Here is a 115,343-nt window from a genome sequence, read left to right as displayed (position 1 = left end):
CGCCTGCTCGCCGAGCCGCTCGCCCGGTGCGAGCTTCTGCGCGAGGATGGCTTCGACGACGCGTTCGGCAATGACGGTGGGGCTGACGTCGGCGGGCATGCTTCTTTTTTTCTTCAGTGGGCGCTCGAAGCGGTGGCGGTGCCTGCGGTGTTCACCACGGGCTCGGTCAGCGGCTCGTCGTCGGGCGAGTAGCGGCCGTCGAGCACCGCGTGTGCGCGTTCACGGTCGATGTCGCCTTCCCAGGCGGCGATGGCAACGGTCGCCACGCAGTTGCCGATCAGGTTGCCCAGCGCGCGGGCGATGCCCATGAACCAGTCGACCGACAGCACCAGCACCAGCCCGATGGCGGGAATCGCCGGAATGGCGTGCAGCGTGGCCGCCAGCACCACGATGGCCGAGCCCGGCACGCCGTGCGCACCCTTCGACGTGACCAGTGCGATCGCCAGGATCGTCATCAGGTCGGTCATCGAGATCGGCGTGTTGGTGGCCTGTGCGATGAACACGGCCGCCAGCGTGATGTAGATGGAGAACGCGTCGAGGTTGAACGAGTAGCCCGTGGGAATGACCAGGCCGACCGTCGAATCGCGGATACCCATGCGGCGCAGCTTGGCCATGATCTGCGGCAGCACGCTGTCCGACGAGGTGGTGGCGAAGACGATGGTGAGCTCTTCACGCAGGTAGCGCAGCAGCTTGATCAGGCTGAAGCCCGACATGCGCATCACCAGCCCGAGCACCACGAACACGAAGATCAGCACCGCGCCGTAGAAGAGCGCAACCAGCATGCCCAGCTGCTTGAGCGAGCCGATGCCGTACTGCCCGACCGTGAACGCGATGGCGCCCAGCACGCCCAGCGGCGCCAGCTTGATGATGATCCCCATGATCTTGAACAGCACCAGCGAGAGTGCATCGACCACCACGGCCACCGGCTTGCCACGCTCGCCCAGCAGCGTGAGCGCGCAGCCGAAGAGCACCGCGAACAGCAGCACCTGCAGCACGTCGCCGGTGGCGAAGGCGTTGACCACCGTGGTCGGAATGAGCTTCATCAAAAACTCGACCGTACCGCCGCTCGTGAGCTTGTCGGCGTTCGAGGCATAGGCACTCATCGCGGCCGGGTCGAGCTTCGACGGGTCGACGTTCATGCCCGCGCCGGGCTGGAACACGAAGGCCAGCACCAGGCCCATCGCCAGCGCGATAGTGGTCAGCACCTCGAAGTAGATGAGCGACTTCACGCCCACCCGGCCCACGCGCTTCAGGTCTCCCGCGCCGGCAATGCCATGCACCACCACGCAGAACACCAGCACCGGGATGATCATCTTGATCAGCTTGATGAACCCGTCACCCAGCGGCTTGAGCTTGACGGCGTACTCGGGCGCGAAGAGCCCCGCGAGCACGCCGAGCACCAGCGCGATGACCACCTGACCGAAAAGCGATTTGGCGAAGCGAGGCATGGAGTCTCCTGTCTGTCTTGTCTAGGTTTTGCATGCAAGCAACGCCTTGTCTTGCATACAAGAAATGTAGGCAAGAAGACTTTGGGAAGGTCAGAGGGTATTCCCGGGCCCGCCATTTGTTGATTGGAGTGAACTACTGCGGCTCGTCGTCCATACGCGGTTGTGACTCTCTCGTCAGCGTCTTGGCCAGCAACCGCAAGGTACTCGCGGAGGCTGCAGTGGCCTCGGACAGAACGGCACCGCGCCGGTAGGCCAGCCCCAGGTCCATCGAGGGCACCGCGCTCGACACCACCGTCCTGCGAATTCGCCCGCCGTCGTGAGACCAGGGGCGAAACACCAGATCCGACAAGATGGTCACACCCACGTTCTGTGCAACGAGGCTGCGCACGGCCTCGATCGATTTGGTGCGGAACACGACCTTGGGCTTGAGCTTCATCGCGCCCCAGTAGCGGCCAACGGTGTCCACGTGCTCGTCCATGTCCAGCAGCACGAAGGGCAGCTGCGCGATCTCACGCAGCGACACCGACTTCTGCGCCACCAGCGGATGGTCGAACGACGTCCACAGGCGGCGCTGCGACTTCAGCAGGTTCTCGCGCCGGATGTCCGGCGCGCGAGAGAGGTTCGACACCAGTACCACGGCCAGGTCGAACTCGCCGCTGCGCAGGCCATCCTCGATCTCGAGCCGGTTGCGCTCCACGGGCTCGAACTCGACCAGCGGCAGTTGCCTGCGCATCGCGCCGATGATCTTCGGCAGCATGTATTCGGACACGGTGTCGGTGATGGCGATCTGCACCCGCCCCTCGACCGAGGACACCGAGTTGCGGGTTTCCTCCACCGCCGCCTCGAGCGTGTGCAGCATGTGCTCCGCGTGCCGGAGAAAGCCCTCGCCCTGCACCGTGAGCCGCAGCCCGTCGGAGTGCCGCGTAAAGAGCTGCACCTTCAGCGTGGACTCCAGGTTCTTGAGCGAAGTGGTCAGCGACGGCTGACTCACATAGCAGCGCTGGGCCGCGCGGGACACCTGCCCCGTGTGCGCGGCAGCCACGAAGTGTTGCAGCTGCTTGATCGTTATCGACATAGATACATCCTATATCGCTCTATTGAAAATAGAGATTATGAATTGTCGATGGTAGTTCCTAACATCCGCGCAGCACGTCATGTCAGGCGTGTGACGAGGACGCCCACAGTTCCAGCAGCAGTAGCAGGAGAAACCCATGCCATCGACATCACAGACTTCCGCCGGCCCCGGCATCCACCCTCCTGTATCCCAAGACGCCCAGGCCGATGCCGGGCTGCTGAGCCGCCTGGGCCTGCGCTTCACGGCTTGGGCCGAGCGCTGGTTTCCCGACGCCTTCGTGTTCGCGGCCATCGCCGTGGTGGTGGTCGCGGGCGCCGCGCTGCTCAACGGATCGAGCCCGCAGGCGGTGGCCAAGTCCTTCGGCGACGGCTTCTGGAGCCTGATTGTTTTCACGATGCAGATGGCGCTGGTGGCCGTTGGCGGCTACGTGGTGGCGACCTCGCCGCCGGCCGCGCGGCTCATCCGCAAGCTGGCCGCACTGCCCGTGTCGGGGAGGCAGGCCATCGCGTACGTGGCAGCGATCAGCATGATCCTGTCGCTCTTCAACTGGGGCATTTCGCTGATCTTCAGCGCGCTCTACGTACGCGCGCTGGCCGGCCGTCTCGACCTGCGCATGGACTACCGTGCCGGCGGCGCGGCCGCCTACCTCGGCATGGGCGCGACCTGGGCGTTGGGGCTCAGCTCGTCGGCGGCGCAGTTGCAGGCCAACGCCAGCAGTCTGCCCAAGGGCATTCTTGACATCACCGGCGTGATCCCGTTCAGCCAGACCATCTTCCTGTGGCAGTCGGTCGTCATGGCGCTGGTGTTGATCGTCGTGTCGGTGGCCATCGCGCTGTGGTCGGCGCCCGACGCGAAGCACGCGGTCACGGCGCAGGATCTGGGCGTGGACCTCACGGAAGCGAAGCCGGCCTCCCCCGAGTCCGCCGGGCGCCGCCCCGGCGAGTGGTTCGAACGCAGCCCGCTGCTCACGCTGCTCCTGTGCGCGCTGGGCTTCGGCTGGTTGGCGCAGGAGTTCATGGCCAAGAGCCCGTTGATCGCGATCTCGGGCCTCAACACCTACAACCTGCTGTTCCTCATGATCGGGCTGCTGCTGCACTGGCGCCCGCGCAGCTTTCTCGACGCGGTGTCGCGTTCGGTGCCGTCGACGGCGGGCGTGATCATCCAGTTCCCGCTGTACGGTGCCATCGCGGCCATGCTGACCGCCGCCAAGGGCGACGGAGGCATCACGCTGTCGGACCGCATCGCGCACCTGTTCGTGAGCATCTCCAACGTCGACAGCTTCGCCGTGGTGATGGGGGCGTATTCCGCCGTGCTGGGCTTCTTCATTCCCTCGGGGGGCGGCAAGTGGATCATCGAGGCGCCCTACGTCATGCAGGCGGCCAACGACCTGAAGGTACACCTGGGCTGGGCCGTGCAGGTCTACAACGCGGCCGAGGCGCTGCCCAACCTGATCAACCCGTTCTGGATGCTGCCGCTGCTGGGCGTGCTCTCGCTCAAGGCACGCGACATCGTGGGCTTTACCTTCCTGCAACTGCTGGTGCATGCGCCGCTGGTGCTCTTCATGCTGTGGGTCTTCGGCCGCACGCTGAGCTATGTTGCGCCGGTGATTCCTTGAATGCCTTGAGTCACGCAGGTTCCGGATGCAAGTGACGACGACGGCGGCAACGCAAACCAAGCAGGGCTACTGCACGCTCTGCCGTTCGCGCTGCGGCACGCTCAACGAGGTGCGCGACGACATGCTGGTGTCGGTACGGCCCGACGCCTCGCACCCTACCGGCCAGGCGATGTGCATGAAGGGCAAGGCCGCGCCCGAGCTTGTGCACAGCCCGCACCGCCTGCGCTACCCGATGCGCCGCACCAGGCCCAAGACCGAAGCGGATCCGGGCTGGGTGCGCATCGGCTGGGACGAGGCGCTGGCCGAGACCGCGCAACGCCTGGGCGCCATCAAGGCCGAGAGCGGCGCCGAGTCTGTGGTGTTCGCCGTGACCACGCCCAGCGGCACGCCGCTGACGGACAGCATCGACTGGATCGAGCGCTTCGTACGCCTGTTCGGCAGCCCCAACATCTGCTATGCGACCGAAGTCTGCAACTGGCACAAGGACTTCGCGCACGCCTTCACCTTCGGCTGCGGCATGCCCGCGGCCGACTACGCGCAGGCCGAACTGATCGTGCTGTGGGGCCACAACCCCGCCAACACATGGCTGGCACAGGCCAATGCCATCGGCCGGGGCCGTGCGAACGGGGCAAAGATGGTGGTGATCGATCCGCGCCCCACGGCGCTCGCGCGGCAGGCCGACAGCTGGCTGCCCGTGCGGCCCGGCACCGATGCGGCGCTGGCGCTGGGGCTGATCCACCTGCTGATCGCGGACGCGCGCTTCGACGAAGGCTTCGTGCGCGCGTGGACCAATGGCCCGTTGCTGGTGCGCGGCGACAACGGACACTTCCTGCGCGAGCGTGACCTGTGGGCCGATGCCGAGGGCGACCGCTTCGTGGCGTGGAACGACGCGCTGGACTGCGCGGTGCCCTACGACACCGCACAGGCGGCGCAAGCCCAGGACGCAGACCACTTCCGCCTGCGCGGCGCGGTCGAGATCGAAGTGGGCTCGCATCGCCTGTCGTGCGCTCCGGCTTTCGAGCTGCTGGCCCAGGGCTGCGCCGCCTACACGCCGCGGGATGTCGAACGCATCACCGGCGTTGCCGAAGCTTCGTTGCGTGCGGTCGCCGAACTTTTCGGCACCTGCCGCCGCGTGGCCTATCACGCCTGGACCGGCATCGGCCAGCACACCAACGCCACACAGGCCGAACGCGCGGTCGCCACGCTGTATGCGTTGTGCGGCAGCTTCGACCGTATCGGCGCGAACCGCGTTCGCGTCGGTCCGGGCGTCAACGCCGTCAACTCGCTCTCACTGCTGCCCGACGCGCAGCGCGCCAAGGCGCTCGGTCTGGCGGAGCGCCCGATCGGCCCCCCCGCGCACGGCTGGGTCACTGCGCGCGACACCTACCGCGCGATTCTCGAAGGCGAGCCTTACAAGGTGCGCGCGATGATGGCCTTCGGCACCAACCTGCCCGTGTCGCAGGCCGACACCGCGCTCGCGCACCGGGCGCTGTCGCAGCTCGAATTCCACGTGCACTGCGACTTGTTCGAAACACCCGCCGCCCGTTACGCCGACATCTTGCTGCCGGTCAACACGCCATGGGAGCGCGAAGGCCTGCGCATCGGCTTCGAGATCGACGACCGCGCGGCCGGTTGGGTGCAGTTGCGCCAGCGCATGGTTGTGCCGCGCGGCGAATCGCGCTCAGACAACGATGTGATCTTCGAACTGGCCACCCGCCTTGGCATGGGTGACGGCTTCTTCGGCGGCAGCCTCGACGCCGGCTGGAACCACATGCTCGAGCCGCTCGGCCTCACGGTCGACCAGTTGCGCGCCCGGCCCGAAGGCATTGCCTGCGCCATCGACGCAAGCGAGCAGAAATACGCCCGCGCCACGCCCGCCGGCGTGCGCGGCTTCGACACCCCGACGCGCCGCGTCGAGCTCTATTCCGAAACCCTGCTGCGCCACGGCCAGCCGCCGGTCGCCACCTTCGTCGAACCGGCCGACACGCCGCGCGACGCGAAGGCCACGCGCCAGGGCCGCTTCCCCTATGTGCTGAGTTCGGCCAAGAACGGCTTCTATTGCCATAGCCAACACCGCAGCCTGCCTTCGCTGCGCAAGCGCGCGCCCGATCCGGTGGCCGAGCTGAGCCCCGCACTGGCGGCCGCCAAGGGCATCGCGGACGGTGACTGGATGCGCATCCGCACGCGCGTGGGCGAAGCCCGCTTCGTCGCACGCGTCACGCCTCAACTGGCGGACGACGTCATCGTTGCCGAGTTCGGCTGGTGGCAGGGCTGCCCCGAGCTCGACCGCGACGGCCTGCCGATCGAAGGAGCACTGGGCAGCAACTTCAACGCGCTGATATCCGCCGACAGCTGCGACCCGGTGAGCGGCTCGGTGCCGCACCGCTCCTTTCTCTGCGACATCGAACGCGACCCGGCTACCGGGACGCGGCAGCGCAAGTGGTCCGGCTACCGTCCCTTCCGCGTCAGCGAGCTGCGGCCCGAGGCCGACGGCGTGCTGGGTATCCACTTCGAGCCGGTCGACGACGGCAAGCTGCCCGACTACCGCCCCGGGCAGCACGTCGAGATGCAGTTGCATCTCGACGATGGCACGCAAGTCACGCGCGCCTACTCGCTCACAGGAGCGGCCGAGGTGCCGGGCCGGCGCAGCTACAGCGTGGCCGTGCGCCACCAGCGCGGCCGCTCGGCCGGCGGCACGCCGCACGAGGGGCGCGTGTCGAGCCATCTGCACTGCGCGCTGAAGGTCGGCGACACCCTCACGCTACGTGCGCCGTCAGGCGGCTTCGTGCTGCCGCGCCACTCGCCGCAACCGCTGGTCTTCTTCGCGGGCGGCATCGGCATCACGCCCTTCATCAGCCTTCTCGAATCGCTTCCCGACGGCACGCAAGGGCCGGCCATCTGGCTCTACTACGCGAACCAGAACAGTACGACACACGCCTTTCGCGAGCGTATCGCGCAGCACCGCGCGCGTCTGCCGCAGTTGCGGGTCGTTGACCACTACAACGCACCACGGCCGCAGGAGCGCCCGGGCATCGACTACCAGTCGAACCGCTACATCGACGCAAGCGTGGTGGACGATGCGCTGATCGCGCAGCGCGCCCGTTTCTACATGTGCGGACCACCCGCCATGATGGACGCCGTGACCGACGGGTTGATGGCGCGGGGCGTCCCGCGCTTCGACATCTTCAGCGAAGTGTTCCGCTCGCCCACCACGCCGCCCACCGACGGCGACCAGCACTTCACCGTCAACTTCGCGCGCTCGGGCCACGCCCCAGCGACGTGGACGCCCAGACAGGGCACGCTGCTGACTTTTGGCGAATCGCTCGGCCTGCAGATGGCCAGCGGCTGCCGCGTAGGCCAATGCGAGAGCTGCGCCGTGCGCCTGCTGGCCGGCAAGGTCCGTCATCTGCACGGCAGTGAGCCGGAAGACCCGTCCGTGTGCCTCGCCTGCCAAGCCGTCCCACTCGAAGACGTGGTGCTCGAGGCATGACTGCGGGCACTTCCATCCACTTGATTCCATCCGCAACCCTATGAAAATCATCGATACGGAAAGCACCCGCCGTGCGCTGCCTTTCGAACGCCTGATCCCGGCGCTTCGGGAGATGTTCGTCGCTGGCTGCGAGGTGCCATTACGGCACACGCATTCGCTCCAGGCCGGGGCGGACGACCCGCCCCGCACCGTGCTGGTCATGCCGGCGTGGCAACGCGACCGCTACCTGGGCATCAAGACCGTGACCATCTTCCCGGACAACGCGCAGCGCGGCCTGCCCGGACTGTTCTCGACCTATGTGCTGTACGACGCAAGCACCGGCGAGCCGCTGGCGCAGATCGACGGCAACGAGATCACTTCGCGGCGCACCGCTGCCGCATCGGCCCTGGCCGCGTCCTATCTCGCGCCTGCGGGTGCGCGCAGTCTGCTGGTCGTCGGCTGCGGGCGTGTCGGCAGTCTTGTTCCCGAGGCCTACCGTGCCGTGCTTCCCATCGAACGAGTAGTGGTGTGGGACCGCGACGAATCCGCAGCGAAGGCACTCGCTGCGCGGCTGTGCGCGCAGAACATCGAGGCGGCCGTCGCGCCGGACCTCGCCAAGGCGGTGAACGATGTCGACGTCGTGAGCTGTGCCACGCTCGCCACGCAGCCACTGGTGCAGGGCGCGTGGCTGCGGCCGCGCAGCCACCTCGACCTGATCGGCAGCTTCACGCCGCAGATGCGCGAAGCCGACGATGCCTGCTTTGCTGGCGCACGCCTGTTTGTCGATACGCAAGAAGCGTTGCACAAGAGCGGCGAACTGCTCGGGCCCATGTCGCGCGGCGTGTTCGCCGCCGCAGATGTAGCGGGAGAGTTGGCCGATCTGGCCGCGGGCAGGACTCAGGGACGAGCCGAAAGTGACGGGCGGACCGTCTTCAAGGCCGTGGGTACCGCGCTGGAGGACTTGGCCGCTGCAGTGCTGGTCTACGAGGCTTCCGATCCGCACTGAGCACTTACCTTCGCAGGCCGTCGCTACATGATCTCAAAGAATCGCTTTTCTCGACCTCTCGCGTCCCAAACTTCACAGAAGTCGATCTGTCCCGTCGTTTCCAGACATGTCGATGGCGTCTTGCGTATCAAAGTGCGCGCCGTTCATGCGGGCTACCTGATGCGCTTATGGCCCGTGGATCGGCTAGTCCAGAACATTGATACTTGCACAGCAGTCACTTGGAGTTTGGTCTAGAGGGGGCAGTCCACGACTTTGTTTTTTGCCTGCCTTTTTGCAGTACTAGCTGATCAACGGTCTACATGTCTTCTGGTCCATCGGTTTGTTCCCCTTGGGCAGCTGCCTACGGGGGAACAAAGCGGTGGGATGCAAGCGGGGCACACGTCGCACCGAAGCGCCACGCTGGCTGAGAGAGGTCCTCGTGGGGTCTATGCGGAAGGAGGCGGGGGCGCGGTGGTAATCGTCGCCTGAGCCTGTTCCGCCTCGCAGCGTTTCTTGAACTCGGCGTGGAGCTCCAGGAAGTGTTCCAGGACGTGCTTGTCGAGATCGTGGCGAGCCTTGATCCATGCCTCGACCGCCGGGTTCTTCTTCGCATCGATGAAGTACGCCCACCAGTAGTTGTAGACCAGCTCTTTGTCGAAGGCTTTCTTCTTGACCAGGAGAGCCACGGTATCGAGCATGCCCAGCATGCTCTTTGCCGCATCGTCAAAGTCCTGGCCTTCTGCAACAGCCTTTTGCACGAGCTTCCAGTCGGCCATCAGCCCGGCGGTCCGCTTCTCGAGAAATCCGACGGTTTCCCGGTAGCGGGCGGACTTCGTGTCCGCGTAGAGCTTCCAGATGAATGTGCATATGCCTGCGACCAGCGCCAGCAGCGAAAGCCAGTCGCGAAACGCAACGCCATTCTGCTGCGTCATCTGCTGGGCACACGCCGAGAGAATTTCGTTCATGCCTTGTGCTCCTTCGTCGTGAAAGCAGGCCATGGAGGCCGTCCCGAGTCTGTGCTTTCTCGACGGATGCAGCATCCCTCGAATGCGGGAGGCGCCTGCTCGGCACGTTGCGGCGGCATGGCCGCCGTGCCGAAGGCGCGGCCCCGGACGGGCAGGTCCGGTCCGGGGGCTTGCGAGGAAATCAGAGGGTATTTCCGGGCCCTCTGTCGCCCGGTTTGCAGGGGTGCTCTGTCGGGGCGCCTGCTTACTTGTCGTGATGCAGGTACGTCGCCTGCTTCGGCAGCAGCAGGCTGACGAGGAAGGCCACCCCCATCATTCCCGTCACGTACCAGTAGAAGTACGACTCGTGCCCGATCGACTTCAGCCCCAGCGCCACGTATTCCGCGCTGCCGCCGAAGATGGCATTGCCCACCGCGTACGACAGGCCCACGCCCAGTGCACGAATCTCGGGCGGGAACATCTCGGCCTTCACAATGCCGCTGATCGAGGTGTAGAAGCTCACCACCGCCAGCGCGAGCGTGATCAGCATGCCGGCCACCAGCGGGCTGCTCACGCTCTGCAGGTTGCTCAGCACCGGCACCGTCATCAGCGCGCCCAGTGCGCCGAACAGCAGCATGTTGGTGCGTCGGCCGATGCGGTCCGACAGCGCACCGAACAGCGGCTGCATGCACATGTAGATGAACAGGCATGCCGTCATCACGTTGCTTGCGGTCTTGATCGACATGCCGGCCGAGTTCACCAGGTACTTCTGCATGTAGGTGGTGAAGGTGTAGAAGATCAGCGAGCCGCCGGCCGTGTAACCCAGCACCACGAAGAAGGCGCGCTTGTGGTTCGTGAACAGCTCGCGCATCGTGCCCGCGCCCTTGGCGGCGCGGGTCTTGGTGCTCGCGGTTTCGGTCAGCGTGCGGCGCAGCATGAGTGCGACCACGGCAGCGATGGCGCCGATGACGAACGGAATGCGCCAGCCCCAGCTCTTGAGCTCGGCCTCGTCGAGCACCTGCTGCAGCACCACCACGACAACCACCGCCAGCAATTGGCCGCCGATCAGCGTGACGTACTGGAACGACGAGAAGAAGCCGCGCTGTCCGCGCATCGCCACTTCGCTCATGTAGGTGGCGGTGGTGCCGTATTCGCCACCGACCGACAGGCCCTGCAGCAGCCGCGCTGCCAGCAGCAGCGCGGGCGCAGCGGCGCCGATCTGTGCATAGGTCGGCAGGCAGGCGATGACGAGCGAGCCCACGCACATCATGACGACCGAAGTCACCATCGAAGTCTTGCGACCCTTGCGGTCGGCCAGGCGGCCGAACAGCCAGCCGCCGATCGGGCGCATGAGAAAACCGGCGGCGAACACGCCAGCGGTGTTCAGCAGCTGCACCGTGGGGTCGGACTTGGGGAAGAACGCCGGCGCGAAGTAGATGGCGCAGAAGGCGTAGACGTAGAAGTCGAACCACTCCACCAGGTTGCCGGACGAGGCGGCAAAGATGGCGAAGATGCGCTTGCGCTTTTCTTCGAAGGTGTACGGGGTGTTGTTGGCGGTGGTCGCGTCGGGGCTGGAGGCGCCGGCGGTCGCACTGCTTGCGATGGCGGTCATGAAAAGGGGTCCTTGCTTGTCTCTTGCTGCGGCCCGCCGCAAAGCCGCGCGAAGCCGTCCCGCCAAGTCTGTCCGGCCGCCGCCGGGTTGTCGTCCGTAGCCTGCCGCCGGGCGGCTACGTATCGGTACGCAAGGGTAAATACCTAGAATGGGGTGCCGCAAGCAAGCGGGCTCGCAATGGAGGTCGATGATGGAAGAGCAGATCATCCGGACGGCTATCGACAGACATTGGGCTGCGTCCGCCGCAGGCGATCAGGTCGTCGAGCATGAGATCTATCACGACGATGCCGTGTGCACCTACCCGCAGTCAGGCGAGGTCATCCACGGCCGGCACAACCTGCAAGCACTTCGCAGCCATCACCCCGGCAAGCCATCTGGGTTTGTGGTCCGGCGGATCGTGGGGGAGGGCAGTCTCTGGATAACCGAGTATGCGATCGACTACGGGGGCAAGAGCGCCTTCACCGTGAGCATCATGGAGTTCCGGGGTGGAAAGGTATCGCGCGAGACTCAATACTTTGCCGATCCCTTCGACGCCCCCGCTTGGCGCGCCCAGTGGGTCGAACGGGCAGCGTGATTGCGCACAAGCTGATGTTCAAATTCAGGAGACACCGCGCCCCGCCAGAAGGAGTTCTCGCCGCCATGACATGGTCACTGTTCTACCGCTTCGACAACGAGGTGCCCACCGACTTCCACGAATTGCGCCAGTTCGGCAGCTCACTGTGGGCCGCGAATGGCAAGGTGAAAACCATGGGGCGCTCCAGCGTCGCCGAGTTTGCCAGTCCGCAGGCCGCGAAGGAGGCCCTCGTGAAGCGCAGCAGCGAGATCGAGGCCCAGGGCTACAAGCGGGTGCGCCAGGGCACACACGACCCGGCTCGCATCGACTTTCCCTTGCTCACCGCCGAGATTCGCGATGGTGCTCGCCGCGCCTTCCAGGCCATTCGCGCGGCCCACCCCGACGAAACCATCCGCCTCTTCGCGCTCGGCAGTGACGACAGCGCGATGACCATCGTCCACGCCGCTGGCATTCTTGCGCTGGGCGAGCCCGGCGACATGGACGACGAAAGCGAGATCTGGTGCTCCGCCGAGTGGCCCCATTCGGAGGGCGACGAGTTCCTCGACATCGCCTACCGCATGATTCTGCCCTGCCACCGCAATGACTTGCCCTGCAGTGTTGAGTTCGACGTCTTGCACGCGGGCCTCTTCGAAGCCTGCGTCGCTGCGATGGAACAACTTGATCGCGAAGGGTTCTTTGGTACTGGCGCGGTGCGTGAAGAGGTTGTACTGCTGTGCCAGAGCGAAGGCGCCGAGGACATGGAAGGGTCGATTGCCCGGCTCAATACTCCGCGTGTGGTGGGGCGACTTGAACGCTGGATCAAGCTCTGCGAGTGAGTTCCGATGGGGATGGTCTTGGCGGGTTAACGGTCAGCGGAAACGTCGAAATCCGCAAAGCGGTCATCTTTCAGCGTGTGCAAGAAACTGGACTGGCTGATCTAGGCAGGGGAGGAGCCAAGGGTCGGCGAGGAAAGCCTCGACAGGACTGCAGTGCGGCAGACATCCAGAATTTCATCGGCGAGTGGTGAGTCGTCAGGACACGCCCGTGACAGCACTATTGCGCCGATTACCTGTGCAATGACGTCGATCCGCTTGGCACGCGCGTCGCCGCACTGATCGCCTTCCTCGGTCGCGCCGCACTGGTTTGCCAGGTTCGCCAGCAAGCTTTCAACGCCGGCCGCAAAAGCCGTCTTGATCGACTCCGTCTGACGCGCGGCATCTCCGCATAGTGCGGCCATCGTGCAACCGTCACCAGGAGCATCGCGGTGCTCACGGGACAAGTAGTGCTTGACGAACTCCATCGCATCGACGCCTTCGGCCTTGGCCGCCGTCTGCGCAAAACCGCATGTTGCCGCTTCTGCCATCAGGTCGGCCTTGGACCCGAAGTGCTTGTAGAAGCCACCATGGGTGAATCCTGCGCCCGCCATCAAGTCCGCAATCCCCACCCCGTCATAGCCTCGCTCGCGAAACAGCGTGGAGGCCGTCTCGACGATGTGTGCCCGGTTCGCCTGGGCCTGCGCTTTGGTGACCTTCATGTCCAGGATCTCTCTAGATGTGCCATCAGTGAAGTCATGAATATACATTGATGTTAATCATCATCAAACCCCTTGACAACAAAGATGACAATCGACATCATTAAGCCAACTCACCTCGGAAGGCTTCTGGAAATGAGCGATACCCACCTGACTGCCCCCCTTCTTCGAGGTGGATGACGACAAATTCGCCTCTAGCCGCTGGGGCAACACGCCATCCAGTTTCTGAAGGAGTGATGCCGCCCGCATCCCCTTTTTCTGCCTGACCAACGACCTTTTCGATCAAGAGAAAACACATGACATCCCATTCCACTGTTCTCATCACGGGCGCCTCGACCGGCATTGGCGCCATCTATGCCGACCGCTTCGCACGCCGCGGCCACGACCTTGTGCTGGTGGCACGCGACAAGGCGCGGCTGGAAACGCTCGCCGCGCGGCTGCGCGAGGAAACCGGCGCTGCCGTCGATACCCTCCCGGCCGACCTGACCCAGCCCGGCGATCTGGCCGCAGTCGAGACGCGCCTGCGCGAAGACGCCAGGATCGAAACCCTGATCAACAACGCCGGGGCTGCACTGTCCGGTCACTTCATCGACCAATCGACAGACGATGTCGCCCGCCTGGTCAGCCTCAACACCACCGCACTCGTAAGGCTGGCGAGCGCCGTCGCCCCGCGCCTGGCGCGGGCCGGCAAAGGCGCGATCGTCAACATCGGCTCGGTGGTCGGCCTGGCGCCCGAGTTCGGCATGTCGGTCTACGGTGCGACCAAGGCCTTCGTGCTGTTCCTGTCCCAGGGGCTGAGCCTGGAGTTCGCGCCCAAGGGTGTCTACGTGCAGGCGGTGTTGCCAGCCGGAACCCGTACCGAGATCTGGGAGCGCGCGGGCATCGACAGCAGCGCGATGCCTGATCTGATGGGAGTGGAAGAACTGGTAGATGCCGCACTGGTCGGATTCGACCGCCGCGAACTCGTGACCATCCCGCCGCTGCATGATGGCGCGCGCTGGGAGGTGCTGAACGCGGCACGGCAGACCTTGATCGGGGACATCCGGCAGGCGCATGTGGCAGAGCGCTATCGAACCGTCGCCTGAAACGGCAAAAAGCTTCAGAACGGAACGGACGGCACATGACATTCAAGGCACTGCTCGCCAGCAAGACCGGCGACACCATTTCAAGCAGCCTGGTCGACTTCAAGGACGAAGATCTGATGCCGGGTGACGTCACCGTCGCGATCGAGTACTCGACGGTGAACTACAAGGACGCGATGGCGCTCAGTGGCCGGTCACCGGTCATTCGCCAGTTTCCGCTGATTCCGGGCATCGACTTTGCCGGTGTCGTCGAGTCGTCGACCTACCCCGGCCTCGTCGCCGGCGACCGTGTGCTGGCGACCGGCTGGGGACTGAGCCAGACGCACCACGGCGGCTTCGCACAGAAGGCGCGAGTGAGCGGTGATTGGCTGGTCAAGATCTCGGAGGTCTTTTCGACTCGGGATGCCATGGCCATCGGCACCGCCGGGTTCACCGCCATGTTGGCCGTGGTCGCACTGGAGCATGGGGGCCTGGCGCCTGAGCGGGGAGACATCCTGGTGACCGGCGCCAATGGCGGTGCCGGTTCCGTGGCTATCGCGCTGTTGTCGGGCTTGGGCTATCGCGTGGTCGCGTCGACCGGCCGACTCGACGAAGCCGCCTACCTGCGTGCGCTGGGCGCGGCGGACGTCATCGACCGCCACACCCTGTCCGAAGCGGGCGCACCGATCGCCAAGGAGCGGTGGGCCGGGGCCATCGATTCGGTGGGCAGCCATACGCTGGCGAACGTCCTGGCGCAGACCCGGTATCGCGGCGTGGTCGCGGCCTTCGGCCTCGCACAGGGCGCGGATCTGCCGGCATCCGTGCTGCCGTTCATCCTGCGCAACATCACCCTCGCAGGTATCGACTCGGTCAATGCGCCGCAGCCTGTGCGGCTGCAGGCGTGGTCGCGTCTGGCCAGCGACCTGGATCTGGAAAAGCTTGCACGGACCACCAAGGTGATTGGCCTGGCGGAGGTGCCTGATGTCGCCAGTCAAGTCCTCGCAGGGAAGGTTCAGGGGCGCACCATCGTCGATGTGAACGCCTGACCGCCAACACGATGACGATGACCCCTACCGACCGGCATCCAGGATCGAGCATGCCCTACATCGACACCGCCACCCGATCGATCGATGTCGACGGGACTGTATTCGCGTACCGCGACCTGGGGCCGCGCACTGGCGTGCCGCTGGTCCTGCTCAACCATTGGGGCGCGGTCCTCGACAATTTCGACCCGCGTATCGTCGATGGGCTTTCCCGCAGGCATCGCATCATCGCCATCGACTACCGGGGAATTGGCGCTTCGGGCGGAACGGCACCTGTGACCATCGACGCGATGGCACGGGATGCGATCGCACTGATCCACGCGCTGGGTTTCGAGAAGGTCGATCTGCTTGGCTTCTCCCTCGGAGGATTCGTGGCGCAGGACATTGTGCTGAAAGCCCTCGGCCTGGTGCGCCGGCTCATCCTGACCGGTACGGGGCCGGCGGGCGGCAAAGGCATCGACCAGGTAGGGGCGGTCTCCTGGCCGCTGATGGTCAAGGGCTTGTTGACGCTGCGCGATCCGAAGACCTACCTGTTCTTCACCTCCACGGCCAATGGTCGTCAAGCCGCCAAAGCCTTCCTGGAGCGACTGAGGGAACGCAAGACGGATCGGGACAACGGGCCGACGCCCAGTGCCTTCCTGCGACAGTTGAAGGCAATCAAGGCCTGGGGCCAGCAGGCGCCGCAGGATCTGGGCGGCATCCGCATCCCTGTGCTGATCGCCAATGGCGACAACGACATCATGGTGCCCACCGTGAACAGTCATGACATGGCGCGTCGCATTCCTGGCTCACAACTGGTCATCTACAAGGACGCCGGACATGGCGGGATCTTCCAGTACCACGGCGAGTTCGTGCCCAAGGCGCTGGCCTTCCTCAATGACTGAAAAAAGTACCCCATGAAAGCTTTCATCATCGATCGCTACGGAAAGAAAGAAGTTGGCCGTATCGGCGAAATGCCCGACCCCGAGGTCCGGGACGATGACGTCCTGATCCGGATCCACGCGGCGAGCATCAACCCCCTGGACACGAAGACCAAGAGCGGTGAATTCAAGCTGATTCTTCCCTACCGCCTCCCCCTGATCCTGGGCAACGACATGGCCGGAACGGTCGTTCGGGTCGGCGCTCGCGTTCGCAACTTCAAGCCCGGTGATGAGGTCTATGCACGCCCTGACGACGATCGCATCGGCACCTTCGCCGAGTTCATTGCCGTCAAGGAGTCGTCGCTGGCGCTGAAGCCCGCGAATCTCAGCATGGTCGAGGCCGCCTCCGTTCCTCTGGCGGCCCTGACGGCCTGGCAGGTGCTGGTCGAAACTGCCAAGCTGAAGAAGGGGCAGAAGGTGCTGATCCATGCCGGCTCCGGCGGCGTCGGCACCATCGCCATCCAGCTTGCCAAGCACCTCGGCGCGTTCGTGGCCACGACCACCAGTACGGCCAACATCGGCTGGGTGAAGGCCTTGGGCGCGGACGTCGTCATCGACTACAAGCAGCAGGACTTCGCCACGGTGCTTCGCGGCTACGACGTGGTGCTGAACAGCCTCGGCACCAACGAGCTGAACAAATCCCTTCAGGTTCTCAAGCCGGGCGGGCATCTCATCTCCATCTCCGGGCCACCCACCCCGACGTTCGCCGTCGCGCGAGGACTGGCCTGGCCGCTCCAGCAGGTGCTGCGCCTGCTGAGTTTCGGCATCAGGAAGAAGGCAAAAAAGATCGGGGGTGAATACACCTTCGTCTTCATGCGGGCCGATGGGGCGCAGTTGCGCGAGATCACCGCCCTCGTCGAATCTGGTGCGATCCGTCCGGTCGTCGACAAAGTATTCCCGTTTCAGGACACCCACAAAGCTCTGGCCTACGTAGACAGTGGGCGCGCCAAGGGCAAGGTCGTGGTGCAGATGATTTAGCTGCCGCGCGATGTTGCGCGGAAAGCGCACGGTTGTGCCCGGGCTGTTCAACAAGCTGTCGTGCTTCGGCGTGCGTTTCTTGATACGGCGTTCGCATCGCGGGTGGCGACTCAAGTGCTTGGCAAGCCGCGGTTCGAGCTGCCGACACGCTCCGAGCAGACAAGCCGCGTGGTCCAAGTAGCGAGTACGAGCGGCTCGCCTTGAGCTTCGGTGGGAATGCCGTCCAAACCGCTGGCGTATTGAGTACCCCGACGGCAACGAGAGAGATGCCGGTCTGCGGGCCGATTGCTTAATACGCCCTGCAACGAGATGTCCCGAAGGCATATGCCCTTCTGCCTATGCCTTTCTCTATTTGCGCGGCAATTGAACCTCTGCGTCACGAGCGTCAGCGCCGAACCGAACCGGTAGTGAGCAACGAGAGAGCGGCTTGATCGCTCATCAGTTCGATCAGGACCTGTGTGGCTCTCCGGTGGAAACATGCGTGATTTCAATACCGCCCTGCTGCTTAAGGCGTTCCATCCAAAGATGCAGGATGGTGTCGATATGGGAAACGTCGCGCGATGTTGTGAAGCCCGAACCTCCTACCGATGGCAGATGTTGCTCATGACAGAGCCGTGGATCTCATGACTTTGGTCATTTCAGGTTCGCAGCCATCCGCACTAAGATGCCCGGACCATGGCTACTGCCACCCCCCTGCCGCTGCATGCCGCGCCGTTGCGTAGCGAGGCCAGCATTGCCATACCGGCGCGGGGCATCCTGGTGGTCGACGACCACGAGCTGGTGCGCCTGGGCCTGAGGGCGCTGCTGCTTGCGGAGACCGGCAGCGTGCCGGTGTACGAGGCACGCTCCCTGGCCGACGCATTGCGCTTGTACGAGTTTCATCTCACGTCGCATCTTCTGGTGCTGCTCGATCTCGATCTGCCCGACTCCCAGGGGCTGGATACCCTGGTGCGTTTCAGGCGCGCCTTTCCTGCATCGCGCGTGGTCGTGCTATCGGGCAAGGACAGCCATGCGTTGATGCAAGGGGTGATGGCGCTCGGGGCGCAGGCCTTTCTTCCCAAGACAGGTCACCTGGGCGAGGTGTTGCGCTACGTGAGGGACAACGATCTGGTCGCTCTGCCAGCCTCGCCGTCCACAGCTCCTGTCGCTGTCCGCACGACGCCGGCGACGGCGACGACTGAGTTGCAGCCGCAGCTCAATGTGCGCCAGGTCGAAATCCTCGACTGGCTGCTGGCCGGCAAGTCGAACAAAGAGATCGCACAGCTGTCGCACCTGACCGAGGGCACGGTCAAGAACCATGTGTCTACCCTGTTGTTGCTGTTCGGCGTGCGCTCGCGAGCCCAGCTCATCAGCAGTCTGAAGTGAGCCCTCCGCGCCATGCGGCCTTCGACGTGGCGATGCCCCGCATGCCTGCGATGAGTGACTTGCACCCACCCGAATTGGCCGAGCGGGTGCTGCGCGAACAGGTGGCCGCGGTCCATGCCAACGCGCCGGCAGCCTATCTCGCGGACTTCCTCACGGCACAGTCGCTGGGCATCGGCCTGTTCGTGGCCACGTGGCGATGGCAAGTCCTGCTGTGGATGGCGCTGCACCTGGCGTTAACGCTGCGACGAGCCTATCGGCGCTACCAGCGCAGTCCTGATGCTGCCGCCCATCCCGAGTACTGGGCACGCTTCAATGCGCGCAACGTGCTGCTGCGCTCCTGTGTCTGGGGCCTGGCGCCGTGGCTGTGCGTTCCGCCGGGGCGCAACCTGGGGCTCTGGGTCATGGTCATCGTGATGATGATGGGCGGCTGCGCCGGCGGAGCACTGTCGCTGGCAGTTCTCAAGCGCAACATTCCACGCTTCATCGTGCCCAGCATGGCGAGCCTGACCTTGGTGCTGGCCTGGCGCGGCGATAGCACGCACCTGTTCCTGGCCACTGGCTGCCTGCTGTACATGTGCGTCATGATCATGTTCGCGCTGCAGCATCATCGGCTGCTGACAGCTGCGCTGACCATGCGTTTCGAAAAGGAGGCGCTGGCCGAGCAGCTGAGCCATCAGATTGCCGCAACCCAGCGTGTCAGCGAGGAGAAGACGCGCTTTCTTGCCGCGGCGAGCCACGATCTGCGCCAGCCTCTGCACGCCATCGCATTGTTCGGAGCCGTCATTGAAAAGAAGCTCAAGGGCACCGAGGAATGGAATCACGCGGTGCGGTTGATGGACGCGGTCGGAACGCTCGGCGATTCGCTCGACATCCTGCTGGACATCTCGCGACTTGATGCCGGCGAGGTGGCGCCGCAGATTCGACCCGTGGAGCTCAATCCGCTGTTCCTCGCGCTCAACAATGTGTTCGTGGCGCAGGCGGCCGACCGGGATCTGCAACTGCGGCTGCGTGCCACGCCTTGCTGGGTGCTGAGTGATCCGCAGCTGTTGCAGCGGCTGCTGTCCAATCTCGTGGACAACGCGCTCAAGTACACGACGCGCGGCGGCGTGGTGGTGGCTGCCCGCGCACGCGGTCCGCTGGTGTGGATCGACGTATGCGATACCGGCATCGGCATCGCGGACGAGCATCTCGGCCGCATCTTCGACGAGTTCTACCAGATCGGTAATCCGGGGCGCGATCGAGCACAGGGACTGGGCATCGGCCTGTCCATCGTGCAGCGGCTCTCACGCCTGCTGGCGCACCCGCTGCAGGTGCGCTCGCGCCTGCATCACGGCAGTCGCTTTCGCCTGGTGCTTCCGGCGGTGACCGCCTCGGGTGTCGTGCCGCTCGCTGCATGCCCGGGCGCTGCCTCGCCATTGCCGCAGCGTGTGCTGCTCATCGATGATGAAGCCGCGATCCGCCAGGCCGTTACCGGGCTGCTGCAGGCCCACGGCGTAACCATCGATGCAGTAGCCAGCGAGGCCGAAGCCGAGGCCGTGCTGGTGCAAGCCGCACATGGGAGTACCCCTGTCGAAGTTCTGTTGTGCGACGTGCGGCTGGCCGACGGTGCCGACGGACTTGCCGCGGCGCAGCGACTGAGCGCGCGCTTCGGCCCTGGCTTGCAGGTACTGTTGATCACCGGGGAAACTGCGCCGCAGCGACAGCGGCAGATGCTCGATTCCGGGTTGCAGGTGCTACTCAAGCCGGTGGCTGCCGACAGGCTGCTGCAGGCCCTTGCATCGCTGACGCGGCACGATACGACGCACGCTTGCATGCGCTCCTGAGCATCTTTTTTTGCTGCTCGGCGATGACCTTCGACACTAGATCGCAGGCGTTGCCGACCCTACCGTGGAGGCCTTCTCGTTCACTCCACTTGAAAAAAGGAAGGCCCATCATGAATACCACTCGTACCGTTTCCCGCGCATGGCGTGTACCTGCCGCGCTGCTGATGATGAACCTCGTGCTGGCCGCCTGCGGCGGTGGTGGGGGCGGAGGCGGCGGCTTCCCCGGCTTCGCTGTCGCTCCTGCACCTGCTCCTCAGGGAACGCAGACGCCGGCACCGACGCAGGAAGACACCGCGCCCTCCATCACGACACAGCCATCGGATACCACCATTGGCCAGGGCGTGACCGCCATGTTGAAGGTACAGGCTGTGCGTGCCACGACCTACCAGTGGCAGCGCAGCGTTGATGGCGGTGCCAACTGGACCGATGTTTCCGGCGCCACCAGCGACAGCTTCACTACAGCTGCCAATCAACTGGCCGACAGCGGCCAGCAGCTGCGCGTGCAAGTGACGGGCCCCAATGGCAGTGTGACCAGCCATGCCGCCACGCTGACGGTCAAACCCTGGGTCGCCAACGTGCTGGCGACCACCGGGGTGACATACAACCGTCCCTATCAACTCGTTCTGGATGCCAGCGGCGCGAACCTCTACGTGGCCATGGGAGGCAATGGTTCGGTCTACAGGATCGACACGGCCAGCGGCAGCGGCGCGGAAGTAACGCCGGGGACGACCATGAACACGCCGTATGGCCTGGCACTGGCCGCCGACGGTACCCTGTACGTGAGCGACCAGCATCGCATCAACAAGATCGCCCCCAACGCCACAACCTACAGCACCTGGGTGGGCAGTGGCACCAGCGGGTACGCCGACAGCCCGGCCGCTGCAATGTTCAACGACCCCGCCGGCATTGCGCTGGATGGCGCAGGCAACCTGTTCGTGGCAGACCTGGAAAACAAGCGCGTGCGCAAGGTCGCAGCCGATGGCACCACGAGCACGCTCGCCGGAGACGGCACGCAGGCCTACCTCGACGGAGTCGGCACGGCCGCCCAGATGGCGCGCCCGCAGGGCCTGGCGATCAGCCGCGATGGCAGCACGCTGTACGACACGGACACCGACGGCACATGCCTGCGCAAGATCGATGTGGCCAGCGCCACAGTGAGCACGCTGCTGGGCGATTGCAACGGCAACGCCGTTTCCAATGTGGTAGACGGAACGGCCGCCACGCCGGCCAAGCTCGGCTATTCCTACGGCGTAACGGTGGATGCACATGACAACGTGTTCCTGACGCATGCCTGGGATGGCGTGGCGCGAGTGGTCACGCCTGCGGGCGAGATCAGCACACTGCGGGACAGCACCGGCGCGGCGATCATCTTCAATTTTCCGATTGGTGTGGCGGTCGCCAGCGACGGGACCATCTACGTGGGCGCATCCAACGGCAACCAGATCTTCAAGCTCACGCTGGCGCCCTGAGCCGTTGATCTTGTCTGCCCGATGCGGCTTCGCACGCCCGCTTCGCCGCGGATCAGGTGGCCTGCCTCTTTGGCCGAGCAGATCTTGGCGCCTCGCTTCGCGCCAGCCACAGTCCGCTCGCAACGATCAATGCCCCGCCGCCCAGCGTCCATGCGTCGGGCGCGGCCTGCCAGAACACCCAGTCCAGCACAAGCGCCCAGGCCAGGGCGCTGTATTCGAAGGGGGCGATGGCGGCGGCCTGGCCGTGACGGAAGGCCTCGGCGATAGCCATCTGGCCCAGAAAGCCGCTGATGGCCAAACCCGCAAGCACCCACGTGTGTTCAGCCTGGATTGGCACCCATTGCGGCGCCGACAGCAGACCGCCGCCCACTGCCATGCCGGCCGTAGTCCAGAAGACCAGCGCGGCGCTCGATTCGGTGCGGCTGATGAGCCGGCCCAGCATGTTCGACAGCGCATAGCAGACTGCGGCCACCAGAATCGCCAGAGCGCCCACCGAGAGGAAGGCACCCTGCTCAGGCCGCAGTGCGATCACGACACCGATGAAGCCCAGCCCGATCGCGATCCAGTGCCGCGGCTGGACCGACTCGCCCAGCATCGGCACGGCGATGAGCACCATCAGCATCGGAGCGATGAAAGTGAGTGTGTAGGCCTCTGCCAGGCCCAGGGTCTTCAGGCCATGGACGAAGAGCACGAGCATCGTCATGTTCAGCGCAGTGCGCAGCAGGTGCAGGCGCCAACGCAGCCGGCGGCTGAAAACGCCGGCTGCCTCGCGCCGCCAGGCGATGTACAGGCACACCAGGGGCAGAGCCGTGAGACCGCGCAGTGCCATCACCTGCACCGGCGGGTAGTGCCCGGCCAGGTTCTTGAGCAGCGCGTCCATGCAGGCAAAGAAGGCGCAAGCCAACAGCATCGCGGCGATGCCGCGCAGGGTTCCGGTCGAGTGCATGGTCGGGTTGTCTCGCGGCAGTGGCCGGGGAGGGGACTTGTTCTTGACCGCCTAGCATAGGCGCTGCGAACGCTTGGTCCTCGCCGAAAGTTGCCATCAACTCGAGAGCAGCGCTGCGATGCAACGACACTGAAACGGCACGGCCTTGGTGAGGTCCCCGGACCAGAAGACGTCGCAAAGCCCGCCCCAGGTCAGTTCGATATGCCGTCGAGAAATGTCAGGTCTTGTTGTCAGCCCGGCTCTGCTTCAGCCGGCGAATCTCGGCGAGCTGGAACCTGAAGGCATCGACCGCTTCCTTGGCCTTGGGCTCCCAGGTGTCGGTCTTCATGTGCGCGAGAACCGCCTCCAGCGCATCGCCGAGTTGTCCAATCTGCCGTCCGTAGCTTCCGACGTCATCCAGAATCTGCTGCTCCAGAGCAGGGTCTGACGACTTGCCCATATTGATGTTGATGAACCCAAGCTGCCCATTGGCGATCTTGGTAAACCAAGTCCAGGGATTGATTTCCTGGCGCACATTGCCAGAGAGCGGCAAGTAAAAGTTCGGCATCGGAGTCCTCCTGCGCAACGCGACTGGCTGCTGCGATGAGGTCAAGCAAGAAGCTCGCCGAGCCACTTCCGGTCCTGCCATGGGCTCGCGCATTGGGCCCCCTTGCTTCCATTCGGGTCGCTACAGCGCGTGTTCCCGCAGGAACCGGTCCAACTGATGGCTGTTCGCCAGCCCCAGCTTGGCGAACACATGCGCGCGGTGGGTTTCCACGGTGCGCTGCTCCAGCGGCGCGAACTCCTGCGCGATCTGCTTGTTGGGCTTGCCCTCGGCCACCAGCCGGGCCACCTGCATCTCGCGCGGCGTCAGCTTGTCCCACAGTGCCTGCGCGGCCTGGCGGGCCTGCCGGCGCGCGGCGATCTCGCCGGCTTGCTTCAAGGCTTTGGCGATGCTGTCGAGCAGGCGCTCGTCGTTGCAGGGCTTTTCGAGCCAGCCGAAGGCGCCGTTCTGCACGGCCTCGACGGCCATCGGTATGTCGCCGTGGCCGGACAGGAAGATCACCACCAGCGGGCTGTCTTGTGCGCGCAGCGCATCGAACACCTGCAGGCCGCTCACGCCGTCCATGCGCAGGTCCAGGATCACGCACCCCGCGCGCTGCAAATCAGCGCCGGCCAAGAAGGCCTCGCCCGAGGCAAAGGTCTGCACTGCGTAGCCGCGCGACAGCAGCAGCAGGCCCAGCGAGCGGCGCACGGCCTCGTCGTCGTCCACCACGCACAGGTTGTTGGCAAGAGCGCTCATGGCGTTCATGGGGGTGTGATTTCCAGTTCGAGGGTGAAAACTGTGCCACCGCCGGCCCGGTTGGCAAAGGACAGCCGGCCGCGATGGGCCTCGACGATGGTGCGGCAGATGTTCAGGCCCAGCCCCAGCCCGCCGGTCTTGGTGGTGAAGAAGGGCGCGAACACCTGCTCGGCCAGCGCGGCGTCGATGCCCGGCCCGCGGTCGGCCACGCGGATGTGCATGCGCCCTTCGAGCACCTCGGCCTCGATCTCGACGAGGCGCTGCTCCGGCGGCGTGGCCTGCATGGCGTGCAGGCTGTTGGACAGCAGGTTGAGCAGCACCTGCTCGAGCAGCACGCGGTCGCCGCGCACCTCGGGCAGCCCTGCCGGTATGCGAACCTCGGCGCGCGCCTGGCGCATGCGCATCTCGCCCTGCAGCAGCGCCAGCGCGTTGCTGACCAGCGCCGCCACCGCGCAGTCTTCGGTGCCTGCGGTGCGCTGGCGCACGAAGCCGCGGATGCGCCGCACGATCTCGGCGCTGCGCTGGGCCTGGGCCATGGTCTCGTCGAGGCTGCTGACCAGCAGCGACTGGTTGCCTTGCTCTGCAAAAGCCTTGGCAGCGCTCGCGAAATTGCTCAGCGCCATCAGCGGCTGGTTCAGCTCGTGGGCCAGCGTGGAGGCCATCTCGCCGAGGCTGGCCAGGCGCTGGGCGTGCTGCAGCTGTTCGTCGTTCTGGCGCTGGCGCAGTTCGGCGCGCTTCTGCTCGGTGATGTCCACCACCGAGCTCATCCAGCCGCTGTGCTTGCCGTCGGCGTCGATCAGCGCGGCGGTGTAGACCATGGTGATCACCTCGTGCCCGTCGCGGTGCCGCAGGCGCGACTCGAAGCCCGCATGTGCGGGCTCGCCGCTCATCATGGCGTCGTAGTGGCGCCAGTGCAGTGTCACGTCGTCAGGGTGCCAGTAGGGGTAGGGCGGCAGCCGGCCGAGCAGTTCGTCGGCGCCGTAGCCGGTCATCTCGCAGAAGGCCAGGTTGACGTAGATGATGCGGCCGTCGAGGTCGCGCGCGCGCATGCCCACCAGCAGCGAATCTTCCATCGCCTTGCGGAAGGCGTGGGCCTCGTCGAGTTCGTGGGTGCGCTCGCGCACGCGCAGCTCCAGGTCGCGCCGCGCATCGCGCTGCTCTGCGAAGCGGCGTTCGCGCAGCTGCCAGTACAGGCCGCCCAGCAGCAGCAGGCTGGCACACAGCAGGCCCAGCATCCAGGCGCGTTCGCGCGCGCGAGTGACTTCGGCATGGTCGGCCATCACCGTCAGCGTCCAGCCGAGATCGGGCAGCGGCTCGTCCACCGCCAGGAAGCGGCGCGGCTGGCCGCCGAGGTCGGTGCGCACGAGGTAGCCGGGCCCGCCTTCGTCGCGATCGACCTTCCACGGCAGCGCCGGAAAGTTCGTGCGCGCGCCGTACTGCTGGTCGCGCCGCATGCCTTCGATCTCGGCGGCGCCCAGGGCTCGCGTGGCCTGGTACATCCATGACTGCACCGAACTCAGGAACACGATGCCGCGCGCGTCGGTCAGCAAGATGGGGTCGCGCGCGAAGGTCCAGGCATCCTGCAACTGGCGCAGGCTGACCTTGACCGTCACCACGCCCAGCACCGCGCCGCCGTCCGGCCGCACCGGTGCCGAAATGAAGAGCCCCGGCTCGCCGGTCGTCTGGCCCACACCGTAGAACAAGCCGTTGCGTCCCGCGCGGGCGTCGATGAAGTAGGGCCGGTTGGCATACGACTCGCCGACGAAGGTCTGCGGCGTTGCCCAGTTGCTGGCCGCCAGCGTCATGCCCTGCAGGTCGATCAGGTAGAGCGCATCAGAGCCCGCCTGGCGGTTCACTTCCTCAATGTAGCGGTTGGCGCGCTGCTTCACCGCCGCGTCTTGCGGATGGGCCAGCGCGGCCAGCACGTCCGGATGCAGGCTTGCCGTGAACGGGAGGTAGCTGTACTTGCCGGCGGCATCGCGCAGGCCCAGTACGTGGACTTCCATGGCGCGGCGGATCGAGTCGGCCTGGAAGTTAGCTTCGCGGCTCGCGGCCCATTGGGCTGCGAGGCCGATCAGCAGCAGCGCCAGCGCGAGTGCGGCCGCCCATGCGGCTGCCGCGCGGTAGCGGCGGCGCGGGCGGGTTGGGGGTGGCAGAGGAGCGGGCGTGATTGGCGGCATGGGAGACAGGGGCCGACCGGCGCGGCGATCAGAATTTTGCCCTGATCGCCGGCAGGCCCCCTCGAATGCCGCTGGCTCGGGGCTCAGGCCGCCACGGGTTGCGCCTGCTGCGGGGTGCGTGCACGGGCGGCTGGCGCCACGTCCAGCTGCTTCACCAGCGCACCCCATCGCACGCGCGCCGACACCACGCTCTCTTCCTTCACATGCCCGAAGCCGCGGATCTGCTCGGGTAGCTGTGCCAGCGACAGCGCGGTGTCGAAGTCGATGCGATCGAAACGCGCAAGCACGTCCTCGACCGTCGCGCGGTAGTCCTCGATCAGCTGCCGCTCCATGCGGCGCTCGGCGGTACGGCCAAACGGGTCGAGCGCCGTGCCGCGCAGGCCGCGCAACTTCGCGAGCAGGCGGAACGCGCCCATCATCCAGGGCCCGAAGCTCGTCTTCACCGCGCGGCCTTCGGCGTTGTGGCGGCCGAGCACCGGTGGGGCGAGGTGGAAGCGCAGCACCGGCTTGCCTTCGAACTGCTCCTCCAGCTTTTCCATGAAGCGCTTGTCGGTGTAGAGCCGCGCAACCTCGTACTCGTCCTTGTAGGCCATCAGCTTGTAGAGGCTCGACGCGACGGCCTTCGCCAGCTGCATGCTGCCGCGCTCGCGCTGTTCGACCACGCGCACGCGTTCCACCAGCTCGGCATAGCGCTGCGCATACGCCGCGTTCTGGTACGCCGTGAGGAATGCGGTGCGGTCCGCCACCAGCGCCTCGAAGCTCTGCGGCCGCTGCAGCGCCACCACCTTCGAAGGCGCGGCTTCACGCGTTACTGCGGCAAGATCCAGCGCCGCCTTGCGGCCCCAGCGGAACGCAGTCTGGTTCGCCTTCACGGCTACGCCGTTGATCTCGATGGCCTTGTTCAATGCCTCTGCGGACAGCGGCACAAAGCCCTTCTGGAACGCAAAGCCCAGCAGGAACAGGTTTGCCGCAATCGCATCGCCCATGAGCCGCGTTGCAAGCTGCGTCGCATCGATGAAGTCCGCGCGGCCTTCGACCGATTCCTCGATCAGAGCGCGCACCTGCGCGGCCGGAAACTCCCAGTCGGGTTGCTGCGCGAAATGCCCCGTCGGCTGCTCGAAGGTGTTGACCAGCGCATAGGTGCGCCCCGGCCGCATGCGCGCGATGGCATCGGGCGCGCCGGCCGTGAGCATGTCGCAGCCCAGAATCAGGTCGGCCTCGCCGGTGGGAATGCGCTGCGCCTTCAGCTGCGCCGCGTCGCGCGCGATGCGCACGTGCGACGTTACCGAGCCGTTCTTCTGCGACATGCCCGTCATGTCGAGCACGCTCACGCCCTTGCCCTCGAGGTGCGCCGCCATGCCGATCAGTGCGCCGATGGTGATGACGCCCGTACCGCCGATGCCGGTGATCAGGATGTTGTGCATGCCTTCGAGCGCGAGCGGTGCCGGATCGGGCAGGGCGGCTTCTTCCGCCGGAGCCTTTGCCGCCACCGGTGCCTGCTTGCGCGGCTTCACGCCTTCCACCGTCACGAAGCTCGGGCAGAAGCCCTTGATGCACGACTCGTCCGCATTGCACGCGCTCTGGTCCACGCTGCGCTTCAGGCCCAGGTCGGTCTGCTTGGGCAGCAGCGCGGTGCAGTTCGACTGCTCGCCGCAGTCGCCGCAGCCTTCGCACACCGCGTCGTTGATGAACACGCGCCGCGCGGCCTGCGGAAATTCGCCCTTCTTGCGACGGCGGCGCTTCTCGGCTGCGCACACCTGGTCGTAGATGAGCACCGACACGCCCTCGAACTCGCGCAGCTCGCGTTGCACCGCGTCCATATCGTCGCGGTGGTGCACGGTAAGCATGAAGCCGTCGCGCTCCGGCGGGAGCACGCTGCGGTCGGCCCAGCGCGTCGGGTCTTCTGCCACCAGCGCGAGGCGCTTCACGCCCTCGGCCGCCATCTGGTGCGCGATGCGCGGCACGGTGATGGGCCCGTCGACCGGCTGACCGCCCGTCATCGCGACCGCGTCGTTGTAGAGGATCTTGTAGGTGATGCTCACGCCAGCAGCCACCGCCGCGCGGATGGCGAGCGAGCCCGAGTGGTAGTACGTGCCGTCGCCGAGGTTCGCGAACACGTGCTTGCGCTTGGAGAACCACGCCTGCCCCAGCCATGGTGCACCTTCGCCGCCCATGTGCGTCGTCGTCTTGTTGTGCTCGGGGTAGATGGCCGTTGCCATCACGTGGCAGCCGATGCCCGCGAGCGCGAGGCTGCCTTCGGGCACCTTGGTCGAGGTGTTGTGCGGGCAGCCCGAGCAGTACCAGGCTGGCCGCGAGGGCGTGGCCACGGCCTTGCCCAGCACCACGTCCTTCGCGTCAAGAATGGCGAGCCGCATGCGGATGCGGTCGCTGGTGTGAAAGCGCGCCACGCGCCCTGCGATCACGCGCGCGATCTGCGCCACCGAGAAGTCGGCCGTTGCCGGCAACAGCCAGCGGCCACGCGGATGCACCCACTCGCCCTGTTCGTCGAACTTGCCGATCACGCGCGGGCGCACGTCTTCGCGCCAGTTGTAGAGATGCTCCTTGAGCTGGTACTCGACGATCTGGCGCTTTTCTTCCACCACCAGGATTTCTTCGAGCCCGTCGGCAAACTCGCGGATCGAGTCGGGCTCCAGCGGCCACGGCATCGATACCTTGAAGAGGCGAATGCCGATGCGCGCGGCCTCGTCTGCATCGATGCCGAGTTCTTCCAGCGCTTCGAGCACATCGCGGTACGACTTGCCCGAGGCCACGATGCCCAGCCGCGCCTTGGGCGAGTCGATGGTCACGCGGTTCAGCCGGTTGGCGCGCGCATAGGCGATGGCGGCGTAGATCTTGTAGTCCTGCATCAGCGCTTCCTGCTTGCGCGCCTGCACGCCGAGCGTGTCGGTCGACAGGCGCGCGTGCACGCCGCCGGGCGGGAACACGAAGTCCGAAGGCAGCCGCGTGTGCACGTCGAGCGCGCCGGCCGGTATGGAGCCGGAAGATTCAACCGTGTCGGCCAGCGCCTTGAAGCCCACCGGCAGCCCTGCGAAGCGCGACATCGCGAAGCCGTGCAGGCCCAGCTCGATGTATTCCTCCACGCTCTGCGGGTAGAGTATCGGGATCATCGAGGCGGCGAACAGGTGGTCGCTCTGGTTGGGCAGCGTGGAAGAAGACGCGCCGTGGTCGTCGCCCGCCACCAGCAGGATGCCGCCGTTGGGTGAGGTGCCCGCATGGCTCATGTGCTTGAACACGTCGCCGCATCGGTCCACGCCGGGTGCCTTGCCGTACCACATGGCAAAGACACCATCGACGGCGCTCTCGCCGGTCAGGTGCACCTGCTGCGTGCCCCAGACGGCAGTGGCAGCCAGCTCCTCGTTCACGCCGGGCAAGAACTTGACGGCGTTGGCTTCGAACTGCGGCTGCGCCTTCCACAGCGCTTCGTCCAGGCCGCCGAGCGGCGAGCCTCGGTAGCCCGAAACGAAGCCCGCGGTGTTCAGCCCCGCCTTCTGGTCGCGCCATTTCTGTACGAGCATGAGGCGCACCAGCGCCTGGATGCCGCTGAGGTAGATCCGGCCTTCTGTGGCCGTGTATTTGTCGTCCAGCGCAACGCTGGCCAGTTCGTGGGATGCCATGACTGAAGAAGACTCCGGGTAGGACTCGTTGAAATGCGGGCGTGGCCCCGGTAGAGGGCCGGCTCGCGAGATGCCTCGCCGGGGTAGACGGCGAGGCAGCAACGATTCTTCCGACTTGTCTTCTGAAAGTGCTTCTTCGTTTTGGCAAAGCGCGGCGCTTTACGGAAGATCTGTCTTTTGCGGGTGCGATCGACCGAAAGGATTTCGGCAGGCTCGGAGCCTCCCGCTGGCCCGACAATGGCGGCCCCCGCAGCACGACGAGAACCCGATGAGACCCGACCTCGATTCGCTGGCGCTTTTCCTGCGCGCCATTGAGCACGGCAGCCTGTCGAAGGCCGCCGCCGAGAGCCACATGGTGCTGTCGGCCGCGAGCCGCCGCCTGTCCATTCTCGAAGGCCACCTGGGCGTCGCGCTGCTCAACCGCACCTCGAAGGGCGTGACGCCCACCGGCGCCGGCGAATCGCTGGCCATGCATGCGCGCCAGATCCTGCGCGACGTCGATCGCATGCGGGCCGACCTGTCCGACTACGCACAGGGCGCCACCGGCCGCGTGCGGCTGCATGCCAATGCCTCGGCCATGGGCCAGTTCTTGCCCGACGACGTGGCGAGCTTTCGCCAGCGCTACCCCGAGATCCGCGTGAGCGTGGAAGAGCACCGCAGCGTCTACATCGTGCAGGCCATCCGCGACCGGCAGGCCGACGTGGGCGTCATCACCAGCGAGGCGGCCGACCCGGCGCTCAACTTCATTCCCTACCGCACCGACCGGCTGGTGGCCATCGTGCGGCAGAAGCATCCGTGGCGCGGGCGCGAGGTGTCGTTCGAGGAACTGCTCGACTTCGATTTCGTGGGGCTGGAAGACGACTCGGCCATCTCCCGCACGATGGAAGACGCCGCCATGAGTGCGCGCAAGGTGTTGAAGCTGCGCGTGCGGGTGAAGAGCTTCGAGGCCGTGTGCCGGATGATCGAAGCGGGCATGGGCGTGGGCATCTTGCCCGAGGGGGCTGCGGTGACCTATCGCAAGGAGATGAAGCTGCGCTTTATCAACCTCACCGACGCTTGGGCTTCACGACGGATGTATCTGTGCACGCGGCAGGAGGCGTTGAGCTTTCCGCAGCGCCGGTTGGTCGACCATCTGTTGGCGCGCGGGATGCCGTAGGGCTCGGGCTCGGGTTCATTCGGGGCGTCGCTCACGCCGACGGGGTACCTTGCTCCGCGAATGTCCCCCGGCCTGCGGCCTCCTCCTTTATTTCGCTGCGCAAGGCACCCCATCGGCGTGATCGTTCAGAGCCGCTGCGGAAGCTGCATTTGTTGGCGGTCGCCGAGACTTCGTGCCGCATGGAACGGCTATTTCGCCGGGTTCTTCTCTAGAGTGGATGCCCCTGTCACTCGATACCCCACCAAGGGGAGAAGAAAGGCGCAACACACCAACGCCACCGAAATGTTTGAAGGCTGCTTGCCTCGCGGCAGGTCGTCGGTGCGAAAGCAGCGATGCAGATGCGAGGTATCAAAAGGCGACGGCCGAGGTGTTACGAGCACCCCAGCCGTCTAACCAAGTTCGTGCAACTACCTTGGAAGGAAACGCACAAAAATGGCTACCAAGACTATAGCCCGGCCCCGCACGCCGGTAGCTTCCGAAGACAACGCCCAAGACCCGGCGGATCTTCTCGAAAACACCCTCTCTCAACTCGAAGCCCTCCTGTGGGTCTGCCACGGGGAAGACATCGACTGGTACAGCGGGGATGGGCCTCGACGATTGGACAACCTGCTTTGGCTTGCGGCTGAACTGGCTCGCAAGGCGGGGGAACTGTTTCAGCTGAGCGAGAAGGCGCGGCGCGGAGCGCCTGAGATCGGCAGTTAGCGGCTGGTCTGCGGGCTGCGGGTTTCGCGGCCCGCCTTGCGAACGGGTTCTTTGGGGTACGACGGCTGAAGCCTTCGTGGTGGAGGGAATTCGGTTTGGTTGAGGCTGCTTGTGGATAGGCCTCGGTATCAGCCATGCGCTCCATGCTGATCGTCTACAGACAATGCGAGCATCCGCTTTGCAGGGCGGAAGCGGACTGTCGCTGCTCAAGGCTAGACTTCCGAGTCCGGCCACAACCAGACACTCGCGCCTATCCTTCAAAGAGACGACCTCATGCAATTCGACGTCGATAAGCACCACATGAAGGCGGGCAGAGCATCAAGCACGGGATTGCTTTGGTTTGGAAGTGGCAGTCTTGTCACGTTCGTGCTGACAAGCATCCTCTTGATTTTTTCCGTGGAGCACGTGGAGCACGTGGAGCACGTGGAGCACGTGGAGCACGCTTGGAGCAGGAGCGGAGCGTTTCAGATCCTTTGCTTTCTGTCCGTTGTTGCGACCTTCCTACTTGTCGTCGGTTTCGGACTTGGAGCGGCGCTATCCAAGCGATTCCCGCTCCGCGCTTGCTCGCTTTTGCTTGGGGTCGTCAGCGCAGCCACTTTTGTCTTCTTGTTATGGGTGACTTCTATGGGGAAGACTACATCTTGGGCGGTCATTTTTTTATTGCCATTTATCGGCGGTGTAGCACCGTTGTTCCACCGCAGATCAGCAGACTAATTTGTCCTATGTCCTGCTTTCGCCAGATACCCACTTGGCAGCGAAGGCATGCGGCCACCACGGGCCCTACGCTGCGCATGCTTTTCCTGCAGTCGGCCATGAACGACCCCTCGCGTAGCAAGTAATCTCATACCAAAACATGGTCCAGGTCGCCCAACTCCTCGTCTATCTTTTGTTCGCAACAGCCGCGGCACTGGCCGCTGGCACAGTCTTCATGTCATTCACGCTCCGTCGGCGCTTCCCTGTGCTTTGGGCGGAATGGGGCAATCCCGAATCCTGGCTCTGGCTCGCGAGGACGCCGGCGAATCGAAGCGTGTTGGAATTCCTAGAACGACGCTCGTACCTCTCGACCGACAACCAGAAATTCATCCGGCTCTGCTCGATTCTCCGGACGGGCTTTTATGTCCTCCCGGTGCTCTTCGTCCTGACCATGGGCATCATGCTGGTTGTACTGCTCAAGAGCAACTGAATATATGGCATCAAACAGCGCATCGCGGCCAGGAGCGGTCGGTCGGCGCGGTCTCAGAATCTCGGTGATAGCGGTCATTCGCGGCACCCACACAACTCTTAGCTAGTTATCCATGGGAATCTATGCACAGTTTTGGCACTGCCATCCGGCTGGCTTGGTCGATGAGTTTCTCTCTGGACCTCTAGACGAATTCGATACCTGGTTGCTTGAAACCAACGCAGAATTTCCAGGCGATATTGACGCGTCTGTCCAACCGCTCTTGCGCGTCGTTCGGAGCAACGGTCGTGCTGCGTTGAACGCGCTCAATGCCGCCGAGGCAACCGCGGTTGACCGGTTGATGGACACGTATTTCGGTATGTTTTGCGACATGAAGCGCCGTGACATCAAGCAAGCGGCCGATCAGTCGCTGCTGCGCGCGTCTCACTACGCGGAAATGCTCGACTCCAGCAACGGGGTCGCCGCCCACAGTGCCGCCCTCGAACTTTGGAGCTTCATGTTCTCGGGTCGAGCCGTCGCCCGCGATTCAAACGTCTTCCCCTATGCTTCGGAAGACGGTGTTTACCACCTCTCATATTGGTCTTGTGATGAGGTGAGCCTGCTGGATGAAGCTTTCGCAGCCAAGTCGTTTGCGACCGAAGTCGACCCGAGAGCTCTCGCTGCAGTCAAGAATGCGTTGGCGAGTGCGCTCGCGCGGCGCTCGGGGCTTATCACCGAGATTTGCTAGAGAGCCGGCACATGGGAGCGTTTCGCAGGCCTGAGGCTACGATTTTTCAGGGCGCTTCTCTGATGCTGGCGTTCGCAACGGACCTATTCGTAACGCAGGCGCAACCGGCTACAGTCGGCCAGAAGCGGTCGGTCGACAACACCTCGGAAATTGCAGGATAGCGGACGTTCTGACCTGTGGGTGAGACACGCTCTGAGGAGAAATCAATATGTATGAGTTGCCGAGCCACTACGCCTGTACAGGGTGTGGGAAGCGATTTGGGTTCGAGTTTCAGCGTTCCGTCTACTACTGCGGCACTGCTCCACTCGGGCATCAATTGCTAGACGCAGACGTACTCCCAATTCCAGTGCGGCCAGGGTGGTGCAAGACGTGCGACAAGCTCTGTGTTGTTGAAAATATTCAACCTCTGCGTAATTTCGAAGATGCGTATGGAGCTGTTCGTGCTGGGAAAAATGTGGAGTACCCAGAGGGGACATCGAACTATGACTTGCCTGAAGCGATCAATCGGATCGCTGCGTATCTGAGATGGCGTTTAGGGCGCGCCCATCCGTCTCGTGCTCTATGTTGCGGTGGTATCAGCTACCAACTTCTGGATGTTAAACAACCATTGCTTAAGCATGCGGAATGCGACTTTGGCGTAGTCGAAGCGGTCTATCTTTATTTCGGTTCATACAACGGTCCCGGCCCGGGTGTCTACAGTCCAGCCAACATTCGCGTTTTTGACGGCGAAGGGGATTTGATTGGGCTCCTCACTACTCGCGCCTGGGGAGGGGCAACGCTCTGGGAGGTTGCCCCAGCGGCGTATGAGACATCGCAGTCGGATTGAATGACCGGTTCCGAGGGAAATGAACTTCCGCTACAGGCCCTTTGCATCGATGATCCGTCCAGCTACATTCGGCCAACAGCTGACCTTCGCAGCATCGACAGAAATCGCACGACCAGACTCCTATGACATGAGCACAACCGTTCCATCCCTCCGGCGTCTTATGCCTGAGGAAGCCGGCTATCTTTTCGACCTCTGCCAAGCGACCATGCGCGGGTACGTCGAGCAAGTTTGGGGCGCTTGGAACGAAGCGGCCGTTCGGGCGCATCTAACCGAAAGAGCGCAGGAAGGCGCGTTTTTTATGCTCCTCGTTCGAGGCGAGCGTGTCGGGGCAGTCGCGTTCGAGCGTTTTGATACGCACTATCAGATTGAAGACCTTTACGTCGAGCCAGGAAGCCAAGGCCAGGGCATAGGAACGTTCGTCGTGACGCACATCATCGGAATGGCAATGCTGGAAAATGTTCCGGTCCGACTTCGTGTGCTCACCTCGAACCCTGCTCGCCGGTTGTATGAGCGGCTGGGTTTTGAAGTTGTTCAATCCACTTCCGAGCGGTACTTTCTAGAGCGTCCTAGCTGAACGTAGGGGCTGCGACGCGTAGGACAGAATGCGGCCAGAACCAGTCGTTCGAGGATCGTTCAGAATCCACCCGTAACCAGTCATTCACGAATAGACGACCAGCATCAAGATCAATCTCGTACGGCATCGATTTCCCCTCACCAAGAGCAACACGTTCCAATGACCGTTCGGACACATCTAGCCTCGATGGAGCGTCGTGTGATTGCGTTTGCCGTCGACTTCTTGATACTGCTTGCGGTGGTACTTGTTTTGACCTTGGCCATAGAAGGTCAGTCATACGCAGCCACTATCACGATGATGGTAGCCCCCTTGCTTTTTGTCGCATATCACTGGGCCGGACTCTCTAACAGAAACTACGCAATCGGCCGAGTTATCACTTCCATCACCGTGATCTCGCTGAAATCCGGCCCGGAACTTTCCGCCCTGCAGCGCATAGCAAGACCCAGCATAAGACTGCTCTGGCTTCTGACAGGAGGGCTAGCAGCTGCCTTCGCTCGCCAGCCCATGTTTCTCTTCCTTCCCCTTGTCATCGACACGGTCCTTCTGTCTTTTCACCCGCTGCGTCAGACCGTGACGGACATGGTGTGCAGTACAACGGTGGTGAATTCGCCGCCGCTACAACCTCACCGCGCGCCGGCTGGTCCGATGTTCAGCCAGGATGATGCCGAATTCGGACCCAAACCTCGCAAGCATTTTTCTTCACTGGTTGGACCGAGCGGCCGAAGATGAAGAACGCTGGCACGGATCGCGTATCTGCGCTCGTCGGCAAAGACGCCTGACGGCGGCGGGCCTTTCATCATGAGCACACGATCACGCATTGGAATCGCCTTGCTGCTGACGGCAGCCTTCATCACTGCTGGCCTGTGGCTAGGCCGCGAGCTGTCAATCGATAGCTGCTTGGATCGCGGGGGCAGTTGGAATCATGAGCACTCCGAGTGCATCATGTCGAAGCCGTAAGACTGGGTACGGCCAAGAGCGGTCCCTGTTGGATGGGGCCCACGTCATCTAGGGCACGACGCGATGGGGGCCTGGAACAATTTATGACTTACCGATTCGCTGGATTCTTTGTCGCACAACGTATCGAGTGTCCCGGGTCTCTTCCAGAAGGGGTTGCCTGGCGAGAGATTTCAAAGCCCTTCACTGGAACGGGTGTCCGGCTACCAGATTTCCTGGGCAAGTCACCAGGTGCAGAAGAGGTGTCTGTCGCGGCTGAAAGACTTGGCCTGAGCAGGAGCGATGCATGGCTCTATCTAACCTACGATTGTTGGGGAGGGCAGATCGATTTCGTCTACGGCTTGGGCTCAAAGAACCGCATCCAGTTTGGCCCCGTAGAGGAGGACGCTCAGGAGCGAGTCACCGATGCGTACTGCGCGCTTATGCAACAGCTGGGTGTATCTCGGCTGGACGCCCTGAACTTCGAACCCTTCAAACGGGGGTTTTGGGGTGAGGGGTAACGCCCCTGTCTGTCGCATTCATTGAGTGACTGCTTTGTGCGAGCGTCAACGTCCACTTCGGGCCCTGTGCTGCCGTCCACCCGACCGTTACGGATGTCCGCTTTGCAGTCTGAAGCGGGCATCGAACGCAGTCATACCAATGTCGACTGTGGCCGACGCCAGCCCTTCGCCGCAGCGGTCGAACCGCCAACGCCACAGCCGCGCTCATCGTGCGCAGGGCATCGGGTACTCCCCGCAGCGAAATAAAGGAGGAGGGGCGCAGCCCCGGGGGACATTCGCGGAGGGGAGTACCCGGTGTCCTGTGCACGCGCCCTGAACAACGGCGCACAGAACGCAACAAGAAATCAGCGCAGCGCTTCGACCAGATCAAGCACCATCCGGTCAGGCCCGAACTTCTCGACACCCTGAGTCAACAGCGCATCGACAGCCTGCGCAATGCCATGGCTGGAAGAAGACTGCTCAGCCATGTCGTTGTAGTACCCCAGGTCCTTCTTGGCATTGGCCATCGAGAACTTCAGCGAATCGGTGCTGCCGGTCAGCAGCTTGGGCTTGACGCGTTCCAGCGCCACACCGTTGCCGCCGCCCTTGGCAAGCACGTCGACGAACACATCGGGCTTCACGCCGGCGCGCTCCGCGCAAGCAGCCGCTTCGCACAGCAGCGCCACGGTGCCCAGCGATACAAAGTTGTGCAGCAGCTTCATCGCGTGACCTGCGCCGATGCCGCCCACGTGCGTGACGTTCTCGGCAAAGCAGCGCAGCAGCGGCAGGCACGAGGCCAGCACCTCGGCGTCGCCACCCACCAGCAGGTTCAGCCGGCCTTCGGCGGCTTCCTTCGCGGTGCGCGTCATCGGCGCATCGATGAACTTGCCGCCCTTCGCGTTCACTGCTTCCGCCACCTTGGCTGTGGAAGCGGGCACGGCCGTCGAGCAGTCGATTACCACCGTGCCGGGGCGCAGCGCAGTCAATGCGCCCTTGTCGCCGAGCATCACGGCCTCGACCTGCGGCGTGCCGGTTACGCAGAGGATCAGCACGTCGACCTGCGCAGCCAGCGCGGCAACGTCCTTCACCGAAGTGGCGCCGGCTTTCAGCAGGCCGTCGATGGGCTGGTTGCCCGCGTGCTCCAGCACGGTGAGCTGGTGGCCGTGCTTGACGATGTTGCTGGCAATGCCGTGGCCCATCAGGCCGACGCCGACGAGGCCGACTTTGCGCGGCGTTTGCTGTTCAGTGGTTGTCATGTGTTGTCTTCATCCGTGCTTGATGGCGATGGTCTTGAGGGTCGTGAATCCGAGCAGGGCCTCGAAGCCCTTCTCGCGGCCGAAGCCGCTGGATTTCACGCCGCCGAAAGGCAGTTCTACACCACCCGCCGCACCGTAATTGTTGACGAAGACCTGGCCGCAGTGCAGCTTGTGCGCCATGCGCAGCTGGCGCGCGCCGTCGCGGGTCCACACGCCGGCCACCAGTCCGAAGTCCGTGCCGTTGGCCAGGCGCACAGCCTCGGCCTCGTCGGCGAAGGGCATCACGACCAGTACGGGGCCGAAGATTTCGCGCTGCACCAGGTCGCTGTCGTGCGGCACGTCGCGGAACAGCACGGCCTCCTGGTAGTAGCCGGTAGCCGATGCATTGGGCGACACCGTGCCGCGCGCCGCTACCTTCAGGCCGCTGGCCTCGGCCGTCGAGACCATGTCGCGCACCTGGCGAAACTGCTTCTCGTTGATGAGCGGACCCATGTCCAGGTCTTCGGCGGGCGGGCCCGCGCGCACGGCCGTGAAGCGCTTCGCGAGCCGCTGCACCACCTCTTCGTAGACCGATTGCTCCACCAGCACGCGGCTGCCCGCCGAGCAGGTCTGGCCGGCGTTCTGGATGATGGCGTTGAGCAGCACTGGCTCGGCCGCATCCAGGTCGGCGTCGGCGAACACGATCTGCGGCGACTTGCCGCCCAGCTCCAGCGTCACCGGGCAATGGCGCTCGGCCGCGGCCAGGCCCACGCTGCGGCCGGTCATGGTCGAGCCGGTGAACGAGATGTGGTCGATGCCCGGGTGCGCACACAGCGCCGCGCCGGCTTCCTTGCCGTAGCCCGTCACCACGTTGAGCGCGCCGGCCGGAAAGCCGACCTCAGTCGCAATCTCCGCCAGGCGCAGCAGCGACAGGCTCGCGTCTTCCGCCGGCTTCACCACGCAGGCGTTGCCTGCGGCGAGCGAGGCGCCAACGCTGCGGCCCGCGATCTGCATCGGGTAGTTCCAGGGAATGATGTGGCCCGTCACGCCGTGCGGAATGCGCACCGTCAGCACGGTGTAGCCGCGCTCGTAGGGCAGGGTGTCGCCGTGCAGCTTGTCGCAGGCACCGGCGTAGTACTCCATGTAGCGGGCCAGCGCGGTCGCGTCGTTGCGCGCCACGCGCAGCGCCTTGCCGGTGTCGCGAGCTTCGAGCTGCGCGAGCTCTTCGTGGTGCTGCATCACGGCGGCGCCCAGCTTGGCGAGCAGGCGGCCGCGCTCCAGCGCGGTCATCGCGCCCCAGGAGCCGTCGAAGTTCTCGCCCATGGCCTTGCGCGCGGCGCGCACGGCCGTGTCCACGTCGGCGGCGGTGCCGCGTGCGATCTGGCCGAATTTCTGGCCATCGCTCGGGTCGATCACGTCGATGGTGGCGTTGCCTTCGGACGGCACGTGGTGGCCGTCGATGTAGTGGGTTGCGTTCATTTGCTTTGTCTCCTTGCGGCCGGTCACTTGGGTTCCGGCCAGGGGTGTTGTGCTTCGCGGATCTGCTCGAAGGCGCGGCTGAACTGCAGCACGCCCAGGTCGTCGAAGCGGCGCCCGGCAATCTGCAGGCCGATGGGCAGGCCCTCTGCCGAGTAGCCGCAGTTGATCGAGGCGGCAGGCTGCTCCGACATGTTGTAGGGCACCGTGAAGCCGATGTGCTCCAGCGGCAGCATCGGGTCGTTGGTCGGCGAGGCATGGTCCGCCGGCGCGGGCATGTTGGGCGACACCGGCGAGATCACGAAGTCGTAGCCCTTGGTGGCGGCGACGGTGGCCGCGCGCGTGGCGATGAACTGGCTGTAGGCGTCGAAGATGTGCGCGCCCGAAAAACCGGCTGCGCTCTCGGCCCAGTCGCGGATGTACGGCAGGATCTTCGCGCGCCTCTCCGGCGTCATCGCCTGCATGTCGATGCACGAGCGCATGCGCCAGAAGTGGTCCATGCCCTGCAGCATCTTCGGCGTCATGAAGGGCTTGATTTCTTCCACCAGCGCGCCGGCCGCCTCGATGCGCTTCGCAGCGCGGCGCACCGCCTCCGCGATCTGCGGGTCCAGCGGCAGTCCGCAGCCCGCGTCCATGTGCAGCGCCACGCGCTTACCCTTGATGAACGACGGGTCGACTTCGAAGGCCGTCCAGTCGATGCCCGCCGCCGGCAGTTCCGAATAATCGCGGTCGTCGGGCTGTGCGACCGAGGCCATCATCAGCGCCGAGTCGGCCACCGTGCGCGTCATCGGTCCGGCGCAGCGGCCCATGTAGGGCGTGCTCAGCGGAATGCGGCCGAAGCTGGGCTTGAGCGTGTAGATGCCGCACCAGCTGGCCGGCAGGCGCAGCGAGCCGCCGATGTCGGTGCCTACGTGCAGCGGGCCGTAGCCTGCGGCAGCCGCTGCACCGGCACCCGCGCTGGAGCCGCCCGGCGTGCGCGACAGGTCCCACGGGTTGCGCGAGAGTTCATGAAAGCTCGACAGGCCCGACGACAGCATGCCCAGGTCGGGCATGGTGGTCTTGGCGACCAGCACCGTGCCGTCTTCCTTCAGGCGTGCAGCGGGCGGGGAGTCCTGCGTCATCGGCACGAGGTCGTAGGCGGCGGTGCCCAGCGGCATCGGGTCGCCTTCGGTCGCGAGGTTGTCCTTGATGGTCACGGGCATGCCGTCGAGCATGCCGCGCGGCGCGCCGGCCAGCCAGCGCGCCTCGGAGGCGCGGGCCTGCTCGAGCGCAAGCTCGGGGCGGAAGAGCCAGGTCGCGTGCAGCTCGGGTTCGTAGGCCGCGATGCGCTCGTTGACCGAGCGCACCACTTCCACCGGCGAGAGTTCCTTGGCGGCGTAGGCCGCGTGCAGCTCCTGCACGCTCAGGGAGTACAGGGGCTTGGTCATCGCATCAACTCCACGAGATAGCGGCCAGGTCGTTCACCACGATCGGCATGCTCGGCCACAGGCCCTTCACTTCCTTGCGTGCGATGGTCGGGAACACCGCCTGGTAAAGGAAGCCGTTGACCGCATCGGTTGCCAGCTGGCGCTGGGCCTCGGCGAGCAGGTCGGCGCGGCGCTTCTTGTTCTCTTCGTTCTGGATGCTGACGAACAGGTCGCGGAACTTCTTCGAGTCGTAGCCCCAGTAGTAGTCGGGCTCGGTGTACTTCACAAGGTCGAAGGGCTCCACGTGCGCGACCATGGTCAGGTCGAAGTCGTGCGCGCCGCCGAAGGTGCCGCTGAGCCACTGGGCCCACTCGACGTTCTGGATCTTCACGTTGATGCCGATCTGCGCGAGCTGCGCCGCGATCATCTCGCCGCCCTGCCGCGCATACGAGGGCGGAGGCAGCTGCAGGCGCAGTTCGAGCGGCGTCTTCACGCCGGCCTCGGCCAGCAGCTTCTTCGCCTTCTCGATGTCGAAGGGGTTCATTGCCGTGGTGTCGATGAAGCCCGGCGCGCCCAGGGCGTAATGGCTGCCGATGGGCCTGCCGAAGCCGTCCGCCGCGCCCTGGACGATGGCGTTGCGGTCGATGGCCGCGAGGATGGCGCGGCGCACGCGCACGTCGTCCAGCGGCTTCTTGCGGTTGTTGATGGTCAGGATCACCTTGCCGCGCGTGCCGACCTCGATCACCTGGAAGCGCGGGTTGCCCTTGAACTGGCTCACCGAGCGCGTGCCCGCGCGCGGGAAGATGTCGATGTCGTTCGACAGCAGTGCGGCGGTCTGCGCGGCCGTGTCAGACATGAATCGGAAGACGAATTTCTCGGTCTTCGCAAGATTCGGGTCGCGATACGTCGGCGATTTCACCAGCGTGCACGAGGCGCCGCGCTGCCATGCGCTCAGCTTGTACGGGCCGGTGCCGACTGGCGCAGTGACGTTGGTCTCGGCGCTCTTGGGCTCGACGATGCAGGCGGTCGACTGGCCCAGCATGAACGGCAGGTCGGGGTTGGGCAGCGTGCTGTTCACGCCCACCATGTACTCGTCGAGCACCACGGTGCCGATCTCGCTGAAGAAGCGCTTGTCCTTGTTGGTGCTCTTGGCGCCACCTGCGCGGTCGAACGAGAACTTCACCACCGACGCGTTGAAGGGCTGGCCGTTCTCGAAGCGCACGCCCTTGCGCAGCTTGAAGACGAAGGTCTTCATGTCGGGCGACGACGTCCAGCTCTCGGCCAGCATCGGCGTGACCGAGCCGTCGGCGTTCACCTTGGTGAGCGTCTCGAAGATGTTGTACTGCGTGATCTCCGCGATGGCCGATGCGGCGCCGCTCGTCGGGTCCAGGCCTGGCGGTTCGAGCGGCATGCCGATCGTCAGCGTGTTCTTGCCGGCCTGCGCGCGCGCCTGGGGCAGGAAGACACCCGGGATTGCCGCGGCCATGGCGGAAGTCATGAGTGTGCGTCGCTTCAACATTCGATAGTTCCTGGAGGTGAGGGTGGAGGAAAAGAAAGCCTTGCCCGGCTAGCGGGACGGCGTGTGCAGAACGGCGGAAAGCAGGGTGCGCGTGTATTCGTGCTGGGCGTGCTGGAACAGGTCGGCCGGGCGGCCTCGTTCGACGATGCGGCCCTTGAAGACCACGCAGACCTCGTCGCACAGGTGGTTGACCACCGCGAGGTCGTGGCTGATGAGCAGATAGCTGATGCCGAACTGCTGCTGCAAGTCCTGCATGAGGTTGAGCACTTGCGCCTGCACCGACACGTCGAGCGCGCTGACGGGTTCGTCGGCGACTATGAGCTTGGGGCGCGTGATGAGCGCGCGCGCAATCGCGATGCGCTGGCGCTGTCCGCCCGAGAACTCGTGCGGGTACTTGTCCATGTCGGTGGTGCGCAGGCCCACCGCGGCGAGTGCTTCCGATGCGCGCTCGCGCTGCACGGCGCGGCTGGTCTCGGCCAGCGCTTCGAGCGGTTCGGCGACGATGCGCGCCACGGTCTGGCGCGGGTCGAGCGAGCCGTAGGGGTCCTGGAACACCATCTGGAAGTCGCGCCGCGCGGTGCGCAGCTCGGCCTTGGGCAGCGCATGCAGGTTGCGTCCTTCGAGCGAGACAGTGCCGGAGGTAGGCGTGTCGAGCGCCATCACAAGGCGCGCGATGGTCGACTTGCCCGAGCCCGATTCGCCGACGATGCCCACGCTCTTGCCGGCCTGCACCTCGAAGCTCACGCCGTTGAGCGCCTTGACGGTGGGCGGGGGGCCGAAGAGCTTTTCGCGCGGCAGCGCGTAATGGCGGTAGAGGTTGTTCACGGCCAGCAGGGGCTGGCCGGCGGTGATGGGCTTGCTCATGCGGTGGCCGCCTTGGCATTCAACGCGGCGATTTCGCCCAGGCGCAGACAGCGCACCGTGTGGTCGTTCGGCAGCACCGTGGCTTTGGGTCGCGTGCTCTGGCACAGGTCGATGGTGTGGGCGCAGCGGCCGGCAAAGGCGCAGCCGCGCGGCATGTCGACCAGCTCGGGCACGCTGCCGCGAATGGTCGGCAAGCGGCCGGCGCGCACTGCGCCGATGGCGGGCCGCGCAGCGAACAAGCCGCGTGTGTAGGGGTGCGCGCGGCCGGCAAAGACCGTGTCGGTCGGGCCGCTTTCCACTGCGCTGCCGCCGTACATCACGAGCATGCGCTGCACGCTGTTGGCGATCACGCCGAGGTCGTGCGAGATCAGGATCATCGCCATGCCCATTTCCTTGACCAGGCCCTGGATCAGGTCGAGCACCTGCTTCTGGATGGTCACGTCGAGCGCGGTGGTGGGTTCGTCTGCAATCAGCAGATCGGGCCCGCAGGCAAGCGCCATCGCGATGCCGATGCGCTGACGCTGCCCGCCGGAGAACTGGTGCGGGTAGGCGTCGAGGCGAGACGCCGCATCGGGAATGCCCACGCGGTCGAGCAGGCTCAGTGCTTCCTTGCGGGCCTGCGCCTTCGTCAGCCCGCGATGCAGTTGCAGCGGCTCGCCGACCTGGCGCGCGATGGTGTGCACCGGATTCAGCGCCGTCATCGGTTCCTGGAAGATCATGCCGATGCGGTTGCCGCGGATCTGGCACATCTGCTTTTCGGGCAGGCCGACGAGCTCCTGCCCGTCGAGCTTGATGCTGCCCGCGACCTTGGCGCTGGACGGCAGCAGGCCCATGAGCGACATCACGGTGATCGACTTGCCGCAGCCCGATTCACCGACGATGCCCAGCGTTTCGCCGCGCTCCAGCGAGAACGAAATGCCGCGCACGGCCTGCGCCGGACCGCGCTGGGTCTGCAGGCCGATCTGGAGGTTGTTGACTTCGAGGAGGGGCATGGCGCTTACCGGGCTCTGGCGAGGCGGGGGTCGAGCAAGTCGCGCAGCCCGTCGCCAAGGAGGTTCAGCCCGAGCACTGCGAGGGCGATCGCCATGCCGGGGAAGACGGCCAGCAGCGGCTGCTGGAACATGAGGGTCTGCGCTTCGCTGAGCATGCGGCCCCACGAGGGTTGCGGCGGCTGCGTGCCCAGGCCAAGGTAGGAGAGGGCGGCTTCGGCCAGGATGGCGATGGCGAAGCGGATCGTGATCTGCACGATCAGCACGGCCGAGATGTTGGGCAGCACGTGCTGCATCGTGATCGCGAACGGGCCCTTGCCGCAGGCGCGTGCGGCGGCCACGTACTCGCGCGACCAGATTGCGTTGGCCGAGGCGCGCGTGATGCGCGCGAAGGTCGGGATGTTGTAGATGCCGATGGCCACGATGGCGTTCACGATGCCCGCGCCGAACACGGCGGTCATCATGATGGCCGACAGGATCGCAGGGAAGGCCAGCGTGAAGTCCGACAGCCGCATCACCGCTTCTTCGACCCAGCCGCGTTTCGCAGCCGCGAGCAGGCCCAAGGCGGTGCCGACCACCAGGCCGATACCGACTGCGATCACGCCGACGAGGATGGACGCGCGCGCACCGACCAGCAGCAATGAAGCCACGTCGCGGCCGAACGCATCGGTGCCGAGCCAGTGCGAGGCCGAAGGGGCCTGCATCTTGTTCGGCATGTCCATCGCATAGGGCGACCATGGCGTCCACACGAAGGACACGAGGGCGGCCAGGAGCAGCAGGGCGGCCAGCACGCCGCCGATGACGAAGCTTCGGTGCTTCAGCGCGCGCTGCCAGAAGCCGGGGACCTTGAGCGCCGCAGCGCCTGGACTTGGAATAGCAAGAGTGCTCATATGTCGCTGGCCTTGATGCGCGGGTCGATCACGGCATACAGCACGTCGACCACGAAGTTCACGATGACCACCATGGCCGCCAGCAGCATCACGCAGTTGCGCACCACGATCAGGTCGCGGTTGCTGATGGCCTGGAAGATCAGCCGGCCCAGGCCCGGCAGGTAGAACACGTTCTCCACCACGATGGTGCCGGCCAGCAGCTCGGAGAACTGCATGCCCATCACGGTAATGACGGGGATCATGGCGTTGCGCAGCACGTGGGTCCACAGCACCGCGCGCTGCGAGACGCCCTTGGCGCGGGCGGTGCGCACGAAGTCTTCGCGCATCACTTCAAGCACGGCCGAGCGCGTGATGCGCGCGAGGATCGCGGCTTGAACGACGGCAAGAGACAGTGCCGGCAGCAGCAGCGACTTGATGCCCGAGAAGATGCCTTCGCCCCATCCCTCGAAGCCGCCAGCGGAGAACCACTGCAGCTGCACCGAGAACACGAGGATCAGCAGGATGGCGAACCAGAAGTTGGGAATGGCGATGCCGACCTGGGCCATGCCCATCAGGCCGACGTCGCCGAGCTTGTTGTGGCGCGCAGCGGCAGTAACGCCGACGAGCAGCGCGATCACGACGGTGAGGGCCATCGCCAGCATGGCGAGCGGCACGGTGAGCGCGAGGCGCTCCAGGATCAGGTCGAGCACCGGCGAGCTGTAGGCGTAGCTGTCGCCGAGGTTGCCGGTGAGCAGGCCGCCGATCCAGTGCCAGTAGCGTGTCCACGCCGGCAAGTCGAGGCCCAGCTTGGTTGCCAGCGCTGCGACGGCTTCAGGAGAGGCATCCGGTCCCATCAGCATCTGCGCTGCATTGCCCGGAAGAATCTCCAGCACCAGGAACACGATGATGGATGCGCCCACCAGGGTGCCGATGAGCGTCAGTGTGCGTTTCAGCAGGAACAGGCCCATTTCAGTGACTCCGCTCTGCGTTGTGTCGTTGGGTGTTCTTGTTCAGGGCGAGTGCGAATGACACCGGGTACTCCCCTCCGCGAATGTCCCCCGCCTTCGGCTCCTCCTTTATTTCGCTGCGGGGAGCACCCGGTGCCATTCGCACATGAGCGCGCCTTGAACAAGAGCGAGATTTCATGCCGAGATGCAGCTAGCAATCGCGCGGCCGACGTCCACAGTCGAAGCAGTGCCGCCCATGTCGCGAGTACGCGGACCTTCGCTCAGCACCGTCTCGATGGCCGAGATCACCGCAGCCGAAGCCTCTGCGTACACGGGGTCGTTGTTGCCCAGATGGTCGAGCATCAGCGCGGCCGACCAGATCTGGCCGATCGGATTGGCGATGCCCTTGCCCGCGATGTCGGGCGCCGAACCATGCACCGGTTCGAACAGTGAGGGGAATTTGCGTTCGGGGTTCAGGTTGGCCGAGGGCGCGATGCCGATGGTGCCGGTGCAGGCCGGGCCCAGGTCGGAGAGGATGTCTCCGAACAGGTTGGAAGCCACCACCACGTCGAACCAGTCGGGGTGCTGCACGAAATGCGCGCACAGGATGTCGATGTGGTACTTGCTCGTCGCCACGTCGGGGTAGCGCGTGGCGATCTCGGCCAGGCGCTCGTCCCAATAGGGCATGGTGATCGAGATGCCGTTCGATTTGGTGGCGGCCACCAGGTTCTTGCGCTTGCGGCGATTGGCGAGCTGGAACGCGTAGTCGATGATGCGGTCCACGCCGGTGCGGGTGAACACGGCCTCCTGGATCGCCATCTCGCGCGGCGTGCCTTCGAACAGGCGCCCACCCACCGAGGTGTACTCGCCCTCGGTGTTCTCGCGCACCACCAGAAAGTCGATGTCACCGGGCTTGCGGTGCGCCAGCGGGCCAGGCACGCCGGGCATCAGGCGCACGGGGCGCAGGTTCACGTACTGGTCGAAGTCACGGCGGATCTTGATGAGCAGGCCCCACACGGCGATGTGATCGGGCACCTTGTCGGGCGCACCCACCGCACCGAAATAGATCGCGTCGTGGCCCTGGATCTTGTCGGCCCAGTCGGCCGGCATCATCAGGCCGGTGCGCACATAGTGGTCGGAGCCCCAGTCGAAGTGGTCGTACGAGAAATCGATGCCGAAGCGGCGACCGACCGCATCGAGTACGCGCAACCCTTCGGGCATGACCTCGACGCCGATGCCGTCTCCGGGAATGACGGCAATCCTGTGCTTTTTCTGCATTGACTCAACCTGTTCCAAGTTCGTTTCGTTCGGTGCACCAGCGCTCGTGACGCAGGGCTTGCCAAAAAATTCTAGAAGCGAGAACCGGGCCTGAAGAGGGGGTTGGCACTCAAATAGCGTTGACAAAATCAGAAGGCAAAGCGGAATGCCTTCACAGGAGATTCCGAGAATTCCTTGTCATTAAATTGACTTTGACTTCAGAAAATTAGAAGGCGACAAGCATCCGCGACCGACCGCTTGCCGGCTCCGACAACCGGTTCATGAAGGTTTTCTGAAGCCCTCGGCGCGGGCGTGCCGGATACTCCACGCGCTTGCGATGCGCTCCGCAGAGACCGCCGCCTGGAGGACCATGAATCTTTTGCCTGTCGCCATGACGGCGCTTGCCCGGCGCTGGAAGCGGTGGTTGCAGCCCTCGCTGCTGCGACGCCTGCTGCTGGCGCAGATCGCAGTGGTCGTGCTGCTGTGGGGCGCCATCCTGGCGCTGTTCCTGTACGACTCCAACCGCGTGACGGATCTGGTGCGCTACGACAAGATCTTCGATAGCGTCATCACGATTGCGCAGAACCTCGCGGCCGACCCCGCCCGTCAGCAGGAGGCCCTGAAGGCCTTCGACATGGCGCTGCTCGAAACCTCGGGTGACTTCAGTTCGGAGACAGACAAGGCGCCCGTCATGCAGGTGTGGCAGCGGGGGCGGCTCATCTTCAACTCCACAACTGCCGCGCCGGTCATGCACACGGCAGTGCCGGGCCGGGTGGAGAGCGTGCGCGTCGGCGAGCGCATGTGGCGCGCGCGCATGATGACTTCGCCGGGGCTTGACACCCGCGTGCTGCTGGCCGAGCCGAAAGTCCTGCGTTTCAGCGTCACCGTCGACCACCGCAGCTACTACCTGCTGCCGCTGGCCATCAGCCTGCCGTTTCTCGTCTTTCCGGCGTGGCTGTCGGTGCTGTTCGCGCTGCGGCCCTGGCGGCAGGTAACGCAAGAGACTGCCGAGCGTGGCCCGGCCGACCTGACGCCGCTGAGCTTCGAACCGCGGCACAAGGAGCTGCAGCCGCTGGTGCGCAGCATCAACGACCTGCTGCGCAGCGTGCGCGACCGGGCATCGCGCGAGCGCGTGCTGATCGCCGATGCAGCGAATGAACTGCGCACGCCGCTCGATGCGATGCGCGTGAATGTCGAAGCGCTGAAGGAACAGACCGCCGACGCGGGCCAGCGCGAACTCATGATCAACCTGCTGCGCAGCAACGACCGCGCCGCGCGGCTGGTGGGCCAGTTGCAGCAGTTGATGCGCAGCGACGAGATGCCGCAGGACGCGGTGCCCATGCGGCTCGCGTTCGATGCGCTGGTGCAGGAGCGCATCCCGTTCGTGGAAGACCTTGCACGCGTGCGCGGCATCGGGCTGGACTTCGTGTCCGAAGGTGCGGTGCTGGTGTTCGGCGAACGCGAGAGCCTGATCTCGATGGTGAGCAATCTCATCGAGAACGCCATCAAGTACAGCCCGGATGGCGGCATTGTCACCGTGCGCGTTGCGTGCGAACCGGAATCGTCGAAGGCCGTGCTGCGCGTGACGGACCAGGGGCCGGGCATTCCGCCGGAGCTGCGCGAGCGCGTGTTCGACCGCTTCTTTCGCAACCCGGACCAGACGCAGTCGGGCAGCGGACTGGGGTTGGCGATCGTTCGCTCGGTGCTGAACAAGCATGGCGGCCGGATCGAACTGGCAGCCGGTGAAGACGGGAGCGGCCTGCTCGCGACCGTGTGGCTGCCGTTGTCGACGGGCTGACAGGGCCTTGCGTCCCCCGTACCATGGCCCGATGCGAACACTCCAACTCCCTACCGGCGGCGAGATGCCGGTCCTCGGTCTCGGCACCTGGCGCATGGGCGAAGACGCGGGACATCGCGCGGCCGAAGTGAAGGCGGTGCGCGAGGCCATCGCGCTCGGCTACCGCCTCATCGACACCGCCGAGATGTACGGCGAAGGCGGCGCCGAAACCGTCCTGGGCCAGGCCATCGGCGAGGCCTTGCGTGCGGGCGACGTGCGGCGTGAAGAGCTCTTCGTCGTCAGCAAGGTCTACCCGCACAACGCCAGCAGGCGCGGCACGCGCGATGCCTGCGAGCGCAGCCTGAAGCGGCTGGGGCTCGACGCCGTCGATCTCTACCTGCTGCACTGGCGCGGCAGCCATCCGCTGAGCGAGACGGTCGCGGCAATGCATTCGCTGGTGGCAGACGGGCGCATAGCCCACTGGGGCGTGAGCAACTTCGACACCGACGATATGGAAGAGCTGGCGCAGGTCGTGGGCGATGGCCCGGAGTGCGCGGCCAATCAGGTTTACTTGTCGCTTGGCGAGCGCGGCCCGGAGTTCAGCCTGCTGCCCTGGCTGCGCGAACATGGCATGCCGCTGATGGCCTACAGCCCGATCGACCAGGGCGCGCTGGCCGAAGACGACGGGCTGGGCGAATTGGCCGAGCGGCTCGGCGTGACGGCCGCGCAACTGGCGCTGGCTGCGGTGATCGCGCGGCCCGGCGTGGCGGCGATTCCGAAGGCGGTGCGCAGCGCGCACCTGAAGGAGAACCTGGCGGCAGCGGAGTTGAAGCTCGATGCGGCAACTCTCGAGGAACTCGACCAGCTGCATCCACCGCCGCGGCGCAAGGGGCCGCTGGCGATGATCTAGCAAAGGCTCAGTGGGCTTCGGCCTGCTTGGCCGCAGCAATGACGGCTTGCTCGTCGTGCTTCGCACCATTGAGGAACAGGTTCAGCAGCACAGCCGCAATCGACGCCAGCAAGATGCCCGACTCGATCAGCGAGTGAATGGCATGCGGCATCCACTGCTTGAAGTTGGGCGCGATCAGCGGAATCATGCCGACGCCGATCGACACCGCGACGATCATCGCGTTGTGGCGATTGGTCTTGAAGTCCACGCCCGACAAAATGCGGATGCCGGTGGCCGCCACCATGCCGAACATCACGAGGCCCGCACCGCCGAGCACCACCGTGGGCAGCGACTCGACCAGCGCGGCCATCTTCGGCAGCAGGCCCAGCACGATCAGGATCGCGCCGCCGGCCACGCACACATAGCGGCTCTTGATGCCGGTGACGGCCACGAGGCCCACGTTCTGCGAGAAGCTGGTGTACGGAAAGGTGTTGAAGATGCCGCCAATCAGCGTGCCCAGGCCGTCGGTGCGCAGGCCGCGGGCCAGGTCCTTCTGGCTGATCTTGCGGTCGGTCATTTCACCGAGCGCGAGGAACATGCCGGTCGATTCGATCATCACCACGATCATGATGAGGGTCATCGTCAAGATCAGGATCGGGTCGAACTGCGGCATGCCGAAGTGAAAGGGCAGCACGATGTCGACCCACGCGGCCTTGCCCACTTTCTCGTAAGTCATGAGTCCGGTGATCGAGGCCACCACGGCGCCGATCACGATGCCGAGCAGCACCGAGATGTTGGCGATGAAGCCCTTGGCGTACTTGACGATCAGCAGGATCGACACCAGCACCAGCGCGGCCACGCCGAAGCCCGACAGGTCTGCGTACTTGGGGTTGGGCACGGTGGGCATGATCGCGAAGCCCTTGGGCACGGCGGGAATGGAGCTGCCGGGCGAAGTCACTTCGGCCAGCCACTTTGCATAGACCGGGTCGACCAGCGCGGGCGCCGTCGGGCCCACGGGGTTGCCGAAGATCCAGTTGATGCCTACGCGCATCAGGCTGATGCCGATGACCGCGATGATGGTGCCGGTGACCACTGGCGGAAAGAAGCGCAGCATTCGGCTCACCAGCGGCGCGATCAGTATCGACACCACACCCGCGCCGATGATGGCGCCGAACAGCAGCTGCGCGCCGTTCTGGCCGGGGTTGGCATTGGCGATGGCGACCATCGGCGCGACCGACGCGAAAGTCACGCCCATCATCACCGGCAGCTTGATGCCGAAGAACTGCGTGGCGCCCAGCGCCTGGATCAGCGTGGCGATGCCGCAGCAGAAGAGGTCGGCCGAGATCAGCAGCGCGACCTCGTCGGGCGTGAGCTTGAGCGCGCGCCCGACGATCAGCGGCACCGCGACGGCGCCCGCATACATCACCAGCACGTGCTGCAGGCCGAGGGCCGCGAGCTTGCCCGAAGGCAGGCGCTGGTCCACGGGATGGACTGTTGAGAGAGAACTGTCGGCCGTCATCGTTGGGCTCCTGCTGCGGCGAGAAGGAAGGTGGGCGACACGGCTTGGCATGCGCACACCCCGTTGTGTACGCCAAACTGTATACAACTTATGCAACAATCCAGACTCTGGAAAACCCGCATCCGCGCAGGGGCCTCGCCGAGTGGTCAAGGCCGCAAGACTGTCGCCGGCCGCCGGGACCATCGACGCATGAATCCCTGCGCTATGCGCGCGGCCGGGCCTCGCGCACAGTGAGGCCCGAGGCCGCCTGCTTGGCATCGTGCTTCGCAATGGCCGCTTCGCTCGCCACATCCTCGGCATGGCTGAACATTCCCGGCGGAATGCGCACCGCGCCGATGGACAGCGTGGAGAAGGGCGTGAACCGGACCACGCCATGCCGGTCCTCGCCTTCGATGCCACCGGACTGTCTTTCCGCTTCGTCGTAGAGGCCGGGCGCCTGCCGGTTGAAGTCGTCGATCAGCGCGGTGCAGCGCCGGTGCCAATCGGGGCTCTGGAACAGCACCAGGAAGTCGTCGCCGCCGATGTGGCCGACGAAGTCGCGATGGGCGTCTGCATGCTGCGTCGCCAGTCGCGCGAGCAGCAAAATCATTTCGTCGCCGCGCCAGTAGCCGTAGTGGTCGTTGAACACCTTGAAGTTGTTCAGGTCGGCATAGCAGGCAGCAAAGTCGGCACCGCTGTTGAGCAGGCGCGCGATGTGGATGTTGATGGGGATGTTGCCCGGCAACGAGGTCAGCGGATTGGCGTGCCGCGCGGCCTCGATGCGCGCCTCGGTCACGGCGCGCACGAGCTGGTCGCCCGTGCCCAGGCCGACGTAGCGCTTCTTCTCGGTGACGATGAACCCTTCGCTCAGGTAGCGCTGGTCTTCAGACATCAGGATGCCGAGCAGGCTCTCGACGTTCTCCTCGCGCTCCACGATGCGCGGGGTGCTGCTGCCGTAGGCCAGGCAGGGGCGGCGGCCATGGACCTCGCGGAAGTACATCCGCGCGTAGTCGTTCATGAACGACTGCCGGTTGATCAGCGAGACGGGGGTGCCCTTGTCGACCACGGCGAGCGCATGCAGCTCGGGGTGCTTCTGGAAGATTGCGGAGACCTCGTCGATCGGCGTCTGCGGGCTGAGCGCAGGCGCCTGGATGACCGACAGGCTGCGCAGCACGTTGGGCTGCGACGGTTGCGACGCATGCGGCATCACGGCGATGCGGGTGTCGCGGATGGTGGCCGCCATGGGCTCGGGCAGCGCCGGCTGCAGCGCCGACGCCGGCCGGCCGAACAGGTAGCCCTGGCCGTGGGCAATGCCGAGGTCGCGCAGCACGTGCAGGTCCTTCGCGTCTTCCACGCCCTCGGCAATGAGCTCGGTGCCCAGCGCGTTGCCGAAGCCGACGATGGCGCGCACCAGCGCCACGCTCTGCGGGCTGTTGGCGATGCCCTGGGTCAGCAGCTTGTCGATCTTCACGAAGTCTGGCTGCAGGTCTTTCCAGCGCCGCAGGTTGGAATGGCCTTCGCCGAAGTCGTCGAGCGCAACACGTGCGCTCAGCGCATGCAGCGCCTCGACCGCACGCCCAAGCGCCTCGGGGCTGCCGGTGGCCCGCTGCTCGGTGAGCTCCACGGTCACGTCGCGGGCACTGACGTTGTGGTGCGCGAGCATGCGTTCGAGCCAGCACGCCGTGCCCGCGCCGCCCATGGCCGCGACCAGCGCGTCGGCGCTCATGTTCACGAACAGCCGGCCCGCATCGGGCAGGCGGCCCCACTGGGCGAGGATGACTTCCACGCACAGCAGCTCGAACTCGGTCAGCCGCGACTCGGCCGCGGCAAGTGCAAGCAGCGCCTGCGGGCTGTGGAGCGGGGTGCCGGTCGGTCCGCGAATGAGGGCTTCATGGCCGAAGACCGTGCCCTTGCGCAGATCCACGATGGGCTGGAAGAAGGGCGAGATCGCAGGAGGCGAGGCAGGGGTGGCGTTGGGCCGGGTTTGCCGGGGCATGCTGTGGAAGTTGTTCGTCGGCGGCGATCGCGCACGGGAAAAACGCGTAAGCCATTCGGGCTACAGCATGACGCAGTTGTGTGACAGCCGCACCGGCCCTGCCGGCCGTGTGGGGTCAGGCGAGCAGCGCCTTGACCAGATCGAGCTGACGGTCGGGCTTTTCGGTGCCGAGTTCGAGGCTGGACTCGATGCGCTCCAGGTGGTCGATCATGCTCGTCACGGCTGCTTCCACGTCGCCCTTGCGGCACAGGCGCAGGAAATCGGCGTGCTCGTCCGACGAGCAATGCGGGTCGTTCGACGAGTGGTAGAGCATCGCAATCAGCGAGCTGCGCGCGACCAGTTCACGCACCAGCTCGGCCAGCGTGCGGTTGCCGGTGGCCTCGGCCAGCGCCACGTGGAAGTCGCCCAGCAGCTTCTCGCGCACAGTGCCCGTGGTGGTGGTCTGGCGCAGTGCGGTGCGCTCGAACTTGATGTGCTGCTCCAGCACCTGGTAGTCGCGCGGCCGCGCGGCGGCGATGAACAGGCGCACCACTTCGCTTTCGAGGATGCGGCGCACCGCGAACACCTCGCGGGCCTCTTCCACCGAGGGCTGGCAGACGAAGGCGCCCTTGTCGGGGATCATCTCGATGAGCTTGTCCTTCGACAGCATCAGCAGTGCGGCGCGCACCTTGGTGCGGCTCACCGAATACACGCGGCCCAGCGCTTCTTCGCGCAGCCAGGTGCCGGGCGGCAGGCGCTTCTCGACGATCGCGGTGGCGATGTCGTTGGCGATGCTTTCGATGGAGCTGTTCTTGTCGGCTGCAGCCACGCCGTTCTCGTCCGGAACGGCGGTGGCAGGGGAAGCGGAGGGTTTGGAACTGGCGCGGGGCATGCGCGGATTGTGGCCTAGCGCGGGAGAGTGAAGCCCTCGAGCGCACCAATGATGGGCTTGGGCAGGGGCTTTGCCAGCTCCCCGCGCTTGCTGGTGCGCAGCTTCAGGGCAACGAGCGATTCGATCAGCTTGGTGCCCGCGGCCACGCCGTCGATCACGGGCACGCCGAGCACCTGCTCGATGTGCGCGCACAGGTCGGTCATGCCGGCGCAGCCGAGCACGATGCAGTCGGAGCCGTCTTCTTCGAGCGCGCGCCGGCATTCGTCGACGATGCGTTCCCGCGCACCCGAGCTCGGCTCTTCCAGTTCGAGCACGGGCAGTTCGCAGGCGCGCACGTTGGCGCAGAAGCGTTCCATGCCGTAGATCTCGGCCAGGTGCCAGGCCTGACCCATGGTGCGGCCCAGCGTGGTCACCACGCTGAAGCGGCTGCCGATCATGCTGGCCAGGTGCATCGCCGCCTCGGCGATGCCCACCACGGGGCCGCGTGCCAGCTCGCGCGCGGCCTTCAGGCCCGGGTCGCCGAAGCAGGCGATCACGTAGCCGTCGATGCCGTCGCGCTCGCCCGAAGCGATCTCCTGCAGCAAGCCCGGCACGGCCAGCGCCTCGTCGTAGTGGCTTTCGATGGAGACCGGCCCCATGGCCGGGCTCACGGCCACGATCTCGGTGCCGGCATGCGCCACCGCGCGGGCGCAGGCGCCGATCTTCTCGGTCATGCTCCAGGTGGTGTTGGGATTGATGATCTTGATGCGCACGGCGCGGTCCCTTTCTTTCTCTTTCAGTTCAAGTCTTGCTGTTGCGGTTCAGCAGGGCATAGAGGACGAAGCCCAGGCCCATGCCGATGAACCAAGCATAGTTGGCGCCACCGCGCAGCGCAGGCACCATCACGCACAGGATCGGCACGAGGGCCGACGGCACCAGCGCCTGGATCGCCTTCGGGTTGTAGCCGCCGCTGTACCAGTATTCGCCCTTGGGGCTCATGGTGTAGAGCGCGTCCACGTCGATGCGCTGCTTGCGCACGATGTAGTAGTCGGCAATCAGGATGCCGAACAGCGGGCCGATGAACGAACCCAGTACGTCCAGTGTGTAGTGAATGACCTCGGGGCTGTTGTAGAGGTTCCACGGCGTAAGAAACACCGACCCCACCGCGGCGATCATGCCGCCCGTGCGCCAGCTGATGTGCTGCGGCGCCACGTTCGAGAAGTCGAAGGCCGGCGAGACAAAGTTGGCCACGATGTTGATGCCGATGGTGGCGATCATGAAGGTCAGCGCGCCCAGCACTACGGCGGTGGTGCTGTCGATCTTGCCCACGGTGTGCACCGGATCGGTGATGAGTTCACCAAACACGGGCAGCGTGGCGGCGGTGGTGATGACGGTCAGCAGCGAGAAGAACACGAAGTTCACCGGCAGGCCCCAGAAGTTGCCCTTCTTCACCGCGTCGAAGCTCTTGCCGTAGCGCGAGAAATCGCCGAAGTTGAGCATCGGGCCGCTGAAGTAGCTCACCACCAGCGCAATGGCCGAGAGCATCACGGGCAGCGCGTCCCAGCCCTGGAACTTGATGCCGCCCAGGTTCAGGTCGATGTTGCTCCAGCCGGCCTTCCACACCAGCCAGCCGCAGAGCACGGCCATCACCACGTACACCGCCGGGCCGGCCCAGTCGATGAACTTGCGGATGGCATCCATGCCGCGCCAGAACACGAAGGCCTGCAGCACCCACATGACCATGAACGCGACCCAGCCAAGCGCCGAGAGGCCGACGAAGCCGTACTGCGCGACATCGGCATACGGCGCGAGGCCCGGGGCCATGTGCAGCGCCAGCACCATGAACGCCGCCGACGCGAGATACGTCTGCACGCCGTACCAGGCCACCGCGATCAACCCGCGGATGATGGCCGGAATGTTCGCGCCCAGCACGCCGAAGGGCGCGCGGCACACCACGGGGTAGGGCACGCCCGTCACCTGGCTGGGCTTGGCCACCAGGTTGCAGAAGAACTGCACGATCACGATGCCCACCAGCAGCGACACCAGCACCTGCCAGCTCGACAGGCCGAGCGCGAACAGGCTGCCGGCCGTGATGTAGCCGCCCACGCTGTGCACGTCGGACATCCAGAAGGCAAAGATGTTGTATTGGCCCCAGGTCTGCTTCTTCAGCGGAGCGAGGTCTTCGTTGGTCAGGCGCGGGTGGTAGCCGGGCTTGATGAGGGCGTTCGATTCCGCGTGCGGCGCAATGCCGGCTTCGCTTGCCCCCGCGGGGGCCTGGCTGACGACTGTGCTCATGGTCTTTCCTCGTGCGAGTGGGGTGGATTGAGTACTTGCTTTTCGGATGCGTTATTTGTATACAAAAAATGCACTCAATCAAGACCATTCGGGGAATCATATATCCGTAGATTCCCTGATGCGCTGTAGACGCAGGTGAGAAAAACGCGGGCCAAAGCCAGGCGCGCGTCGGCCCCGACCCGGCAGGCTTGCACAGCCTTGGGAGCGGGTGGCGCCCGTCCGCGGCGGCGAACGGCCGCAGGGAGGAGATTGCTCAGTACAGGCTGTAGTGGTAGTCGTAGCTGCGCAGCCGGAGTCGTGGCTTGCGCGGTTCATCGAAGTGAAGCTGCAGCAGATTGCGCGGGTGGGCAGTGTCCACCAGCAGCTGGTTTTCGGACTCGGGCGAGCCCGCCTGCGACAGGGCGAGGCGTTTGAACACGTTGGTCAGAGCGGATTCGGCGTCCTGTGGCTTGTACTCGTCGTCCAGCAGCAGTCCGGGTTCGGCGATGTGCTCCTGGTGGAGCCAGTACCAGACTCCTTCATTCGGTATCGCGGGCCGGGCGCCGGAGTTGCCCTCGTCTGCCGGGGTGTTGGGCGGCTCCCCGGGAGCGACGCCATCCGGGTCCCAGGCCAGGGCGCCGAGGCCGTCGCCGATCTCCACGAACACGGCCACGCTGCGCTTGTAGCGTGCAAGGACGGCGGGGGGCAGCAAGGTGTTCAGGGACTGGTTGCCACCGCCGAGAGCATGGCCGCCCAAGCCCGTCAGCAGGTCGATGGGCGTCTGCAGGCGGTGGGGAGGCAGGAAGTACGAGTTTCCTATCTCGACGTTTGCCCCACCCAGCACTTCGCGCAGCACCGCGGGCAACCAATGGGATGGACGCCCCCACCCGTACCGGCATCGATGTGCCACAGTGGAAGTGTCAGCAACCACTTGAACTGAAAGGGGCGTCCACCATGAAGATTACGACTGTTGGCATTGACCTGGCAAAGAACGTGTTCCAGGTTCACGCAGTGGATGAGCATGGCAAGGTCGCGTTGCGCAAGCAACTGCGGCGCGACCAAATGACGGCATTCTTCGTGAACTTGCCTCGGTGTCTCATCGGCATGGAGGCGTGCGGCAGCGCCCACCACTGGGCGCGAACCCTGCAGGGCTTCGGCCACACGGTTCGCTTGATGTCGCCACAGTTCGTCAAGCCGTATGTGAAGAGCAACAAGAACGACGTGGCTGATGCGGAAGCCATCTGCGAGGCCGTCACCAGACCCAACATGCGATTCGTGCCGGTGAAGAGCGTCGAGCAGCAAGCCGTGCTGTCGCTGCATCGCGCGCGCCAAGGCGTTGTCATCGCCCGCACGGCGCAGGCGAACCAGATTCGCAGCCTCCTGGGCGAGTTCGGCCTGGTCATCCCGAAGGGCATCTGCCACGTCGCCAAGCAAGTCCCCGAGCTGCTTGAAGACGCGAGCAACCAGCTGCCCGGAACGTTCCGCCGACTCATCGCTCGCCTAACCGAGCACCTCAAGGAATTGGACAAGCTGGTCGACGAGTTCGAGGACCAAATCAAGGTCTGGCATCGCAGCAGCGAGCTCAGCCTCCGGCTCGAGAAGATTCCCGGCATCGGACCGCTGGGAGCCAGTGCTCTGGTGGCCTCCATCGCGGATGCGAACAGCTTCGACAACGGCCGGCAGCTCTCGGCTTGGCTCGGCCTCGTGCCGAGGCAGAATTCGAGCGGAGGCAAGCCAACGCTCCTGGGCATCAGCAAGCGCGGGGACGTGTACCTGCGCACCTTGCTCATTCACGGCGCGCGCTCGGCCATTGTTGCGGCGCAGCGCAAGGCCGTGAACACCAACGTGTGGCTGGCGAGCCTGCTGAACCGACGACATCCGAACGTGGCTGCTGTGGCACTGGCCAACAAGAACGTGCGAACGGTCTGGGCACTGCTAGCCCATGGGCGGGAGTTCCGACCTAACTACGTGCCGCCGCAGCTCGCTGCGTAGCCGACCCAACCCATCAACACAGAAGGCAGGAGACTGAACCACCGATTGCTCAGGCAATCACGCAGTGATGGCAAAACAGGTTAGACCGTGGTTGGCGAAGCCCAAAACGTCCGGGGCACTCGGAGTGCGGACAACCGATAGAGGAGCCGACCAGCAAACCCCATCAGGGACAGCGGCGAAAAGCCGCAGCGAAAGTCCGAATGTACGGGTGCAATCGAACCTTCAAGTCATCATCAACTGAATGCCTGGCATATTTGGGGGCGTCCATGTACGGACGTTCAGGCGCGTCTCCGATTCGAGGAGTGCTGCTTGCGCGGTGATGCCGGCAGGCAAGTGCGGCTCGCCCACCTCTACCAGCCTGGACAGATGGGCAAAGGCCCGAACCCGGTCGATCAGGGGCTGGCTCTGGTCGTAGAGCGGATGGGAGACAGGGGCCAGGTCGAGCACGGCCCACCGCTTCTTGAATGATGTGGCTCGCCCTTGCGCGTCGACATGCGATCCGCGCAGTTCGAAGCGCTGGAGTCCGGCGGGCAGATCGAAGACCACCGCAGGGAGCTTCTTCAGTCCGGGCAGCACTGCCTTGTGCTCCAGCCGGGCGACAGTCCTGCCGTCAATCAGCACATCGGCGTTCACCTGCTCGCCTGCGGCGAGCCAGGGGTGGATTCCGGCCTCGCCGTTCTTGGCCCCCTGCGGCATCGCCTGCGCAGGAGCGCTCTTGCCGAAAATCCGCAACAGCCCCGTCCACAGCCCGGCCAGAGGTGATCGCGGTTGCTGGTGGACATGAACGGCAGGAGAGGGAGGAGTCGATGGCATCTTCGCTGTGGATTCAGGAGTTCAACCCCCGCAGTGTCGCCCGACTGATGCATCGAAATTGGTGTGGCTCACAAGAAAAATATATCGCTTTCGATAATGAGGGCCGCTGCCTAAAGTTGCGCCCATCCCACCCCTTGATCCGATGGAAAGCCCATGAGCAGTACCAGCACCCGCATCCCGTTTCATCTCGCGTTCCCCGTGCGCGACATCGCCGAGGCGCGCGCCTTCTACGGCGACCTGCTGGGATGCCCCGAAGGCCGCAGCGCGCCCGAATGGGTGGACTTCGATTTCTACGGCCATCAGATCGTGGCGCACCTGGCGCCCGACGAATGCGGCCACCACCAGAGCAGTTCGGTCGACGGTCACGACGTGCCGGTGCGTCACTTCGGCGCGATCGTTCCCATGGACCAATGGCAGGCCATGGCCGACAAGCTCATCGCCCGCCAGACCAAGTTCGTCATCGAGCCCTACATCCGGTTCAAGGGCGAGCCCGGCGAGCAGGCGACGATGTTCTTTCTGGACCCCTCCGGGAACGCCATCGAGATGAAGTCGTTCGCGGACTTGAGCTCGCTTTTCGCCCGCTGAACGGGCAATGGCCCATGGGTCGCGGGGGCGCTGGCGCCCTGTGCGTGCGCGCCTTTAAGATGCGCTCGCCCGCCGCGGTCGCCGACCGCGCGTTGACGCAACAGAGTCGCGCCCATGCTCCAACTTCTCTCCGATCCCCAGGTCTGGATTGCCTTCGCCACGCTGACCGCGCTGGAGCTGGTGCTCGGGATCGACAACATCATCTTCATCTCGATCCTGGTCGACAAGCTGCCGCTGGCCCAGCGCGAATTCGCACGGCGCATCGGCCTTTTCATGGCCATGTTCATGCGCATCGGCCTGCTGCTGGTGCTGGCATGGATCGTCGGGCTGGTGAAGCCGCTCTTCGTGGTGTTCGGCCAGGAGATCTCGGGCCGCGACCTGATCCTGATCCTGGGCGGGCTGTTCCTGATCTGGAAGAGCACGAGCGAGGTTCACCAGTCGCTGGAAGGCGAACATGAGCACAAGCAGAGCACGGCCAAGGCGACCTTCGCCTCGGTGATCCTGCAGATCATGGTCATCGACCTGGTGTTCTCGCTCGATTCGATCATCACCGCGGTCGGCATGGTGGACGACGTGCGCGTCATGATCGCGGCGGTGATCGCCTCGGTGCTGCTCATGATGCTGTTCGCCGGGCCGATCGGCCGCTTCGTCTCCAACCATCCCACCATCAAGATGCTGGCGCTGTCCTTCCTGGTGGTAGTGGGTGTCGTGCTGGTTGCCGAAGGCTTCGAGCATCACGTGCCCAAGGGCTACGTGTACTTCGCAATGGCTTTCTCGCTGAGCGTGGAAATGCTCAACATCCGCATGCGCAAGAAGTCGGCGAAGCCCGTGGTGCTGAATCCGCCCCACATACCGGGCGATTGAGGGGCCGAGCCGGTCAAGTCGGCACTACGCCGAACGTCGGCGAGTCGGTGCCGTCGCGTCGACCGCATCGCGCAGGCATTGGGCGAAGTGCGCCACCACGGGCGGACTGGCCCGGGGCTTGCGATGAAGCAGCCCGATCTCGCGATGGAAAGTGAACTCGCCCAGCGGGACGATGCGCACCCCCGCAGGCATCGGAAGATGCGCCTCGACCAGCGGCACAAGCGCCACGCCCAGGCCCCTGGAGGCCAGATGAATCAACCCGGGGATCTCGTCGATCTCGATGGCGTCGTTGACCGAAAGGCCTTCCCGGCGCAGAAACGCCTCGACCATCCGCCCTCCGAACGAAGCCCTGTCGTAGCGAAGGAACGGCTGTTCCTGGATCAGCGCCCGCCAGTTCTTCGTTGCGGGAACGGCCTTGGGCACGACCAGCACAAAGGGCTCCTGCACCAATGCCTGCCACGTCAGGTCGGGAGGCATTCCGAAGGGCGGGCGGATGATCACGGCCGCATCGATCTTGCCGGCGTCCAGGTCGTCCATCAGGCGCATCGAGACGCCGGGCGACACATGGACGCGCACAAGGGGGAATGATTTGCGCAGCTGCTCGAGCGCACGCGCGAGCAGCGTAGGCTGCGCCGAGGCAATCGAGCCGATGCGAAGGAGCCCCCGGGTGGCGTCGTCGTGAGGAAGTTCGCCGAGCTTGGCGAACAGGGCGCAGATTTCTTCCGCCCGCGGCAAGGTCGTCTGGCCCGCGACGTTCAAGGTGGCCGATCGGCCCGTCCGGTCGAAGAGCTCGAAGCCCAGGGCCTCTTCGAGCCGTTTCATCTGGCTGCTCACGGCCGATTGCGTGAGGCCGATGCGGTCGCCGGCTGCCGCGAAGGTGCCGAGCTTGCACACCGCAATGAAGGTCTTGAGTTCGTTGATCACGCCCGGAGCATCGCAAACATCGATGCTCGGGTCAATCGAGCTTCAACAGAAGTGATGGATATCTGGCCGTCCAACGGGCATGGGCTATTCTTCGCACCCTTCAAAGCAGGTCCCCGCCTCGCACCGATCGATGCCTTCCATCAAATTCCGCTCGCGGCTCTCGCTGGCCTTTGCAGCCCTCGTTGCGCTGGTCTGCGTGCAGGCAGCCTTCATCTACCTGGGCTCCGAGCGCGTCACCTTCTATGCGCAGCACAGCCGGTTGGCGAGCGACATCCAGTCCGATCTGCTGGAGCTGTCCGCCAACAAGCAGCGGCTGCGGGTATGGGCCTCGCTGCGGCTGATGAATGGCGACGCACCCATCGAGTCGCGCGACCGCTGGCTGGCCGGCATGCGCTCCAGCGCAGCCAGCCTGCGGGACCTGACGCAGCGCGACCTGGCCTGGTGGACCACCGTGACCTCGGCGCGGGGCACACAGGTGCCCGAGGCGGTGACCCAGCTGGCGGCCAGCATCGACCTGCTCGATGCCAACATCGCCGCGGTCCAGGATCGCCTGCTGCAGCTCACGCCACTGCAGCCGGGAGCGGAGTTTTCATCGGTGTGGCAGCAGATCAACCAGGTGTTCGACGTGACGCGCGGGCGCGACCTGCGTGAACTCGTCAACGGCGCAATCGAGCGCCAGAAGCAGGCGGTGCCGGCCGCGCGCTTGGCCACCGAGCACGCCATCGAGGTGCTGCGCCTGCAGGCCATTGGCCTCGCTGTGTTGACCCTGGCAGCGGCGGTGCTGCTCGCCATTCGCCTGAATCGGCGGCTGCAGGCACCCATCGCCAGCCTGCTGACCGGCACGCAGGCCTTGCAGGCGGGCCAGATGGACCATCGCATGGCGGTCGGCTCGGGTGACGAATTCGGCCAGGTGGCCGAGAACTTCAACGCCATGGCCGCCGAACTGCAGCAGCGCCGAAGCGATGCCGAAGCCGCGCGGCACAAGCTCGAAGAAGCAGTGGATGCGCGCACGGCCGAGTTGCAGACCGCGCACGTCACGCTGCAGAACATCGACCAGCGCCGCCGCCAGTTGTTTGCCGACCTGAGCCACGAGTTGCGCACGCCGGCCACCGCCATCCGCGGCGAGGCCGAGATCGCGCTGCGCGGCACCGACAAGCCGCTGGCCGAATACAAGGAAACGCTGTCGCGCATCGTCGGCGGCGTGGAGCAGCTCGCGCGGGTGATCGACGACCTGATGCTGATCGCGCGCGCCGAGGCCGATCAGCTCGTCATGCGGCAGGACCAGGTGGACCTCGGCCTGCTGGTTGGCGATGCCACCGAGCAGGCCGAGGCGCTGGGGGCGCTGCATGGCGTTGGGGTTCGCCTCGATGCCTCGCACGACGCACAGCCAGGGCTGCTCTACGTGCATGCCGATGCCGACCGGCTGCGCCAGGCCTTGGTGATCGTGCTCGACAACGCGGTGCGCTATTCGCGCTCGGGCGGCGAGGTCCGCATCGGCTGGCGTGAAGTCGACGGATGCGCGGAGATCGCAGTGCGCGACAAGGGCATCGGCATCGACGCCGACGAGCTGCCCACGGTGTTCCAGCGCTTCACGCGCGGCCAGCGCGCGCGGGCTCATCGGGTCGACGGCACCGGCATCGGCCTGTCGATTGCGCAGGCCATCGTTGTCGCGCACGAAGGCCGCATCGACATAGACAGCGAACCGTTCGTGGGCACGACGGTTCGCATCCGGCTGCCGCGCTTTGATGGCGCAGCCAGCCCCACAACGCCGGAGGCCGCATGAATAACATCCTCGTGGTCGAAGACGATCCGCGCGTGGCCGACTTTCTGCAGCGCGGCCTGCGCGCCGAAGGCTATGGCGTGCAGCTGGCGCGCACCGGCACCGAGGGCCTGGCATTGGCGCGCGGCGGTGAGCCGGCGCTGCTCATCCTCGACCTGATGCTGCCCGGCATCAGCGGCCTGGAGCTCTGCCAGACGATGCGCGCCGAAGGCCATCATGTGCCGGTGCTGATGCTCACGGCCATGAGCTCGCTGGAGGACAAGGTCAACGGCCTGCGGCTGGGCGCGGACGACTATCTGACCAAGCCCTTTGCCTTCGAGGAGCTGCTCGCGCGCATCGAGGCGCTGCTGCGGCGCGGACGCGAACAGCGCGTGAAAGCGAGCAGCCTGCAGGTGGCCGACCTCGTGCTGGACCGCGAACGCATGCAGGTCACGCGGGCCGGACAGCCGATTGCGCTGACGGCGAAGGAGCTGGCCTTCCTGGAGCTGCTGATGAGCGCGCCCGGCCGCGTCTACAGCCGCGAGCGCATCCTCTCGAACGTGTGGGGCACCAACGAGGACCCGCTGACCAATGTGGTCGACGTCTACGTGCGCCGCCTCAGGGCCAAGATCGACGAGGGCCACCCGCTCGCGCTGCTCAAGACCGTGCGCGGCTTCGGCTACCGGCTCGACGCGCAGGAGGCCTGAACAACTGGACGCCCGGGCGCGCGTTCATCCGTTGTTCATCTACGCTTCAACCTGCGTTCATGGCCCGCCACGGGTCGTGTTCATCTCTGCGCCAGAGACTTGATTCCTGCCTCGCGAATGCGGTGCAGCGCCGGCAGACACCGGTGCTTCAACACTTTCACAACAAGGAATCTCCGTGAAGAAAAGTCTCGTCACCAGTGCCGCCCTCGGCGTTCTTTCTTTCACTCTCGCCACCGGTGCGCTGGCCCAGGGTTCGGGCGCCGTTGCCTGCGCGCCGACCAATGAAGCGCAGATCGGCGCGCTGTTCGACCGCTGGAACAACTCGCTGCGCACGCTGGACCCCGACAAGGTGGTCGCCAACTACGCACCCGACGGCGTGCTGCTGGCGACCGTGTCGAACCAGCCGCGCACCAACCCGGCGGAGATCCGCGACTACTTCGTCAAGTTCCTCAAGAGCGAGCCGCAAGGCACGATCGACAAGCGCATCGTCAAGATCGGCTGCAACGTGGCGCAGGACGTCGGAACCTACACCTTCCGCTTCAAGGATGGCGGCACGGTGCATGCCCGCTACACCTATGTCTACGAATGGGTGAACGGGCAGTGGCTGATCGCGCATCACCACTCGTCGGCGATGCCGGAGGCGCGCGCCGCGAAGAACTGATCGATGCGGGCGGGCTCCGGCTCGCTCGCTACAGCGCCGCGACCTTCACGAACACCGGGTTCGAGTAGAACCACAGGTCGCTGTAGTTGCGCACGTTGATCGCATTGAAGCGCGCCACGTTGTCGGTGCCGGTGGTCTGCGCATCGGGCAGCGGCTCACCGGCGGCGGTTTCGTTGGGCACGTCGGTGCCCAGGTTGGTGCCTCGCAGGCGGAAGTACTGGTTGTTGCCGGCCTTCACCGTGTAGCTCACCGAGAAGTAGCCGTCGGCATCGAGCTTCCAGTCGTTGCGGGTGAAGCGCTTGAGCACGCGCGTCGACGGGTTGGTGTCGCGCGCATAGCCCGGCGTGCCCGCCAGCTCGGGCCCGGTCACGTCGCCGCCGATCAGGTCGATGTGGTCGACCACCGGCTTCACGTTGGCGAAGTTGCCGCTGCCGAGCTGGTATTCGAAGTTGTTGCGCTCGGGGCTCTTGAAGCGGATGGTGATCTTCAGGTCTTCACCGGCCTTGGCCGTCACGTCCGAACCCATCTCGCCAGCACCTTTGGCGCTTTGCACCTTGAAGTCGAGCGCGTCGATCAGGCCGCCGTTCACAGCGAAGAGCTTGCCTGAGCGCAGGGCCGAGAGCAGCGACTTCGGATCCTTGACGTCGCCCCACAGGTGGTTCCTGGCGTATTCGCCCGGCGCGTAGCCGCTGCTGTACTGGCCTTGCGAGGTGGTGAAGTGGTAGTCGGAGTCGGCCACGTTCCAGACGTGGCGACCTTCGGACAGCAGCGCGTCCCAGGTGCCGCCGAGCTTGGCGACGAGGTAGTCGACGCCGCCGTAGGTGCGCGAGGGCAGGTTGGCCGGAATGTAGGCGCTGTTGTAGCCGCCGCGGTCGGGCTCCATCTGGTTGCCGACCATGCCTTCGAGCGAGAACACGATGTTCGGCGCGAGATCGTTCATCTCGCGCAGCTGGGCGATCGTGTACTTGCCGGGGTTGCGCGAAGGATGGTTGATCTGCAGGTAGCTGGTGTCGGGGTAGTTCTTCTTGAGCCAGGCGATAGCGGCGAGCGTCTCGGCGTGCGTGTCGTAGTTGACGCCGGCCTTCGGGCCCCAGGCGGTGACGTCGCCGGCCGGGAAGAGTGCGGCGGCCCGGTTGGTGAAGAGGTATTCGAACTGGCTCGCGGCCTTGAGCGCGGCATCCGACATGGGGTTGTCGGTCAGGATGCCGACGTTGCCGTGGTCGTGCGAGGGCATGTCCCATTCGAAGGACGCGAAGATCGTCTTGTCGGCATATTTGCCGCCGGCCTGCAGCGCCTTGATGCGCGGCACCTGGTACTTGGCCATGCCTTCCGAGAACGGAATCTGCGCCGGCAGCTTGGTGCCGTTGTTGTCGTAGGAGGACAGGCGCAGGTGGTCGGACAGCGCCGCCCAGTCGAGCCCGAACTGGTCGAAGGCCTTGGCCAGCACCTGGTCGAGCGTGGAAATCTGCTGCGTGTCGTCCGACTGGATCGTGTGGATGTGCAGGTCGCCCACGGTCCAGCGGCCTGGCGGCACCGACGGGCCTGGATCGGCCGCGGGAGCGGGAGCGGGCGCGACGGCCGCCGGGGTGCTGGGCGCCACGGGGAAGAAAGCCGGGCCGCTGGAGTCTCCGCCGCCGCAGCCGGCCAGCATGAGCGTGCCGATGGCGAGGGTGGAGAACAGCGTGCGGCGGAACGGAAGGGGAGCCGGAAGGGCAATCGGAAGAATGAACATGGCGGTCTGAAAAAATGACGCGCACCTGAAGTGCGCGTGTCGAAGGAAGTCGCCGAGTCTCGAATGGCGCGATGACGCTTCGATGAAAGCAGAACGAAAGTTCGTTGTTTTCGCGCCAGCAACCGGGCCGCCGGAGGGCTTGCCCTCTATAAACTGTGCCCCTTCCATGATCCCCAGCGCGCCCGTCCCCCTGCCCACCGCATCCATCGACGATGGGGTGCTGTCGCGCATGGTGCGCACCGACCAGCTCGTGACGGTGCGCCGCAGCGTTCTCTCGGCCATTCCGATCAGCGTGGTGCTGAGCTTCACCGCGGCGCTGGTCGCCCTCAATGCCGGCCGCGCGTTCGAAGGAATGAGCTGGCTGCTGCTGTCGCTCATGGTGAACGGGATGCGCAGCTACATCTGCCGCTGGCCGTTCGCGCCTTCGCCCGGTGCCGAGCCCGGCAGTGATGTCCTGACCTCGCCTGACGGCCGCCCGGTCGAATGGCACCTGCGCATTGCTGCGGTCCTGGCTGCGGTGTCGGGCTGTGTGTGGGCCCTCATTCCGTTTCTGTGCGACGGCTACTCATCGCCGCAAGCGGTGTTCTATCTCACGGTGGTGTGCGGCATCTGCGCGGGGGCTGTCACCTATGGCATTGCCTATGCGCTCGTGCCCATCAGCTTCATCACGCCGGCGCTGCTGTCGGTGGTCGGTTGCCTTGTTTATGCAGGCGGCTTCGACAATCTGAGCCTGGCGGCGATGGTGCTGCTGTACCTCGCGGCACTGGTGCGCGGTGCGCTGCACAGCGACAGGACCTTCCGCGAAGGAAGCCGCCTGCGCAACGAAGCCACAGCCATGGCCGCGCAGCTGCGGCTGGTGCACGCGCTGTCGCTGGACGCCACGCAGCAGCTGGCCTTCCGGGCCTCGCACGATTCGCTCACGGGCCTGCTCAACCGCGAAGGCTTCACCGAGGCGGCGACGCTGCACATCGCCGCACCCGGCGGCCGCCAGCACGGCCTGCTGCTGCTGGACCTCGACGGCTTCAAGGCGGTGAACGACGCCTTCGGCCACAAGGTCGGCGACCGCGTGCTGCAGGACGTGGCCCGCTGGCTGCAGCGGGAGACCGCCGACATGCAGGCCGTGCTCGGCCGCTGGGGCGGCGACGAGTTCGCGGTGCTCTACAGCCTGCAGGACGAGCGGCAGGCGCCCACGGCGATTGCGCAGGCGCTGATCCGTTCGATCTCATTCGCCACTGCGCACTACGGCGGCCACCTGGGCGTGAGCATCGGCATCTCAGTCTCGGGCGAGGCCGAGATTGCCGACATGATCAGCTTTGCCGACGAGGCCGTCTACGAGGCCAAGCGCACCGGGCGCAACCGCTACCAGGTCTTCGACAAGGCGCTCAACCAGCGGCTTGCCACGCGCCGGGACGTGGAGCGCGACCTGCTCCATGCCATCGAGGCGCGCGACATCGGCGTGTGGTACCAGCCGATCATGAACAGCGACGGCCGGGAAGTTCACAGCCTCGAGGCATTGATGCGCTGGAACCATCCGCGCCATGGCCACATTGCCCCCGAAGAGGTGATCTACGCGGCAGCGAGCACCGGCGTGGCCGAGCCGCTGCTGCGGCATCTGGTCGACGAGGTCTGCCTGGGCATGCGCCAGCTGGAGGCCGTAGGCTCCAGCCTGGCCGCCGTGCCGGTTGCCATCAATGTCTCGCCGCGCGAGATGGCGCAGCTGGCGGTCGACGACATCGTGCTCGGCATGCTGAAGGCGCGCGGCGTGGCACCGCGCCGGCTGCAGATCGAGATCACGGAGGAGGTGGCGCTCGACACGCATGCCACGCGCAGCCGGCTGAGCGCGCTGTCGGCCGCGGGCGTGGCAATCGTGGTCGACGACTTCGGCGTGGGTTATTCGTCGCTGGCGTCGCTGCGCAGCGAGTACGTGCGGCAGGTGAAGATCGACCGCAGCTTCATTCTCGACCTGTCGTCCTCGCCGGGCAACGTGGTGCTGGTGGACGCCATCGTCCAGCTCGGCCGCTCGCTGAACATCCAGGTGGTTGCCGAAGGCGTGGAAACGCAGGACGAGCTCGATGCCCTGCACGCGATAGGTTGCCGGCTGGTGCAGGGCTATCACCTGGCGCGGCCCTCGCCGCTGCCCGATGTGATGGCGTGGGCCGCGGCGCGCCTGGCGCCCGCGGCCGTCAAGGTCATCTGAGCCGGATCAGGATCAGGCCTGCAGGTCGCTGAGCGTGCGCGCGATCACCTTGGTGGCGCGGCGCAGGTCTTCGAGCACCACGCGCTCGTCGCTGCGCTTGGCGTGCGATTCGAGCACCGTGCGCGGGCCGGCGCCGTAGATCACGCCGGGAATGCCGGCTTCGACGTACAGGCGCACGTCGGTGTACAGCGGCGTGCCCATGGCCTTGATGGGCTCGCCGAACAGTTCGCCGCCGTGCTTCTGGATCGCATCGACCAGCGGCTTGTTGCCGGCCAGCGGCTTCATCGAATTGGCGAGCAGCAGGCGCTTGATCTCGACCGTGATGCCCGCGCTCTCGGCGGCCGCATCGGCAATCACCTTGCGGATGGCGGCTTCGACTTCGACCGGGTTCTCTTCGGGGATCATGCGGCGGTCGAGCTTGAACACGACCTTGCCGGGGACCACGTTGGTGTTGGTGCCGCCCTCGATGCGGCCGACGTTGAGGTACGGGTGCGTGATGCCCTCGACCTTCGACGTGACCTGCTGGTAGAGCGTGTTCTGCGCATACAGCGCGTTGAGGATCTTCACGGCGCCTTGCAGCGCGTCGATGCCGGTGGCCGGCACGGCGGCGTGGGCCATCTTGCCGTGCACCGTCACTTCCATCTGCAGGCAGCCGTTGTGCGCGGTGACCACTTCGTAGCTGAAGCCGGCCGCGATCATCAGGTCGGGCTTGGTCAGGCCCTTGTCGAGCAGCCAGCCCGGGCCGAGGATGCCGCCGAATTCTTCGTCGTAGGTGAAGTGCAGCTCGACGCTGCCCTTGGTCGGCTTGGCCACCGCTTCGAGCGCACGCAGCGCGAAGGTGAAGCTTGCGAAGTCGCTCTTGCTGACTGCTGCTGCACGGCCGTAGAGACTGCCGTCAGCGATCTCGCCGCCGTACGGGTCGTGCGTCCAGCCTTCGCCGGGGGGCACCACGTCGCCGTGGGCGTTCAGCGCCACGGTGCGGCCTTCGTTGCCGTACTTGCGGCGCACGATCAGGTTGGTGATCGATTCGAGGCCGTAGTCCTTCACTTCCTGCGCGGGCACGGCGTGTTTTTCGGCGTCGAGGCCGAAGTCTTTCAGCAGCTCGGCGGTGCGCTCGGCGTGCGGCGCGTTGTTGCCCGGTGGCGTGTCCGTGGGCACCTGCACGAGTTGCTGCAGGAATTGCACTTCCTCGTCGAAGTGGGCGTCGATCCAGGCGTCGAGCTTGGCGTAGTCGGTCATGGTTGTTCTTCTGTGAATCAGTGGGCTTGTTCGGCGGTGAGGTTTTCCAGAAGCAGCTGGAAGGCCTGCACTGCGAGCTGGATGTCGTCGTTGGTGCTCGATTCGAGCGGGTTGTGGCTGATGCCCGAGTTGATGCCGCGCACGAACAGCATGGCCTGCGGCATCACCTCGTGCAGCTTCATCGCGTCGTGGCCGGCGCCGCTGGGCATGCGAAAGAGTGGAATGCCCAGCGTATCGACGGCTTTTTCCCAGCGCTGCTGCCAGGCGGGTGCGCTGGGTGCTGCGGCGGCGCGCATCGTCTCTTCGAGCTCGTAGCGCACGCCACGCCGCTCGCAGATGTCCTTCAGCGCGTTGACCACGTCGGTGGCCAGCGCGTCGCGCTGCGCGTTGTTGGGCGCGCGCAGGTCGAGGCTGAACTTGCAGCGGCCCGGCACCACGTTGATGGAGCCGCTGGGCACTTCGAGCATGCCGACGGTGCCGACCGAGTCGCCGTCTTTGGCGGCGCGCTGCTCGGTGTAGAGAATCAGCTCGGCCACGGCGGCTGCGGCGTCGCGGCGGCGGTCCATGGGCGTGGTGCCGGCGTGGCTGGCCATGCCGATCACTTCGCCCACGTAGCGCACGCTGCCGTTGATGGAGGTGACGATGCCCAGCGGCAGGTCGAGCTCGGTGAGCACCGGGCCCTGTTCGATGTGCACTTCGACGAAGCCGAGGTAGCGCGCCGGGTCGCGCTGGATCTTCGGGATGTCTTCTTCCTTCAGGCCTGCCTGCTGCATGGCCTCGCGCATGGTGATGCCGTCGGCATCCTTCTGGTCGAGCCAGCGCCGGTCGAAGTGGCCGATGAGCGCGCCCGACCCGAGGAAGGTCGCCTTGTAGCGCTGGCCTTCCTCTTCGGCGAAGCCCACCACCTCGAAGGCGAAGGGAAGGCGCTTGTTCTGCCGCTTGAGTTCGCGCACGCAGGCCATCGGCACGAAGATGCCGAGGCGGCCGTCGTACTTGCCGCCGTTGCGCACGGTGTCGTAGTGCGAGCCGGTGAGCAGGGTCTTGGCGCCGGGCGTCGCGCCTTCATAGCGGCCCACCACGTTGCCGACCGCGTCGATGTGCACCGAGTCGAAGCCCACGTCGCGCATCAGCGCGCTGATCTGCGCGGCGCAGGCGCGGTGCGCATCGGTCAGGTAGGTGACGGTGAGCTGGCCTTTCTCGGCATAGCCCGGATCGGTGTGCACCGAGAGCTGTTCCTGCCAGTCCCACACATCGTTGCCGAGCGTGACGTCGGCAGCGAACTTGTCGTCGAGGCGAATCTCCGCAATGCGATGGATGTTGCGCAGCGCCTCGCCGAGTTCGAAGTCGGGGTGGTTGTAGAGCCGGCGCGCGAAGGTGTCGATGATCTCGCGCTTGGCCAGCCCCGTGCCGCGCGGGCCGCGCACCGCGAGGATGAACGGAAAGCCGAACTTCGCGTTGTAGTCGGCGTTGAGCTGCTGGATCTTTGCGAACTCCTCGGGCGTGCAGTCGGTCAGGCCGGCCTTGCTCTGCTCGTTGGTCGATTCGGCCGTCAGCGTCTTGCTGACCATGGCCCTGCCGGCGAGTTCGGGGTGGGCGCGGATCAGGCCGATCTGCTCGTCGGCCGACGAAGCGGCCAGCGCCTGCACGAGCGCATGCTTGAGATGCGCGAGCGAGCGGAACGGGCGAGCGGCCAGCGCGCGCTGAGCGATCCAGGGCGAGTGCTCGTAGATGCCGTCGAGCAGCGCGACGGCTGCGGCCGGCACCGCGGCGTTGAGTTGGGCGATGGTGAGGCTCATGATGCGGCTCCGGCTTCAAAGGGGTGCGCCTGCTTCCAGTGGCGCGCGATGTCGACGCGCCGGCAGACCCACACGCGGTCGTGTTGTGCGATGTGATCGAGAAAACGCTGCAGCGCCGTGATGCGGCCCGGCCGCCCGAGCAGGCGGCAGTGCATGCCGATGCTCATCATCTTCGGGCTGTTGTCGCCGTTCGGGTCGCCTTCGGCATACAGCGCGTCGAAGGTGTCCTTCATGTACTGGAAGAACGGGTCGGCGTGCGAATAGCCCTGCGGCAGCGCGAAGCGCATGTCGTTGCAATCGAGCGTGTAGGGCACGATGAGCTGCGGCACCACGGTGCCGTCGGTCTTTTGCACCTTCATCCAGAAGGGCAGGTCGTCGCCGTAGTAGTCGCTGTCGTATTCGAAGCCGCCGTAGTCGGCCACGAGGCGGCGCGTGCGCGGGCTGTCGCGGCCGGTGTACCAGCCCAGGGCGCGTTCGCCGGTGAGCTTTTCAATGGCTTCCATGCCCAGGCGCATGTGTTCGCGCTCGGTGGCTTCGTCGAGGTTCTGGTAGTGGATCCAGCGCCAGCCGTGGCAGGCGATCTCGTGGCCCAGCTCTTTAAAGGCGGCGGTCAGCTCTGGGTAGCGCTCAAGCGCCATGCCCACGCCGAACACGGTCAGCGGCAGGCCGCGCTTTTCGAACTCGCGCAGGATGCGCCACACGCCGGCACGCGAGCCGTACTCGTAGATGCCTTCCATGCTGATGTGCCGGTCGGGAAAGCTCGCCGGGTTGAACATCTCGGAGAGGAACTGCTCGGAGCCCGCGTCGCCGTGCAGCGTGGCGTTCTCGCCGCCTTCTTCGTAGTTGAGGACGAACTGCACCGCGACGCGCGCACCGCCCGGCCATTGGGCGTGGGGCGGGTTGCGGCCGTAGCCGACGAGGTCGCGCGGGTAGGGCAGGGTGGTGTCGTAGACGGTCATGGTTTGGATCAGGACAGCGCGAGGGAGATGTCGTTGGTGGGCACCTTGCGGTCGAACGTGAGATTGGCCTCGACGTGCTCCAGGTGTTCGGTCATGAGGCGCACGGCGCGCTCTTCGTCGCGCGCGGCCAGCGCCTTCACGATGTCTGCGTGCTCGTCGTTGGAGTGCTCGGCCGCGCTGGCGCTCTGGTACATCAGCGTGATGAGGGCGCAGCGCGAGATGAGTTCGCCCAGGATCTGCGCCAGCACCTGGTTGCCCATGAGCTCGGCCATGCGCACGTGGAAGTCGCCGAGCAGCTCGGTGCGGCCCGAGATGTCTTCGCCCGACACGGCTGATTTTTCGAGCGCAACGTGCTCCTTCAGCGCCTTGATCTTGGCGGGCGTGACGGTGCGCACGAACTCGCGCGTCATCTCGGCTTCGAGCATGCGGCGCACGGCGAACACCTGCTTGGCCTCGTCGACGGCCGGTGCGGCCACGAAGGCGCCGCGTGCGGGCTCGAGCCGTATGAGCTTGTTCTGCGACAGCTGGAACAGCGCCTGTCGCACCAGCGTGCGCGAGACGCCGAAATGATCGGCCAGCTTCTGCTCGGCCAGCTTGGTGCCGGGCTGAAGCCGGTGCTCGACGATGGCCTTCGTGAGGGCATCGACGATCGAACGGGTGGTGGAGGACTCCATGTTTTTCATGATAGACCCAAAGCCGGTAACTGTATACACTTTTGTCCACCGGAATTTCCCGCACCCATTTCAAGGAGCGCCCCATGGGCCTGAGCACTCACGTACTGGACACGATGCATGGCGGTCCCGCAGCCGGCATGGAGGTCGCGCTGTTCACCACCGACGGCGACGCCGCGACGCTGGTGAAGCGCTTCACGCTGAATTCGGACGGCCGCAGCGACGGCCCGCTGTACGACAACAACTCGCTGAAGGCCGGCACCTACCGGCTGGTGTTCGACGTGGCGGGTTACTTCAAGGCTCGCGGCGTCAAGCTGCCTGAGCCGAACTTCCTGAACAAGGTGTCGCTGGACTTCGGCGTGGCGCACACCGACCAGCACTATCACGTGCCCCTGCTCGTCAGTCCGTGGAGCTACTCCACGTACCGGGGCTCCTGAGGTCAGTCGCCTTGTTGCTGGCCTTCTGTCAGGGTGTCGAGCTGGAAGCGCCCGCTCTTGTCCCACAGCCAGGTGTCGGTCCACGTGACCGCTCCGAGGCGCGTGGCGGCGGGGAAGGGCGCGGCCTGCAGCACGGCACGCTCGATCTCGGCGATCACTTCGGGCGCATGCTGGGGCGCGCGCAACCAGTGCATCGACACCACCTTGCCACCCGCATCCAGGTTCACCTGCAGCGTACCGACCGCATAGAGCATCGGCGGCAATTGCCCGCCGTAGATGCGCGAGCGGTTGATCTCGTAGATGTGGCGCGCCGCATCGCGGCGGTAGTCGCGCGCCGTGGCGGCGTTCGATGCACGAGGCACCCGGCCGGATGCGCTGGAAGGGGAGGCGCTGCTCAACTGGCCGGGCACGGCACCAGGGCTGCCGCAGCCGGCCAGCCAGAGGGCGGAAAGAACGGAAGCAGCAAGTGCAAGGCGGCGGGGCGTAAGCTGGCGATTCATCGCCGGGTTTATACCGTGAGTCTTCATGGGCCAGGCAACCGAAGGTATCGACAACGATGAGCGGTGCGGTCGATCAACTGCTGGCACGTCTTCGCCACGAAGACGCGGTGCTGGTGCGCGTCGAATCGACGCAGGGCTCGGCGCCGCGCGAGGCCGGCACCTGGATGGCGGTGTGGGCCGATGCGCTCACGGCCACCATCGGCGGTGGGCAGCTCGAATTCCAGGCCACGAAGGAAGCACGCGAAATGCTGGCTGGCTCGCGCAAGCCCTTCGATGGCATCCAGCGATACCCGCTGGGCCCGAGCCTGGGGCAATGCTGCGGCGGCGTGATGTTCCTGTCGTACGAGCGCATCACGGCCGCTGATGCGCCAAGGCTGCAGCGCGAACTGGTCGCGCAACTCAAGCCCGTGGCGCTGTTCGGCGGCGGCCACGTGGGCGCCGCACTGGCACGGTTGCTGGCTGCGCTGCCGTTTGCGGTGCGCTGGGTCGACAGCCGCGACGGCGTGTTTCCCGACGAATTGCCCGCGCAGATCGACACCGAACATTCAGAACCCGTGCAGGACGCCGTGGCCGCGCTGGCGCCGGGCAGCCGCGTGCTCATCATGAGCTTCAGCCATGCCGAAGACCTGGACATCGTCATCGCCTGCCTGAAGCGCCTGCGCGAGCGCAACGACCTGCCCTACGTCGGCCTGATCGGCAGCAAGACCAAGTGGGCCACTTTCAGCCATCGGCTCGAGGCGCGGGGCTTCACGGCCGACGAACTGGCCCGCATCACCTGCCCGATCGGCGTGCCCGGCATCACGGGCAAGGAGCCCGAGGTGATCGCCGTGGCGGTGGCGGCACAGTTGTTGCAATCGCTGGGCTGAACAGGGTTTTCCCGGCGGCCACGCCCTAAAAAACAGTCCCGTCCCTTGCCAAAACTGTATACACTTTCGGTCCACAACAAGCCGCAGCGGAGCGAGGCCCATTTTTTCATGGAGCCTGCGTTCGCGGCACTTTCTCTGCTTACAGCGCCCGCGGTGGTGAGCAGGCTGAAACCCATCCTTGGTGCCCCCACGCGCCAATCGGGTTGAGAGAGAAGCATATGGAAAGTTATTACCTCGACTGGGCCAACCTGCTGCTGCGCTGGGTCCACGTCATCACCGCCATCGCCTGGATCGGCGCTTCCTTCTACTTCGTGATGCTGGACAACAGCCTCGAAAAGCCGCAGGACCAGGAATCGCTCGACAAGGGCGTGGGCGGCGAGCAATGGGCCGTGCACGGCGGCGGCTTCTACAACATGCAGAAGTACGCGCTGGCGCCCAAGAAGCTGCCGGACCACTTGCACTGGTCGTACTGGGAGAGTTATTCGACCTGGATCACGGGTTTCACGCTCTTCACCATGTCGTACCTGTGGAACGCGAGCACGTACCTCATCGACAAGTCGAAGATGGACTGGCAGCCCGGCGCCGCCATTGCCGTGGCGCTGGCCTTCTTCGTGGTGTTCTGGATGGTGTACGACGGCATCTGCCAGATCTTCGGCCGGCGCAAGCACGGCGACACCATCGTCGGCGTGCTGATCGCCATCTTCATCGCCTTCGCGACCTGGCTGGCCTGCCAGTGGTTCGCGGGCCGCGCGGCCTTCTTGCTGGTGGGCGCCATGATGGCCACGACCATGAGCGGCAACGTGTTCTTCTGGATCATTCCCGGACAGCGCAAGAACGTGGCGGCGCTGCGCGAAGGCAAGCCGGTGGACCCGGTGCACGGCCAGCGCGGCAAGCAGCGCAGCGTGCACAACACCTACTTCACGCTGCCGGTGCTGTTCGCGATGCTGAGCAACCACTACAGCTTTACGTACACGCACAAGCACAACTGGATCGTGCTGCTGCTGATCATGCTCGGCGGCGCGGCCATTCGTCAGTTCTTCGTGGTGCGGCACCGCTTCAAGCTGGGCAATGCGGGCAACCCGCTGCCCTATGCGCTGGTCGGCATCGTGGTGCTGGGCCTGACCATCGTCTGGATGAAGCCTGAACCCGTGGCGGCCCCCGCGGTGGCTGCCGCTGCGCCTGCCGTGCCGTTCAAGGACGTGCAGAAGGTGCTCGAACAGCGCTGCTTCATGTGCCACGGCGCGGCCGTTCAGATGAAGAACGTGCGCGTCGATTCGCCGGAGCAGGTGGCCGCGCATTCACAGGCGATCTACCAGCAGGTGGTGGTCACGAAGATCATGCCGATGAACAACGCCACGGGCATCACCGACGAAGAGCGGGCCCTCATCAGCCGCTGGTTCCAGGCTGGCGCAAAGACCAACTAGACAGACAGAAGTTGACCGGCGGCAAGAGGGCGGGTCACGGTCCGCAGCACAATCGCCGGATTGGAGACAAAGCAGCAATGACCGCATCGAACCCCGCCTTCGGCCCCGCTCCCGATCCGCGCGAAGCCCCGCGCGCCTTCCTCGAACATCTCTACCGTGTGGCGGTGGACCGCGCGCTGCCGCTGTCCACGCTGGGCGCTCATCTGCCGCCGCCGCCCAAGGGCCGTACGCTGGTGCTGGGCGCAGGCAAGGCCGGCGGCTCGATGGTGCAGGCGCTCGAGGCCCTGTGGCCGGCCGATGCGCCGCTGTCGGGGTTGGTCGTCACGCGTTACGACCACATTCCGCCGCGGCCCGAAGGCGTGCCGCAGCGCATCGAGATCGTCGAGGCCGCACACCCCGTGCCCGACGCAGCAGGCCAGCAGGCCGCCGAGCGCATCCTCGCGCTGACGCAGGGCCTCACGGCCGACGACCTTGTGCTGTGCCTGATCTCGGGTGGCGGTTCATCGCTGCTGGTGCTGCCGGCCGAAGGCTTGACGTTGGCCGACAAGCAGCGCATCAACAAGCAACTGCTCGAAAGCGGCGCAGGCATCGGCGAGATGAACTGCGTGCGCAAGCACCTGTCGCGCATCAAGGGTGGCCGGCTGGCGGCGGCATGCGCGCCGGCCCGCGTGGTGACGCTGACGATCAGCGACGTGCCAGGCGACGACGCAGCCGTCATCGCCAGCGGCCCGACGGTGCCCGACGCCACCACCTGCGCCGATGCGCTCGCCATCCTCGACCGCTATGGCATCGAAGTGCCCGCGCCGGTGCGCGCGCAACTCGAAAGCGGTGAACTCGAAACGCCCAAGCCGCACGACGCCGTGTTCAAGGGCCACGAGACGCACATGATCGCCACGCCGCAGCAGTCGCTCGAAGCCGCGGCCAGGGCTGCGCGCGAGGCCGGCATCGAGGCGCACATCCTCAGCGACGAAATGGAAGGCGAATCGCGCGAAGTCGGCAAGGTGCACGCTGCGCTGGCGCGAGCGGTGGCGCACCGCGGCGAGCCGTTCGCGCGGCCCTGCGTGATTCTTTCGGGCGGCGAGACCACGGTGACGATCCGCCCACGCCAGCCGGGCCAGGCCAAAGGCCGCGGCGGGCGGGCCGGCGAGTTCTGCATGGGGCTGGCCGGTGCGCTCATGGGCCAGCCACAGGTGTGGGCGCTCGCCGCCGACACCGACGGCATCGACGGTGTGGAAGACAACGCTGGCGCCTTCGTCACGCCCGACACGCTGGCGCGCGCCACCGCTGCCGGGAAGAAGCTGTCGGACCATCTCGATCGCAATGACGCCTACGGCTACTTCGACGCCATCGGCGACCTGTTCGTGACCGGCCCGACCCACACCAACGTCAACGACTTCCGCGCGCTGCTGGTGCTGTAAGGAGCTTTACTCCTTCAGCACCATGTCGATGCACATCACCGCCGCCACGATCAGCAGGCGGCGGGCATCGTTGGCCGGCACGCCCGGGTCGATCGACAGCATGTAGTTGTCGGCGGTGGTGAAGAACTCCTTGCCCAGCCCCGCCCATTTCTTGGACACGGCGGCGAACTCGGTGCTGCCCTGCACGAAGCGGAAATCCCAGCTGGTCCACTTGCCCTTGAGCGTGCAGGCAATCTGCTCCTGAGCGTCGAGAACGTCGAACTTGCCGCCGATGGAAAAGAGCTTCTGCTTGAACGAACCGACGACCTGGTCGTTGCCATCCAGCACCTGCACCTTAGACAGGAAGATGGACACGCCGCGCTTGACCGACAGCACCTTCTGCCCTTCGGGCGTCGACACCACCACGTCGAATGGCGTGAAGCGCTTGTAGTCGGTGAAGCGCAGCAGCTTGCTGAAGAAGCCGAGGTTCGGCTCACGGCACTCCAGAATTTTCTGTTGCGAATTCGGGTCGAAGATGTCGTAGTTGTTGGCCGCCTTGAAGATGCCGACGTGTTCCTTGATGAAAAACAGGTTGTTGCGCAGCGCTGCGTGCATGGATTTCCCTCGTCCTCTGTGTGTTTGTGTGACGGGGATTATGTTCGGCGCGCATGACGACCCCGTTCTTCGCCCGTGACCGCCGGCGGGCGAGGTTTGTGAACTCGGGTTAATCTATGCCCCCGGCGGCCTGTGGCTGCCGTTGAAGCCGGCGCATCCTTTCGGGTGCAGAGCCGCACAGCACCTCCAGAATTCCCCATTCTTCTTTTCATCATCCAGTCCCCGAAGGAAAGTTTGCCATGACCGCCACCTACACCGACACCCGCCTGCTGATCGACAATGAATGGGTCGACGCCACCGGCGGCAAGACGCTGGACGTAGTGAATCCCGCCACCGGCAAGGCCATCGGCAAGGTGGCTCACGCCAGCATCGCCGACCTCGACCGCGCCCTGGCTGCCGCACAGCGCGGCTTCGAAACCTGGCGCAATACCCCTGCGAACGAGCGCGCTGCCGTCATGCGCCGCGCCGCCGGCCTCATCCGCGAACGCGCCCCCGAAATCGCCAAGCTCCTGACGCAAGAGCAGGGCAAGCCGCTGGCCGAAGCCAAGGGCGAAACGCTGGCTGCCGCTGACATCATCGAATGGTTCGCCGACGAAGGCCGCCGCGTCTACGGCCGCATCGTGCCCTCGCGCAACCTGGCCGCGCAGCAGCTCGTGCTGAAGGAGCCGCTGGGCCCCGTCGCCGCGTTCACGCCGTGGAACTTCCCGATCAACCAGATCGTGCGCAAGCTCGGCGCTGCGCTGGCCACCGGCTGCTCGTTCCTGGTGAAGGCCCCTGAAGAAACCCCGGCATCGCCAGCCGCGCTGCTGCAGGCTTTTGTCGATGCAGGCATTCCGCCCGGCACCGTGGGCCTGGTGTTCGGCAACCCCGCTGAAATCTCGAACTACCTGATCGCCCACCCGATCATCCGCAAGGTCACCTTCACCGGCTCGACCCCGGTCGGCAAGCAACTCGCCGCGCTGGCCGGTTCGCACATGAAGCGCGTGACGATGGAACTGGGCGGTCACGCCCCGGTGATCGTGGCCGAAGACGCCGACGTGGCGCTGGCCGTCAAGGCAGCGGGCGCGGCCAAGTTCCGCAATGCGGGCCAGGTCTGCATCTCGCCGACCCGCTTCCTGGTGCACAACAGCCTGCGCGAAGAATTCGCCCGCACGCTGGTCAAGTACACCGAAGGCCTGAAGCTCGGCGATGGCCTCGCCGAAGGCACGACCATCGGCCCGCTCGCCAACGCGCGTCGCCTCACCGCAATGGCCCATGTGCTGGAAGACGCGCGCAAGAAGGGCGCCACCGTGGCGGCCGGCGGCGAACGCATCGGCGACACGGGCAACTTTTTCGCCCCCACCGTGCTGACCGACGTGCCGCTGGACGCCGACGTGTTCAACAACGAACCCTTCGGCCCCATCGCCGCCATCCGCGGCTTCGACAAGCTCGAAGAAGCGATCGCCGAAGCCAACCGCCTGCCCTTCGGCCTGGCCGGCTATGCCTTCACCAAGTCGATCAAGAACGCGCACCTGCTGAGCCAGAAGCTCGAACTGGGCATGCTGTGGATCAACCAGCCCGCCACGCCGTCGCCCGAAATGCCGTTCGGCGGTGTGAAGGATTCGGGCTACGGTTCGGAAGGCGGCCCCGAAGCGCTCGAGGCTTACCTGAACACCAAGGCCGTTTCGATCCTGGGCGTTTGATCGGCGCTTAGTCTTCGGCGGAGGCGTTCCAGAACGCCTGCTGTACGCCGTCGAGCGTTTCGAGCTCGGCAATCACCTGGTCGAGCTCCAGCGGCTCGACTGCGGTGGCGTACAGCGTCGCTTCGATTTCCGTGTCGGCCGGCCCGAAGGCGTGCTGGTCGACATCGCGCACAGGGTAGTTCGCCGCTTCCAGGAGCAGCAGCAACTGGTCCATTACCTCGGGCCGCGCCGCGCGCGAACAGATCACGCGCACCGCATAGGTCGCCTCGCTCGATTCTTCGCTGATCGGGCGACGGTTGATCCGATTGACCACCGGCCGCAGCAGCGTGTTGCTGGCCAGCACGAACAGCGCGGCGATCATCGCCTCGCCCAGCAGATCGGCACCCGCGCAGGCGCCCACCGCCGCCGACCCCCACAGCGTGGCCGCCGTGTTCAGGCCCGTGATGTTGGCGCCTTCCTTCATGATCGCGCCCGCGCCCAGGAACCCGATGCCCGAGACCACGTAGGCCACCACGTGCACGGCCCCGTCCTGGCCATGCAGCCGATTGGCCATGTCGACGAACACCGCCGCACCCACGGCCACCAGCGTGTTGGTGCGCAGGCCCGCGGTGCGCTGCCGTATCTGCCGCTCGAGGCCGATCAGCGAGCCGAGGACGAACGCGGCCGCGACGCTGATGAAAGTGTCGAGCAGCGAGAGCAGGTTGATGTTCTGGATGGCTTGCATCGAAAGGTTCTTTCTTGTCGGTCGGCCCCGCATCGGGAGCCAGGGCATATTTGACGTTGCCAGGATGAAGCCTTGTTGGCGAGTTGCTCGGGGCACTAGTTGATCGGCGAGCATTCATCTCACTGCCACCCATACCGCCGCGCATACCACCCCTTCACCGCCTGCGTCAGCACTGCATAGCCGACCAGCATGGCGACAAGCCAGGGGAAGTACATCAACGGCAGCGCCTGCAGCTTGAAGTAGTGCGCCAGCGGCCCCATCGGCAGCCAGATGCCCACCGCCGCAATCGCCGCACCCATGATCAGCAGCGGCCATGCCGCGCGGCTTTGTAGGAACGGGATCTTGCGCGTGCGGATCAGGTGCACGATCAGCGTCTGCGACAGCAGGCCCTCGACGAACCATCCCGACTGGAACAGCGTCTGGTGGCCCACCGTGTTGGCCGCGAAGACGAACCACATCACCGCGAACGTGAGGATGTCGAACACCGAGCTCAGCGGGCCGAAGAACACCATGAAACGGCCCAGGTCCGCCGGGTTCCAGCGCTGCGGGCTCTTCAGAAACTCCTCGTCCACGTTGTCGAACGGAATCGCGATCTGCGACACGTCGTACAGCAGGTTCTGCACCAGCAGGTGCAGCGGCAGCATCGGCAGGAACGGAAGGAACGCACTCGCCACCAGCACCGAGAACACATTGCCGAAGTTCGAACTAGCAGTGAGCTTGATGTACTTGAGCATGTTCGCAAAAGTGCGGCGCCCCTGGATCACGCCTTGCTCCAGCACCATCAGGCTCTTCTCCAACAGGATGATGTCGGCCGACTCCTTGGCCACGTCCACCGCGCCGTCCACCGAGATGCCGATGTCCGCGGCGCGCAGCGCGGGCGCGTCGTTGATGCCGTCGCCCATGAAGCCCACCACATGGCCATTGGCATGCAGCGCGTGCACGATGCGCTCCTTGTGGGCAGGCGTGAGCTTGGCGAACACCTGGTGCGCTTCGACCACCAGGCGCAGGTCGGCATCGGCCATGTCCTCGATCTCTTGGCCGAGCACGATGCGGCCGACTTCCAGTCCCACGTCGGCGCAGACCTTGCGCGTGACCAGTTCGTTGTCGCCCGTCAGCACCTTCACGGCCACGCCGTGCTCGGCCAGCGCGCGCAATGCGGGAGCGGTGGATTCCTTCGGAGGGTCCAGGAAGGCGACGTAGCCCAGCAGCGTGAGCCCTGACTCATCGGCCACGCCGTAGGCCGCCTTCCGTGCCTCGGTCTTCAGCGAACGGCTGGCCACGGCCACCACACGCAGGCCCTGGGCATTGAGCTCCGATGCCACGCGATGGATGCGCGCCAACACCTCCGCATCGAGCGCCAGCACTTCAGCGCCACGCTCGACCGAGGTGCATACCGACAGAATCTCTTCCAGCGCGCCCTTGCAGATCAGCAGGTGCTCGCTGCCGCCATTGGCCACCACCACCGACATGCGCCGGCGCGAGAAATCGAAGGGCACTTCGTCGATCTTGCGATAGGCCGTCTGCAGACGCGTTTCGAGTTGCAGCTCGGCATGGCTCAGCACGGCTTTGTCGAGCAGGTTCTTCAGACCCGTCTGGTGAAAGCTGTTGAGGTAGGCCAGCTGCAACACGTGGTCCGAGCCTTCGCCCCAGGCGTTGGTGTGGCGCTCGAGCACGATGCGATCCTGCGTCAGGGTGCCGGTCTTGTCGGTGCACAGCACGTCCATTGCGCCGAAGTTGTGGATGGCTTCGAGCCGCTTCACGATCACCTTCTGGCGCGACATCACGACCGCACCCTTGGCCAGCGTGGCCGTCACGATCATCGGCAGCATCTCGGGCGTGAGGCCGACCGCGATAGACAGCGCGAACAGCGCCGCCTCCCACCAGTCGCCCTTGGCAACGCCATTGATCACCAGCACCAGCGGCGCCATCACCAGCATGAAGCGGATCAGCACCCAGCTCACGCGGTTGATGCCTGCCTGGAACGCGCTGGTGCCGCGATCAGTGGCTGTCACGCGTTGCGCCAGCGCACCGAAGAATGTGCGATCGCCCGTGTGCACGATGAGCGCGGTGGCGGTGCCGCTGATCACGTTGGTGCCCATGAAGAGCAGGTTCTCGCGTTCGAGCACGCCCGCCGCGTGGTCGCCGCGATCGACGACGAATTTTTCCACCGGCATGGCCTCGCCCGTCAGCGCGGACTGGCTGATGAACAGGTCCTTGGCGGTGAGCAGTCGGCAATCGGCCGGGATCATGTCGCCGGCCGACAGCGCGATCACCTCGCCCGGCACCAGGTCGCGCATCGGCACTTCGACGCGCACCGTACCGGCGTGCGTGGTGTCGAAGCCCTCGTCGCCAGCGGCACCCGCCTTGTAGCCCGGCGCAGGCCGCAGCACGGTGGAGGTGTTGCTCACCATGGCCTTGAGCCGGTCGGCCGCCTTGTTGGAGCGCGACTCCTGCAGGAAGCGCAGCACCGTCGACAGCACCACCATGCTGCCGATCACGAGCGTGGCCTTCATGTCCTCGGTGACATAGGAGACCAGCGCCAGCACCGTCAGCAGCAGGTTGAACGGATTGCGGTAGCACTGCCACAGGTGCTGCCACCAGGGCAGCGGCTGCTCGTGGCGAACCTCGTTGCTGCCGAGGCGCTTGCGCAGCACTTGCGCATGGCCTTCGCTGAGGCCGCGCGGCGAACTGTTGAGCTTGAGCAGCATCTCGCCGGCATCGGTGCGCGAGGCGGTGCCCAGTGCCTTCGCGATGTCGGGCGGCATGCTGACGAAGGAGCCGGTGCCGACGGGCTTCGATCCCAGCAGCGTCTGCCAGCGCTCGAAGTGATGCAGCATGTGGCGGCTGCGCAGGAAGCTTTCGAAGAAAGACTTCAGGACGTTTTTCATGGGGTTCTCCTTCGGGGCGGCCGCCGCCCGCCCAGGGAGAACCTCCGGGCATCAATCAGCCAGGAGCAACCCTTTGCGAAGCGCGGCGGCGGGCCGCGTTGTTGTTGGTGCAATCGATCGAAGCGAAGGGGGCGCGCTACGGCGCAAATGAGAGGCTGGGTCCATCGTGTGCTCCCGGGTTGCTTGCAGGTTGAAAGAAGGGCTCGGAGCGCGGCTCAGCGGCGAGGCGCGCAGGCCGGCTGGAGCACCAGGAAGCTGCGGATGCGGCGCGTTGTCCAGAGCGCCGCGGCCTGGTCGAGCGAGGCATCGACGACGGGCGCGGCGTCAACTGCCGCAGGGTCGCGGACAGGCGCGTGCGCCGACGGGCGAACACGCTGCTGCTGTTCGTGCGGCTGACGACGAAGATGAAAGTGACGCATGACAAGACTCCTTCGCAGTGAAGGGCCTCGTGCACGGACGCACGCAAGCTGACTGAAAAAGTCAGCGACGAAACGACGGGAATCGGGAGGAGGGGAACCGCTTGCCGATGAGGCAAGAGGGCCACGCTGTGTGCACACCGGCACGCAGCGCGGGAGAAGCCTGCGCTAGAGAGCCGGGTGTGTCACGCCTGCCGAGGCACGCGTCTTGTCACTGATCCAACTGGCACTGTCCACGCACGGGGCTCCGAAATGAAGATGCAGGATTGTTGCACTGCGGCACGAACAGCGTCAACCCTTTTGGCCATGTCCCTCGATGCCGGCATGGTAGTTATCGCCTCACTGTTGCGGTTACGTCCCGCTTGTGCGGGCACCTGAGAGGGTCGTGCAAACTGCGCGCCCTCACTTCACAGAACACCCGCGCTGACTTCATGCTGAATTCACTTCGCCTGAGCACACTGGCTTCGACAGCAGACGGCGCTGGTAGAGGCGAGGGAGGAATAAAACCGCTCAGGGAAGTGCCTCGATGCCGACTGCTGTCACCTTTCACGGTCTGCAGGACCATCAGACCAGATCGCTCGGGCGTGAAAAAGCCCGCTCGAAGCGGGCTTTGGGAATGTGGTCGTGAACTCTTACGCGGTCCACGCTACGGCAAATTCTTTTGCATGAAGTCATTATTGTTTTTCTCGTCGTAGTGACTTCGACGCGCTGGTGTGAGATTCAGCTTGCCTGGCCAGGCAGTGCTCAGGATCATTGAGCGAGGTCGCATTGTAGCCTCTCTACCGCATCCATCAGCCCGCGAAATCATCCAGCCGTTGTCGCATATGAAGAAACTGGCAATTCTGTTTATTTGCACCGGCAACATCTGCCGCTCCCCCACAGCCCACGTCCTGCTGATGCACAAGGCCCGCGCAGTGGGTTTCCACGTCGAAGTCGACAGTGCAGCCGTCTCCGACGAAGAGCGCGGCAATCCGCCCGATCCACGCTCCGTGGCCGAGGCCAAACGCCGCGGCATCGAGATGCACGCCCATTCCGCGCGGCAGGTCCGCAGGGCCGACTTCGAACGTTTCGACCTGATCATCGGCATGACTGCCCAGCACTGCGCCGCGCTGCGCCGGCTCGCGCCCGCAGGCACGGCCCACAAGGTGCACCTGTTCACCGAATTCGCCGAGGGCGTCGAAGGCGATGTGCCCGATCCCTGGTATGGCGGGCAACAGGCTTTTGTCGAAGTCTTCGACCTGATCGATCTTGGCGTCGATGGCCTGCTGACGAGGCTGGCCGCGCTTGCTACCAGCGCACCCGCACACCCAGCGACGCGTTGATCGAGCTCTTCAAGCGCGCCGCGCCGCCCGAGGCCCACAGCTTGCCCAGCTCCCCGTAGAGCGAGGCGCGCTCGCCGAGAGCGAGCGTCACGCCACCGGCCGCTTCGGTGCTGGTCGAGCCCGTTTCGCTGCGGATGGCCGTGCCGCCGCCGAAGTTCAGGAACTGCGTCACGTCGGCACCGCCGGAGGCGTGGAACACGTTGATGCGCCCATAGGGCTGCAGCGTTCCGGCGCCGGTGGCGATCTCGCCCTTGATGCGCACGCCTGCGCGCACGATGAGGCCGTCATGCGGGTCCTGTGTCACCGCGGCGCCGGAGATGTCCGTGTCGTCCATGCGCAGGCGCTGGTGAATGAGCTGCAGCTGCGGTTCCACGATCCAGCCGCTGCCGATGCCGAAGGCCTTGCCCACCTCGATGGAGGCCAGCAGGCTCTTGCCCTTGCCCGAGCTGCCGAAGGTCGCGAACGGCTGCACGTTGTAGCGGTGCTGGCCGGCCTGCAGCACGGCATCGGCGTACCAGCCCTCGTCGCCGTGCCAGGTGGCGTAGGCGCCGAGGTAGCGGCTGCGCAGGTCGTTGGAACCCACGTCCAGCCCCTGGATGCCGCGCGCGAAGCCGTTCACGCGGATATTGCCTTCGAGCTGGCCGACGTAGACGCCCACGTTCCAGCGGGTGTCGGCCCACAGGTCGGTACCGGCCTGGAAGCCGTGGAGGCGACCCTTGCCCTGCGCGTTCGCAGTGCCGCGCTGGCTCGCGTCGATGTCGGCGCTGATCAGGCGGCCCCAGGCGCGGCGACCGCGAGCGCTGGCGCCGTCGGAGGCGAGCCGCGTGTCGTCGCCGCCGCGCAGGTGCAGGTTGCCCAGCATCTCGAGGTTGCCTTGGCGCAGCTGTTGCGCCAGCGCGGCATACAGCGGCACTTCGATGCGGTAGGTAGGCAACCCGCCGATCCCGCCCGGCCCGCCCGGTGTTCCAGGAAGGCCGCCGGTGGTGGAGCGCAGGTACCAGTTCTCGCCGCTGCCGCTGGCATCCGCCGGGTACAGCCGGTACTCGTAGGCACCAGCGTCCACGTGGCCGCCGGCCAGCGAGAAGGCGTCCCTGGTGGTCTGTGCGGTGGTGGTCGCGCCGTTCAGGGCGCTGATCACCTCGATGCCGTTGCCGGTCGTCAGCGCGCCCAGTCCGCCGAGGTTGATGATCTGCACCGTGGTGCGCCCGCTCGCGGTTGCGCCGGCGCCGTCGAGCACCAGGCGGTCCGAGGGGCCGGTGGCATTGAGCACCGCGCCCAGTTGCAGGATGCCGTTGTTGCCCGTGTAGGGCCCGGTGACGGTGAGCGTGGTGCCCGGCGCGGCGCCGGCCAGCGAGACCGTGCCGCTGTTGGCCAGCGAGGCCACCGTCTGGCTGAAGCCGGCCAGGTCGAGCGTCGCACCCGCGGACACGCTGGTGGCCGAGGCAGGGCTCAACGCATTGGCCGCGCCCGCGCGCAGCGTGCCCGCGTCCACCTGCGTTGCACCGGTGTAGGTGTTGGCGGTGCCGGCCAGCGTCAGCGTGCCGCTGCCCTCCTTGACGAGCGCGCCGCCGCCGCTGACGGCGCCCGTGAGCGTGCCGTTGAAGGCACCGGTGTCGACCACCGCGCCGCCGCCGCCGGCAGCGAGCGTCACGTTGTTGGCGACCGTCAGGCCATCGGCCGCAAGACCGAGCGTGGTGCCGCCGGACATCGCAAGCGCGCCCGAGCCCAGTGCCGCATTGGCGCCCACGTCGATGCGGCCCTGTGTGAGCGATGTGCCGCCCGCATAGCTGTTCGCGCCGGTCAGCGTGAAGGTGCCCGTGCCTTGCTTGACCAGGTCGCCGCTGCCGCTGAGCGTGCCGCCGAAGGTGGTGCTGGTGTTGTCGCCGCCGGTCGTGAGCGTTGCGCTTCCGAGCTGGAGTTCGCCGCCGGCCGTGCCGCCGCCGGACAGCGAGCCGATGGTCTGGTTGAAACCGTTCAGGTCCAGCGTTGCGCCCGCCGTGTTGGCCAGTGCGATCGGCGCGGTGGGATTCAGCAGGTCCGGCGCGCCGAAGCGCAGCGTGCCGGCCGCGACGGTGGTGGCGCCCGTGAGGGTGCTGGTGCCTGCGAGCGTCAGCGTGCCTGCGCCCGACTTGACCAGGCCGCCACTGCCGCCGAGCGCGCCGCTGGCGGTGAAGTCCAGACCCGGATCGACGATCTCGATGCCGCCGCCCGCCGCGCCGATGTCCAGGTTGCGCGCGGTACCGGTGAACGCGGTGCCCGTCACCTGCAGGCGCCCGCCGTCCAGCGTCACATTGCCGGCGGCCGCGCCGAGGTTCACATCGGCGGAAACGGACAGCGTGCCGCCCTGCACCGCGGTGCCGCCGGTGTAGGTGTTGGTGCCGCCGAGAACCAGCGTGCCGTCGCCGGTCTTGGCGATGCCGGCCGTGCCCGCGACCGTGTTGTTCAGCGTGGCGGTGAAGCCGGCCGAGCCCGCGCCGCCGTCGCCGACGCGGATCTCCGCCTTCGCGCCGCCCCCTGCGCCCAGCAGCGTCAGCGCGTCGCCGGTCAGCGTGTAGCCGTTGCTCGCGAACTGCAGGCCGGTGGCCTGTACCGCGCCGCCGGTGTTGTCCACCGTCACGGTGCCCGGCGCGCCGGTGAAGATCGCGAAGCCCGGCTGCGGCTGCATCGGCAGCGAGATGTTGCCCACCGCATCGGTCCACACCGGCGAGGTGGTCGACCAAGTGCCGGTGCCGCCGCCCGACTGCGTCGGACTGGCCAGGCCATTGGCATTCCAGAAGTCCAGCGTCATGCCCGTGCTGTTGACGAGCGTGAAGCGCTTGTCGGCGCTGAGGTTCTGCAGGACCACCGTGGCGCCGCCGGGCACACCGCCCAGCGTCAACGTGCCGCCGCCCGTGAGCGCGCCGCCGTAGTCCACGAGCCGGTACACACCGGGGCCGAAGCCGCCGGTGTCCGTCACGTTGATGGTGGTGTTGCCCGCGATGAGGAGGTTGCCGCCCACGCTCACGCTGTCGCTCTGGCCGGGCGTGGCGAAGTTGGCGCCGGGCGTGCCGAACTGATAGTCGAACACGCTGCCGTTGGCAAGCGACAGGCTGCCGCCGATGGTGAGCATGCCCATCGCGCCGGGGGTGCCCGGTGCCAGCACGGCAGTGTTGTTGAGCGTGACATCGCCACCGATGCGGCCATTGCCCGACAGCGTGGAGCCGTTCTGCATCGTGACCGCGCCGCTCCCGGTGGCGCTGCCGGTCGCGTTGCCCACCTGCAGGGTGCCGCTGGCGACCACGGTCGGCCCCGAGTAGGTGTTGGCGTTGTTCAGCGCCAGCGTGCCGGTGCTGCCCATCGAGATTCCCCCGGCGCCGCTGACCGTGCCGCCGAGCGTGATGTTCCTGGCGCCCGCGACACCCAGGTTGTCGTTGAGCACGACGTCGTTCGCCAGCGCCACGTCGGTGCTGGCGCTGAGCATCGCGGTGCTGGCCACCGTCAGCGCGCCGGTACCCAGGGCTGTGTTGTTGCCGACGCTGAGCGTGCCCGCCTGCAGGGTGACGCCGCCGCCGAAATTGTTGGCGTTGTTGAGTGCCAGCGTGCCGGTGCCGTTCTTGATGAGCGAGCCGGCGCCGCTCACCGTGCCGTCGAGCGTGAGGTCTGCTGCACCGCCCACCGTGAGCCCCGCGCCTGCCCCGAGCGTGACGGCGTTGGTCAGCGCGAGTGCACCGCCGGTGCTCGACAGCGTGGCGTTGCCCGTCACGCCGAGCGTGCCGGTGCCCAGCGAGGTGCTGGTGCCCAGCGCGAGCTGGCCGCCGGCCAGCGTCACGCCGCCGCCGAAGTTGTTGGCGCCGCCCAGCGTGACGGCGGCGGTGCCGCTGACCGCGAGCGCGCCCGCACCGCCGATGACGCCGCCCAGCGTGAGCGCATTCGCGCCACCCAGGCCCAGCGTGGCGCCGCCGTTCAGCGTGACGTTGTTGCCCAGGGTAATGCCGGGTATGCCCGCGTTCAGGTTCGCGCTGCCGCTGACACCGAGCCCACCCGTGCCCAGCGCGAGGTTGTTGCCCACGCTGAGCGTGCCGCTGGCCAGGTTGACGCCGCCCAGAAGGCCGACGTTGGCGCCATTGAGGCCCAGCGTCGCCGTGCCGTTGTAGCCCAGCGCGCCGATGCCCGACACCAGCCCGCCGAGGGCGATGTTGTTGGCGCCGCCCACTGTCAGGCCCGCGTTGAGAACGACCGCGTTGCCCACGCTCACGTTCGCACTCGCATCGAGCGTGGCGGCGCCGTTGACCGTCAGCGCGCCCAGGCCCAGCGACGTGTTCGTGCCGATGCCCAGGCCGCCGGCCTGCAGGTTCACGCCGCCGGAGAAAGTGCTCGCGCCGCCCAGCGAGAGCTTGGCGGCACCGGTCTTGATGAGGCCGCCGAGGCCGCCGAGGCCCCCGTTGAGCGCCAGGTCGCTGCCGCTGCCGATGGTCAGGCCGGCATTGAGGTTGAAGTTGTTGGCAAGGCTCACGGCCGCGCCGGCCGTGAGCGAGCCGGCACCGCTGACCGTGACCGCCCCCGTGCCCAGCGCGAGGTTGTTGCCGACGGTGAGCGCGCCGCCGCCCAGGTTGAAGCCGCCGGCGAAGTTGTTCGCGCCGTTGAGCGTGAGTCCCGGCGCACCGGCCAGGCTCATGCCGCCCGCGCCACTGATCGTGCCGTTGAGCGTCAGCGCACCGCCTCCGCCACCCGCGCCGAAGTTCAGTGTGTTGTTGAGCACGACAGCGTTGCCGATCGTCACGCCGGCCACACCGGTCAGCGAACCGGCGCCATTGACGGTCAGCGCGCCCGAGCCGAGCGCGGAACTGTTGCCGAGGTCGATCGAGCCGGCCTGCAGCACGGTGCCGCCGCCGTAGTTGTTGCTGCCCGTCAGCGCCAGGGCGCCGCTGTTGAGCGTCAGGCTGCCGGCACCGGCAATGTTGCCGCCCAGGGTCAGGGCGCCCGCGCCGTTGAGCGACAGGGCGCCATTGAGCTGCAACGGGTTGGTGAGCGTGCCCGTGAAAGCGGTGTTCAGCGTGGCCGGACCACCGACCAGGAACAGGCCGGTGCCGAGCGAGCTGGCCGAGCCCAGCGTGAGCCCGCCCGCATTGAGCGCCAGCCCGCCGCTGAAGTTGTTGCTGCCGGACAGCGTCAGGGTGCCGGCCCCGTTCTTGATCAGCCCGCCCGCGCCGCTGATCGTGCCGCCAAGCGTCAGGCCGTTGGCGCCCTGCACGATCAGGCCGCCTGTCAGGTTGACGTTCTGCGCCAGCGCCAGGCCCGGGAGCGACGCCTCGATGGCGCCGCCGTTGGCCGTCAGCGCGCCGGTGCCGAAGGCCAGCGGGTTGTCGAAGACCGAGAGACCGCCGTTGAGCGTGGTGGCGCCGCTCACCACCGCGCCGGTGAGCGTCCACGTGCCGCTGTTGACGGTCAGGTTCTCGAAGTTGAGGTACTGCAGGCCCGAGATGTTGCCGGTGCCGCCCGTGCCGGAGCCAGGCCCGGCGATGGTGTTCTGCAGCACGAGCGTGTCGCTTCCGCCGACGCCCGCATCGACCGTGCCCGTGGCGGCGAATGTGAGCAGGCCCGGTGGGAGGGTGAGCGTGGGAATGGCCACGGCAGGCAGCGGTATCAGTGGATTGCCGATCGACGACCCGGTCACCGCCACGAAGGTGTCGTTGCTGACTGTGGTGCCCAGCGAGACGCTGCCGTTGATGGTGCCCGCGTTGACGAAGGTGTTGCCGCCAGCGGTGGGGCTCTCGAAAGCCACGCGGCCCGTGATCGTTCCGGTGTTCGTGAAATTGACGTTGCCGCCGCCGTAGACGGCGACCGCGATCGAGTTGACCGGATCGAAAGCGCCCAGCACGCTCACGCCGATCGAGCCGCTGTTGTTGAACGTCGTGGTTCCGGCGTTGGCGATGATCGCCGCCGTGCCGAGCAGGCCGAAGGTGCCGTCGAAGGTGCCTTCGAGCAAGCCCGAGTTGTTCACCGTGACGTTGCTGCTGGTGGGCGCGATCAGGTTGCCGATGGTCAGGGCCCGCGCGAGCACGAGGGACCCCGCCGCATTCGCATCGATGGCACCCAGGTTGTTGAGCGTGATGTTGTTGCCCCCAAGGGCCATCGCGGTGCCGCCGGGCAGCGTGCTCATGATGCCGCCCGCCTGCACCGTCACGGCGAGGCCGTTCGCGTTGCTGAGAAAACTGTTCGGGTTCGGCGGCAGCGTGATCGGCACGCCGGTGCAACTCACCGTGTCGTTGTCGATGGGGGCTGCGGGTGTGCATGCCGCCGCCGCTTCGCCGCTGTGAAACTGCAGCGCCGCCAGCACCGCGAGGGCAGGGAGCACGCTGTGGCATACAGCACCGGTGCTGCCTCTTGTCCTTCCTGAACCACTGCGCTTCGTCAGTTCCGATGCGACCCGGAACTCCCCCGACCGATGATCAAAGATGACACGGTAGACATGGTTCACGGCTCGCCTCCAGCCTTGTAATGGCTGCGATTATTTGTATCGAGGCGTGTGAAATGAAAGGGTACTGAAAGGCTTCACGGAGCGCGAAGCCGAGGCGAATGAGGTCCAAGGAATTAACCGGCGGCGCTGGCCGGCGCTACGCGCAGAGTGCGCGAATGTCCGGCGGAATCGGTACCGCGCGGATGCCGCCGCCCTCGCGTTTCGCGGCGAAGATCCGCACCTCTTCGCATTCGAGGATCAGGTCTTCGCCGCGCGTCACGCGGTAGGTCTGCACGAAACTCTTGTCGCGCCACTCGGTGATGCGCACCGCAATCTGCAGCGTGTCTCCATAGCTCGCGGCCTTAACGAAGCGCGTGTGCGTGTCGACCAGCGGCGTGCCGATCACGCCCAGCGTCTTGGCTGTTTCCTCCCAGCGCGGCACGCCGCACTCGGCAAAGAAGTGGCGCGAGGCCGCATCGATCCAGCGGAAGAAATTGGGAAACCAGACGATGCCGGCGGGGTCGCAATCGCCGAATTCGACGCGTGCGGTGTAGACGATTTCTTTGTTGATGCTGCTCATCAGCCCATTCTCGTCGGCAGCCACAGGGCAATGATGGGGAAGGCGATCAGGATCACCAGCCGCACGATGTCGGTCACGATGAACGGCAGCACGCCCTTGAAGATGGTGGTGAAGCTCACGTCCTTCACCACGCTCTTGATGACGAACACGTTCATCCCCACCGGTGGATGGATGAGCCCCAGCTCCACCGTCATCACGATGATCACGCCGAACCAGATGGGGTCGAAGCCCAGGTGCACGATCACCGGATAGATGATCGGCACGGTCAGGATGATCATCGCCATCGCATCCATCAGGCAGCCCAGCACCAGGTACATCAGCATGATGAGCGCGAGCACGCCGTAGCGGCCGATGCCCAGGCCGGTGAGAAATTCGGTGAGCTTCTGCGGGCTTTGCGTGATGGTGAGGAAGTAGCCGAACAGCAGCGCGCCGATCAGCACCGTGAACACCGCCGCAGCCGTGCGCGTGGCCGACAGCAGTGCCTCGCGGATCTTCGGGCCGTCGAGCTTGCGCCGCACCAGCCCGAGGATGAACGCGCCGCTCGCGCCCACGCCGCCCGCTTCGGTCGGCGTGAAGAAGCCGCCGTAGAGCCCGCCGATCACGAACACGAACAGCACCAGCGGCGCCCACACGTTCTTCAAATCCTTCAGGCGCTCCGACCACGGCTTGATCTCGCCGCCGGGCAGCCAGTCGGGCCGCAGTTTCACGATGATCGCGATGGTCAGCACGTACATGGCCATCGCGAGGATGCCGGGCACGATGCCCGCCATGAAGAGCTTGCCGATGTCCTGCTGCGTGAGGATGGCGTACACCGCCAGCACGGTCGATGGCGGCAAGATCGCGCCCAGCGTGCCGCCCGCGGCAATCACGCCGGTGGAAAACGACTGCGGATAGTTGAAGCGCCGCATCTCCGGATACGCCACCGCCGAGAACGTGGCGGCCGTGGCTACCGACGAGCCGCAGATTGCCGCGAAGCCGCCGCACGCCACCACGGTGGCCACGCCGAGCCCGCCGCGCAGGTGGCCGATCATCGAGTTCGCAGCCTTGAAGAGTTCACGGCTCACACCCGACACCGATACCAGCGCGCCCATCAGCATGAACATGGGGATCACGCCGAAGGTGTAGTCGGTCACGGTGCGCATGGAGGTCTGGCCCACCAGCTTCAGCGCGGGCCCGGGCCCGACGAGGTAGCTGTAGCCCACCACGCCGACCAGCCCCATCGCCATGCCGACCGGCACGCGCAACAACATCAACACGAAGAGGGCGACGAAGCCCAGGATGGCAACTGCATCGGGGCTCATTCATCAGCCTTCTGTTCGGGGTGGATTTCTTCGAGCTGCTCGGGGTGGAAGATCAGCCTGTAGGTGCGGATGGCGATCAGCAGCACCGCGCACACGTCGCCGGCCCAGGCCACCGCGTAGAAGGGCCAGGTCGGAATGTTGAGGTCGTAGGTCTGCACGTTGTCGACGTAGGTGCCGCGCACCTTGTCGAACAGCATGGCGGTCTGCACCGCCACCACGAACAGCAGCACCAGCGTGGCGAACACGTCGATCACGCGCTTCATGCGCGGGCCCGCCGCTGTCCACACGAGGTCGACCGTGATGTGGCCGCCGCGGTAGCTGGTGGCCGCAATGCCCCAGAAGATCAGGATGCCCAGCAGCATGCGGCCGAAATCGTATGCATCGGGGATCGAGGTGTCGAAGAACTTGCGCAGCACCACGGCCACGAAGATGTTGAGCGCGACGATCCCCACGAAGATGGCGGCAAGCCATTCGATCGTGTTGATCGCGCGGTCCATATAGCTGGCGGACCGTGTAGCCATCGCTCAGAGCGCCGATTTGTATTTGACGAGGCTGGCCTTCAGTGCGTCCATGATGGCCTTCGGGTCTTCACCCACCTTCTTCACGCTCTCGGCCCACTGCGCCTCCGAAGGCGCTGCCGCCTTGCGCCATGCATCGAGCTGCTCGGGCGTGAGCTTGTAGATCTCATGCCCCGACAGCGCCGCCATCTTGGCGTGCCCCGCAAACTCGAAGTCGGCCCACGGGCCGGCCACCTTCTGCGCCCATTCGCTGGTGCAGTGGTCGTCGATCACCTTCTTCTGCGCGGTGGACATGGCGTCGTACTTGCCCTTGTTCATCACCCACACGAAGGGCGTGACGTAGAGCGGTGCGTCCATGTGGTACTTCACCACCTTGTCGATGCCGAACAGGCCGATCGATCCCCACGGGAAGGTGATGGCGTCGGCCACGCCGCGCTCCAGCATGTCGCGCGACTCGGGCGCCGAGGCCTGCACGTTGGTGCCGCCCAGCGACGTGATGAGCTGGCCCACGGTGCTGGTGGCCGGGCGCACCTTCATGCCCTTGACGTCGGTGGGCACGGTGATCTTCTTGCGCGAGTGGAAGGTGCCCGGGTCATGCACGAACGCGAAGCAGTACTTCACGTCCTTCATTTCCTTGGCCGCGTAGTTGCGATACCAGGCGTCTATGGCGGCCGAGCCCTCCTTGCCGTTGGCGAACAGGAAGGGCAGCGACGCGCCCGCCATCACCGGGAAGCGCCCCGGTTGGTAGCCGGGGTTCACGTACGAGAAGTCGGCGATGCCGTCGCGCGCCATGTCGTAGTGGTCGAAGGCCTTGCCGAGCTGTTCCGACGGAAACAGGATGGCGGTGATGGTGCCGCCCGATTCCTTCTTGATGTCGTCGGCCCAGGCCTGCAGCGCGGGGTTGAGCGGGTGCTGCGCGGGCACCCAGCTCGACAGCTTGAGCTGCACGGGCTTGTCCTGCGCCTGCACGGCGGGCGTGCCCGCGACGAGCGCGGCGCAGGCTGCGAGCAGGGCAAGGGGCTGGATGCGGCGAGCGACGCGTTGCGGGCGTGGTTTGCCGAGGCGGCGGGGGCGGTGCGTGGTTTGCATGGTCTCCTTCGTTATGGGTAGCGTGTGAAATCGTCGAGTCCGGTGAGCCTAGGCAGGCGCGCGTGCGGGGTAAATGGAGGGTTTCCCGCGCGTGCTTTCCGGAGTTCGTTGTGCGGAGCCGTTCTGTTCGTCGAGCGAACGCGGTGTGGGCCGGTCGACATGGCGCGGCCCGAGCTCGCGTGCATGCGCGGCGCCGAGCAGCGTCATCGTGCGTTCGGTTTCCTGCGCGAGCAGTTGCAGCACCGACAGTGCGCCTCGCTCGCCGTCGCAGGCCAGTCCGTAGACGGGCGGACGGCCGACGAGGACCGCACGCGCGCCCAGTGCGAGCGCCTTCACGACATCGCTCCCGCGCCGGATGCCTCCATCCATGAGCACGGGGATACGCCCGCCGACCGCATCGGCGATGGCGGGCAGCGCCGCGATGCTGGCCGGCGCCGCATCGAGCTGGCGTCCGCCGTGGTTCGAGACCACGATGCCGTCCGCGCCATGCCGCACCGCGCGCCGCGCGTCTTCCGCGCCGAGCAGGCCCTTGACGAGCAGCGGGCCGTCCCAGAGCTTGCGCAGCCACGCGAGGCTTTCCCATGTCAGCGTGCGGTCCATGGTGCGCGAGAGCAGCGCGGCCTGCGTCTGCGCTGAGACCGGTGCGTCGTCGTCATCTGGCAGCAGATTCGCGAACTGCGGCATGCCACCGCGCGCCAGGCGCAGCAGCCATGCGGGGTGCCGCGCCATGTCGAACACCGTGCCGGGCGTGAGGCGCATCGGCACGCGGAAGCCATGCCGCTGGTCGCGTTCGCGCAAGCCGCCGACGGGCACATCCACCGTGAGCACCAGCGCCTCGAAATTGGCTGCGCGCGCGCGGCGCACGATGCGCTCGGCGATGGCGCGCTCGCCCATCACATAGAGCTGCATCCACAGCGTGGCGTCGGGGGCGGCGGTGCGCACGTCCTCGATGCGGGTGTTCGATGCGGTCGAGAGGATGAAGGGCACGCGCGCGGCCTGCGAGGCGCTGGCCAGCAGGGCATCGGCGCGCGGGCGCACAAGGCCGGCCAGCCCGATGGGCGCGACCGCGAAAGGCGCACGCCAGCGTCGGTCGAAGAGTTCGATGCCGATGTCCATCGCGTGCGTGTCGCGCAGGCACTCCGGAATCAGCGGCAATGCTTCGAGCGCATCGCGGTTGCGTCGCAGGCAGCGTTCGTCCTCCGCGCCGCCGTCGACATAGTCGAACACCAGGCGCGGCAGCACGCGCCGTGCGCGGCGGCGGTAGTCCTCGACGTTGAGCAGCTGCGTCATCGTGGGCGCCTTCCGTCTCAGGCGCCGCCGGTCGGCTTGCGCTTCATCCAGCGGATGGGCTGGGCCTTGATGGGGCGTGCGGGCGCGCCATGTTCGACCAGTGCGGCATCGAGCGCCTTGCCCGCCTCGTCCGCCAGTGCGGCCGTGCGTGCGGCGGCCACGGCCAGCGCGCGATCGGCCGGCGCCACGCCGGGCTGTGCGGCAAGGTGGTCGGTCACGTGCAGCAGGTTGTCCTTGCCGCGTTCGTTGGTGCTGCCGTAGCCCTTGATGAGCCGCCCGCACAGCGCGAGTTCGTGGCCCAGCGTCCAGGCTTCGCGTGTGCCGGTTTCCACGGCGGCGAGCCAGCGTTCGATGAGCGCCTGTTCCTCGGCAAAGCGACTGCCACGGCGGCGCAGCCAGCGCAGCGAGGCCAGCAGCCGCAGCGAGGCCATGCCGAACACCGAATGACTGCCCACCTTCAGCGGCAGCGCCCACGGCGCGAGGCCGCGCGCCTGCCGGCCGCGGTCCCATGCTGTCACGCGGCGCGAGAGCGAAGGAGGCAGCAGCGCCGCGAACTCGGCGGCACCTGGCTTGAAGTGGTCGTAGACCTTCACGATGTCTTCATCGCCGGCCCGCACTTCCTGCCGCACCCGCTGTGCGCGGCTCGCGCGGCCCTTGAGCGCGGCCACGCGCACGATGTCGTCGAAGGCCATCCACAGCGCGAGCCAGCGCGCGGCCTCGCGGGTGATGGCAAAGCCATGTGCACCGGCCGGATCGGCGGCGCGCTCTGCGTCCAGCACGCGGCCCAGGCGTTCGGCATAGAGCGCGGCGTAGGCGGCGTCCTGGTAGTCGAGCACGCGGGCGTGGCCGAGCGTGAGCATGTCGTGCACGGCCGGCGGAAAGCGCCGCGCGAGGTCGGCGGGCAGGGCGCTGGCTGGCGGTGGTGCGTCGCTCGTGTCTCCGGCCAGCACGCTGCTGACGAAGGCGGCCTGTGCGCGCGGGGCGCTCACTGCGTCGAAGGCTGCCGCGAAGCCCCGCAGGCTGGCGGCGGCCATCTTGCCGAGCTTGTCCGGCGCGCTCGTGTCGCCGCCGCGCACAACGTGCTCGTAGGCCTCGCGCGGGAACGGAAGCAGCCCGCTGCCCGCGATGGCGCCGAGCATCACCGCGCTGACCACCGTGCCGCTGTCGCGCGCGATGGCGTTCATGTCGAACACATGGTGCTCGCGGCTGAAGGCCTTCACCACGTCGAGAAGTCGTTGCGCGTCGGCGCGACCATCACCGGGCTCCATGCGCTCGGCCGTCGTGAAGATGCGCGCCGACGAACTGATGACCAGCGTGCGCAGCGGCGCGCTCATGCCGTTGCCGATCTGCCGCGCGGTTTCCAGCAGCTCCGACGAGACGATCGCGTCGAGCGCGCCCGGCACCGGGCTCAGGCTGAACACGGGGCGCTTGCCGCCGAGCTGCGCGAGCGGCACGGGGAACACTTCGAGGTAGTAGGTGGTGGCGCCCGTGCGCTGTGCCACGCCGGGAATCGACGTGCTCTGCGCCGCGTAGCCGGCGTGGCGTGCGATGTCGACCAGCCATTCGGTCAGCACGCCGCCGCCTTCGCCGCCGAGGGCGCAGACGAGCAGGGTGAGAGGGCGGTTCTGTTCCATGCCTTCGCTCCTCACGCCGGTTGCAATGCGCGAACCACCGCACCGCGCAGCCCGTGCAGCAGTCGCTCATGCCACTTCGGGTTCTGCACCACCTCGGCCCGGTAGAAGCTCGGGCACAGCGTGGCCGCATGCGCATTCGCGCCGCACAGCCCGCAGCCCACGCAGCCGTCGATCACGGTGGCAACGGGGTCCACCTTCAGCGGATCGGGGTTGTCCTTGAGCGTGAGCGTCGGGCAGCCCGACAGGCGGATGCAGGCGTGGTCGCCGTTGCACACGTCCTCGTCGACGCCGTACTTCACGCGCACCACGCGCTCGCCTTTCTTCAGCAACCCGGCAATCCACGGCTTGATGCGGCGCTGGCGCTCCAGCTGGCATTCGCCCTCGGCGATCACCACCTTCAGGCCGTTGAAGTCGCTGGTGAGCGCCTCGGTCAGCATCTTGCGCATGCGCTCCACGTCGTAGGTGGTGACGGTGCGCATCCACTTCACGCCCAGGCCCTTGAGCGTGTCTTCTATGGTCTGGTTCTTGTCGACCAGGCTCTGCTGCTTGTCGACGGCGCGCTCCTTGATCTCGTCGTCGGGCGTCGAGATGATGTCCTGCGTGCCGGTGGCCGAGGTATAGCCGTTCTTGAAGATCAGCAGCACCGCGTCGTCGCCGTTGAACAGCGCGCTCTGCACGCCCGTGAGCAGGCCGTTGTGCCAGAAGCCGCCGTCGCCCATGATCGACAGCGTGCGGCGGTTCATCATCGGCGCCACGCCCGCGCGGCTCGCCAGGCTCATGCCGTAGCCAAGGATCGAGTGGCCCATCGAGAACGGCTCGAAGGTGCCGAAGGCATGGCAGCCGATGTCGGCCGCGATGTGCACCGGGCCGGTCTGCTGCTGCGCGAGCTTCAACGCCGAGAACACAGGCCGCTCGGGGCAGCCGATGCAGAAGCTCGGCGGCCGGTTGGGCAGCGGCGCGCTCAGGCTGCGCGCAACGGCTTCGCGGCGCTCGCGGTTGCCGGCCAGCCAGGCTTGCGCCGAAGACGAGGCCTCGCTTGCTTCGATGTACTTCGCGGCAAAGGCGCCGATGCCGCCCGAGAGCACCTCGACGCCGTACTCGCCCGCCGACGGCAGCATGTCCTTGCCGTGCAGCGGCGTCTGGATGTCGCGCCGGCGCAGCAGCGTGGCAATGTCCTGCTCGATGTACTCGGGCTGGCCTTCTTCCACCACAAGCACCGCGCGCTTGCCTACGCAGAAGTCGGCGACCTGTTCAGGTACCAGCGGGTAGGTGACGTTGAGCACGAGGATCGGTATGTCCGTCTCGCCGAAGGCATCGGCCAGCCCCTGCTGTTGCAGGCTGCGGATCAGCGCGTTGTAGAGCCCGCCCTGCACAACGATGCCGAGGTCGGCGTGGCGCCGGCCCGGTATCAGCTCGTTGAGGCCGTGTTCGACGATGTAGCGCCGCGCCGCCGGAATGCGCTCGTCGCCCTTGAGCTTCTCGTGCCGGAAGGTGACGGGTGGATGCGCGAGCCGCATGTAGTCGAAGCCCGCCGGCTCCGTCATCAGCGCGCGGGTCGAAATGGCGGGCGCCATGTTGTCCTTGCATTCGAAGCTGCCGCGCACATGGCAGGTGCGGATGCGCAGCTCCATCAGGCAGGGCATGTTCGAGCTTTCGGAGAGGCGGAAGCCTTCTTCCACCATGCGCACCATCACGCCGAGGTCGGGCCGCGGGTCGAGCAGGCACATGCTCGACTTGAGCGCGTAGGCATGCGTGCGCTCCTGGATCACGCTGGCGCCTTCGCCGTAGTCCTCGCCCACCACGATCAGCACGCCGCCGGTCACGCCCGGCGAGGACAGGTTCGACAGCGCATCGGCCGCCACGTTGGTGCCGACGATGGACTTCCACGTGACCGCGCCGCGCAGCGGGTAGTGAATGGACGCGCCGAGCATTGCCGCGGCCGAGGCCTCGTTGGAGCAGGCCTCCACGTGCACGCCCAGCTCATCCATGTAGGCCTTGCCCTGGACCATCACGTCGAGCAGGTGCGACACCGGCGCGCCCTGGTAGCCGCCGACGTAGGCCACGCCCGATTGCAACAGGCCCTTGGTGATCGCGAGGATGCCCTCGCCGTGAAAGGTGTCGCCTGCGCCGAGGCGCAGCATTTCCACTTCCTTGCTGAATGAGACTTCCAAGAGATTCGGCTCCGATGTTCGTTGGGGGGGAGGGTTCGGGGTGCGCAGTGCCGGCACCGTGCATCCGCCGGTGCTGCACGCCGGAAGAGGGCGTTTATTTGGGAGGCGGCTTGGGCGCCGCGCCGGGAAAGCGCGCCACGTAGTAGGCGAGGGTGTCCAGGTCTTCCGGTGGAACGCGGCCCACCGCTTCGCCCATGGCCTGCGTGTAGCCCGGGCGCTTGCCGGTGCGGAAGCCTTGCAGGGACAGTTGCAGATAGTCCTCGTGCTGCTGTGCGATGCGCGGCACCTGCTGGCCGCCGCTCAGGTCGGCGCCGTGGCAGAGCAGGCAGCGATGTTCCTGCGCCAGCGCCTGGCCGCGCGCCATGCGCGCCGCGTCGGCCGGCGCGGCAGGCGGCGGGGGAGGCACCGCGGGCAGGGTGGCGATGAAATCGGAGAAGCCGCGCAGGTCATCGTCCTTCATGGTCTTGGCCACCGCCGTCATCGCGGGGTTGTCGCGCCGGCCTTCACGGAAGAGATACAGCTGCGTGATCGCATAGAACGAATGCTGCCCCGCGAGCACCGGCGTGCCTGCCATGTCGCTGCGGCCGTTGGCGCCGTGGCATGAGGCGCAGAGCTCGGCGTAGCGCTGGGCGTAGCCGCCCTTTGCCGCCTGCGTGCCCTGTGCACCGGCCGACGATGCTGCCGCCGCCATGATCATTGCCGCCATCGCGTGTCGAAAGAGAAGGCCCGCTGGTGTCATCGGCCGCCGTAGCTGATGCGGTAGATAGCGCCGGCGTGGTCGTCGCTCACGAGCATCGAGCCGTCCTTCAGCACCAGGAAGTCCACCGGCCGGCCGAGGTAGGTGTTGTTCTCGACGAAGCCGGTCATGAAGGGCTCGACCTTCGCGCCGCCTTTGCCGTCCGGCCAGGCGACCGCGATGTCGGCGTACTTGACGGTGCGGTTCCACGGGCCGTGGCGTGCGATGAACATGGCGCCGCGGTACTTGGCCGGGAACATCTTTCCCTTGTAGAAGGTGAGGCCCAGCGCGGCGGCGTGCGGGCCGAGCAGCGCGGCGGGCTTCACGTAGTCGTTGCAGCTCTTGCCCCAGCCGAATTCGGAGTCGGCGATGTTGCCCTGGTGGCAGTACGGGTAGCCGAAGTGCTGGTCGGGCTTGGTCACCACGTTCAGCTCGTCGTTCGGCAGGTCTTCGCTGAGCCAGTCGCGGCCGTTGTCGGTGAACCAGAGGTTGCCGGTCTTGGGGTCGAAGTCGAAGCCCACCGTGTTGCGCACGCCGCGCGCCACGGTCTCGATGCCGCTGCCGTCGGGGTTCATGCGGAAGATGCGCGCGTGCGCGTCGTCGGGCTCGCACAGGTTGCAGGGCGCGCCGACCGCGTAGTAGAGCTTGTCGTCGTGCATGCGCAGGTAGCGCCAGCTGTGGTCCTGCCCGCCGGGCAGCTTGTCGTTGAGCACCACGGGCGTGCCGGGGTTGTCCAGCTTGTCCTCGATGCCGTCGTAGCGAACGATCTGCTTGTGGGTCGCGAGGTAGAGCGCTCCTTTGTAGAACTCGATGCCGGTGGCGAACTCGGTCTTGTCGATGATGGTCCTGGGCTTGCGGTCGCCCTTCTCGGCAATCGCATAGACCTTGTTGCCCACGAAGAGCGTGCTCACGAACACAGTGCCCTTGGCGCCCTGGCGCAGCTCGCGCGCGTCGAGCACGCCCGAGGCCCAGGTCTCGACCTTGAAGCCGGGCGGCAGCTTGAACTTGGCCGTGGGCAACTGGTCGGCCGCGGTCGGAATCGGGAAGGAGGGCACCGGCGCCATGCGCGTGGCGGCTTCGTTCTTCGGCCTGCCCTTGGCCCAGCCCGGCTCTTCGGTGGGCGGCTGCTGGGCCCATGCGGTAACGGCTGCGCAGAGAAGGGCGGCGAGCGCCGCATGCGCGCGGAACGCGCCGAATGCACGAATCGGGGCCATGTCTTGTCTCCTTCTTGTCGTGGGGCTGTCCGGTCGCGGGGGCGATCCGGACAGCGCCCGCCAGTGTGCGTGGCGCTGCTGCAGCGTTCAATAAAATAATCGAGCTAAGTAATATGAATGGCATGCATATGGAAACGCTCGACCTCAACCTGCTGCGGCTGTTCGACGCGGTCTACCGCGAGCGCAACGTGAGCCGCGCCGCCGAATCGCTGGGCCTCACTCAGCCGGCGGCCAGCCATGGCCTGGGCCGCCTGCGGCTGCTGCTTGCCGATGCGCTCTTCACCCGCGCGCCCGGAGGCGTGGCGCCAACGCCGCGCGCCGACCGGCTGGCGGTGGCCGTGCAGGCGGCGCTGAGCGTGCTGGAAGAAGCGCTGCACGAGTCCGACCACTTCGAGCCGCTGGTGTCGCGCAAGACCTTCCGCATTCACATGAGCGACATCGGCGAAGGGCGCTTCCTGCCGGCGCTGATGGCGCGGCTGCGCGAGTTGTCGCCGGGGGTGAGGGTCGAGACCATGCCGCTGGCGCCGGGCGACATTGCCACCGGCCTGGATGGCGGCAAGGTCGATTTCGCCTTCGGCTTCCTGCCGCGCGTGAAGGACACCCAGAGCACCCAGCTGCTGAAGGACCGCTACATCGTGCTGCTGCGAAAGGATCATCCCTTCGTGAAGCGGCGGCGCAGCGGGCAGGCGTTGCTCGAGGCCCTGCAGGAACTCGAGTACGTGGCAGTGCGTACGCATGCCGACACCCTGCGCATCCTGCAGCTGCTGAACCTCGAAGACAGGCTGCGGCTGACGACCGAGCACTTCATGGTGCTGCCGGCGATCGTGCGTGCTACCGATCTGGCGGTGGTGATGCCGCGCAACATTGCGCGCGGCTTTGCTGAGGAGGGGGGGTACGCCATCGTCGAGCCGCCGTTTCCGCTGCGGGACTTCACGGTGTCGCTGCACTGGAGCAAGCGCTTCGAGGCCGATCCGGGGAACCGGTGGCTCAGGCAGGTCATCGTCGAGCTGTTCTCGGAGAAGCCGTGAATTCGTGAGTTGGCGCGCGGTTATTCTTGGGTGGCCGCCGCCTCTGCGCCTCCCGTTGCCCTGATTGCTTTCGAATGTTCGTTTTGCTTCCCCTTTCCCCCGCACTCTGAAGACGCAGCCGGTGCAAGAAGTTCTTTCCCAGGCCGGTCCCGTGCTGGTCTTCATGGCCTGCGTGGCGCTCGCCACCTATGCGCAGAACCTGACCGGTTTTGCATTCAGCCTCATCCTGCTCGGGCTGGTGTCGGTGTTCCATATCGCCAGCGTGAGCGACACCGCCAACGCCGCCACGGTGCTGAGCCTGATCAATGCGTGGACGTATTTCCGCGCCCGGCCCGGCGTGGTGCCCTGGCAGCTGATGAAGCCGGCGCTCAATGGCAGCACGGTAGGCGTGATCGTGGGCCTGATGCTGCTCACATGGCTCAGCGGCGGGGCGGTCAACTGGCTGCGCGGGCTGCTGGGCGTGTCGATCCTGGGCTGCTCCGTGCTGCTGGTGCTGCAGGGCAAGCCGCTGCCGGTGGTGTCGGGGCGCACGAGCTTTGCCGTCATCGGCGGGTTGTCGGGCGTGCTGGGCGGGCTGTTCTCGAGTTCGGGGCCGCCCATCGTCTTCCATATGTACCGCCAGCCGCTGGACCGCGAGCTGGTGCGCCGCGCGCTGCTGCTGATGTTCGCGTTCAACTCGCTCGTGCGGCTGGTGATCGTGGTGCCGACAGGGCATTTCTCGTGGCATGCGGCGCTGCTCGCCGGGTGCGCGATGCCTGTGGTCTACGGGGTGACGCGTGTGCACCACCGGTTGCCGAACAAGCTGCGGCCGCGTACGCTGAAGTGGCTGGTCGGCGGCTTGCTCGCGGCGGCGGGCTCGACGCTGATCGCCTCCGCGTGGGTGGCCATCGCGCACGGCTGACCACCGCCCGGGCCACGGCACCGCCCGGTGTGTGGCCCGGTAATTGCAGCGCATGCGCAAGGGTTTCCCCGTACGTGGCATACCGACCCCCACATACGCGTTATGGGCCCCTCCGTATGCACGACGCCGAACAAGCCGCTAACGTCCATGACTGACCCACGACGGGTCCCCCACGAGCCCAAAAGCATGAGCACCGACAGCAGCAGTAGCAGCCAGATTCACCCGATCCGCTTTTTCCATCGCGGAAAGATCGTCGACGTCACCGGCGTCCACCCGACCCGTTCCGTGCTTGACTGGCTGCGCGAGGACGCCCGCTGCACCGGCACCAAGGAAGGCTGCAACGAAGGCGACTGCGGCGCCTGCACCGTCGTCATCGGCGAACTCGCCACCGACCCGAACGCCCCGGGCGCTGTTGGCGGCCTGAACCTGCAGACCGTCAACGCCTGCATCCAGTTTCTTCCCACGCTGCACGGCAAGGCACTGTTCACGGTCGAAGACCTCAAGGCACAGACCCAGTGCCAGGCCAAGGCACAGGACAGCAACATCGCCAAGAAGCACCCCGTGCACACGCTGCACCCGGTCCAGCAGGCCATGGTCGACTGCCACGGCTCCCAGTGCGGCTTCTGCACGCCCGGCTTCGTGATGTCGCTGTGGGCCACCTACGAGCACCACCAGGCCGAAGGCACGCAGCCCACCCGCCAGCAGCTGGCCGACGACCTCTCCGGCAACCTGTGCCGCTGCACCGGCTACCGGCCGATCCTCGATGCCGGCCAGCGCATGTTCGACCTGCCTTCGGTTCGCCTCGACACCCAGCCCGTGGTCGCAGCGCTCACCGCCCTGCAGAACGATGGCCTGGACCTGAACTACGCGGCCCCGCTGGGGGCCCGCATCGACCACTTCCACGCCCCCAAGACCCTGGCCCAGCTTGCCGCGCTGCGCGAACAGAAGCCGCGCGCCCAGCTGCTGGCCGGTTCGACCGACGTCGGCCTCTGGGTCAACAAGCAGTTCCGCGACCTGGGCGACATCATCTACGTGGGCGACGTGGCCGAAATGAAGACGATCGAAGATCGCCCGAACAATGCAGGTGGCGAGCTCTACATCGGCGCGGGCGCCTCGCTCGAATCCGCCTTCGCCGCACTGGTCGAGCGCGTGCCCAGCCTGGCCGAGGTGTGGCTGCGCTTCGCCTCGCCGCCGATCCGCCACGCAGGCACCATGGGCGGCAACGTGGCCAACGGCTCGCCCATCGGCGATTCGCCGCCGGTGCTGATGGCGCTCGACGCACAGATCGAACTGCGCCGCGGCGATGTGGTGCGCCGCATGCCGCTGCCCGAGTTCTATCTGGACTACATGAAGAACCAGCTGCAGCCCGGCGAATTCGTCCAGGGGCTGGCCGTTCCGCATGCCGCGCTGCGCCGCCAGATTCGCGCCTACAAGATCAGCAAGCGCTTCGATTGCGACATCTCGGCGCTGTGCGCGGGCTTTGCCATCGAGCTCGAAGCCGGCAGCGACACTGTGAAGGCCGTGCGCCTGGCCTTCGGCGGCATGGCCGCCACCGTCAAGCGCGCCGCGAATGCCGAGGCTGCTTTGCTCGGCAAGCCGTGGACGCAGGCCAGCGTGGCCACCGCCAGGCTCGCGCTGGCGCAAGACTTCAAACCGCTGTCGGACATGCGCGCATCGGCCGACTACCGGCTGCAGGTGGCGCAGAACCTCATTCAGCGCCTCTGGCTCGAAACCCGCGCCGAAGACGCCCTGTCGCTGGAAGAAACCAGCGTCTGGAGCGTGATGCCCCACGCGACCCCGGCCACTGCCGCAGGAGTCTGACCATGAACAAGCCCATCGACGCCCGCCTGCTGCAGCCCTCCGAGGCCTTTGCCGACTACCTGACCAACACCGCCGCCCGCATCGACGTGGGCGCCGAAGCGCTGGCGCACGAGCGCGGCATGCGCGTGGGCATCAGCCGGCCGCACGAATCGGCGCACCTGCACGTGGCTGGTGAAGCGACCTACATCGACGACATTCCCGAGCTCACCGGCACGCTGCATTGCGCGCTGGGCCTGTCGCCGGCCGCGAATGGCCGCGTCACGGCGCTGTCGCTCGACGCCATTCGCGCCATGCCGGGCGTGGTCGCCGTCATCACGGCCGACGACATTCCGGGCACCAACGACTGCGGCTCGATCATTCACGACGACCCGATCCTGCTGCCCGTGAACGACGGCGGCGAGATCCGCTACCTCGGCCAGCCGGTGTTCGCCGTGATCGCCGAAACCCGCGCCGACGCGCGCCGCGCCGCCGCGAAGGCCAAGGACGCGCTGACCATCGAGGCCCAGCCGCCCGTGCTCACGCCGCAGGCCGCGCACGAACGCGGCCAGTACGTGGTGCCGCCGATGCACATCGTGCGCAGCGGCGGTGCCGCCAACGAAGGCGACGAGGCTGCAGTGCGCACCGCCATCGCCAACGCGCCGCATCGCCACAAGGCCACGCTCGACGTGGGCGGGCAGGAACAGTTCTATCTCGAAGGCCAGATCAGCTACGCCATTCCGAAGGAAGGCGGCGCGCTGCACATCCATTGCTCCACGCAGCACCCGAGCGAGATGCAGCACCTGGTGGCGCATGCGATGCACCTGCAGTCGAACGAAGTGCATGTGGAATGCCGGCGCATGGGCGGCGGCTTTGGCGGCAAGGAGTCGCAGTCGGCGCTGTTCGCCTGCGTGGCGGCCATCGCGGCGCGGCAGCTGCAGCGCCCCGTGAAGCTGCGGCTCGACCGCGACGACGACTTCATGGTCACGGGCCGGCGTCACTGCTTCTGGTACGAGTACGAAGTCGGCTACGACGACGAAGGCCGCATCCTCGGCGCAGAGATCACGATGGTCTCGCGCGCCGGCCACTCGGCCGACCTGTCGGGCCCGGTGATGACGCGTGCGCTGTGCCACTTCGACAACGCCTACTGGCTGCCCAACGTGGCCATGCACGGCTTCTCGGGCAAGACGAACACGCAGAGCAACACGGCCTTCCGCGGCTTCGGCGGTCCGCAGGGCGCGATCGCCATCGAGAACATCATGGACTCGGTGGCGCGCGAATTGAAGCGCGACCCGCTCGACGTGCGGCGCGTCAACTTCTACGGCAAGGCGGAGAACAACGTCACGCCGTATCGCCAGACCGTCACCGACAACATCGTCCACGAACTCGTGGCCGAGCTGGAAGCCAGCAGCGACTACCGCGCGCGGCGCGAAGACATCGCGGCCTTCAACAAGAAGAGCACGGTGCTCAAGCGCGGCCTGGCACTGGCACCGCTGAAGTTCGGCATCTCGTTCAACGTGAAGCACTTCAACCAGGCCGGCGCGCTGGTGCACGTGTACACCGACGGCTCGATCCTCGTGAACCACGGCGGAACCGAGATGGGGCAGGGCCTCAACACCAAGGTGGCGCAGGTGGTGGCGCACGAGCTGGGCGTGAGCTTCGAGCGCGTGCGCGTCACGGCGACCGACACGACCAAGGTGGCCAACACCTCGGCCACTGCCGCGTCGACCGGTGCCGACCTGAATGGCAAGGCCGCGCAGGACGCAGCCCGCCAGATTCGCGAGCGCCTGGCCGAGAGCGCGTCCGAGCGCCATGGTGGCAAGGCCAGTGAAGTGCGCTTTGCCAACGACAAGGTCGAGGTCAACGGCCGCACGCTGGCTTTCAGCACCGTGGTGGGCGAGGCGTATCTCGACCGCAAGCAGCTGTGGTCCGACGGCTTCTACGCCACGCCCGGCCTGAGCTGGGACAAGGACAAGATGCAGGGCCGCCCGTTCTACTACTACGCCTACGGCGCGGCGGTGAGCGAGGTGATCGTCGACACGCTCACCGGCGAGTGGAAGCTGCTGCGCGCCGACATCCTGCACGACGCGGGCAAGTCGCTGAATCCGGCGGTGGACATCGGCCAGGTCGAAGGTGCCTTCATCCAGGGCATGGGCTGGCTCACCACTGAAGAGCTGGTGTGGCACCCGCAAAGCGGCAAGCTCACCACGCACGCGCCCAGCACCTACAAGATTCCGACCGCCAACGACTGCCCGCCCGTGTTCAACGTGCGTTTGTTCGAAGGCCAGAATTTCGAAGACTCCATTCACCGCAGCAAGGCCGTGGGAGAACCGCCGCTGCTGCTGCCGTTCTCGGTGTTCTTCGCGATCCGCGATGCGGTGTCGGCGGCCGGTGGGCACAGGGTCGATCCGCCGCTGAAGGCGCCGGCCACCAGCGAGTCGATCCTCCGAGCCATCACCGCCGTGCAGGCGGTGGAACCCGCATCGGCCGAATGACAGCGGGCCGTGCTCGCACGGTCCGAGCTTCACTTCCACACCCGGTTTCGCCAAATGCTGCGCTGTATAACTGTTCGCACAGACAAGAAAGGTGTGAACAGCCATGAGAGACCAGGCGCTTTTCGACAAGATCGATCTTCATTTGATCCGGGTGCTTCACACCGTGCTGACCGACCGCAGCGTCTCGCGCGCAGCCATCCGCCTGGGCATGTACCAGCCGGCCGTCTCGGCCGCGCTGAAGCGCCTGCGCGAGCTGTCGGGCGATCCGCTCCTGGTGCGCTCGGGCTCGGGCATGGTGCCCACCGACGCGGGGCTGCGCATGATCGAGCCGGCTGCGAGCATTCTTCGCGCGGCCGAGATGCTGTTCTCGGATGCGCGGGGCTTCGAGCCGCAGTCGGCGGCCACCACCTTCCGCATCGCGGCCAGCGACTACATGGACCCGCTGTTCCTGCCCATGCTGGTGGCGCAGGTCAAGCGCGACGCGCCGCTGTGCCAGATCGAGATCCACGCGCTCTCGCCCGACTCGGACTACCACGGCCACCTGGCACTCGGCCAGGTCGATCTGGTGATCGGCAACTGGCTCAAGCCACCGGAAGACCTGCACATGGCGCGGCTCTTCGGCGACGAGGTGGTGTCGCTGGTCAACAAGGACCATCCGGCGGTGCGCCGCGGCTGGGATCTGGAGACATGGCTTGCGGCCGAGCACATCGCGCCCACGCCCATGCACCCGGGCGGGCGCGGCATCATCGACCAGATGCTCGACGAGCTGGGTCGGCAGCGCAACATCACGGCGCGCTGTGCGCACTTCAGCCTCATTCCGGACATGGTGGCGTCGAGCCTGCTGGTGCTGACCACCGGGCGCCAGTACTGCGAGCGTTTTGCGTCGCGGCTGCCGCTGAAGATTCTCGATTGCCCCGTGGCGCTGCCGCGCCTCATGTACTACCAGCTCTGGCACGAACGCACCCATTCGTCGAGCTCTGCGCGCTGGCTGCGCGAATGCATCAAGGACGTGGCGGCTTCGCTGCGGCCTCCGGCTTCCGCCATACCCGGTGTATCTGGCGCCGCGGCGCGCCCGCCCGTCGCCCCTGAAACCCCGGATCCCTGAGAAAACCCCGTTCGCGCCGGCGTCGTGAGCGGGGGAACGATGAAAACCGCCACTACAACAGCTGGAGACAAGCGAAATGAGTACGTTGGAACAGGCGCCGAAAGGCGCCGAGCCCCGCATCCCGGGGCATGTCGAGTCCGCGCGTCCGCGTGCGGCTGTGGGCAGCGCAAGCGGCTCGGGCCTGCTTGAACGCATGTTCAAGCTCAGTGCGCACAACACCACCGTGCGCACCGAGGTCATCGCGGGGCTCACCACCTTCCTGACGATGGCCTACATCATCTTCGTGAACCCGTCGATCCTCGGGGACGCGGGCATGCCGAAGGGCGCGGTCTTCGTCGCCACCTGCCTGATTGCCGCGCTGGGCACGCTCATCATGGGCCTGTACGCCAACTACCCGATTGCCATGGCGCCGGGCATGGGCCTGAACGCCTACTTCGCCTACGTGGTGGTGCTGGGCATGGGCTACACGTGGCAGGTTGCGCTGGGCGCGGTGTTCATCTCGGGCTGCCTGTTCCTGATCGTCACGGTCACGGGGCTGCGGGAGCTTTTCATACAGGGCATACCGCAGTCGTTGCGAACTGCGATCACCGTGGGCATCGGCATGTTCCTGGCGCTCATCGCGCTGAAGAGCGCCGGCGTGGTGGCAGCATCGCCCGCCACTTTCGTCACGCTGGGTGACCTGCACTCGGCGCCGGTGGTGCTGGCGACGCTGGGCTTTCTCATCATCGTGGCGCTGGACAAGCTCAAGGTGCGCGGCGCGATCCTGATCGGCATCGTCACGGTGACGGTGCTGTCGTTCTTCTTCGGCGGCAACAAGTTCCATGGCGTGTTCGATGCGCCGCCGTCCATCGCGCCCACCTTCATGCAGCTCGACATCCTGGGCGCGCTCAAGGGCGGCATCCTGAACGTGGTGCTGGTGTTCTTCCTGGTCGAGATGTTCGACGCCACCGGCACGCTGATGGGCGTGGCCAAACGCGCCGGCCTGCTGGTGCCGGGCAAGATGGAGCGCATGAACAAGGCGCTCCTGGCCGACAGCGGCGCGATCTTCGCCGGCTCGCTGCTCGGCACCTCGAGCACCACGGCTTATGTGGAAAGCGCTGCGGGCGTGCAAGCGGGTGGGCGCACCGGCCTCACGGCCGTGGTGGTGGCGCTGCTGTTCCTGGCCTGCCTGATGATCTCGCCGCTGGCGGGCTCGGTGCCGGCCTATGCCACCGCGCCGGCGCTGCTCTTCGTGGGCTGCCTGATGCTGCGCGACCTGGTCGAGCTCGACTGGGAAGACACCACCGAGGTGATCCCCGCCGCGGTGACCGCGCTGACGATGCCCTTCACCTACTCGATCGCCAACGGCCTGGCCTTCGGCTTCATCACGTATGCCGTGCTGAAGCTCTGCACCGGCCGGGCACGGGAAGTGCATGCGATGGTCTGGGTCATCGCCGCCGTGTTCCTGTTCAAGTTTGCCTATATCGGCGGACACTGATGCAATGAACTGAGCGAAGCGCCGTCGGGCGCCGATGGTCGCGGGAGCACGCTATTAAACTGATAGCTGTTCCCGCTTTGTTGCAGTTGAACGAGACAAATCCACGAAACCCGGCATGACAACCCCCAGACTCCAGCTCGCGAACATCACAAAGCGGTATCCCGCGGTGGTGGCGAACAGCGACATCTCCCTGGCCGTGCAGCCCGGCGAAATCCACGCCGTGCTCGGCGAGAACGGCGCCGGCAAGTCGACCCTGATGAAGATCATCTACGGGTCGGTCAAGCCCGACGAGGGCACCGTGATGTTCGATGGCCACGTCGTCAACCTGCGCAACCCGCAGCAGGCGAGGGCGCTGGGCATCAGCATGGTGTTCCAGCACTTCAGCCTGTTCGACACGCTCACCGTGGCCGAGAACGTCTGGCTGGGGCTCGACAAGTCGCTGCAACTGGCCGAGGTTGCGCGCAGCATCACCGCCAAGGCGAGCGAGTACGGGCTCGACATCGACCCCTCGCGCCCGGTGCACACGCTGTCGGTGGGCGAGATGCAGCGGGTGGAGATCATCCGCGCGCTGCTCACCAACCCCAAGCTGCTGATCCTCGATGAGCCGACCTCGGTGCTCACGCCGCAGGCGGTCATCAAGCTCTTCCATGTGCTGAACAAGCTGGCCTCCGAGGGCTGCAGCATCCTCTACATCAGCCACAAGCTGCACGAGATCCAGGAGCTGTGCAGCGCCTGCACCGTGCTGCGTGGCGGCAAGGTGACGGGGGTGTGCAATCCGCAGAACGAGAGCACGCAGTCGCTGTCGCGGCTGATGATCGGCAGCGAGCCGCCGCCGCTGCAGCACCGGCCGGTGCATGCGGGCGCAGTGGCGCTGCGCGTCGATGGGCTGTCGCTGGCGCGCGAAGACCAGTTCGGCATGGACCTCGAGGGCATCTCGTTCGAGGTTCGCGCGGGCGAGGTCGTCGGTATTGCAGGCGTCTCGGGCAACGGCCAGCGCGAACTGCTCTACACGCTCTCAGGCGAGGACGTGCGCGCCGAGGCCTCGATGGTCCGGGTGTTCGACAAGCCGGCCGGCCGGCTGCGCCCGCGCTCGCGTCGTGCGCTCGGCCTGCACTTCGTGCCCGAAGAGCGGCTGGGCCGCGGCGCGGTGCCCACGCTGGGGCTCGCACACAACCTGCTGCTCACGCGCAGCGATGCGGTGGGCCGGGGCGGGTGGATTCGCACCGGCGCGCTCGAGCGCCAGGCCAAGGCCATCATCGAGCGCTTCAAGGTCAAGGCCGGCGGGCCGCGCGCAGCGGCGCGTTCGCTCTCGGGCGGCAATCTGCAGAAGTTCATCGTCGGGCGCGAGATCGACGCCAACCCGAAGCTCTTCATCGTCTCGCAGCCGACCTGGGGCGTGGACGTGGGCGCGGCTGCGCTGATCCATGCGGAGATCCTTGCGCTGCGTGACGCCGGCTGCGCCGTGCTGGTCATCAGCGAGGAGCTCGACGAGCTGTTCAACATCTGCGACCGGCTGCACGTGATCGCCAAGGGGCGGCTGTCGCCCTCCATCGACCGCGCGGCTGCCACGCTGCCGCAGATCGGCGAATGGATGAGCGGCTTGTGGCAGACCTCTGGCAACAATGTCGGCCAGAAGGCGGAGGCCGCCCATGCTTAAGCTCGAACCCCGCCCGGAGCTGTCGCGCTTCTGGAGCTATGCCTCACCGATCCTGGCGCTGCTGATCACCGTGCTGATCGGCGTGGCGCTGTTCGCCGCACTCGGCAAGGACCCGGTCAAGGGCCTGCTGGTGTTCTTCTACGAACCCATCAAGAGCGGCTACGCCATCGGCGAGCTGATGGTGAAGGCGACGCCGCTGCTCATCATCGCGCTCGGGCTGGCCGTGTGCTTCCGCTCGAACGTGTGGAACATCGGCGCCGAAGGGCAGTTCGTGTTCGGTGCCATCGCGGCGGGCGGCGTGGCGCTGCTGGCCGACAAGACCACGGGGCAGTGGATCGTGGTGGCCATTTTGCTGGCCGGCATCCTTGGCGGCATGGTGTGGGCGGGCATCGTCGCGTTCCTGCGCGACAAGTACAACGCCAACGAAATCCTGGTGAGCCTGATGTTGGTCTACGTGGCCACGCTGTTGCTGGGCTACATGGTCTATGGGCCATGGAAAGACCCGAACGGCTACAACTTCCCGCAGACCAAGACTTTCGAGGCAGTCACGCAGATTCCGCGCCTGTTCAAGGGCTCGCGCGTGAGCATCGGACTGGTCATCGCGCTGGTGGGGGCGGGGGCGCTGTGGGTGTTCCTGTTCCGCACGCGGGCGGGCTTCGCGCAGCAGGTCGGCGGGCTGGCACCGGCGGCCTCGCGTTATGCGGGCTTCTCGGCGCGGCGCGCGGTGTGGATTGCGCTGCTGACTTCGGGCGGCGCGGCCGGCCTGGCAGGTGCGCTCGAAGTGGCAGGGCCGCTCGGCCAGCTCACACCCTATGTGCCGGCGGGCTACGGCTTCGCAGCCATCATCGTGGCCTTCGTCGGGCGGTTGCATCCGGTGGGCATGATCTTCTCGGCCATCCTGATGAGCATGTTCTATATCGGCGGCGAGCTTGCGCAGTCGCGGCTGGGCCTGCCCAAGTCGCTGACCGGTGTGTTCCAGGGGCTGCTGCTGTTCACGCTGCTGGCTTGCGACACGCTCATCGCGTACCGCATCCGGCGCAAGGCGGCCGCGAAGGCCGCCACCATGACCACCGCCTCGCTGCAGGCCAGCACGCCGATCACCGCACCCGTCGCGCGTGCCACCGAAGGGAGCCACTGAACATGGAAAGCTACGCACTCCTGCTCGGCTCCACGCTGAGCGCGGGCACCGTGCTCGCCATCGCGGCGCTGGGCCTGCTCATCAACGAGAAGGCCGGCATCGTCAACCTCGGCGCCGAGGGAATGATGCTGTGCGCAGCGATCGCCGGCTTCGCAACGGTCGTCACCACGCACAACCCCTGGCTCGGGTTCCTGGCCGGCATGGCGGCGGGCGCCTTGCTCGCAGCCTTCTTCGGCGTGCTGGTGATCTGGCTCAACACCAACCAGTACGCAACGGGCCTGGCGCTGAGCCTGTTCGGCGTCGGCTTCTCTGCCTTTGCCGGCATCAACTTCGTGCAGGCCAAGCTGCCGGAAAGCACGTCGTACGCGATCCCCATGTTGAGCGACATTCCGCTCGTTGGCCCCGCATTGTTCCGCCATCACCCGATGGTGTATTTCGCGGTGGTGCTGACCCTGGCGTTGATCTGGTTCCTGTACCGCACGCGTGCCGGCCTGGTGCTGCGCTCGGTCGGCGAATCGCCCGAGTCGGCGCATGCGCTGGGCTACCCGGTGCGGCGCATCCGCTTCATGGCGGTGATTGCGGGCGGCTCGCTGTGCGGGCTCGCGGGCGCGTATCTGTCGACCGTGTATACGCCGCTGTGGGTCGAGGGCATGGTGGCCGGCCGCGGCTGGATCGCGCTGGCGCTCACCACCTTCGCCACCTGGCGGCCGGTTCGCGTGCTGCTGGGTGCGTACCTTTTCGGCGGCGTGTCGATGCTGGGCTTTCATTTGCAGAGCAGCGGCGTCGACGTGCCCTCGCAGTTCCTCAGCATGCTGCAGTACATCGCGCCCATCGTGGTGCTGGCGCTGATCTCGCGCAACCCGGCCTTCATCCGCGCCAACATGCCGGCTTCCATCGGGAAACCGTTCTACCCCGGCTCATAATCGCGTTTCGTTTTCCGCCAACCTGTCCTTTTGAGGATTTCCGACAATGAATGATCTGAACAAGCGCTCCCTGCTCAAGCTGGCCGCTCTCACTGCGGTCGCTTCGGCGGCCCTGATCGGCTGCGGCAAGAAAGAAGAAGCGGCAGCACCGGCCGCGGCGCCCGCGCCGGCCCCGGCACCTGCTGCGGCCGCTCCGGCTCCGGCAGCGCCGCTGAACATCGCATTCGCCTATGTCGGACCGGTGGGCGACGGCGGCTGGACCTTCGCGCACGACAACGCCCGCAAGGCGCTCGAGAAGGAATTCG

At 66.1% G+C, this 115,343-nt stretch carries 92 protein-coding genes and 1 pseudogene (2 of these 93 cut by a window edge); 44 read left to right on the top strand and 49 right to left on the bottom strand.

Features of this window, described 5'->3' with window-relative positions; translation table 11 throughout:
* The 3 genes from ACTG4X_RS25785 to ACTG4X_RS25775 form a co-directional block, all read right to left on the bottom strand.
* Window positions 1-99, bottom strand: partial view of a GntR family transcriptional regulator gene (locus ACTG4X_RS25785; RefSeq protein WP_093058152.1) — the beginning only. The gene continues 606 nt to the left of window position 1, outside the view; 99 of the gene's 705 nt are visible here — the first part of the coding sequence; its start codon is at window positions 97-99; its stop codon lies off the left edge, out of view.
* 14 nt (window positions 100-113) lie between these two features.
* Window positions 114-1,448: a C4-dicarboxylate transporter DctA gene (locus ACTG4X_RS25780; protein ID WP_093058153.1), complete on the bottom strand. Its 1,335-nt coding sequence runs from the start codon at window positions 1,446-1,448 to the stop codon at window positions 114-116.
* Window positions 1,449-1,581: 133 nt separating this feature from the next.
* Window positions 1,582-2,523, bottom strand: a complete 942-nt coding sequence (locus ACTG4X_RS25775) for a LysR family transcriptional regulator (RefSeq protein ID WP_093058154.1) — start codon at window positions 2,521-2,523, stop codon at window positions 1,582-1,584.
* Window positions 2,524-2,659: 136 nt separating this feature from the next.
* On the opposite strand from ACTG4X_RS25775, the gene ACTG4X_RS25770 reads away from it, so the two are divergent.
* Genes ACTG4X_RS25770 through ACTG4X_RS25760 form a run of 3 tightly spaced genes read left to right on the top strand, consistent with a single transcriptional unit; the run spans window position 2,660 to window position 8,613 of the window.
* Window positions 2,660-4,138: a short-chain fatty acid transporter gene (locus tag ACTG4X_RS25770; protein WP_440532249.1), complete on the top strand. Its 1,479-nt coding sequence runs from the start codon at window positions 2,660-2,662 to the stop codon at window positions 4,136-4,138.
* Between the two features lie 25 nt (window positions 4,139-4,163).
* Complete coding sequence (locus ACTG4X_RS25765; RefSeq protein WP_440532248.1) at window positions 4,164-7,628, top strand: molybdopterin-dependent oxidoreductase; 3,465 nt, start codon at window positions 4,164-4,166, stop codon at window positions 7,626-7,628.
* Window positions 7,629-7,668: 40 nt separating this feature from the next.
* Window positions 7,669-8,613, top strand: a complete 945-nt coding sequence (locus ACTG4X_RS25760) for an ornithine cyclodeaminase family protein (protein WP_440532247.1) — start codon at window positions 7,669-7,671, stop codon at window positions 8,611-8,613.
* A gap of 425 nt (window positions 8,614-9,038) precedes the next feature.
* On the opposite strand, the gene ACTG4X_RS25755 is transcribed toward ACTG4X_RS25760, so the two are convergent.
* Both ACTG4X_RS25755 and ACTG4X_RS25750 read right to left on the bottom strand, forming a co-directional pair.
* Window positions 9,039-9,557, bottom strand: coding sequence for a DUF4760 domain-containing protein (locus tag ACTG4X_RS25755; RefSeq protein WP_093080505.1), 519 nt, complete (start codon window positions 9,555-9,557; stop codon window positions 9,039-9,041).
* 244 nt (window positions 9,558-9,801) lie between these two features.
* Window positions 9,802-11,148, bottom strand: coding sequence for an MFS family transporter (locus ACTG4X_RS25750; protein ID WP_435461274.1), 1,347 nt, complete (start codon window positions 11,146-11,148; stop codon window positions 9,802-9,804).
* Window positions 11,149-11,338: 190 nt separating this feature from the next.
* Here ACTG4X_RS25750 and ACTG4X_RS25745 point away from each other — a divergent pair, with 190 nt between their 5' ends.
* Both ACTG4X_RS25745 and ACTG4X_RS25740 read left to right on the top strand, forming a co-directional pair.
* Window positions 11,339-11,722 (top strand): nuclear transport factor 2 family protein, encoded by a 384-nt coding sequence (locus ACTG4X_RS25745; protein ID WP_093058192.1) that lies wholly within the window; start codon window positions 11,339-11,341, stop codon window positions 11,720-11,722.
* Complete coding sequence (locus ACTG4X_RS25740; RefSeq protein WP_440532246.1) at window positions 11,719-12,537, top strand: DUF4303 domain-containing protein; 819 nt, start codon at window positions 11,719-11,721, stop codon at window positions 12,535-12,537. The genes ACTG4X_RS25745 and ACTG4X_RS25740 overlap by 4 nt, the downstream gene beginning before the upstream one ends.
* 101 nt (window positions 12,538-12,638) lie before the next feature.
* Here the strand turns inward: ACTG4X_RS25740 and ACTG4X_RS25735 are convergent, their stop codons facing one another.
* Complete coding sequence (locus ACTG4X_RS25735; RefSeq protein ID WP_354339209.1) at window positions 12,639-13,235, bottom strand: TetR/AcrR family transcriptional regulator; 597 nt, start codon at window positions 13,233-13,235, stop codon at window positions 12,639-12,641.
* A gap of 293 nt (window positions 13,236-13,528) precedes the next feature.
* Between ACTG4X_RS25735 and ACTG4X_RS25730 the strand changes: the two genes are divergently transcribed.
* The 7 genes from ACTG4X_RS25730 to ACTG4X_RS25700 all read left to right on the top strand — a co-directional run bounded on the left by ACTG4X_RS25730 (window position 13,529) and on the right by ACTG4X_RS25700 (window position 21,891).
* Window positions 13,529-14,317: an SDR family NAD(P)-dependent oxidoreductase gene (locus tag ACTG4X_RS25730; protein WP_440532245.1), complete on the top strand. Its 789-nt coding sequence runs from the start codon at window positions 13,529-13,531 to the stop codon at window positions 14,315-14,317.
* Between the two features lie 35 nt (window positions 14,318-14,352).
* On the top strand, window positions 14,353-15,339 hold the full coding sequence (gene acuI, locus ACTG4X_RS25725; protein WP_440532244.1) for an acrylyl-CoA reductase (NADPH): 987 nt from the start codon (window positions 14,353-14,355) through the stop codon (window positions 15,337-15,339).
* Between the two features lie 50 nt (window positions 15,340-15,389).
* On the top strand, window positions 15,390-16,220 hold the full coding sequence (locus ACTG4X_RS25720; RefSeq protein WP_440532243.1) for an alpha/beta fold hydrolase: 831 nt from the start codon (window positions 15,390-15,392) through the stop codon (window positions 16,218-16,220).
* A gap of 12 nt (window positions 16,221-16,232) precedes the next feature.
* Window positions 16,233-17,234: an NADP-dependent oxidoreductase gene (locus tag ACTG4X_RS25715; RefSeq protein ID WP_426389781.1), complete on the top strand. Its 1,002-nt coding sequence runs from the start codon at window positions 16,233-16,235 to the stop codon at window positions 17,232-17,234.
* A gap of 675 nt (window positions 17,235-17,909) precedes the next feature.
* On the top strand, window positions 17,910-18,599 hold the full coding sequence (locus tag ACTG4X_RS25710) for a response regulator (protein ID WP_426389779.1): 690 nt from the start codon (window positions 17,910-17,912) through the stop codon (window positions 18,597-18,599).
* On the top strand, window positions 18,596-20,422 hold the full coding sequence (locus tag ACTG4X_RS25705; protein ID WP_440532242.1) for an ATP-binding protein: 1,827 nt from the start codon (window positions 18,596-18,598) through the stop codon (window positions 20,420-20,422). The genes ACTG4X_RS25710 and ACTG4X_RS25705 overlap by 4 nt, the downstream gene beginning before the upstream one ends.
* A gap of 110 nt (window positions 20,423-20,532) precedes the next feature.
* The gene (locus tag ACTG4X_RS25700; RefSeq protein ID WP_440532241.1) at window positions 20,533-21,891 is read left to right on the top strand and encodes a hypothetical protein; all 1,359 of its coding nucleotides are present in this window, start codon (window positions 20,533-20,535) and stop codon (window positions 21,889-21,891) included.
* A 52-nt stretch (window positions 21,892-21,943) separates the two neighbouring features.
* On the opposite strand, the gene ACTG4X_RS25695 is transcribed toward ACTG4X_RS25700, so the two are convergent.
* From ACTG4X_RS25695 to ACTG4X_RS25675, 5 genes are all read right to left on the bottom strand, one after another.
* Window positions 21,944-22,837 carry a DMT family transporter gene (locus ACTG4X_RS25695; RefSeq protein ID WP_440532240.1) on the bottom strand — a complete coding sequence of 298 codons (894 nt, stop codon included), beginning with the start codon at window positions 22,835-22,837 and terminating at the stop codon, window positions 21,944-21,946.
* Window positions 22,838-23,054: 217 nt separating this feature from the next.
* A complete protein-coding gene (locus ACTG4X_RS25690) occupies window positions 23,055-23,384 on the bottom strand; it encodes a hypothetical protein (protein WP_093058168.1) in 330 nt (109 codons plus the stop codon).
* A 120-nt stretch (window positions 23,385-23,504) separates the two neighbouring features.
* Window positions 23,505-24,119 (bottom strand): response regulator transcription factor, encoded by a 615-nt coding sequence (locus ACTG4X_RS25685; RefSeq protein ID WP_440534424.1) that lies wholly within the window; start codon window positions 24,117-24,119, stop codon window positions 23,505-23,507.
* A 5-nt stretch (window positions 24,120-24,124) separates the two neighbouring features.
* Window positions 24,125-26,299, bottom strand: a complete 2,175-nt coding sequence (locus tag ACTG4X_RS25680; RefSeq protein ID WP_440532239.1) for an ATP-binding protein — start codon at window positions 26,297-26,299, stop codon at window positions 24,125-24,127.
* An 83-nt stretch (window positions 26,300-26,382) separates the two neighbouring features.
* The gene (locus ACTG4X_RS25675; protein WP_440532238.1) at window positions 26,383-29,934 is read right to left on the bottom strand and encodes an indolepyruvate ferredoxin oxidoreductase family protein; all 3,552 of its coding nucleotides are present in this window, start codon (window positions 29,932-29,934) and stop codon (window positions 26,383-26,385) included.
* 268 nt (window positions 29,935-30,202) lie between these two features.
* Here ACTG4X_RS25675 and ACTG4X_RS25670 point away from each other — a divergent pair, with 268 nt between their 5' ends.
* The 7 genes from ACTG4X_RS25670 to ACTG4X_RS25640 all read left to right on the top strand — a co-directional run bounded on the left by ACTG4X_RS25670 (window position 30,203) and on the right by ACTG4X_RS25640 (window position 35,828).
* Entirely contained in the window at window positions 30,203-31,090 is an 888-nt protein-coding gene (locus ACTG4X_RS25670; protein ID WP_093058171.1) for a LysR family transcriptional regulator, read from the top strand.
* Window positions 31,091-31,522: 432 nt separating this feature from the next.
* Window positions 31,523-31,792 carry a hypothetical protein gene (locus ACTG4X_RS25665; RefSeq protein ID WP_440532237.1) on the top strand — a complete coding sequence of 90 codons (270 nt, stop codon included), beginning with the start codon at window positions 31,523-31,525 and terminating at the stop codon, window positions 31,790-31,792.
* 273 nt (window positions 31,793-32,065) lie between these two features.
* On the top strand, window positions 32,066-32,506 hold the full coding sequence (locus tag ACTG4X_RS25660; protein ID WP_440532236.1) for a hypothetical protein: 441 nt from the start codon (window positions 32,066-32,068) through the stop codon (window positions 32,504-32,506).
* A 139-nt stretch (window positions 32,507-32,645) separates the two neighbouring features.
* Complete coding sequence (locus ACTG4X_RS25655) at window positions 32,646-32,975, top strand: hypothetical protein (RefSeq protein ID WP_440532235.1); 330 nt, start codon at window positions 32,646-32,648, stop codon at window positions 32,973-32,975.
* A 112-nt stretch (window positions 32,976-33,087) separates the two neighbouring features.
* Entirely contained in the window at window positions 33,088-33,699 is a 612-nt protein-coding gene (locus tag ACTG4X_RS25650; protein ID WP_440532234.1) for a hypothetical protein, read from the top strand.
* A gap of 845 nt (window positions 33,700-34,544) precedes the next feature.
* Window positions 34,545-35,099, top strand: coding sequence for a GNAT family N-acetyltransferase (locus tag ACTG4X_RS25645; RefSeq protein ID WP_093176343.1), 555 nt, complete (start codon window positions 34,545-34,547; stop codon window positions 35,097-35,099).
* Window positions 35,100-35,258: 159 nt separating this feature from the next.
* On the top strand, window positions 35,259-35,828 hold the full coding sequence (locus ACTG4X_RS25640) for an RDD family protein (RefSeq protein ID WP_440532233.1): 570 nt from the start codon (window positions 35,259-35,261) through the stop codon (window positions 35,826-35,828).
* 1,069 nt (window positions 35,829-36,897) lie between these two features.
* On the opposite strand, the gene ACTG4X_RS25635 is transcribed toward ACTG4X_RS25640, so the two are convergent.
* The 9 genes from ACTG4X_RS25635 to ACTG4X_RS25595 form a co-directional block, all read right to left on the bottom strand.
* Window positions 36,898-37,788 (bottom strand): NAD(P)-dependent oxidoreductase, encoded by an 891-nt coding sequence (locus ACTG4X_RS25635; protein WP_093083031.1) that lies wholly within the window; start codon window positions 37,786-37,788, stop codon window positions 36,898-36,900.
* Window positions 37,789-37,797: 9 nt separating this feature from the next.
* Window positions 37,798-39,246, bottom strand: a complete 1,449-nt coding sequence (locus ACTG4X_RS25630) for an aldehyde dehydrogenase family protein (protein ID WP_440532232.1) — start codon at window positions 39,244-39,246, stop codon at window positions 37,798-37,800.
* A 23-nt stretch (window positions 39,247-39,269) separates the two neighbouring features.
* Window positions 39,270-40,670, bottom strand: coding sequence for an amidase (locus ACTG4X_RS25625; protein ID WP_440532231.1), 1,401 nt, complete (start codon window positions 40,668-40,670; stop codon window positions 39,270-39,272).
* 4 nt (window positions 40,671-40,674) lie between these two features.
* The gene (locus ACTG4X_RS25620) at window positions 40,675-42,168 is read right to left on the bottom strand and encodes an ABC transporter substrate-binding protein (RefSeq protein WP_093083039.1); all 1,494 of its coding nucleotides are present in this window, start codon (window positions 42,166-42,168) and stop codon (window positions 40,675-40,677) included.
* Between the two features lie 48 nt (window positions 42,169-42,216).
* The gene (locus ACTG4X_RS25615) at window positions 42,217-43,032 is read right to left on the bottom strand and encodes an ATP-binding cassette domain-containing protein (protein ID WP_097198478.1); all 816 of its coding nucleotides are present in this window, start codon (window positions 43,030-43,032) and stop codon (window positions 42,217-42,219) included.
* Window positions 43,029-44,024, bottom strand: coding sequence for an ABC transporter ATP-binding protein (locus tag ACTG4X_RS25610; protein WP_097198479.1), 996 nt, complete (start codon window positions 44,022-44,024; stop codon window positions 43,029-43,031). The genes ACTG4X_RS25615 and ACTG4X_RS25610 overlap by 4 nt, the downstream gene beginning before the upstream one ends.
* Before the next feature lie 5 nt (window positions 44,025-44,029).
* A complete protein-coding gene (locus tag ACTG4X_RS25605; RefSeq protein ID WP_093058179.1) occupies window positions 44,030-44,911 on the bottom strand; it encodes an ABC transporter permease in 882 nt (293 codons plus the stop codon).
* Window positions 44,908-45,858 (bottom strand): ABC transporter permease, encoded by a 951-nt coding sequence (locus ACTG4X_RS25600; RefSeq protein ID WP_093179669.1) that lies wholly within the window; start codon window positions 45,856-45,858, stop codon window positions 44,908-44,910. The genes ACTG4X_RS25605 and ACTG4X_RS25600 overlap by 4 nt, the downstream gene beginning before the upstream one ends.
* Before the next feature lie 174 nt (window positions 45,859-46,032).
* Window positions 46,033-47,115: a tartrate dehydrogenase gene (locus tag ACTG4X_RS25595; RefSeq protein WP_093058883.1), complete on the bottom strand. Its 1,083-nt coding sequence runs from the start codon at window positions 47,113-47,115 to the stop codon at window positions 46,033-46,035.
* Window positions 47,116-47,464: 349 nt separating this feature from the next.
* Here ACTG4X_RS25595 and ACTG4X_RS25590 point away from each other — a divergent pair, with 349 nt between their 5' ends.
* Window positions 47,465-48,892 carry a sensor histidine kinase gene (locus ACTG4X_RS25590; protein ID WP_440532230.1) on the top strand — a complete coding sequence of 476 codons (1,428 nt, stop codon included), beginning with the start codon at window positions 47,465-47,467 and terminating at the stop codon, window positions 48,890-48,892.
* A 31-nt stretch (window positions 48,893-48,923) separates the two neighbouring features.
* Window positions 48,924-49,781, top strand: a complete 858-nt coding sequence (locus ACTG4X_RS25585) for an aldo/keto reductase (RefSeq protein ID WP_097198482.1) — start codon at window positions 48,924-48,926, stop codon at window positions 49,779-49,781.
* Window positions 49,782-49,788: 7 nt separating this feature from the next.
* Here ACTG4X_RS25585 and ACTG4X_RS25580 read toward each other — a convergent pair whose 3' ends face one another.
* The 6 genes from ACTG4X_RS25580 to ACTG4X_RS25555 all read right to left on the bottom strand — a co-directional run bounded on the left by ACTG4X_RS25580 (window position 49,789) and on the right by ACTG4X_RS25555 (window position 57,222).
* Entirely contained in the window at window positions 49,789-51,279 is a 1,491-nt protein-coding gene (locus ACTG4X_RS25580; protein ID WP_093058880.1) for a nucleobase:cation symporter-2 family protein, read from the bottom strand.
* 202 nt (window positions 51,280-51,481) lie between these two features.
* Window positions 51,482-53,254, bottom strand: coding sequence for an EAL domain-containing protein (locus ACTG4X_RS25575; RefSeq protein WP_440532229.1), 1,773 nt, complete (start codon window positions 53,252-53,254; stop codon window positions 51,482-51,484).
* A 115-nt stretch (window positions 53,255-53,369) separates the two neighbouring features.
* A complete protein-coding gene (locus ACTG4X_RS25570; protein WP_093058878.1) occupies window positions 53,370-54,125 on the bottom strand; it encodes a GntR family transcriptional regulator in 756 nt (251 codons plus the stop codon).
* A gap of 14 nt (window positions 54,126-54,139) precedes the next feature.
* Complete coding sequence (locus tag ACTG4X_RS25565; protein WP_440532228.1) at window positions 54,140-54,877, bottom strand: aspartate/glutamate racemase family protein; 738 nt, start codon at window positions 54,875-54,877, stop codon at window positions 54,140-54,142.
* Between the two features lie 28 nt (window positions 54,878-54,905).
* Window positions 54,906-56,399, bottom strand: coding sequence for an NCS1 family nucleobase:cation symporter-1 (locus tag ACTG4X_RS25560; protein WP_093179680.1), 1,494 nt, complete (start codon window positions 56,397-56,399; stop codon window positions 54,906-54,908).
* Window positions 56,400-56,652: 253 nt separating this feature from the next.
* Window positions 56,653-57,222: a hypothetical protein gene (locus tag ACTG4X_RS25555; protein WP_440532227.1), complete on the bottom strand. Its 570-nt coding sequence runs from the start codon at window positions 57,220-57,222 to the stop codon at window positions 56,653-56,655.
* Window positions 57,223-57,332: 110 nt separating this feature from the next.
* Here ACTG4X_RS25555 and ACTG4X_RS25550 point away from each other — a divergent pair, with 110 nt between their 5' ends.
* Window positions 57,333-58,370 (top strand): IS110 family transposase, encoded by a 1,038-nt coding sequence (locus ACTG4X_RS25550; RefSeq protein WP_097197991.1) that lies wholly within the window; start codon window positions 57,333-57,335, stop codon window positions 58,368-58,370.
* Between the two features lie 222 nt (window positions 58,371-58,592).
* Here ACTG4X_RS25550 and ACTG4X_RS25545 read toward each other — a convergent pair whose 3' ends face one another.
* A complete protein-coding gene (locus ACTG4X_RS25545; RefSeq protein WP_440532226.1) occupies window positions 58,593-59,183 on the bottom strand; it encodes a hypothetical protein in 591 nt (196 codons plus the stop codon).
* Window positions 59,184-59,381: 198 nt separating this feature from the next.
* Between ACTG4X_RS25545 and ACTG4X_RS25540 the strand changes: the two genes are divergently transcribed.
* Window positions 59,382-59,768 carry a VOC family protein gene (locus ACTG4X_RS25540; RefSeq protein ID WP_371127416.1) on the top strand — a complete coding sequence of 129 codons (387 nt, stop codon included), beginning with the start codon at window positions 59,382-59,384 and terminating at the stop codon, window positions 59,766-59,768.
* A 114-nt stretch (window positions 59,769-59,882) separates the two neighbouring features.
* The gene (locus ACTG4X_RS25535) at window positions 59,883-60,632 is read left to right on the top strand and encodes a TerC family protein (RefSeq protein WP_093058873.1); all 750 of its coding nucleotides are present in this window, start codon (window positions 59,883-59,885) and stop codon (window positions 60,630-60,632) included.
* Between the two features lie 24 nt (window positions 60,633-60,656).
* On the opposite strand, the gene ACTG4X_RS25530 is transcribed toward ACTG4X_RS25535, so the two are convergent.
* Window positions 60,657-61,556, bottom strand: coding sequence for a LysR substrate-binding domain-containing protein (locus ACTG4X_RS25530; RefSeq protein WP_440532225.1), 900 nt, complete (start codon window positions 61,554-61,556; stop codon window positions 60,657-60,659).
* A gap of 130 nt (window positions 61,557-61,686) precedes the next feature.
* Here ACTG4X_RS25530 and ACTG4X_RS25525 point away from each other — a divergent pair, with 130 nt between their 5' ends.
* The 3 genes from ACTG4X_RS25525 (at window position 61,687) to ACTG4X_RS25515 (ending at window position 64,683) form a co-directional block, all read left to right on the top strand.
* Complete coding sequence (locus tag ACTG4X_RS25525) at window positions 61,687-63,339, top strand: sensor histidine kinase (RefSeq protein WP_440532224.1); 1,653 nt, start codon at window positions 61,687-61,689, stop codon at window positions 63,337-63,339.
* Complete coding sequence (locus ACTG4X_RS25520) at window positions 63,336-64,022, top strand: response regulator transcription factor (RefSeq protein WP_093058870.1); 687 nt, start codon at window positions 63,336-63,338, stop codon at window positions 64,020-64,022. Before ACTG4X_RS25525 ends, ACTG4X_RS25520 begins: the two co-directional genes overlap by 4 nt.
* A 175-nt stretch (window positions 64,023-64,197) precedes the next feature.
* The gene (locus tag ACTG4X_RS25515; protein ID WP_093081350.1) at window positions 64,198-64,683 is read left to right on the top strand and encodes an SgcJ/EcaC family oxidoreductase; all 486 of its coding nucleotides are present in this window, start codon (window positions 64,198-64,200) and stop codon (window positions 64,681-64,683) included.
* A gap of 28 nt (window positions 64,684-64,711) precedes the next feature.
* Here the strand turns inward: ACTG4X_RS25515 and ACTG4X_RS25510 are convergent, their stop codons facing one another.
* Window positions 64,712-66,415, bottom strand: coding sequence for an S-layer protein (locus tag ACTG4X_RS25510; protein ID WP_093081352.1), 1,704 nt, complete (start codon window positions 66,413-66,415; stop codon window positions 64,712-64,714).
* A gap of 166 nt (window positions 66,416-66,581) precedes the next feature.
* On the opposite strand from ACTG4X_RS25510, the gene ACTG4X_RS25505 reads away from it, so the two are divergent.
* Complete coding sequence (locus tag ACTG4X_RS25505; RefSeq protein WP_440532223.1) at window positions 66,582-68,612, top strand: putative bifunctional diguanylate cyclase/phosphodiesterase; 2,031 nt, start codon at window positions 66,582-66,584, stop codon at window positions 68,610-68,612.
* A 12-nt stretch (window positions 68,613-68,624) separates the two neighbouring features.
* Here ACTG4X_RS25505 and ACTG4X_RS25500 read toward each other — a convergent pair whose 3' ends face one another.
* Genes ACTG4X_RS25500 through ACTG4X_RS25485 form a run of 4 tightly spaced genes read right to left on the bottom strand, consistent with a single transcriptional unit; the run spans window position 68,625 to window position 73,289 of the window.
* Window positions 68,625-69,851 (bottom strand): M20 family metallopeptidase, encoded by a 1,227-nt coding sequence (locus tag ACTG4X_RS25500; RefSeq protein ID WP_440532222.1) that lies wholly within the window; start codon window positions 69,849-69,851, stop codon window positions 68,625-68,627.
* A gap of 17 nt (window positions 69,852-69,868) precedes the next feature.
* Window positions 69,869-71,647 carry a 2-oxo-4-hydroxy-4-carboxy-5-ureidoimidazoline decarboxylase gene (gene uraD, locus ACTG4X_RS25495; RefSeq protein WP_440532221.1) on the bottom strand — a complete coding sequence of 593 codons (1,779 nt, stop codon included), beginning with the start codon at window positions 71,645-71,647 and terminating at the stop codon, window positions 69,869-69,871.
* Complete coding sequence (gene puuE, locus ACTG4X_RS25490) at window positions 71,644-72,606, bottom strand: allantoinase PuuE (RefSeq protein ID WP_097198491.1); 963 nt, start codon at window positions 72,604-72,606, stop codon at window positions 71,644-71,646. Before puuE ends, uraD begins: the two co-directional genes overlap by 4 nt.
* Window positions 72,607-72,614: 8 nt before the next feature.
* Window positions 72,615-73,289, bottom strand: a complete 675-nt coding sequence (locus tag ACTG4X_RS25485) for a GntR family transcriptional regulator (RefSeq protein WP_093058863.1) — start codon at window positions 73,287-73,289, stop codon at window positions 72,615-72,617.
* Window positions 73,290-73,363: 74 nt separating this feature from the next.
* Between ACTG4X_RS25485 and uraH the strand changes: the two genes are divergently transcribed.
* Window positions 73,364-73,714, top strand: a complete 351-nt coding sequence (uraH, locus tag ACTG4X_RS25480; RefSeq protein ID WP_056519771.1) for a hydroxyisourate hydrolase — start codon at window positions 73,364-73,366, stop codon at window positions 73,712-73,714.
* 2 nt (window positions 73,715-73,716) lie between these two features.
* Here the strand turns inward: uraH and ACTG4X_RS25475 are convergent, their stop codons facing one another.
* Window positions 73,717-74,214, bottom strand: a complete 498-nt coding sequence (locus ACTG4X_RS25475) for a hypothetical protein (protein ID WP_093081362.1) — start codon at window positions 74,212-74,214, stop codon at window positions 73,717-73,719.
* A 56-nt stretch (window positions 74,215-74,270) separates the two neighbouring features.
* Between ACTG4X_RS25475 and xdhC the strand changes: the two genes are divergently transcribed.
* The 3 genes from xdhC (at window position 74,271) to ACTG4X_RS25460 (ending at window position 77,922) form a co-directional block, all read left to right on the top strand.
* Window positions 74,271-75,080, top strand: coding sequence for a xanthine dehydrogenase accessory protein XdhC (xdhC, locus tag ACTG4X_RS25470; RefSeq protein WP_097198493.1), 810 nt, complete (start codon window positions 74,271-74,273; stop codon window positions 75,078-75,080).
* A gap of 218 nt (window positions 75,081-75,298) precedes the next feature.
* Window positions 75,299-76,504, top strand: a complete 1,206-nt coding sequence (locus ACTG4X_RS25465; protein ID WP_440532220.1) for a urate hydroxylase PuuD — start codon at window positions 75,299-75,301, stop codon at window positions 76,502-76,504.
* A 77-nt stretch (window positions 76,505-76,581) separates the two neighbouring features.
* On the top strand, window positions 76,582-77,922 hold the full coding sequence (locus tag ACTG4X_RS25460) for a glycerate kinase type-2 family protein (protein WP_093058859.1): 1,341 nt from the start codon (window positions 76,582-76,584) through the stop codon (window positions 77,920-77,922).
* Between the two features lie 6 nt (window positions 77,923-77,928).
* On the opposite strand, the gene ACTG4X_RS25455 is transcribed toward ACTG4X_RS25460, so the two are convergent.
* On the bottom strand, window positions 77,929-78,516 hold the full coding sequence (locus tag ACTG4X_RS25455; protein ID WP_440532219.1) for a phospholipid scramblase-related protein: 588 nt from the start codon (window positions 78,514-78,516) through the stop codon (window positions 77,929-77,931).
* A gap of 239 nt (window positions 78,517-78,755) precedes the next feature.
* Here ACTG4X_RS25455 and ACTG4X_RS25450 point away from each other — a divergent pair, with 239 nt between their 5' ends.
* Window positions 78,756-80,198: an NAD-dependent succinate-semialdehyde dehydrogenase gene (locus tag ACTG4X_RS25450; protein WP_093179702.1), complete on the top strand. Its 1,443-nt coding sequence runs from the start codon at window positions 78,756-78,758 to the stop codon at window positions 80,196-80,198.
* 7 nt (window positions 80,199-80,205) lie between these two features.
* Here the strand turns inward: ACTG4X_RS25450 and ACTG4X_RS25445 are convergent, their stop codons facing one another.
* From ACTG4X_RS25445 to ACTG4X_RS25435, 3 genes are all read right to left on the bottom strand, one after another.
* Window positions 80,206-80,922, bottom strand: a complete 717-nt coding sequence (locus ACTG4X_RS25445) for an MgtC/SapB family protein (protein WP_093058856.1) — start codon at window positions 80,920-80,922, stop codon at window positions 80,206-80,208.
* Window positions 80,923-81,041: 119 nt separating this feature from the next.
* Entirely contained in the window at window positions 81,042-83,810 is a 2,769-nt protein-coding gene (mgtA, locus tag ACTG4X_RS25440) for a magnesium-translocating P-type ATPase (protein WP_440532218.1), read from the bottom strand.
* A 215-nt stretch (window positions 83,811-84,025) separates the two neighbouring features.
* On the bottom strand, window positions 84,026-84,229 hold the full coding sequence (locus ACTG4X_RS25435) for a hypothetical protein (RefSeq protein ID WP_093081375.1): 204 nt from the start codon (window positions 84,227-84,229) through the stop codon (window positions 84,026-84,028).
* An 821-nt stretch (window positions 84,230-85,050) separates the two neighbouring features.
* Between ACTG4X_RS25435 and ACTG4X_RS25430 the strand changes: the two genes are divergently transcribed.
* The gene (locus ACTG4X_RS25430; protein ID WP_093058853.1) at window positions 85,051-85,548 is read left to right on the top strand and encodes a low molecular weight protein-tyrosine-phosphatase; all 498 of its coding nucleotides are present in this window, start codon (window positions 85,051-85,053) and stop codon (window positions 85,546-85,548) included.
* On the opposite strand, the gene ACTG4X_RS25425 is transcribed toward ACTG4X_RS25430, so the two are convergent.
* From ACTG4X_RS25425 to ACTG4X_RS25375, 11 genes and pseudogenes are all read right to left on the bottom strand, one after another.
* Entirely contained in the window at window positions 85,514-91,882 is a 6,369-nt protein-coding gene (locus ACTG4X_RS25425) for an autotransporter outer membrane beta-barrel domain-containing protein (RefSeq protein WP_440534423.1), read from the bottom strand. The two genes, ACTG4X_RS25430 and ACTG4X_RS25425, sit on opposite strands and share 35 nt — an antisense overlap.
* Window positions 91,883-91,918: 36 nt before the next feature.
* Window positions 91,919-92,005: pseudogene (locus tag ACTG4X_RS25420) on the bottom strand (ESPR-type extended signal peptide-containing protein); the annotation flags it as partial.
* 136 nt (window positions 92,006-92,141) lie between these two features.
* Entirely contained in the window at window positions 92,142-92,564 is a 423-nt protein-coding gene (locus tag ACTG4X_RS25415; RefSeq protein WP_440532217.1) for an acyl-CoA thioesterase, read from the bottom strand.
* On the bottom strand, window positions 92,564-93,865 hold the full coding sequence (locus ACTG4X_RS25410) for a TRAP transporter large permease (protein ID WP_093058852.1): 1,302 nt from the start codon (window positions 93,863-93,865) through the stop codon (window positions 92,564-92,566). The genes ACTG4X_RS25415 and ACTG4X_RS25410 overlap by 1 nt, the downstream gene beginning before the upstream one ends.
* Complete coding sequence (locus ACTG4X_RS25405; protein ID WP_256216979.1) at window positions 93,862-94,386, bottom strand: TRAP transporter small permease; 525 nt, start codon at window positions 94,384-94,386, stop codon at window positions 93,862-93,864. The genes ACTG4X_RS25410 and ACTG4X_RS25405 overlap by 4 nt, the downstream gene beginning before the upstream one ends.
* A gap of 3 nt (window positions 94,387-94,389) precedes the next feature.
* Complete coding sequence (locus tag ACTG4X_RS25400) at window positions 94,390-95,472, bottom strand: TRAP transporter substrate-binding protein (RefSeq protein WP_256216980.1); 1,083 nt, start codon at window positions 95,470-95,472, stop codon at window positions 94,390-94,392.
* Between the two features lie 48 nt (window positions 95,473-95,520).
* Window positions 95,521-96,762 (bottom strand): alpha-hydroxy acid oxidase, encoded by a 1,242-nt coding sequence (locus ACTG4X_RS25395; RefSeq protein WP_440532216.1) that lies wholly within the window; start codon window positions 96,760-96,762, stop codon window positions 95,521-95,523.
* A 17-nt stretch (window positions 96,763-96,779) separates the two neighbouring features.
* Window positions 96,780-98,396 carry an indolepyruvate oxidoreductase subunit beta family protein gene (locus ACTG4X_RS25390; protein WP_440532215.1) on the bottom strand — a complete coding sequence of 539 codons (1,617 nt, stop codon included), beginning with the start codon at window positions 98,394-98,396 and terminating at the stop codon, window positions 96,780-96,782.
* 11 nt (window positions 98,397-98,407) lie between these two features.
* Window positions 98,408-100,567, bottom strand: a complete 2,160-nt coding sequence (locus ACTG4X_RS25385) for a thiamine pyrophosphate-dependent enzyme (protein ID WP_440532214.1) — start codon at window positions 100,565-100,567, stop codon at window positions 98,408-98,410.
* A 94-nt stretch (window positions 100,568-100,661) separates the two neighbouring features.
* Entirely contained in the window at window positions 100,662-101,273 is a 612-nt protein-coding gene (locus ACTG4X_RS25380; RefSeq protein ID WP_440532213.1) for a c-type cytochrome, read from the bottom strand.
* A gap of 29 nt (window positions 101,274-101,302) precedes the next feature.
* Window positions 101,303-102,517 (bottom strand): PQQ-dependent sugar dehydrogenase, encoded by a 1,215-nt coding sequence (locus ACTG4X_RS25375; protein WP_440532212.1) that lies wholly within the window; start codon window positions 102,515-102,517, stop codon window positions 101,303-101,305.
* 122 nt (window positions 102,518-102,639) lie between these two features.
* On the opposite strand from ACTG4X_RS25375, the gene ACTG4X_RS25370 reads away from it, so the two are divergent.
* From ACTG4X_RS25370 to ACTG4X_RS25325, 10 genes are all read left to right on the top strand, one after another.
* On the top strand, window positions 102,640-103,545 hold the full coding sequence (locus ACTG4X_RS25370) for a LysR family transcriptional regulator (RefSeq protein ID WP_371127415.1): 906 nt from the start codon (window positions 102,640-102,642) through the stop codon (window positions 103,543-103,545).
* A gap of 121 nt (window positions 103,546-103,666) precedes the next feature.
* Window positions 103,667-104,446 carry a sulfite exporter TauE/SafE family protein gene (locus ACTG4X_RS25365; RefSeq protein WP_097198502.1) on the top strand — a complete coding sequence of 260 codons (780 nt, stop codon included), beginning with the start codon at window positions 103,667-103,669 and terminating at the stop codon, window positions 104,444-104,446.
* A 186-nt stretch (window positions 104,447-104,632) separates the two neighbouring features.
* Window positions 104,633-106,267, top strand: coding sequence for a xanthine dehydrogenase small subunit (gene xdhA / locus ACTG4X_RS25360; protein ID WP_093081396.1), 1,635 nt, complete (start codon window positions 104,633-104,635; stop codon window positions 106,265-106,267).
* A gap of 2 nt (window positions 106,268-106,269) precedes the next feature.
* Complete coding sequence (gene xdhB / locus ACTG4X_RS25355; RefSeq protein ID WP_307616459.1) at window positions 106,270-108,738, top strand: xanthine dehydrogenase molybdopterin binding subunit; 2,469 nt, start codon at window positions 106,270-106,272, stop codon at window positions 108,736-108,738.
* A 103-nt stretch (window positions 108,739-108,841) separates the two neighbouring features.
* Window positions 108,842-109,843, top strand: a complete 1,002-nt coding sequence (locus tag ACTG4X_RS25350; protein WP_440532211.1) for a LysR family transcriptional regulator — start codon at window positions 108,842-108,844, stop codon at window positions 109,841-109,843.
* Window positions 109,844-109,919: 76 nt separating this feature from the next.
* Window positions 109,920-111,320 carry an NCS2 family permease gene (locus tag ACTG4X_RS25345; protein WP_093058841.1) on the top strand — a complete coding sequence of 467 codons (1,401 nt, stop codon included), beginning with the start codon at window positions 109,920-109,922 and terminating at the stop codon, window positions 111,318-111,320.
* A 115-nt stretch (window positions 111,321-111,435) separates the two neighbouring features.
* Window positions 111,436-112,977, top strand: coding sequence for an ABC transporter ATP-binding protein (locus ACTG4X_RS25340; RefSeq protein ID WP_093058840.1), 1,542 nt, complete (start codon window positions 111,436-111,438; stop codon window positions 112,975-112,977).
* A complete protein-coding gene (locus tag ACTG4X_RS25335; protein ID WP_093058839.1) occupies window positions 112,970-114,115 on the top strand; it encodes an ABC transporter permease in 1,146 nt (381 codons plus the stop codon). Before ACTG4X_RS25340 ends, ACTG4X_RS25335 begins: the two co-directional genes overlap by 8 nt.
* A gap of 2 nt (window positions 114,116-114,117) precedes the next feature.
* Window positions 114,118-115,038, top strand: a complete 921-nt coding sequence (locus ACTG4X_RS25330; protein ID WP_097198506.1) for an ABC transporter permease — start codon at window positions 114,118-114,120, stop codon at window positions 115,036-115,038.
* A gap of 46 nt (window positions 115,039-115,084) precedes the next feature.
* Window positions 115,085-115,343 carry the beginning of a BMP family ABC transporter substrate-binding protein gene (locus ACTG4X_RS25325; protein WP_093058837.1) on the top strand. It continues 914 nt past the right edge of the window, so only the first 259 of its 1,173 coding nucleotides appear in the window; its start codon is at window positions 115,085-115,087; the stop codon falls past the right edge of the window.

Source organism: Variovorax sp. YR566 (assembly GCF_051992195.1).
Lineage (GTDB): Bacteria > Pseudomonadota > Gammaproteobacteria > Burkholderiales > Burkholderiaceae_C > Variovorax.
The sequence above is the reverse complement of the archived record's forward strand: the minus strand, read 5'-3'. Positions and strand labels throughout refer to the sequence as shown.

Coding starts and splice junctions, on each gene's coding strand:
- ACTG4X_RS25780 (WP_093058153.1), bottom strand. CDS start 1,448: ATGCCTCGCTTCGCCAAATCGCTTTTCGGTCAGGTGGTCATCGCGCTG.
- ACTG4X_RS25775 (WP_093058154.1), bottom strand. CDS start 2,523: ATGTCGATAACGATCAAGCAGCTGCAACACTTCGTGGCTGCCGCGCAC.
- ACTG4X_RS25770 (WP_440532249.1), top strand. CDS start 2,660: ATGCCATCGACATCACAGACTTCCGCCGGCCCCGGCATCCACCCTCCT.
- ACTG4X_RS25765 (WP_440532248.1), top strand. CDS start 4,164: ATGCAAGTGACGACGACGGCGGCAACGCAAACCAAGCAGGGCTACTGC.
- ACTG4X_RS25760 (WP_440532247.1), top strand. CDS start 7,669: ATGAAAATCATCGATACGGAAAGCACCCGCCGTGCGCTGCCTTTCGAA.
- ACTG4X_RS25755 (WP_093080505.1), bottom strand. CDS start 9,557: ATGAACGAAATTCTCTCGGCGTGTGCCCAGCAGATGACGCAGCAGAAT.
- ACTG4X_RS25750 (WP_435461274.1), bottom strand. CDS start 11,148: ATGACCGCCATCGCAAGCAGTGCGACCGCCGGCGCCTCCAGCCCCGAC.
- ACTG4X_RS25745 (WP_093058192.1), top strand. CDS start 11,339: ATGGAAGAGCAGATCATCCGGACGGCTATCGACAGACATTGGGCTGCG.
- ACTG4X_RS25735 (WP_354339209.1), bottom strand. CDS start 13,235: ATGAAGGTCACCAAAGCGCAGGCCCAGGCGAACCGGGCACACATCGTC.
- ACTG4X_RS25730 (WP_440532245.1), top strand. CDS start 13,529: ATGACATCCCATTCCACTGTTCTCATCACGGGCGCCTCGACCGGCATT.
- acuI (WP_440532244.1), top strand. CDS start 14,353: ATGACATTCAAGGCACTGCTCGCCAGCAAGACCGGCGACACCATTTCA.
- ACTG4X_RS25720 (WP_440532243.1), top strand. CDS start 15,390: ATGCCCTACATCGACACCGCCACCCGATCGATCGATGTCGACGGGACT.
- ACTG4X_RS25715 (WP_426389781.1), top strand. CDS start 16,233: ATGAAAGCTTTCATCATCGATCGCTACGGAAAGAAAGAAGTTGGCCGT.
- ACTG4X_RS25710 (WP_426389779.1), top strand. CDS start 17,910: ATGGCTACTGCCACCCCCCTGCCGCTGCATGCCGCGCCGTTGCGTAGC.
- ACTG4X_RS25700 (WP_440532241.1), top strand. CDS start 20,533: ATGAATACCACTCGTACCGTTTCCCGCGCATGGCGTGTACCTGCCGCG.
- ACTG4X_RS25695 (WP_440532240.1), bottom strand. CDS start 22,837: ATGCACTCGACCGGAACCCTGCGCGGCATCGCCGCGATGCTGTTGGCT.
- ACTG4X_RS25690 (WP_093058168.1), bottom strand. CDS start 23,384: ATGCCGAACTTTTACTTGCCGCTCTCTGGCAATGTGCGCCAGGAAATC.
- ACTG4X_RS25685 (WP_440534424.1), bottom strand. CDS start 24,119: ATGAGCGCTCTTGCCAACAACCTGTGCGTGGTGGACGACGACGAGGCC.
- ACTG4X_RS25680 (WP_440532239.1), bottom strand. CDS start 26,299: ATGCCGCCAATCACGCCCGCTCCTCTGCCACCCCCAACCCGCCCGCGC.
- ACTG4X_RS25675 (WP_440532238.1), bottom strand. CDS start 29,934: ATGGCATCCCACGAACTGGCCAGCGTTGCGCTGGACGACAAATACACG.
- ACTG4X_RS25670 (WP_093058171.1), top strand. CDS start 30,203: ATGAGACCCGACCTCGATTCGCTGGCGCTTTTCCTGCGCGCCATTGAG.
- ACTG4X_RS25665 (WP_440532237.1), top strand. CDS start 31,523: ATGGCTACCAAGACTATAGCCCGGCCCCGCACGCCGGTAGCTTCCGAA.
- ACTG4X_RS25660 (WP_440532236.1), top strand. CDS start 32,066: ATGCAATTCGACGTCGATAAGCACCACATGAAGGCGGGCAGAGCATCA.
- ACTG4X_RS25655 (WP_440532235.1), top strand. CDS start 32,646: ATGGTCCAGGTCGCCCAACTCCTCGTCTATCTTTTGTTCGCAACAGCC.
- ACTG4X_RS25650 (WP_440532234.1), top strand. CDS start 33,088: ATGGGAATCTATGCACAGTTTTGGCACTGCCATCCGGCTGGCTTGGTC.
- ACTG4X_RS25645 (WP_093176343.1), top strand. CDS start 34,545: ATGAACTTCCGCTACAGGCCCTTTGCATCGATGATCCGTCCAGCTACA.
- ACTG4X_RS25640 (WP_440532233.1), top strand. CDS start 35,259: ATGACCGTTCGGACACATCTAGCCTCGATGGAGCGTCGTGTGATTGCG.
- ACTG4X_RS25635 (WP_093083031.1), bottom strand. CDS start 37,788: ATGACAACCACTGAACAGCAAACGCCGCGCAAAGTCGGCCTCGTCGGC.
- ACTG4X_RS25630 (WP_440532232.1), bottom strand. CDS start 39,246: ATGAACGCAACCCACTACATCGACGGCCACCACGTGCCGTCCGAAGGC.
- ACTG4X_RS25625 (WP_440532231.1), bottom strand. CDS start 40,670: ATGACCAAGCCCCTGTACTCCCTGAGCGTGCAGGAGCTGCACGCGGCC.
- ACTG4X_RS25620 (WP_093083039.1), bottom strand. CDS start 42,168: ATGTTGAAGCGACGCACACTCATGACTTCCGCCATGGCCGCGGCAATC.
- ACTG4X_RS25615 (WP_097198478.1), bottom strand. CDS start 43,032: ATGAGCAAGCCCATCACCGCCGGCCAGCCCCTGCTGGCCGTGAACAAC.
- ACTG4X_RS25610 (WP_097198479.1), bottom strand. CDS start 44,024: ATGCCCCTCCTCGAAGTCAACAACCTCCAGATCGGCCTGCAGACCCAG.
- ACTG4X_RS25605 (WP_093058179.1), bottom strand. CDS start 44,911: ATGAGCACTCTTGCTATTCCAAGTCCAGGCGCTGCGGCGCTCAAGGTC.
- ACTG4X_RS25600 (WP_093179669.1), bottom strand. CDS start 45,858: ATGGGCCTGTTCCTGCTGAAACGCACACTGACGCTCATCGGCACCCTG.
- ACTG4X_RS25595 (WP_093058883.1), bottom strand. CDS start 47,115: ATGCAGAAAAAGCACAGGATTGCCGTCATTCCCGGAGACGGCATCGGC.
- ACTG4X_RS25590 (WP_440532230.1), top strand. CDS start 47,465: ATGAATCTTTTGCCTGTCGCCATGACGGCGCTTGCCCGGCGCTGGAAG.
- ACTG4X_RS25585 (WP_097198482.1), top strand. CDS start 48,924: ATGCGAACACTCCAACTCCCTACCGGCGGCGAGATGCCGGTCCTCGGT.
- ACTG4X_RS25580 (WP_093058880.1), bottom strand. CDS start 51,279: ATGACGGCCGACAGTTCTCTCTCAACAGTCCATCCCGTGGACCAGCGC.
- ACTG4X_RS25575 (WP_440532229.1), bottom strand. CDS start 53,254: ATGCCCCGGCAAACCCGGCCCAACGCCACCCCTGCCTCGCCTCCTGCG.
- ACTG4X_RS25570 (WP_093058878.1), bottom strand. CDS start 54,125: ATGCCCCGCGCCAGTTCCAAACCCTCCGCTTCCCCTGCCACCGCCGTT.
- ACTG4X_RS25560 (WP_093179680.1), bottom strand. CDS start 56,399: ATGAGCACAGTCGTCAGCCAGGCCCCCGCGGGGGCAAGCGAAGCCGGC.
- ACTG4X_RS25550 (WP_097197991.1), top strand. CDS start 57,333: ATGAAGATTACGACTGTTGGCATTGACCTGGCAAAGAACGTGTTCCAG.
- ACTG4X_RS25545 (WP_440532226.1), bottom strand. CDS start 59,183: ATGCCATCGACTCCTCCCTCTCCTGCCGTTCATGTCCACCAGCAACCG.
- ACTG4X_RS25535 (WP_093058873.1), top strand. CDS start 59,883: ATGCTCCAACTTCTCTCCGATCCCCAGGTCTGGATTGCCTTCGCCACG.
- ACTG4X_RS25525 (WP_440532224.1), top strand. CDS start 61,687: ATGCCTTCCATCAAATTCCGCTCGCGGCTCTCGCTGGCCTTTGCAGCC.
- ACTG4X_RS25520 (WP_093058870.1), top strand. CDS start 63,336: ATGAATAACATCCTCGTGGTCGAAGACGATCCGCGCGTGGCCGACTTT.
- ACTG4X_RS25510 (WP_093081352.1), bottom strand. CDS start 66,415: ATGTTCATTCTTCCGATTGCCCTTCCGGCTCCCCTTCCGTTCCGCCGC.
- ACTG4X_RS25505 (WP_440532223.1), top strand. CDS start 66,582: ATGATCCCCAGCGCGCCCGTCCCCCTGCCCACCGCATCCATCGACGAT.
- ACTG4X_RS25500 (WP_440532222.1), bottom strand. CDS start 69,851: ATGACCGACTACGCCAAGCTCGACGCCTGGATCGACGCCCACTTCGAC.
- uraD (WP_440532221.1), bottom strand. CDS start 71,647: ATGAGCCTCACCATCGCCCAACTCAACGCCGCGGTGCCGGCCGCAGCC.
- puuE (WP_097198491.1), bottom strand. CDS start 72,606: ATGACCGTCTACGACACCACCCTGCCCTACCCGCGCGACCTCGTCGGC.
- ACTG4X_RS25485 (WP_093058863.1), bottom strand. CDS start 73,289: ATGAAAAACATGGAGTCCTCCACCACCCGTTCGATCGTCGATGCCCTC.
- uraH (WP_056519771.1), top strand. CDS start 73,364: ATGGGCCTGAGCACTCACGTACTGGACACGATGCATGGCGGTCCCGCA.
- ACTG4X_RS25475 (WP_093081362.1), bottom strand. CDS start 74,214: ATGAATCGCCAGCTTACGCCCCGCCGCCTTGCACTTGCTGCTTCCGTT.
- xdhC (WP_097198493.1), top strand. CDS start 74,271: ATGAGCGGTGCGGTCGATCAACTGCTGGCACGTCTTCGCCACGAAGAC.
- ACTG4X_RS25465 (WP_440532220.1), top strand. CDS start 75,299: ATGGAAAGTTATTACCTCGACTGGGCCAACCTGCTGCTGCGCTGGGTC.
- ACTG4X_RS25460 (WP_093058859.1), top strand. CDS start 76,582: ATGACCGCATCGAACCCCGCCTTCGGCCCCGCTCCCGATCCGCGCGAA.
- ACTG4X_RS25455 (WP_440532219.1), bottom strand. CDS start 78,516: ATGCACGCAGCGCTGCGCAACAACCTGTTTTTCATCAAGGAACACGTC.
- ACTG4X_RS25450 (WP_093179702.1), top strand. CDS start 78,756: ATGACCGCCACCTACACCGACACCCGCCTGCTGATCGACAATGAATGG.
- ACTG4X_RS25445 (WP_093058856.1), bottom strand. CDS start 80,922: ATGCAAGCCATCCAGAACATCAACCTGCTCTCGCTGCTCGACACTTTC.
- mgtA (WP_440532218.1), bottom strand. CDS start 83,810: ATGAAAAACGTCCTGAAGTCTTTCTTCGAAAGCTTCCTGCGCAGCCGC.
- ACTG4X_RS25435 (WP_093081375.1), bottom strand. CDS start 84,229: ATGCGTCACTTTCATCTTCGTCGTCAGCCGCACGAACAGCAGCAGCGT.
- ACTG4X_RS25430 (WP_093058853.1), top strand. CDS start 85,051: ATGAAGAAACTGGCAATTCTGTTTATTTGCACCGGCAACATCTGCCGC.
- ACTG4X_RS25415 (WP_440532217.1), bottom strand. CDS start 92,564: ATGAGCAGCATCAACAAAGAAATCGTCTACACCGCACGCGTCGAATTC.
- ACTG4X_RS25410 (WP_093058852.1), bottom strand. CDS start 93,865: ATGAGCCCCGATGCAGTTGCCATCCTGGGCTTCGTCGCCCTCTTCGTG.
- ACTG4X_RS25405 (WP_256216979.1), bottom strand. CDS start 94,386: ATGGCTACACGGTCCGCCAGCTATATGGACCGCGCGATCAACACGATC.
- ACTG4X_RS25400 (WP_256216980.1), bottom strand. CDS start 95,472: ATGCAAACCACGCACCGCCCCCGCCGCCTCGGCAAACCACGCCCGCAA.
- ACTG4X_RS25395 (WP_440532216.1), bottom strand. CDS start 96,762: ATGACGCAGCTGCTCAACGTCGAGGACTACCGCCGCCGCGCACGGCGC.
- ACTG4X_RS25390 (WP_440532215.1), bottom strand. CDS start 98,396: ATGGAACAGAACCGCCCTCTCACCCTGCTCGTCTGCGCCCTCGGCGGC.
- ACTG4X_RS25380 (WP_440532213.1), bottom strand. CDS start 101,273: ATGGCGGCAATGATCATGGCGGCGGCAGCATCGTCGGCCGGTGCACAG.
- ACTG4X_RS25375 (WP_440532212.1), bottom strand. CDS start 102,517: ATGGCCCCGATTCGTGCATTCGGCGCGTTCCGCGCGCATGCGGCGCTC.
- ACTG4X_RS25370 (WP_371127415.1), top strand. CDS start 102,640: ATGCATATGGAAACGCTCGACCTCAACCTGCTGCGGCTGTTCGACGCG.
- xdhA (WP_093081396.1), top strand. CDS start 104,633: ATGAGCACCGACAGCAGCAGTAGCAGCCAGATTCACCCGATCCGCTTT.
- xdhB (WP_307616459.1), top strand. CDS start 106,270: ATGAACAAGCCCATCGACGCCCGCCTGCTGCAGCCCTCCGAGGCCTTT.
- ACTG4X_RS25350 (WP_440532211.1), top strand. CDS start 108,842: ATGAGAGACCAGGCGCTTTTCGACAAGATCGATCTTCATTTGATCCGG.
- ACTG4X_RS25345 (WP_093058841.1), top strand. CDS start 109,920: ATGAGTACGTTGGAACAGGCGCCGAAAGGCGCCGAGCCCCGCATCCCG.
- ACTG4X_RS25340 (WP_093058840.1), top strand. CDS start 111,436: ATGACAACCCCCAGACTCCAGCTCGCGAACATCACAAAGCGGTATCCC.
- ACTG4X_RS25335 (WP_093058839.1), top strand. CDS start 112,970: ATGCTTAAGCTCGAACCCCGCCCGGAGCTGTCGCGCTTCTGGAGCTAT.
- ACTG4X_RS25330 (WP_097198506.1), top strand. CDS start 114,118: ATGGAAAGCTACGCACTCCTGCTCGGCTCCACGCTGAGCGCGGGCACC.